Below are 111,350 nucleotides of genomic sequence, written 5' to 3'. Positions count from 1 at the left end.
AAGCCAAAGCCCTTTTGGTTGTTGAACCACTTCACGGTGCCCATTGCCATAGTCATTTCCTTTCAATTGACGATGCACTCAGGAGGACAAATGCGCGATATTCGCGCCCACGTCCCGATTGGTCGATTTTGGAGAAATACCTGAAACGTGCTCGCCCATTGGAAATGAGACGGAGCGGCCCAGTCGTTCGGCCAAGGATCGATGTTCACAATCTAGCGATTTTTTTGGGCGACTTCAAGGCGGCGCGCGCTCGCGGCGAGCCACCGATACTTTGCTATTTTGCGCTGCACACCTTGAAGGATAGTTCCATCAATCGACGATGAAGAGCGTCGCGCCCAAAGCCGTCGACGAGCGATGCGCGGCGTCGCCGAAATCCGACACCTGGTAGCTCATGCCGGGCGTCAGCTTGAACTTGCGCCCGTCGCGCAGCTCGCTGTCGAGCTCGCCTGCGAGCACGTAGAGCACGTGGCCGCGATCGCACCAGTGATCGGCCAGATAGCCCGGCGAGTACTCCACCATCCGCACGCGGAGATCGCCGATATTGAGCGTGCGCCATTTGGCTTCGCCGGTTTCGCCAGGATGCGTGGTCGCCTCGACCTTGCTCCAGTCGGTGACGGTGAAAGCCGAGGTGGGGAGTTTCATGGGGAGGGTCCTGTTTCAGCGCCGGCGGGCGCAGTGTTAGCCCAGGCTCGTCCAACAGTCTCCGTCATTGCGAGCGAAGCGAAGCAATCCAGGACTGCATCCGCGGAAAGATTCTGGATTGCTTCGCTTCGCTCGCAATGACGGGGAGAGGCCAGCGCTCAATGCGGCAGATGGTTCGCCGATCCCTGCACGATCAGCCCGGCATCATTCACCCGCAGATATTCGCAGATCTTCTTGCCCCGCTCGTTCTCGTAAAACACCACGACGCTGTCGGGGCTGACGAACACGCCGATCAACGTGAAGTGCAGCTCCGGCAGCAGGGCGAGCGCCTTGCCCCAATAGGCCCGCAACGCATCCTTGCCGCGCACGGTGCCGCTGGCGTCGAACCCCATCGCGGGGATGCGATCCGAGGTCATCACGGTGGCGTCGTCGTAGAGCGTCAGCACGCGCTCGAGATCGCGCGCGTTCCAGGCCTCGACCCAGGTGCGGCCGAGCGCGGCAAGCGTTGATGGCTGATGAAGTCTCGACATGGCGTTCTCCCTGATCGGCCCCATTGCGTAGGCGGGGCAATTAGGTCAATAATACTTACCTATATCCATTTGTCCATGCTCAAAGAAGCATGTGGGCGCGCGCCCTCGCGCGGTTGCGGGCCAGGGGCTCATCGCGTATTGGCTTGCCATGACAGCAGCACAGAACGACCGCTCCGCGTCGACGCCCTCGGTGGCCTCGGCGCACGACAAGATTCTCATCGTCGACTTCGGCAGCCAGGTGACGCAGCTGATCGCGCGTCGCGTGCGCGAGGACGGCGTCTATTGCGAGATCGTCCCGTTCAACAAGGCCGAAGAGGCCTTCAAGGAGATGAAGCCGAAAGCGGTGATTCTCTCCGGCGGCCCCGAGTCGGTGCATGAGGCAGGCTCCCCCCGCGCGCCGCAATTGATCTTCGCCTCCGGCGTGCCCGTGATGGGCATCTGCTACGGCCAGATGACCATGGCCGAGCAGTTAGGGGGCACCGTCGAGGGCGGCCATCACCGCGAATTCGGCCGCGCCGATGTCGAGGTCAAGGCCGAGAGCAAGCTGTTCGAGGACGTCTGGTCGTCAGGCAGCAAGAACCAGGTCTGGATGAGCCATGGCGACCGCATCACGAAAATGCCGCCGGGCTTCTCCGTGGCCGGCACCTCGCCGAACGCGCCCTTCGCGATCATCCAGGACGAGACGCGCAAATATTACGGCCTGATGTTCCATCCCGAAGTGGTGCACACGCCCGACGGCGCAAAACTGATCCGCAATTTCGTCCGCAAGATCGCCGGCCTGTCCGGCGACTGGACCATGCGCGCCTTCCGCGAGGAGGAGATCGCCAAGATCCGCGCGCAGGTCGGCAAGGGCAAGGTGATCTGCGGCCTCTCTGGCGGCGTGGACTCGGCCGTTGCTGCCGTGCTGATCCACGAAGCCATCGGCGACCAGCTCACCTGCGTGTTCGTCGATCACGGATTGATGCGCCTCAACGAGGCCGAGCAGGTCGTCGACCTGTTCCGCCACCACTACAACATCCCGCTCGTGCACGTGGATGCGTCCAGGCAATTCCTGGGCGAGCTCGCAGGCGTCACCGATCCCGAAACCAAGCGCAAGACCATCGGCCGCCTCTTCATCGAGGTGTTCGAAAAGGAGGCGAAGAAGATTGGCGGCGCCGATTTCCTCGCGCAAGGCACGCTCTATCCTGATGTGATCGAGAGCGTCTCCTTCACCGGCGGCCCCTCGGTCACCATCAAGTCGCACCACAATGTCGGCGGGCTGCCCGAACGCATGAACATGAAGCTCGTCGAGCCCCTGCGCGAGCTGTTCAAGGACGAGGTCCGCAAGCTCGGGCGCGAGCTCGGCCTGCCCGAAATCTTCGTCGGCCGCCATCCGTTCCCGGGCCCCGGCCTCGCCATCCGCTGCCCCGGCGAGATCACCAAGGACAAGCTCGACATCCTGCGCCGGGCCGACGCCGTCTACATCGACCAGATCCGCAAGCACGGCCTCTACGACGACATCTGGCAGGCCTTCGCCGTGCTGCTCCCGGTCAAGACGGTCGGCGTCATGGGCGACGGCCGCACGTACGATTATGTGGTCGGCCTGCGCGCCGTCACCTCCACCGACGGCATGACCGCGGACTTCTACCAGTTCGACATGAAGTTCCTCGGCGAGACCGCGACGCGCATCATCAACGAGGTGAAGGGCGTGAACCGGGTGGTGTATGACGTGACCAGCAAGCCGCCGGGGACGATTGAGTGGGAGTAGCACCAAGCCAAATCGCTGGGCCGGGGCTAGGTGCGCGCGGCACGAGAACTGGTTGCTTTTGGTAACTTGGGCTTGCGCTCAGCGCCGAAGTATCTCAGTCTTTTGCGCCGAATGTGGATCTATCGCGCTGCAATCACCCAATCGATGCGCGAGGATCATATTCGCCAGATTTGGGAACCACGCTATTGCAGACCCCCCTCAACGCGTCCGCCAGTACTGCCGGAGCATTGCTCTCAGGCTCGATTTTTGAGGTACCGCAGTTCCAGCGAGAGTATTCTTGGGAAGAAGATGAAGTAGAGGAGTTCTGGAATGATCTGAGTAACGGCCTCGACTCGGACTCCTATTTTCTTGGTCTTGTGATTCTCACCGAGGAGGTCGGGAGAAAGCACGTTGTTGATGGTCAGCAGCGTCTGATTACCCTCAGCCTGCTCGCAAACGCAATCTACTTTGAGGCTCACGCCCGAGGACGAACTGCGCTTGCCGATCGCATTCGCGCGGACTTTCTGAAATCTATCGATTACGATTCTGACGAAACGAATCCTCGCGTCGTGCTTTCGGACGAATCCGACAATAGAACTTTCCAAGCGATTTTAGAGACCGGAGAGGTCTCCGATGAGGAAGGGGATGAGGGGTCAGTCTCGCGGCGCCTTGCGCAATCCTACAATTTCTTGAAGACGAAGTTACAAGAAGATCTAACGAGCGACCCCTTTAGGCGGCTCGGCAAGTGGACCGAATTTCTGACTCACAGAGTTTATTTCGCTGTGTTCATTCATCCTGATCCGTCGTCAGCTTATCAAGTTTACGAAGTGATCAACACTCGTGGCAAGGAGTTGACGACAGCTGATCTTCTCAAGAATTACGTTCTGAGCCAGACACCTCCGCCCCAAAGAAAAGCTCGTTACCGTGAATGGCAACGCATCTCAGGGCAATTCTTGCAGGACTCGTCTAGCACGTTTGTTCAGTACATACGTCACTCTGTTACGGTTCAGAGTGGCCACATTCTCCCTAAAGACCTTTTTGGCTTTCTCGCCAATCGAGTGAAGCATCAAGGAAAGAAGCCTCCGAATCCTGACGAGCTCGTGCGTCTGCTCAAGCGGTACCTGCCGCTCTATTTGCAGATGATTGACCCGACCTCGGCCGGGCCTGCTGATTTGGAGGCGCTCAAGGTTTTTTCTGCGCTGAACGCGCTAAGCGTGATTGCTGTGCGCCCAATCTTGCTTGCGGTAGCGAACACAAAAGATCCGCTGGAAGGTATGGAGTATATCCTTCGACTGGTTGTGCGGAGAATAGTTGTTGGAAACTTGGGCACCGGTAACGTCGAGAGACGTTTCGGCGAAGCGGCGCGAAAGGTCTATGAGGCGAAGACCTGGACTGTACTCGTGGATGACCTCAAGGACCTCAATCCTTCCAAGGAAGAATTTGTCAATCAGGTGGAAAGGCGTTCTTTCAATAAAGCAGTTCTGGGTTTCCTTAGGCGTTCGGTACTTGCAGCGACGATTACGCCGGATAATTTTGGTGTGCTGCATTTTGTGAGACCTAGATCAAATGCCGAGTGGGAGGGAATGAGCGAGGAAGATGGTGCGTTTTGGGGTGCGACGATCGGCAATACATTCGTCGCTGATTTGGAGCGACGGCCGAAGGGGGCTGCGGACTGGGAGGGATTCAAGCAACACATGCTTCCGCACGCAGTGCCAACTGAATGGAGATCTCGCCTCAAGCGGATTCAGGATTGGGATGCCGCAGCAGTCGAGGCTTTAGGTAAGGAACTAGCCAAAGCCGCCGGCAAGATTTGGTACCCGTAGAGCGATCTATGGATCAATTAGAGCTACAGCGGCGCCTGATAAGTGTTTTGGATCGACAGGTCGCGTGCGATTCATTGAATGCGCTCGTTTCGGCGATGAAGCCGGATCCAGCCACGGTCGCGTTGGATGAGACCGCCATTGGGCTAGATGCAAATGTGTTTCTGCGGCTTGCGAGTCATACGAAGAGCGCAGACATAATCGATTATCTCGGGTCGCGACATACAGCCCCGCTAATTCTTCCTGGGCAGGCCATACAAGAGTTCTGGAACAACCAGTTGCAGGTTGTTGACACTGTTGCTGCGACATTGCGCAAGCAGTTCGAGAGCTTCAAATCTTCACTCGCAAAAGTCGATTCGAATTTTGGGGATTACGTCGAGCAGATCGAGGGTCTTCTTGATCAGTTCAGCGACGAGCATGGGCACGTCTATGAAGAGGCGACAGTTAGAAGAACTTTATCGCTCTTGGAGGTTCTGACTCGGAAGGCGTCGGTATCTTACGCGCCGCGCGCGCCATTTCATGATATCGGTATTCTTAGGAAAAAGACTAAGACCCCTCCGGGATTTCGAGACGACGGAGACGGTGATTTCTATATATGGGTCGATCTGTTGATAGGCCTTCTCCAGGCTCAACTGGAAGGAGGCAACTATCAGCGGGTAGTTTTGGTCTCGCTTGACAAAAAAGTAGATTGGAGCCGCGCCGGCGTAGCGCATCCAATTTTGGTGGCAGAGGTTCGCGCCTTGCTACAGGTTCCTTTTGAAATTTGGACGATTGAGAAGTTGGCCAAGGAAATTGCGTTAGTTGCCTAAGTAGCTAGATTTCCCCATCGTACTCTTCCTTTCCAAGACTTGGACGCACCGAAACGCGCCGTGCTTGAGCCGCGGAGTTGTACTGCCTTGCGAACTCACCGCAGGTGCTCAATACTCGCGCTGTTCGGTGACACTTAATCCGCGTGAGGTATTCGGCCAGAGAAGACGATTTTGCAGATGATTACATATAAGCGCGTTGGGTGGACTAGCCGCAAGGCGTAATCCACCATCTCTACCGCGTCATGCGAATAGATGGCGGGTTACGCTGCTAATCCGCCCTACGAGCTGCAGCGCCAAGGCATGATCCGAAAAAGCTCGAAGCGGTTCTCCGGGATGATCATGCGTAAACCAAGAGCCTACAGCGATAACGATTCATCCAGATCTCATCACGTTTCAGGACCGGATCTCCTGCGCGATCTCCCACATATGACCGGACGGGTCGGCGAACGCGGCGGTGCGACGCCCCCAGGGACGATCGGTGGGGCCGTTCACCAGCTCGACGCCGTTTTGCCGGAGCTTGGCGCAGGCTTGATCGACATCGGCGACCCGAATGGTCATGAGCATGCGTGGCCCAGTGCTTGAAGCTGCCGGCACCACCGGCTCCACGAGCTGAGGCGCCTGGCTCTTCTGCAGCAAATTGACCATCACGCCACCGAGCCCGATCACGCTGCACACAGCATCGGAATAGATCGGTCTGGCGTCAAACACGGCGTCGTAGAAGGCCCTCGTGCGCGCGAGGTCATCGACGAACAGCGTCACGCACTCCAGATTGTTCAAGCCGTTCATTCGCGGTGCCTCGGTTGATTGTTCAGCTGGCGTTTTGTGACAAAGGATAACAACGCATTTGAATACAGTGCATTCAATAAGCAGGGATGTCTGCTGCTTGGGAGCCGCGCGTGCGATAGGTAGCGAAGCGAAGGCCATCGCGAGTGCAAATGAGGAGGATGGGCATTGCTGCGATCCAGTCATCCCACGAGCCGCATCAGACCGGCCCACGCACCGGATTGAAGACCTTGATCCCGGCGAAGTCCTTTTCGTTATCCGTCACCACGACGCAGTCGTTCGCATCGGCCACTGCGGCGATGATCATGTCGAGCGCGCTTCGCGGTTTGCCCCCCGTTTTGCCTTCGGCCATCAGCCATGCCCAAACCAGTCCCGCCTTGTCGTCGAAGGACAGGATGCGGCCGGCGAAAAGCGCCTGCGGTCCTTCAGGCCCAGAAAACCATTTTTCGAGGATGTCGCGCTTCTTGCCGCGCGGCTTCTCCAGAATGCCGCGGTGGATTTCGCCGACGGTCAACGCCGTGATGAACAGATCCTCGTCGCGTTGCATCGACATCCAGGACAGCAGCGATTCCGATGGCCGCGGTTTGACGACGTTGCTGATGATGTTGGTGTCGAGGAGGTAGCGCGTCACAGGTCGACCTTGCGCCCCTTGTCGCGGGGACGGGAAAGATCGAGATCGGCTCCCACGAGCGGTGAGCGACGCAACGCGGCGAGGATGCCGCCGGGCGTCGGCGGTTCGCCCGCGATCGACTTGCTCACGGCCGCGCGAAGCTCCGCGGCCTCGGGTGTATCCTCCGACAAACGTCGCGCGAACGAACGGATCAGATCGCGGTCGGCATCCCGTCCGAGCACTTCGAAGCGTGCCAACCCGCGCTTGCCGAGGCGGGAGCGATAATTCTGGATGGCGCGCTTCTGCGAATTTCCCATGATACGTTCCAAGGTATTTCCAGTAATATAGCCAGAAATATACGTCCGCGCAAGGAGGCCCCTTGCGGAGGGGCACATATGGATGCATGTGAGTTGCAATGATCCTCAAGCAGCTCATTCCGCTCAAGGTAACCGATCTGGACGGGCTCGCTACGCTGTTGGCGCGGGCCGAGAGGCTTGCGAGCCGATGTGATGTAGCCGCGGACGATGCGGCGCTGGCTGAATTCGGCGACGTTGATCCGACGGATTGGTCCGCCTCGGCCGTGGAGGCTCTCACACGTAAGTCTGAAGCATTGAGGCTCTCGACCACGGTCACCCTCGATGCAACGAAGGACGCCAAGCTGGTCAGCTCGAAGAACCGCCAAACCGCAAGATCGGTCGAGCACATGAGGCCCGTCCGCGACTAACTCAAGCCGCCACGGAGGAGGCACGATGACGGCGGCCTTGCAAAACTATCAGGCGCGGATGCGGCGGGTGCTGGACCATATCGACCGGCATCTCGACGCTGATCTCGACCTGGCAGCCTTGAGCGCCGTTGCGGCCTTCTCGAAATTCCATTTCCACCGGCAGTTCACGGCGACCTTCGGCCTGTCAGTGCATCGCTATGTCCAGCTCGCCCGCATGAAGCGCGCGTCCTATCGGCTGGCCTATATGGATGCCCTCGATGTCACCGAGATCGCGATGGATGCCGGTTACGACGCACCCGATGCCTTCGCCCGCGCGTTTCGGCAACGGTTCGGGCAATCGCCGTCGTCGTTCCGGAAATCGCCGGACTGGGAGTCGTGGCTTGCGGCCTTCGGGCCTCTCGATACCGCCAGGAGCAAGCTCATGAAGACAGACTATAGCAGTGACGACGTGACGATCCGCGAGGTGCCGACCACGAAGGTGGCGATCATGGAGCATCGGGGGAGCCCGGCGACGCTTGGCGCCACCATCCAGCGCTTCATCGCCTGGCGCAAGGCGCGCGGCCTGCACCCCAGCACGAGCCCGACCTTCACCGTCTGGCGGTCCGAACGCAGCCCTGCGTCACCGGCCGATTACAGCACGGACCTCTGTGTCGGCACCGACCAGCCGATCGCGGCGAACGCCGAAGGGATCAAGGCCGGCGAGATCCCCGGCGGACGCTGCGCCGTGCTGCGCGTGGTCGGCTACACCGATAATCTCGAGCCGGCCGCGCTCTATCTCTATCGCGACTGGCTTCCGGCCAGCGGCGAGGAGGCGCGCGACTTCCCGCTCTACTGCCAGCGGCTGAGCTTCTTCCCGGAGGTGCCCGAGCATGAAACGGTCGCGGAGCTGTTTCTGCCGCTGAAATGACGCCGCTGCCCCTGAGGAGCCCGCCAAAGGCGGGCGCCTCGAAGGATGGCCGCGGAGAGAAGGCCGTTCAATTGTCTCAGTTGCAGTCATCCCGCCCGCGACAGCGATTGATCCAACCCGCGAAGACCAACGTTTCCTGAGTGCCTTGCCAGTGCTGAATGGTGGAATGTCCGCCGTCATCCTCCTGGTCGCGGGCCGGCAACTCCGATCGGTGGGAAATCCGCATGAAGCCAGAGCCGTCGCCATCGACCGTGTATTTCGACGGATCCTGCCCGCTGTGCCGGGCTGAGATCGGATATTACCGCCGCACCGATCAGGACGGTGCCCTGTGTTTTGTCGATGTTTCCGAGCCCGGCGCGCCGGTCCCGGACGGGGTGACCCAGCAGCGCGCGATGCAACGGTTCCACGTTCGTGCCGGCGATGGCCGCCTGCTCTCGGGCGCGGCGGCGTTCGTCGAGGTCTGGTCGCGTCTGCCCCGATGGCGCTTGGCGGCACGTGTCGCGTCGCTGCCGGGCGCGTTGGCTGTCCTCGAGTTCGGCTATCGGATCTTCCTGCCGGTCCGTCCCCTGATCTCCCGTCAATTCGGTCGCGCCTTGCGGCTCACATCCGGCGGCAAAGGCGCCCACAGCGCGTGAGCGGGCCATTCGTCTCTCAAGGTCCGGTTGCCGGCGTCGCAATGGATCTGGCGTCGTTTCCGCAAGCCGGCGTCGCCGTCGTGTTCGGCGCCGGCGGCGGCATCGGGTCGGCCTTGCGCGAGGCCATCGCGGCGTCCGGCCGCTTCACCGAGGTGGTCGCATTCAGTCGCAGCACGCAGCCGTCGATCGACCTCCTCGACGAGGACAGCCTCGAACGTGCCGCGGTGTTCGCCGCCGAGCGGGGCGAGTTGCGTCTCGTGATCGATGCGACGGGGTTTCTGCACGATGATCGCCAGGCCCCCGAGAAAAGCTTGCGCCAGCTCGATGCCGCCAACCTGGCGCGATCCTTCGCGCTGAACGCGATCGGGCCCGCGCTGATCATGAAGCATCTGCTGCCGCGGTTGCCGCGTTCGGGCAAGGCCGTGTTCGCAACGTTGTCGGCCCGGCTCGGCAGTATCGGCGATAACAGGCTGGGCGGCTGGTATTCCTACCGGGCCTCCAAGGCCGCCCTCAACCAGCTGGTGCGCACCGCTGCGGTCGAGCTGGCGCGCAGATCTCCGGATGCGCTCTGTATCGCGTTGCATCCCGGCACGGTCGCCACGCCGCTGACCGATCCCTTCGCGGCGACGGGGTTGCAGTCGCATTCGCCGCCGGCGGCGGCGCGCCATCTGCTTGCGGTGGTCGATCAGCTCACGCGCGAGGCCAGCGGCGGCTTCTTCGACTGGCGCGGTCATCCCGTGCCCTGGTGATCGCGCAACCGATCCGCGGCACGCCACCGCTACGCGTTCCGCGACATCTTCTCGAACTTCTTCACCAGCCGCTCGCGCTTCAGCCGCGACAGCCGCTGGATCCAGAACATCCCGTCGAGCTGGTCGATCTCGTGCTGATGGCACACGGCGCGCAACGCCTCCGACTCTTCGGTGTGCGAGATGCCGTCGAGATCCTGATAGCTGATCCGCACGCGGGCGTGGCGCTGCACCTCGTCATTGACGCCGGGCATCGAGACGCTGCCTTCCCTATGCAGGATCATCTCCGGCGAGGCCCATTCGATCGCGGGATTGACGTAGGTCTGCGGCCCGACCTTCGCATCGAGCTCGAGCACGACGACGCGCAGGGGCACGCCGATATGCGGCGCCGTGATCCCGATGCCGGGGGCGGCGCGCATCGTCTCCAGCAGGTCGGCCGCGAGCGCGCGCAAGCCGTCGTCAAACGCGGTGACGGGGCGGGCCGGCGTCGCGAGCCGGCGGTCGGGATAGCGGACGATGGGACGGATGGTCATGAGCGGGCGCCGGGAGGCGCTGTGCAATCGCGATGTCGGGATGATGCCATCATGCCGGTGTTTTGCCCGACGTGTCAAATTGCGGTCCGGAATCACGGCGGCCCGGGGTCGTCCGCGATGCGCGTCCTAAGTCATTGATCCGGTGAGGTCCGGCTACTGTGCATGGGGTTGTTTTCGCCATTGGTTCGCGGGGCGCAGGGAGTTGGCCTAAAAAAGTGTCGCAACGCCTGTCTGCTTTCGCCGTTTCCATTCGTCTTCACGTGAGACAGACCTGACGGGAGACATTCAATGACTGCGTCCAGATATCGCTGGGTGATCGTCGCCGCCGGCGGCGTGCTCGGCTGTGTCGCCATCGGCGGCATGTTTTCGCTGCCGGTGTTCCTTCAGCCGATCGCCAGGGAGACCGGCTGGTCGGTGACCGGCATCTCCAGCGCGATGACGATCGGTTTTCTGGCGATGGCCTGCAGCAGCATGATCTGGGGAACGCTGACGGACAGGTTCGGGCCGCTGCCGGTGGTGCTGACCGGATCGACCGTGCTGGCGCTCAGCCTGTTCGCGGCGAGCCATGCGACCTCGCTGGTCGTGTTCCAGGTCGTGTTCGGCCTGCTGGTCGGCGCCTCCTGCGCGGCGATCTTCGCGCCGATGATGGCGACCGTGACCGGCTGGTTCGACACCCATCGCAGCCTCGCCGTCTCGCTGGTGTCGGCCGGCATGGGCGTCGCGCCGATGACGATGGCGCCGCTCGCGGCCTGGCTGGTGTCCCATCACGACTGGCGCACCGCGATGCAGATCGTGTCGCTGGTGGTTGCCGTGATCATGATCCCGGTCGCGCTGCTGGTCCGCCGTCCGCCAGCGCTCGCGCATCCGCCGGCCGGCGCGGCAGGGGCGGGCGGCCCGCAATCCGAGATGACGGTGGGCGAGGCGCTGCGCTCGCCGCAATTCCTGATCCTGATCGCCACCAATTTCTTCTGCTGCGCCACCCATTCGGGGCCGATCATCCACACCGTCAGCTATGCCGTGAGCTGCGGCATTCCGCTGATCTCCGCGGTGACGATCTACAGCGTCGAAGGATTGTCCGGCCTTGGCGGCCGCATCGCCTTCGGCCTGATGGGCGATCGTCTGGGCGCCAAGCGCGTGCTGGTCGCGGGCCTCTTCGCCCAATCCTTCGGCGCACTCGCTTATGTCTTCGCCCATCAGCTCACGACCTTCTACATGGTCGCGACCGTGTTCGGCTTCATCTATGCCGGCACCATGCCGCTCTATGCGGTGATCATCCGCGAGAACTTCCCGCTGAAGATGATGGGCACCGTGATCGGCGGCACGGCGATGGCCGGCAGTCTCGGCATGGCGACCGGTCCGCTCGCCGGCGGCCTGATCTACGATGCGTTCTCCAGCTACGCCTGGCTCTATATCGGCTCCTGGGCGATGGGTCTCGGCGCGTTCCTGATGGCGATGACGTTCCGCCCGTTCCCCAAGCCGCAAAGCCAGCCCGAGCCAGCCCCGGTTGCGGCGTAACGGAACCTATGCCCGGATCTGTTTTTCGAAGAACAGGTCCGGGTACGGGTCGTCGTTGAAGCGCGGGATCTCGCGCCAGCCGGTGGTGCGGTAGAGCTGGCCGGCCTCGGGCAGCGCGCTGTTGGTGTCCAATCGCAGCAGCGCGATGCGAAGCGTGCGTGCGGCGTCCTCGGCCGCGTTCATCAGGCGCTTGCCGAGCCCCAATCCGCGGGCGCAGGGCGCGACCCAGAGACGCTTGATCTCCGCGTAGCCGTGATCCGTGCCCTTCAGGCCTACGCAGCCGATCGGCAGCGTGTCCGACGTCGCAACGATGAAACTGCCGCGCGGGCGGCGCATGTCCTTCGCGTCGGGATCGCGCGACAGCGAAACGTCGAAACCCTGTTTGAAGCGGCGGCCGAGCTCGGCGTAATATTCCCCGAGACAATAGCGTGCCTCCTCGCTTTGCGGATCCATCTCCGCGAGCGCGATACGCTCCCGCGTCAGCGCCGAGGCGATCAGATCCATCGCCGCCAGCAGCGCCTCGACTTGCGAATTGCGGGCGAGGAAGCTCTCGGCTTGCGTGTTCGACATCGCCTCATAGGCCGCGAATTCGCGCTTGCCCGCGCGCGTCAGGCTGGCGACGCGCCGCCGTGCATCGTCCTCATGCGCTTGGGTCCCGATCAGCCCCTCGTCCTCCAGGCCGCGCAAGAGCCGGCTCATCAGCCCGGAATCAAGGCCGAGATAGTCGCGAAGCTCGCCGACATCGGAATGTCCGTGCCCGATCGCATTGAGAACCCGCGCCGCACCCAGCGGTCGCCCGCGCCCGAGAAAGGATGTGTCGAGCGCGCCGACAGCGGAGGTCACGGCACGGTTGAAGCGGCGGACGCGGGAGACGGGATCGAGCATTATCGGACTTTAGTCAGATAATATGCTCAGTCAATGACAACTGCACCGACGATCCCGTTGACGGCTGGCGGTGTCCGCCTCCGACGCGCGTATCCAGGACGAGCGCGGGCCGTCTAGTTGAAGACGGCGCGCGGGATCATCCACGTTGCGACCGTATGCCAGAGGCCGTCATCACGGCGGCGTTGATACGCAACGAAATCGCTGCCGTCGTCACGCACGAGTTCATAGCGATGTTGAGTTGATGTGGTGTTGAGCTTGCTCATCGAAATTCTCCGTCAGAAGGGGCGTTTCCTTCGACATAGGTGCAGCGCGGCATCGCTCCAATGGGAGGATGCTTGTCATATCATCACGTTATGGAGAGGGTTTGGCCACCGCTGATCGAGTTGCGGATTGGGCAAAGCGACGAGGTGCTGCCGATCACCCGCCGTCGCCGACGCAGCTCTCCGCGCTTTATCCGTAAAACCGCCAGCTTGCGCTGCGCCTGCGCGTCTTCCTCGACTGGATCTCGGGCATTTTGGCCGAGGCGAGCTTTGAACCAATTTGGCCGGACTTGGACATTCAACCTTCGGGCCGGATCAGCTTGATATCCCGGTCGGCAGCCCAATCGGCCACGTCCTCGCGCTTCAGCGCGGTTGCCATCAGATCAGGAAACTGGTCGGGCGTGCAGCCAAAGACGGGGATGCCGAGACTGGCAACTCGCGCCGATAGCACTGGATCGTAGGACGGGCGGCCGGTGTCGGTCAGCGCCAGCAGCACGATCACGTTGATCCCGCGCGTTGCAAGCCGGGCGAGCCGGTCGACCAGCGCATCCGCATTGCCGCCTTCATAGAGATCGGTGATCAGGATCAGGTGCGCTTTCGACGGCCGCTCGATGCGCTCCTCGCAATAGGCGACCGCACTGTTGATGTCGGTGCCGCCGCCGAGCTGAACGCCGAACAACACTTCGACGGGATCGGCGAGTTCCTCGGTCAGGTCGACGATCGCGGTGTCGAAACAGACGAGCTTGGTCGCAACAACAGGCAGCGAAGCCATCACCGCGGCGAAGATCGAGGCATAGACAACGGAGGACGCCATCGATCCTGATTGGTCGACGCACAGGATGACTTCCTCCAGATCGACGATGCGACGTTGCTGGCGCAGGAAGCCGATCAGCCGTTCCGGCACCACGGTGCGATGCTCTGGCTGATAATGGCGCAGATTGGCCCTGATGGTGCGCGGCCAGTCGATGTCCGCAAAGCGCGGGCGGTTGGTCCGCAGCGAGCGGTTCAAGGCGCCGCGAACCGCGTCCGCCGTGCGCCGCTCGAGCCGCTCCATCAGTTCGGCTACCACCTTGGCGATCACGATCCGCGCGGTGTCCTTGGTCTTCTCCGGCATGACACCACGCAGCGCGACGAGGTCGGCGATCAGGTTCACGTCGGCTTCAACGGTCGCGAGGAATTCGGGCTCGAGCAGCATCTGGCGCAATCCCTTGCGCTCGAAGGCGTCCTTCTGGATCACCTGCACCACGGGGGCAGGGAAGAACTCCCTGATATCGCCGAGCCATTTCGCGACGCGCGGTGCCGAGCCCCCGAGACCGCCGCGGCCCTTCTTCGGTGCGTCATCGCCATTACCGTAGAGCGCCGTCAGGGCTTCGGACATGCGGCGGTCGCTGTCGGACAGCGTGCCCGTCTTTGCTGGATCCTCAGCCTCAACGCCGAGGGCCAGCGTCCAACGGCGGCTGCGCTCGTCGGTCTCGCTCATCGGGGGCCTCCGGCGTTGAGCAGCGCAATCACGCGCGCCTCGTGCTGCGGCCAGATCGCAGTGGCATCTGCGATCAGTCGATATCCCTTTGCGCCACCGGCGTTCCGCGCAAACAGCGCGTCCATCAGCCGCCTGCGCTCGTTGCGGTCCAGCGCCGAGAAGACGCGGCGGAACAGCGGCAGGCTGGCGGTGAAGGCCTCGTCGTCGAGTGACAGCAGCCAGCCATCCACCGCGCCGCGCAACGCGGCATCGTGGATCAGTCGCTGGCCTGCGCCCTCGAAGAAGCCTTCGAAGAACCCCGCCGCCTCTGCAACTGGCGTACCTGGCGACAGCATCCGCGCGAGCAGATCGGCGGTGTGATCGACGGCCAGCAATTCTGCCTCGTAGAGCAGCCGCGCCGCGGTGCCGGCGATCAGTCGGGTCGCCTGGTCATCGTGCAGCAGGGCCGTCAGCGCCTCTCTCCATTTGGTGACGATGTCGGCCGCAAGTTGCGCCAACTGGATTGCCGCATCGCCTGCGAGGATCGCACCGCGCAGCCTGGCTGCTGCCGGGACATCCAGATTGCGTGCGGCGTAGGGCAGGGCAAGCGCGGCCTGCACGACGATCCGCGGCATCAGGGCTGCGAGATGTTCGACCGTGCCGGCGCGTGCCTCGCCGTAACGCAGGATGTCGGCCATCGGAGGTAGCGCGTCGAGCAGCGACTGGCCGTCGCTGGTAAGGGCTGCCTTGGTCTCGAGCGCCGCGATGCCGGATTCGGTGGCGCGCGGCAGATCCGCGATCATGGCGTTGCGCACGAGGCTTGCCAGCGCGCTGAGCTCTGTCTCCTTGCCCATCGCCTCGATCAGGCGGCCGGCGGCGGCTTCCAGGATGGTCGAGCCATAGAGCAGGTTCTCGACCAGCCGCACCGCGAACTCCGGCTCCCACCGCAACTGCCAGTTCTCGCGAAACGTGCCGCGGCTGCGGCCTGCGTCGGTCAATCGCCCCCAGGGCACATCGAGCGCGTTGAGGCGGTGCAGCAGGGTCGAGCGCATCAGCCCGCTTTCGCTGCGCAGATCGAGCGTCAGCGGCCGCTCCAGCGCTTCCGGCTTCAGCCGCGTCGCCTTCTGCTGGCGCTGCAGATCTTCCAGCAGTGGTGCCAGCGGCGTCGCTGACGGAATCGATCCAACGCCCGCGCCGACCAGGAGCTCGGCGGCGACATCGTTCCAGATGGCGCGCTCGCCATTGCACAGGCTCGCGATCGCCGCCTCTCGAAGTTCCTCGAATCCGGGTGAGGGCCGCTCGCGTAGCGCCGCGAGTGCGGTGCCGAGACGTTGCGCCTCGATCACCGAGGCGGTCGAAACGAAATGGCCGCGATCGCGCAGCACGCGGCTCACCTTGGCAAGCCAGATGGCGGTGCGGTCGCCCTCGCGCGTCTCCCAGAGATGCGCGCACCAGCCGGGCGCGACCACACCTGCGCCATAGCCGCTCGCGCGCGACAGGCGCGGCGCGGTCCATGGTGCCCAGGTGGCCTTGATCTTCGTCTTCGGCCGGCCCTTGAGCAATTCGCGGTCGGCCGCCAGGCTGCGGCGCTCAGTGAGACCAGGCACGTGCCAGGCGCCGCAGACAACGGCAACGGCGCCGACGCACTCCTTCGCCGCCTTTGCGATCTCGATCCGCATGTGTGCCTCCCGCGCGGCCTCCCGGGTCGACAAGGGCTTTTCGTCCGCGCGCAGCGCCGTCATCGCATCGGCGACGGCTGCGAACACCGGACCTGTTGCAGGATTTTCCTCGATGACGTCGGACCACCAGGACTCGCCGTCGTCATATCCCGCCGCCATCGCGAGCGCGCCGATCGGATCGCGGCTGACCGGATCCTCTTGCGATCTGGCGGCAATTTCCTCGGCGACGTCAGAGGCGGAGGCTCCCAACCGGTCGGAGGCAGGAAGGTCGATGAAACGCAAGGCTGCACCGTGGCGCACGGCCCAGCAGGCCGCCTGGTATTCCGGCGAATAGTCGGCAAAGGGAAAGAAGCTGGCGTTCGCCGGATTGTCCTCGGCGTAGGTGAGCAGCGCCACGGGTGTCACCATGTCGGGCGCGGCGAGCATCGGCAGCAGCTCGGATGCATCCGCAGGGCCCTCGATCAGCACCGCGACGGGCCTGAGCGCATCAAGCGCCTCCAGCAGCCGACGCGCCGATCCCGGCCCGTGATGCCGGATGCCGAACAGATGGATCTCGCCGGCCATGATGTCAGATCAGCTCGGTCAGCGAAGCGTAATAGCCTTCGAAACCGCGCTTCTTCTTCAATACCGTCTCGAGATATTCGCCGAGCACGGCCGTGTCCTGCACGGGATCTTTCACCACCGCGCCGATCATGTTGCTGGCGAGTGTATCGGGCGTCAGCTTGCCGTCGTTGAAGAAGGTCGCCTGGCTGATGCCGCCGACCATCACTGCGATGGCCTCGGCGGTCGAGAGGCCGCCCGAGGGAGATTTCAACGCGACCTTGCCGTCCTCGGTCGAGCCCGAGCGCAATTCGCGGAAGATCGCGACCACCCGCGCCACCTCTTCGGCGACGTTCTTTGGCGCCGGCAAATCGAGGTTCTGCGCCATCTCGCCGACGCGCTTGACGACGATCGACACTTCTTCCTCGGCGCTGTCGGGCAGCGGCAGCACGACGACGTTGAAGCGGCGCTTGAGCGCGGAGGACAATTCGTTGACGCCCTTGTCGCGGTTGTTGGCGGTCGCGATGATGTTGAAGCCGCGCTGCGCATAGACCGCGGTGTTGAGCTCAGGGATCGGCATCATCTTCTCGGACAGCACGGTGATCAGCGTGTCCTGCACGTCGCTGCCCATCCGCGTCAGTTCCTCGAAGCGGCAGAGCTTGCCGCCTTCCATTGCGCGCATCAGCGGGGTTGGCACCAGCGCCTCGCGGCTCGGCCCATGGGCCAGCAGCTGGGCATAGTTCCAGCCGTAGCGGATCTGGTTCTCGTCGGTTCCGGCGGTGCACTGGATCACGAGCGTTGAATCGCCGGTGATGCCGGCGGCAAGATGCTCGGAGACCCACGACTTGGCCGTGCCGGGTACGCCGAGCAGCAACAGCGCGCGATCGGTCGCAAGCGTTGCAACGGCGGTCTCGATCAGCCGCTTGTCGCCGACATATTTTGGCGTGATCGCCGTGCCGTCGGCCGCCTTGCCGCCCATCAGATAGGTCACGACCTGGCGCGGCGAGAGCGCCCAGCCCGGCGGGCGGGGCCCTTCGCCGGCGGCGAGCGCCTTCAGCTCGGCGGCATAGCTCTGCTCGGCGGGCAAGCGCAGTTTCTCGCTCATGTTGTCTCTCCCTTATCGTCCAATGCGGCGTTGAGCCGCAGCATGTCGAGGCGCGGGTCGGCTTGCAGCAGCCCCGCGGCCGTCAGGCGTTGTAAGGTCTGCTGCGCTGCAGTTTGCGAGGCGAGCAGACCCAGCGCATGAAATTCTGCGACATGGTCCGATGGCTTCGCGTCGTCGCGCCTGATCTCGGCCAGCAGCTTGGCGCCTGATGGCGCGGACAGCGGATCGTCGAGGCGTGCGGCAGGACCGGCGATCATCTGCGCCATCTCGAATCCGATGCCGTGCGCGCGCAAGCTTGCCGCAGCAAACCTCGCCCGCTCGGCGGGCTCAAGTCGGGGGGCAAGAGCCACGATGAGGCCTGTCGCATCGTTTTCGCTGACGATGCCGGCGGCCTGCGCAAGCTGCGCATCGGTGCCGGTCTCCGCGATCAGCTTGATCAGCCCCGCGTCGGCGGCCGGGTCCACGTTCCAGTCCCAGGCGGCGATCAAATCCTGCGGGCTGAGGCCGAGTGCGCCTGAGAACGACATCAGATCGGTGCCGTCGAACAGGGCCTTCCGGCGCTGCCATTGCGCCGGTGTCTTCGGGCGCTCGATCTCGATGACGCGGGAGCGACGCAGCAGCCCTTTGGTCTTCACCGAGAAGAAGCCTGTGAGCTCCGCGATATCCTCGCCCGCGGCGGGACGGTGGCCGAGGCGCGCGAGCATCGATGTTGCAAGCGCCTTGACCTTCGGTGCACGATCGTTCGCCACCAGACCTTCGAGAAAGGCGACGTCGTCGTCGGACAGCCGCTCCGAGAGCAGGGATATCAGGCGCAGCCGCGCATCGGCATTCTCGCCGTCGAGCTTTGCTTCGAGCAGTGCGCGCGCCGCGGATGGGTCGCGCCGCCTCAAGCCGATCAACGCGGCCTTGCGCGCGGCCGGCCAAAAGTCTTCCCAATTTTCCGTTGTGAGCTGGTCGCTCGTCTGTCGTCGCGTCGTCGCGCCGGCAGCGGCGAATGCGCTCCAGTCGCGCCACGCGGCATAAACGTCAGGCGCATCCTCGTCGCTTGCATCAGGCATCCAGTCGGCAGGATGTGTCGTCCAGCCGCGCGCGGCGAGGAAGTGGACGAGCTCGGTTCTCGATGCTGCTTCCTTGCTCGCCGCAAGCATCCGGCGCACCAGCGGTCGCAATGGCTCAGGTACGGTCGGGAGCGCGAGTGGCGGAATGTCGGGTAGCACGCGCAACGCAGACGGCGCCTCGACCGTCACGGTTGCGCCGAGGAACTGGCCAGACAAGGCCAGCAGCCGCAACTCGGCCTCGACGGGATCGTCGCCAAGCGCAGTGCGCCAGAACGGGGCGGCGGAGGCCGCGGTCGCGCCCATGGTCCAGCGCGTCACGACCGCGCCCATGGCCTCGAAGATCTCTTCGGCCCCGGCTGTTTCAGTCATGGCCGCCGATCCGTCCCCAGGGGGACTGTGCGGCAAGGATCGTGAGCCGGTTACCCGACCAGATCGCGGCGGTGCGCGTCAGCTTCGTGCCGGCCAGCAAACCCTCCGTGTTGCCCGCGACCGGCAGCGAGGTCGTGCCATCGGCCGCCTGCCACCAGTTGCCCCCTGAATCGTCGTGCGCGATCCGCCCTTGCGGCAGCAGCAGGGGAATCTCGATCGTCCATGGTTCTGCGAGCAGGGGGCGTGTCAACGCGTGGCTGAGCGCCGCATCCGGCGCTGGCCATTCGGGCGCCAGAATATCCTCGGCTGCATCGCGCCGCACGAGCAGGGCGCGGAGCGGTTGCTGCGACGGGTAGAAGACGAGTTCGCCCTGGAAGCGCTCGCCTGGTGTAAACACCGACCCACGCCGTCCGGCACTCGCCGGGAAGAAGTCGAGCAGCATGGCGAAGCGCGGGCCGCTCGCGGCGAGATTGAGCAGCCATGTGGTTTGCGAAACCAGCCCGTCGCGGCGCGTCTGCACCTGCTCGGCGAGCACCTCCCAATGCCCGTTCACGCGCGGCGCTTGCGGATCGGCCAGCACGGTCTCGCGTGTCTCCGATGTCGCAACCGCGCGCCTGATCTCGGCATCGCGCGGCGTGGCACGGAAGGCGCGTGCGAGCAGCACCAGCTTGCCGAGCTCGACGACCGCGCCGCGCGGTCTATCGGCCGCGGCGAGCGCGAGCAGGCGGGACGGCAGTTCGTCGATCCGGCCGGCCAGCACCGCGGCCTTGCCGTCGACCAGGCGCGCCGCAATGCGCCGGCACCGCGCCGTGGCATCGTCGATGAAGCCTGACAATCCCAGGCGGAGCTGGTCGCCGACCCATTGCTCGAGCGCATCCAGCGCATCGAAAATGGCGCGCTCGGTTTCTTCGTTGCGTCTGGCTGCCTGCGCTTCGCGCCGCGCGACGTCCTTTGGATCCTCGACTGTCTCGGGCTCGACGGCGCGTGCGGCACGCAAGTCCTTCTCACCGGGCGGGGTGACAGCGTTCGCCGGCTTGGCGGGGGATGTGCCGCGCCTGCGCCCCAGCCAGTCGCTGACCCAGGCCGGCGTGTCGGCGGGCGCGAACGGCACGACCGCTTCTGCATTCAGCCACAACAGGCCGAGCACGTGCTTGCAGGGGAATTTGCGCGACGGACAGGTGCACTTGTTGCCGAGGTCGCGCAAATCGGCCATCACCCGGTAGGGATTGGCGCCCGAGCCCGCGCATTCGCCCCAGATCAACGCGCCATCCGGGCTGCCGCCGATGCCGGACCATTTGGCGGGCTTGGCAAGGCCGGCAGCGGCCTTGAGCGACGATTGATCGGTAGCGAGTTGCTCGACCGCCTTCAGATCAATCGCCACGCCGGCTTCCCAATTCGAATCCAGAGTCGGCAGTATATCGGGGCAGGATGAAAGCTCAATGTCGCCGCGCGCAGCCGATGCGCTGCACGCGGAGATCGTTACGCGAGCCCGGCTTCTTGCGACACAAGCCCGAGCTCCCTGCGCGCCTTTCGCGTCAGTTTTGCGACGATCAGCGCATGGGCCTGGGCGATATAGGCCGTCAGCTCGGCATCCGGCAGCGCGTTGTTGCTGGCGAGCTGCACCCATTTGGCCCGCGCGAGATAGGGCGCGGGCCGCGCCAGACCGTGCTCGATCAGCATGGCATAGGCCATGGTCGAGACCTTGAACATGTAGCCGCCGGAACCTGCGGTAAATCCGCCGCTGATTGCGAACATCTTGCCGCCGACCTTGAACACAGAGGTGCCTTCCCATTGCACCACCTTGGTGGCAGCGGGCAGGCGCAGGCAGCGGGCCTCAAAGGTCTTGGGAGTCATGCGATTGCACCAGCGGACATCGGCGCACCTTTGTGGCAGCATGCACGCGCCAACCGAGGATGGAATGCCATGTCGCGCGTGTCGATCAAGACCAGGGACGATCTGCCGGAAGCACTGCGACCCCTGTGGGACAAGATGACGACCTACGGCGCGTTCGAGAACCAAGCCGGTGTGATGGCGCATCGCGCGCCGATCTTCAAGCATATGTGGTCACTGCTGGTCGATCTCGCCAGCGAAGGCATGGTCTCGAAGCGCCATCTCGAGCTCGCGCTGGTGACGGTGTCGCTGCTCAACAAATGCGACTACTGCGTCTCGCACCACGCACCCAAGCTCGCGGTGCAGGGCGTCTCGGAGGAGGGCGCCGCGCGCCTTCTCAATTACAAGGACCATCCCGAGCTCGATGAGCTCGACAAGCTCGTCGTCGAATACGCCATCGCCGTCACTGACAACTGGAGCAGGACACGCGACGAGATCTTCGCCCGCCTGCGCGCGCACTTTTCGGAATCGCAAATCGTCGAGCTGACCTGGCGCATCGCGCTGTGCGGTGCTTTCAACCGTTTCAACGACATCCTTCAGCTCGAGGTCGAGCAGGGCGTTCCCCATAGCGAAGCGGCCGAGTAGCAACCGATCACGGATCCGTGACTTGCGGACGTATATCTCAAATTATATCGTAAGATATGTTTTGAGAAGGAGATGTACGATATGTTCGGCAAACACCGAGACCACAAAGACTTCCACTTCGGGCACTTCGCCCATTTCGCCATGGGCCGGCACGGCGGGCGGCATCGCTTCGGCCGCGGCGGGCACGGCTTTTTCGGGCGCGGTGGCGACGAGTTTCCGGGTGCGCGGCGGCTGTCCTCGCAGGACCTACAGCTGGTGATCCTGGCGCTGCTCGCCGACAAGCCCGCTCATGGCTACGAGCTGATCAAGATCATCGAGGAGCGCTCCGAGGGGTTCTATACGCCGAGCCCCGGCGTGATCTATCCCGCGCTGACTTATCTCGAAGAGGTCGGTCACGCGAGCGTTGCGCAGGATGGCGGCCGCAAGCTCTACAGCATCACGCCGCAGGGCGAGGCTTTCCTTGCCGAGCAGCGCGGGACCGCTGACGCGATCCTCCAGGCGCTGTCGCGGATCGGGCGCCGCATGGACGAGGTGCGCGAAGCCTTTGCGGGTGTCAGCGATCTCGATACTGACGCCTCCGACGAGCTGCACCGCGCCCGCCACAATCTCAAGCGCGCGCTGCGTTCCAAGCATGGCAGCGATTCCGCCGAGGCGCGTCGCATCGCGGGAATCCTGGAGCGCGCGGCCGCGGAAATCCTCGGCAAGTGACGAGAGGAAATGCAGACCATGTCGACTGAACACAGTCCGATTGCAGATCCCCGCGTCAACGCCGTCATCGCGCGCCTGCAAGGCGCGCGGCAACGGCCCTCCGGTGGAGGCCCGCGCAGCTCGTTCAACAGCCGCGATCCTCACGCCTATGCCGAGCAGGGCTTTTCGATTCATCCCGAGCAGGGCGAATTGATCTACCTGCTGTGCCGGGGTCTGCGCGCCACCCGCGTTGCGGAGTTTGCGACCTCGGTCGGCATGTCGACGCTCTATTTTGCTGCCGCGCTCCGCGACAATGGCGGCGGCACCGTGATCGGCTCGGAGATCGTGCCGGCCAAGGTCGAGGCTGCCAAACGCAATCTCGCCGAGGCCGGTCTTGCCGAATACGCCGAGATCCGCGAAGGCGACGCCCGCCAGACGCTGCGCGATCTCGGTGGCCCCGTCGACTTCGTCCTGATCGATGGCTGGCCGGGCGAGGGTGGTCCCTCGCTCGCCCGCGAGGTGATCGAGATCGTCGCGCCGCAGCTGCTCGTCGGCGGCTACGTCATGAACGACAATGCCGAGCCCGACTACCTCGCCTTCATCCGCGATCCCACCAACGGCTTTGTCTCGATGACGCTGCCGCTCAAGGGTGGCACGGAGCTCAGCCTGAAGGTGAAATGAGGGCCTCGCGAGAGTGATGGATGCTCAGAAAATTCGTGCACCCTGAAAAGCCACCTGCATTGTGAGTTGTGCCCAAGCGCTACGCGGTTACGATAAGCGCGAGGTTCCCGCCGGAAGCGGGACCTACAGCAAACGATCGCGGAGGCGACATGAGCGGACAGGAACACAAAGTCAAGGGATCGGACCTGTTCGTCGCGGCGCTGGAAAACGAAGGCGTCGATCGCATCTTCGGCGTTCCTGGCGAGGAAAATCTCGACCTCGTCGAGTCGCTGCGGACATCAAAAATCGAACTGGTGCTGACCCGCCACGAGCAGGCCGCTGCCTTCATGGCCGCGACGCATGGAAGGCTCACCGGCAAGCCCGGCGTCTGTCTCTCGACCCTCGGCCCCGGCGCGCTCAATCTCTCCACCGGCGCGGCCTATGCCAATCTCGGCGGCATGCCGATGATTCTCATCACCGGCCAGAAGCCGATCATGAGCAGCCGGCAGGCACGCTTCCAGATCGTGGACGTGGTCGCGACGATGAAGCCGCTCACGAAACTGTCGCGGCAGATCGTCAGTGCATCCTCGATCCCGACCGTGGTGCGCGATGCGTTCCGGGTTGCGATGGAGGAGCGGCCGGGGCCGGTGCATCTCGAACTGCCTGAAGACATCGCGGGTGACGAAGTCGAGGCCGTTCCCGTGATCCCGATCCACCCGATCGAGATTCCTGTCGCCCACCGCGCCGCGCTCGACCGTGCCGCCGGGATGATCCTGGCCGCAAAGCGTCCGTTGGTGATGATGGGCGCCGCGACCAGCCGGCCGCGGTCGACTCACGGCATCGCGAGCTTCGTGCGGCGGACCGGCATTCCATTTTTCACCACGCAAATGGGCAAGGGCACCGTGCCTGGCGGCACCAATCTCTACATGGGCACTGCTGCGCTGTCCGAGCGCGACTATGTCCATGATGCCATCGACGCTGCCGATCTGATCATCGCGATCGGCCACGACCCAATCGAGAAGCCGCCCTTCATCATGGGTCCATCGGGACCGAAGGTCATCCACGTCAGCTACACCTCGGCGAGCGTCGAGCTGGTCTATTTCCCTGATGCCGAGGTCGTCGGCGACGTCGGCCCGAGCCTGGAGCTTCTGGCCGACCGGCTCGAAGGCAAACTGCCGCAGGCGGCGGCGCTGCTGCCGCTGCGGGAGGAGATCCTCAACCACATCGCCGACCGCGCCACCGAGACGCGGTGGCCGCCGACGCCGCAGCGGATCGTGCACGACGTCCGCCAGGTCATTCCGGAGAACGGCATCGTTGCGCTCGACAACGGCATGTACAAGATCTGGTTCGCCCGCAACTATCGCACCCGGGTCGCCAACACGTTGCTGCTCGACAATGCGCTGGCGACGATGGGCGCCGGCTTGCCATCGGCGATGATGGCCGCGATGCTCTACCCCGACCGCCGCGTGCTTGCGATCGCCGGTGACGGTGGCTTCATGATGAACAGCCAAGAGATGGAAACGGCGGTTCGCCTCAATCTCAATCTCGTCGTGCTGGTGCTGGAGGACAACGCCTACGGCATGATCCGCTGGAAGCAGGCCGTCGATCATTTCGCCGACTACGGGATGACCTTCGGCAATCCCGACTTTGCGCTCTACGCCCAGGCCTATGGTGCCAAAGGCCATCGTATCGCGAGCATCGAAAGCTTTGGTCCGACTCTCGATACCGCGTTCAAGGAGGGCGGCGTGCACTTGGTCTCGATCCCGATCGACTATTCGGAGAACGTGCGGGTGCTGGTGGACGAACTGCGGGCGCACAAGAAGGCGAAGGCGTGAATTGACGGAGTAAGTTGCGGATACCGACCCGAACACCATAACCGCACTTGTTTCGCGATCCTCGATCGCCGACACTCGGTATCCAACCAACCACAGGAATATGAAATGACTCGCGTTCGTTGTGTCACCGAGATGGGCATGGGCGTCGACGTTCACGGCAGGGACGCCACCAAGGCGGCGAAGCGCGCGGTGTCGGATGCGATCCGGCATTCGAGCCTTGGGTTCTTCCGGATGATCGGCAAGACCGCGAACGACATGTTCGTCGACGTCACCATCGGCGTGCCGAATCCAGAAGCCGTCGACAAGGAGGCGGTTGCGAAAGAGCTTCCCTACGGCACCGTGACCGTCACGGCGGTCAAGGGCGGGCTCGAGATTCCCTCGGCCGCGGAAGTGGCCAACGATCCCATCCTCATTGCCAACGCCGCTGTCATCGTCAGCTTCGACAAGGACTGAGCCGGTGTCCGACAGCAGCGAAGCGTTGCTCGATCGTCCGATCTGGAGCGCGCTGACGACGAGCCAGAAGTACCTGGCGGAGGGAGGCCCTCGGGCGCTGCGCTATCCCGTGGACATGACGCCGTTTGCCGACATGGTGGATATGTCGGCGGCAAGCTTTGCCGCACTTGGCGACCTCATGGCGCCCTCGCAGGTTGCCGCGCTGTTCACGCCGGAGCCAGTCGATGTTCCCGCAGGATTCAAGGTCGTGCTGGCCGAGACTGGTGACCAGATGATCGGCTCGCCCGTCGACAGTCCGGTGCGTGGCACCGAGATCGTGAGGCTCGGCGCTGTGGATGTGCCTGCGATGATGTCGCTCACGGCGCTGACCAAGCCGGGCCCGTTCGCGTTGCGTACGCACGAGCTTGGCACGTTCCTCGGCATTCGCGTCGGCGGCGAGTTGGTCGCGATGACCGGCGAGCGGATGAAGCCGGGAAAATTCGTCGAGATGACCGCGGTCTGCGTCCACCCTGACTATCGCGGGCGCGGCTACGCACAGGCGCTGCTCTCCGCCGTCGCGCGCCAGATCGAAGCACGCGGCGAGATTCCGTTCCTGCACGTGTTTTCGAACAATACATCCGCCATCGCACTCTATGAGCGGCAGGGGATGCGCATCCGTCGCCGCCTGCACGTGACCGCGTTCATGAAGCAGGGGTGACGGCCGCCGCTCTTCATCATGTCGTCGAGCGCAGAGCGTGGCACCGACTCGTCGGCTCGACTGGAGCCTCGCGCGGACATGCTTCCCACGGCCGATTTGTTGCTATATCCATCACAACCATCTCGGGAGGAGCCAATCCATGGACGTCAGGACGCCAGATTTTTCCGCGGCGCGGACTGCGATGCAGCGCTACGTCGATCAGGAAATCGTCCCCGGCGTGTCCTGGGCGGTGCTGCGCGGGCGCGAGGTGGTCGACCAGCAATGCGTCGGCTTTGCCGATCGCGAGGCGAAGACGGCGCTGCGGCCCGACCATATCTTCCGGGCGTTCTCCAACACCAAGATCTTCGTCACCTCTGTGGTCATGCTGCTGGTCGAGGAGGGCCGCATCGGGCTCGATGACCCCATCGAAAAATACTTGCCGCAGCTTGGCAATCGCAAAGTCCTGAAGCAAGGCGCCTCGAGCCTCGCCGATGTCGAACTGGCGAAAAGCCAGATCACGATCCGCCAGCTCCTGACCCACACGTCCGGTCTCAGCTACGGTTTCTTCGATCCCGGGTCTGTGCTGTACAAAGGCTACAACGACGCGGGCGTGCTCAGTCCGATGACGGCGCTGACTGTCATGATCGACAAGCTCGCCGATCTGCCGCTATCCTATCATCCCGGCACGAGCTGGGAATATTCGGTGGCGACCGATGTGCTCGGTCGCGTCGTGGAGGTCGTCTGCGGCCAGGCTCTCGATGTCGTCTTCAAGGCGCGCATCTTTGATCCGCTCGGCATGTCGGACACCGGCTTCTACGTGCCTGAAGCGCAGCAGGGCAGGCTGGTCAGGCTTTACACCGGTGCCGACGTGCTCAATCCGATGAAGCCCGGCCTGACGCGCGCCGACAATCTGCCCTATCCGCAGGCCTATCTGCGGCCGTTCCCACAGCTGTCGGGCGGCGGCGGGCTGGTCTCGACCCTGCCTGATATGCTGGCCCTGGTGAAGGCGTTGCTGCCCGGGCCGGACGCGCTGCTGAAGCCGGACACGCTGCGGCAGATGATGACCAACCAGCTACCTGAAGGCCAGACCATCCGCTTCGCAACCCTCGGCCCTATTCCCGGAAAGGGCTTCGGCCTCGGCGGTGCCGTGACCTTCGCGCCGACGCCTTTCGATCCCCCAAACTCCACCGGCGAATTCCAGTGGGGCGGCCTTGCCGGCACCCATTGGTGGATCTGCCCGCAAGCCAATACCGCCGGCGTTCTGATGGCCCAGCGCTACATGGGCTTCTGGAATCCGTTCTTCTTTGAGTTCAAGCGTCTGGCGTACCAGGCGGTCGGAGGCTGACCGCCAAAAAATTGCGCGGCCCAGCGAATCCTTTTCAGCCGGCGCGCCCTCCTAGTGATCGAGGCATTCCGCCTCGGCGCTATCAGGAGGATGCGATGGCATTTTACAGGAAGAATATCGGCGGCCTGCACCAGGCGGTGCGGGTTGCCGCAGGGATCGGTGCGGCGGTTGCGGCTGTGGTTTATCTCACCGGCCCGGCAGCATGGCTGGTTGCACTCGCCGGCGCCGGTTTTGCGCTGACTGGTCTCGTCGGCTATTGCCCGATGTGTGCAATGGCGGGCATCGGCAGGGGAGGCATGTCGTGAGTACGGCTGCGATATCGCACGACCAGTTCGAGGCGGCGCGGCTCGGCGATCCCCAGGCCATCGCTCGTCTGCTGGAGTCAGCGCAGCCGGATATTCGACGCTATGCGCGCGCGAGCTGCCGAAGCTCGGCGGATGCCGAGGACGCAGCGCAGGAAGCGCTGTGGATCCTGTTCCGGCATGTCGGCTCGATCCGCTCGCTGCTCGCAGTTTCGTCCTGGTTGTTCAGCGTCGTCCGCCGCGAATGTCTGCGGCTCGCCCGCAAGGCGGGCCTTGCGCCGGCGATCGACGAAGGCGAGGCCGAGGCCGCGTTGCTCGCGCGTCCCGAGGCCGATTTGCGGCTCGATGTCGCCGCCGCGTTCGAGGCGCTGCCGCCGCACTATCGCGATGTCGCGCTGATGCGCGACGTCAAGGAAATGACCATCGATGACATCGCTGAAGCACTCGGCGCGACGCGGCAGACCGTGAAGGCGCGCCTGCATCGCGCGCGCGTCCTGATGCGCGAATATCTGACGAGGTGAGCCATGAGCTGTTATCAAAGCTCCGACGATCTGAAGTCGATCCCGGCTTTCGTCGCGCTTGCGCCGGTCGAGGCCAACGCGTTCCTCGCCTTCAATCACGCGGTCGAGCGCAAGGACGGATTGATCCCGCCAAAATACCGCGAGCTGATCTCGCTCGCGGTCGCACTTACCACGCAATGTGCCTATTGCCTCGATGTGCACACCGCGCAGGCGGCGAAGGCCGGCGCGACGCGCGAGGAGGTGGCGGAAGCCGCCTTGATCGCGGCGGCCGTGCGCGCCGGTGGTACGCTCGGCCATGCGCTGCTGGCGCAGCGGCTGTTCGCGGGCCATCACGGCGAGGCAGAAAACTAGATGGTGCGTGCGGGAGGCACTGCCTCCCGCACGCCGTTTGCGTCAGTCCTTCCAGGGATCGAACTCGCCTTCGCCGGCCATGGCGACGGCGAACGGCCGCAACGTGTGCAACACCCGCACGGTGCCGGCGTGCTGCGCGAGCACATCGGGGAGGCGTCGATAGGCCATCGGGCTCTCGTCGAGGTCGGCGCCGATCAAGGTGACGCCGCGTTCGTTGAGCCAGCGGTCCATCTCGGCGCGCGAGAAGCGTCGCTTCGCTTCCTTTCGCCCGAACATGCGGCCAGCGCCATGCACGGTCGAGTAGAGCGAAGCCCTGGCTTCCGAACTGTCGACGCCTTCGAGGATGACGGCATCGTCGCCCATCGAGCCGCCGACGAATCCCTTCTGGCCCGGAAAAGCCGGTGTCGCGCCCTTGCGCACAACCCACAGATCACGCCCGTCGTGGGTCTCACGCCACGCGTAGTTGTGGTGGTTGTGCACGCTCTCGGTCACGCTGCCGCCGATGATCTGGCGGACGCGCTCGACCACCCACTCGCGGCCCGCATAGGCATAACGCCCGGCGAGCTGCATCGCCGCGATGTAGCGGCGGCCGAGCTCGGAGTCCTCGTCGACTACGGCGGGCGGGACGTTCATGCCGTCCTTGCCGCCGGCGGCCTTGAGGTAGCGTGTCGCGGAGGTGTGTCCGAGGCCGCGGCTTCCAAAGTGGACGCCGATCCAGACAAACCCGTCCTCGTCGCGCATGAGATCGACATAGTGGTTGCCCGATCCGACCGTGCCGAGCTGGCTCACCGCCTTCTGGCGGTAGGCCTCCATGTCGCTCTCGCGCCAGGCATCGCCATCATCGAACAGCGCGTGCTCGGCCCGTTCCGCGTTGGCACGGCCGACGCCGAACGAGATCACCTTGGCAACGTCGCGGATGATCGTCGGAGCGATCGCCGCAATGTCGTCGAAGCGCGTGTCGAGCTTTGCGGCCATGTTGCCGCAGCCGATGTCGAAGCCGACGCCGGAGATGCTGATCTGCTTCTCATAGGCGATGACCCCGCCGACCGGTTGGGCGTAGCCGAGATGGCCGTCGGCGCAGACTACGCCCGACACGACGTTGCCGACTGCCATGCAGTTGCGCATCTGCGCGATGGTTGCATCCTCATGCGGGCCAAAAATCTTCAGCGGCGCATTCTGGAAGCGCGCCTCCTGCGGACGGAGGTTGGCGATTTCGCTCGCAGCCGCCTTGGTCTCGCGAGCAAGATGCTCCTGGCGTGCGGCATCCCGGTACGAGCACCAGGCCGGCTGCCCGCGTCCTTCGCCGACGCGCGAGTCTGGATCGATGCCGGCGGCGAGGCAGAGCTCGCGGGCGCGTTCCATGTAGGGATCAGATCGTCGCATGGTCCAGGGTCCTTCGCATACCGCGCTCACCTTAAAAGGTGTACGCGGACCATTTTAGGGAATTCGCGGGCCCCGGGCGCATCTCGCGTCCGGGGCCGTCGTTGTTGCGTATCAGTTGAGCGCCGTCTCCGACGCCGCGATCCACGCGACCACAGCCTCAGAGAAGCCGTTGACGCGGGTCCAGTCGCCGTGGCCGACGCCGTGCTGATACGAGGCCACGTTCACCATCGTGCCGCGCGCCTTGGGCTCGGGCACCCGGTCATGGCTCTGCTCGTCGGTAAAGACGATGAGGCGATCGCCCTTGCGGTCGATCTCCGTCACCGCCTTGCCGAGCCAGGTGCCACTGTGGGGCTGCGAGTTGATGATCGCATCCCGGAGCGCGAAGCCGCGGCGGGGAGGGACCTTCACCACCCTGTCGGAGAAGGTGAAGATCTCGACCTCGTCGCAGATCTCGCGGGCGAGGATGGCCAGACCGCAGGCCGCCTCCGCGCGCGTCATTTCCGACTGCGCGGAGAGGGGGGCGAACATCGAGCCCGACACGTCGATCAGAAGCCGCGTGCGGCCGGGGAGCTGCACATGGTCCTTGATCGACTTGAGCATCGCGGTTTCGAGCTCGGGCTCGAAATCCGGCGCATAGCGCGCCGCCGTGATGAAGCGGTAGGGCAGGATACGATCCGTCCGCATCGCCTCAATCGCGACCGCGATGGTCTCGCGCGGTACGCTCGCGTTCTGCATCAGCCGCAGGTTGCGCAGCAGCGCCAAGCCGCCGAGCTTCTTCTCGGCGATCAGCCGCTCGAAGGTCTCGCGCTTGCTCTTGCCGGCCGAGAGCGAGACCTCCCAGGTGTCGGGGGCGGCGAGCTCGCCGTCGATGAGTTGCTTCCACACCTTCTCCTGCGCGGCGTCCTTCGGCTTGGCGTGCACCAGGAACAGCACGTCCCTGATCCGCACCGCGCCGTCGCGGTCGTACTTGGCGAGCTGATAGGCGTCGAACTTAGTCAGCGCGCGGGCGAGACCCTTCTTCACCTGCGCCGCGACCGGCTGACGCTTGCGCTGCTGCTGAGGCCCCAGCGCATCCGCCCAGTAGATTGCAAGCAGCTCCGTCATCTCGTCGGGACGCTGGATCACCTGGGCAACCGTGTCGGCAACGAGGGCACGATGCTTCTCATTGCGCGCCATCTCCCGGATGACGAGCAGCGGTGCGTGCCGCAGCTTCATCACGTCACGCGCCTCGATCGCAAGCTGCGCGACACGCGCAGGCGCGACCTTGGGCACGAGGGCCTTGATGCGGTCGGCGATGGTGACGCCGTCCTCGTAGAACTGGTCCTCCCACAGGAGGCAGTTCATGAGCGCGCGCTTCAGCTCCATCTCAGGCGTGAAGCGAACGGCGCGCGCGCCCTCACGCGTGAAGGCACGAACGATCTTGTTGAGCCTGACCATGACGGCCTCCTTTGGTTTGATGGGAAATGGAAACAGGTGCCGGGGAACAAGCGAGGCTGAACCGCCCTTGCGGGCTGAACGTGCTCTACCAACTGAGCTACGGACTGAGGTCCGGGAGGGCTCGAACCTCCGACAGCGAAGTAACAGCGCTCTTCACCACCGGCGGTGGCGACGACAGGGACACGATCCGGGAACAGGCGATGCTGAGACCCCAGCCCGCAGCTTACCCTGCGGGCCGGGTAGCGCTCTATCCACTGAGCTACCGGTGCACAGTACACCGGGCGGGATTCGAACCCGCGACCTCTCGATTATCAGTCGAAGTAACAGCGATCTTCACCACGGACCGTGATGGGTTTGGCGGGGAACGGGCGATGCTGCTGCCGCTCCGAGGAGCAAGACCTGAGCTACGGCATTGCTGCCGGCGGGGGTTGAACCCGCGACCTCCGGCCAACAATGCTGGCCGGCGCTCTACCGAAGTAACAGACATCTTCACCACCGCCAGGTCGATGCTCTCGCACCGGCCTTGGAAGGGTACGCTGGGGAACAGGCGATCTCGGCTCTCAGTGACGACAACGCAGGCGCCGTCCTTGCGGACGGAGCCTGCGCCGGGCCGCGTGCAAGCCTCTCCCGAGGTCGCATCCCGGTGCGTGTGTCAAAGGCGGGATTCGAACCCGCTTTACCGTGAAGGAAGTATCCGAAATCTTCACCACCAGCGTCGGCTGAGCCGCGAGGATCGCGGCAAACCGAGTTACAAAAATTCTATCGCGGCGCTGTCGACGCGCCGCATGTTGCGAACCATCCGGGTTCGCTCTGCCATCGGTGTCCGGCTCATCGCCTCGTTCCCTCCGGCAGGCCCCGCGCATGCGGGCACGCGCCTCTCGAGCGCGAGCCCCGGGATCCGGGTCTCCCGTTCCGGCATGTGCCGGGATATTCGAACAGGCCGCACGGCGGGCAACAAAAAACCCTCCGGAGCGGCAGGCTCAGGAGGGTCCGTGAGAAGCGGACTGTCGATCTTGCGGTCAGGCAAGATCGCTCCCATGAGCCGGGCATGCGCAATCGATTGGCCGGAAGCCATTCGACAGTCGCGCAAATCTTTCGTAGCTGTGCTTCATCACTAGGTTCATCGTTTCCGCGAACGGAAGTGCTCGCGAGGCGGCGGGACATACGCCCGCAACTTGCGGATGTCAAGCGACGCGACTGTGAAACTTGCAAGACGTGGACGACTGACGTGCCAACTTATCTCGGCCTCGACGGATTTCGCTTCGGCTGGGTCGCCGCGTGGATCGATGATCGTGGCGAGCACGGCTTCGACTATTCGCCGGGCCTCGCGCGCTTGCTCGCAATGCCGCATGCACGCGCGATGATCGACATGCCGATCGGGTTGAAGCCGAGCGGCTACAGAGAATGCGATTTGCGTGCGCGCGAGATGGTTGGCCCCGCGGTATTTCTCGGGGCCCGCCGGGACCTCTGGACGTTTGCCGACATGGCTGCGGCCAACAGGCATTACTGGAAGCAGGAAGGCAAGGGCAGGGGCGTCTCGGCGCAGCTCTGGAATATCAGGGACAAGATCAGGGAGGTCGATCAGATCATGACGCCGGCGCGGCAGGCGACGATCGGCGAGGCGCATCCGGAACTGATCTTCTGGAATCTCGCGGGACGGATCCGGCTTGCGAGCAAGACCTCGGGGCAAGGCCGCGCGCAACGCATCACGCTGCTGGCGCAACGCGGCTTCACGCGCTTGCCGAAATGGCTGACGCAGCGCTACGGCACCGGCATTGGCCGCGATGATCTGATCGACGCCTGCGCCTGCGCGGTCGCGGCACGCGACAGCACGCAGCGTGTTGGAGGAGAGGAGATCGATCCACTGGGATTGCGGATGGAGATCAATTACTGAGGCCGCCGGCCGAGGGGCGGGTTCGGGAAAAACAGGCAAATTATTTGAAGCATTCAGGAACTGTCGTTGATCGTCGCGCGTTCCCCGTGCAAATCTGCTTGCGAGAAGCTCGTGCGATGTATGATGCCAGTCAGTTCGCGACCGCGATGCTCGCGGTCGTTTTCACCGCTGCACTGCTCATCACCGGGCAGCTCTTCATAGAGCAGCGCGCGCAGAGTGAAGCGGTCTACGCCATCAATCATTTGCTGCGACCCCAGTAGTTTGGATCGCTTGGCCTTGCACCGATCATCGGCCCGCCTAGATTAGACGGCAGCTTACCCAAGCAGCCGGGGTCCCGATGTCCGATCTCTCCGCATTTCCGATCACCAGGCGCTGGCCTGCAAAGCATCCCGAACTGCTTCAGCTCTATTCGCTGCCGACACCGAACGGTGTCAAGGTGTCGATCATGCTGGAGGAGATCGGGCTGCCTTACGAGGTCCATCTCGTCGACTTCGGCAAGGACGACCAGAAGACGGTCGAATTCCTCTCGCTCAATCCCAACGGCAAGATTCCGGCGATCCTCGATCCGAACGGCCCCGGCGGCAGGCCGCTGCCCTTGTTCGAGTCGGGTGCGATCCTGCAATATCTCGCGGAGAAGACCGGCAAGCTATTGCCGTTGGACGCCGCGCGCCGCTACCAGGCCCTTCAGTGGCTGCATTTCCAGATGGGCGGCATCGGGCCGATGTTCGGCCAGGTCGGCTTCTTCCACAAATTTGCCGGCAAGGATTTTGAGGACAAGCGTCCGCTGGAGCGCTACGTGGGCGAGTCCAGGCGCCTGCTTGGCGTGATGGAGGCGCATCTTGCGGGCCGGCAATGGTTCATGGATGACGACTACACCGTCGCCGACATCTCGATGCTCGGCTGGGTGCGCAACCTCATCGGCTTTTACGGTGCCGGCGATCTCGTCGGGTTCAGCCAGTTCAACTCGGTCGCGGCCTGGCTCGAACGCGGGCTGGCGCGTCCTGCGGTTCAGCGTGGGCTCAATATTCCGAAACGGTCGTAAGCTGCCCACCAAAGCATGATCCGGAAAAGTGCGAAGCGGTTTTCCGGAAAGATCATGCGCAAACAATAATCTAAAGCGCGATGACGATTCATCCAAATCTCGTCGCGCTTTAGAACAGCCGCCCGCCGTTCGGCACCGGCTTGCTCGGCTGCATCAGCACGACCTTGCCGTCGGCATCGGGGAAACCGAGCGTGAGAACTTCCGAGACCACAGGTCCGATCTGGCGCGGCGGGAAGTTGACGACTGCGGCGACCTGCTGTCCCACCAGCGTTTCGAGCGGATGATTCTCGGTGATCTGCGCCGAGCTCTTGCGCACGCCGATGGTGGGGCCGAAGTCGATCCACAGCCGCCAGGCGGGCTTGCGCGCCTCGGGAAAAGGCTTGGCATCGACGATGGTGCCGACGCGGATATCGACCGCAAGGAAGGTGTTGAAGTCAATGGTCGGCGAGGCGGATGCGGCGGGATCGTGCGTGACGTGCATGGTCTGTCCGTTCAGGGATGTCGAAAGCGTCGTTCGCAATATTGTCGCGCGATCAGGAGTTTCGTACAACGGCTCGGCACGTCACGACGCATGCGCGAGGATCGTCTTGCCCAACATCATCTACGGCATCAAGAACTGCGACACCATGAAGAAGGCGCGGGCCTGGCTCGACACCCATGGCGTCGCCTACGAGTTCCATGACTACAAGGCCGCGGGCGTCGAGAAGGACAAGCTCAAGCAATGGAGCGACAAGCTTGGCTGGGAGACGTTGCTCAATCGTGCCGGCACCACCTTCAAGAAGCTTCCCGAGGCCGACAAGGAAGGCATGACGGAAAAGAAGGCGCTGGCGCTGATGCTAGCGCAACCATCGATGATCAAGCGGCCTGTGCTCGAGATCGGCGGCAAGCTGCTGGTCGGCTTCAAGCCCGATATCTACGACAAGGAAGTCAGCGCAAAATCGCGCAAGAGCTAGTTCAGCTCGATGATTTCGGCGGTGATATCGGGACCACTGGACCGATCGGCGAATTCGACGACGTCGGCGGCCGCGATGCGGCCCGGAGCGCGGTGAAACAGGTCGCGGTCGATCACCGTGCGCAATTTCGGACGCGGCGGCGCGTGGTTTCCGCGCATCAGATTCTTGATCTCGAAGCCGCCATCCTCGCAGAAAGTCTTGAGCGAGGCGATGACGTGGCTGACCTTGTCGTCGGTCAGGAAAGGCAGCAGCAGCCGTTCATAGGCGACGACGCGGCCGTAGATATCGTCGACGTCGGCAACGCTGTAGACCGGAAGGCCGCGCGCCACGCAGGCATGATAGACCGGCATCACGAAGGGCGCGAGCCGCGGCCCGACATAATCCTCAAGCAGGACGCCCTTGCCGGTATGGCCGTAGGCGCGCGAGATGCGCGTGCCCTCGCTTTGGATGGTCAGGCGCGCCGTCGGCGTCGAATTGTCCACCGTGTAATAGATGAGGTCGGACAGCTCTTCCTCGAGCCGCGCGGGCTGATACTCCCAGATCGCCGGCGCAATCTGCTGGCGCGCATAAAGTCGCAGCCACGTGTTGAGCAGGTCACGTTGCTTGATCGACTTGACGACGGAGGGATCGGCGCTCGCGAAATCCAAAATGCTATTCCCGGAGAATGAAACCCGGGCATCATCGCCGGAGCGGGAAAATTTTTGATGAAGGCTGGCGCGCGGGACCAAAGACCGTTAACGACGGCTTGATGACCGGTGTCTTGCGAACCGGGAAGCCGGCAGGCGACGTCGCAAAACCTCCAACTAAGGGAGCATAAGACTCCCGGCCAGAGGCTTGACCTGCTCAGCTTTCCGCCTTGCCTAACCCCCGTCACCTCCGGCATATTCCGCGCCCGGAGGCGGCGTTCCGGGAAGGCTCCAAGGCCTCCGGAAAGCCGAAGTAACAAGGACAGCCACGCGCTGATTGCGCGGGCGGGGGGAAATCTGTTTGGCCGATGAGTTCATTCTCGAAACGGAAGGCTTGACCAAGGAGTTCGCGGGCTTCTTTGCCGTCCGCGACGTTGCGCTCAAGGTTCGCCGTGGGACTATCCACGCGTTGATCGGCCCGAACGGGGCCGGCAAGACGACCTGCTTCAACCTTCTGACCAAATTCCTCAAACCGTCTGCCGGAAAAATCCTGTACAAGGGACAGGACATCACCTCGATGGCGCCGGCCGATGTGGCGCGCATGGGGCTGGTTCGTTCATTCCAGATCTCGGCGGTATTTCCGCATATGACGGCGTTGGAGAATGTCCGTGTCGCGCTCCAGCGCCAGCACGGCAGCTCGTTTGATTTCTGGCGCTCCAAGTCCGTGCTGAATCGGTTCAACGACCGGGCGCGTGAGCTGCTGAACGATGTCGGTCTCAGCGAGTTTGCCAATACGCCGGCGGTCGAGATGCCCTACGGGCGCAAGCGCGCGCTCGAGATCGCGACCACGCTGGCACTCGACCCGGAGATGATGCTGCTGGACGAGCCGATGGCGGGCATGGGCCACGAGGACATCGACAAGATCGCGGCGCTGATCAAGCGCATCTCCGCGAAGTATACCATCCTGATGGTCGAGCATAATTTGAGCGTCGTCGCCAATCTCTCCGACATCATCACCGTGCTGACGCGCGGGCAGGTGCTCGCGCAGGGCAATTACGCCGACCTCACCAAGGACGAGCGCGTCAAGGAAGCCTATCTGGGAGCTGGTCATGCCTGAGACTGAAATGGCCGAGGCACCAGTGAAGGCTGCGACCGGCGGCAACATCCTCGAGGTGCGCAACCTGCAGGCATGGTACGGTGAGTCCCACATCCTGCACGGGATCGATTTCGACGTGAAAGCGGGCGAGGTCGTGACGTTGCTGGGGCGCAACGGTGCCGGCAAGACGACCACGCTGAAGTCGATCATGGGCATCATCGGCAAGCGCTCCGGCTCGATCAAATTCAACAATCAGGAAATCAGGGGCGCGACCTCCGACAGGATCGCGCGCATGGGCATCGCGTTCTGCCCGGAGGAACGTGGGATATTCTCGAGCCTCGACGTGCGGGAGAATTTGCTGCTGCCGCCGGTGGTGCGCCCGGGCGGATTGCCGCTCGAGCAGATCTTCGACCTGTTTCCGAACCTGAAGGAGCGGCTCAACAGCCAGGGCACCAAGCTGTCCGGCGGCGAGCAGCAGATGCTGGCGATCGCGCGCATCCTGCGCACCGGCGCGAGCTTCCTGATGCTGGACGAGCCCACCGAAGGTCTTGCGCCCGTCATTATCCAGCAGATCGGTCACACCATCGCACGGCTGAAGAAGGAAGGCTTCACGATCCTTCTCGTCGAGCAGAACTTCCGCTTCGCATCCACCGTCGCCGACCGCTATTACGTGGTCGAGCACGGCAAGATCATTGACGGATTTTCGAATGCGGAGCTTGCCGCCAACATGGACAAGCTCCACACCTATCTCGGCGTCTAGTCCGGCCCAGGGTCGAACGGTCAAGGGTCGAACGGTCACGAGAAGATTCACGAGGGAAGTCGCATGAAAACGTCGATTGCATCGTTGTTGCTCGGCACGGCGCTGGCCGTAACCACCGCTGGCGCCGCCTTCGCGCAGGACAAGACCGTCAAGATCGGTGCGCTGTCCGATCAATCCGGTCTTTACGCCGATCTCGGTGGACCCGGCTCGACGCTCGCCGCCCAGATGGCCGTCGAAGATTCCGGCCTCGCTGCGAAGGGCTGGAAGATCGACATCATCTCGGGCGATCACCAGAACAAGCCTGACATCGGCACTGCGATCGCGCGGCAGTGGTTCGACGTCGACAAGGTCGACGTCATCGTCGACGTGCCGAACTCGGGCGTGGCACTCGCCGTCAACAACGTCGTCAAGGAGAAGAACGGCGTCTACGTCAATTCCGGTGCGGCGACCTCGGACCTCACCAATGCGCAGTGCTCGCCCAACACCGTGCACTGGACCTACGACACCTACATGCTCGCCCATACCACCGGCCAGGCGCTGGTGAAGGCCGGTGGCGACACCTGGTTCTTCCTGACCGCGGATTATGCCTTCGGTGCAGCACTGGAGCGTGACACCACGGCCGTCATCGCCGCCAACGGCGGCAAGGTCGTCGGCGGCGTCAAGCACCCGCTCAATACGCCGGATTTCTCGTCCTTCCTGCTCCAGGCACAGGCTTCCAAGGCCAAGATCATCGGCCTTGCCAACGCCGGCGGCGACACCACCAACGCGATCAAGCAGGCGGCCGAATTCGGCATCGTCAAGGGCGGCCAGAAGCTCGCGGCGCTGCTGCTGTTCCTCACCGACGTCAAGGCGATCGGCCTGGAAACCGCGCAAGGCCTGAACTTCACCGAAACCTTCTACTGGGATTTGAACGACCAGACCCGGGCCTTCTCCAAGAAGTTCTCGGAGAAAATGAAGAATGGCGCGATGCCGACCATGGTGCAGGCGGGCGTGTATGCGGGCGTGCGTCACTATCTCAAGGCGCTGGAAGCGCTCGGCGGCAATCCGCATGACGGCGTCAAGGTCGTCGAGAAGATGAAGTCGATGCCGACCGAAGACGATCTGTTCGGCAAGGGCGAGATTCAGCCGAACGGCCGCACCATCCACAGCGCTTACCTGTTCGAGGTGAAGAAGCCCTCCGAATCCAAGGGACCGTGGGACTTCTACAAGCTCGTCGGCACGGTACCGGGCGATCAGGCCTTCACGCCGCTGTCCGAGAGCAAGTGCGCGCTGCTCAAGAAGTAAGACCGACAGCCCGCCGGCTGCGAGCCGGCGGGCGCCAATCTAGGGAACGCCGAAGGGACTGGGTGCTGGATCGATGCAGGCTCTCTACGCACAGCTACTGGTGGGACTGATCAACGGCTCGTTCTACGCGCTGCTCAGTCTCGGGCTCGCCGTCATCTTCGGCATGCTCAACATCATCAATTTCGCCCACGGCGCGCTCTACATGATGGGCGCCTTCGTCGCTTATTTCCTGCTGAACCTCGGCGGCATCAATTACTGGTGGGCGCTGCTGCTGGCGCCGATCATCGTCGGCATCTTCGGCATGATCCTGGAACGGACCATGCTGAAATTCCTGACCGGGCTCGACCACCTCTACGGCCTGCTGCTGACCTTCGGCATCGCGCTGATCGTGCAGGGCGTGTTCCAGAACTATTTCGGCTCCTCCGGCCTGCCTTATGCCATTCCGGACCAGCTCAAGGGCGGCATGAATCTCGGCTTCATGTTCTTACCCGTCTATCGCGGCTGGGTTGTGATCTTCTCGCTGGTGGTGTGTCTGGCCACCTGGTTCCTGATCGAGAAGACGCGGCTTGGCGCCTATTTGCGCGCCGCCACTGAAAATCCGACGCTGGTCCGCGCCTTCGGCATCAACGTGCCGCGCATGATCACGCTGACCTACGGCCTCGGTGTCGGCCTTGCCGCGCTCGCCGGCGTGCTCTCGGCGCCGATCAACCAGGTGCGGCCGCTGATGGGCGCCGACCTCATCATCGTTGTGTTCGCGGTCGTGGTGATCGGCGGCATGGGTTCGATCATGGGCTCCATCATCACCGGCTTTGCGCTCGGTGTGATCGAGGGCCTCACCAAATATTTCTACCCCGAGGCCTCCAACACCGTCGTGTTCGTGCTGATGGTGCTGGTGCTCTTGGTGAAGCCAACGGGACTGACGGGAAGGGCAGCCTGATATGACAGCCTTGACGGACGACACGCTGCCGGTCACTCCGCGCGCGATGCGCGACGAGATGATCTTGTTCGTGGTGATGGCGGTGCTGCTGGCCGCCGTGCCTTTCAGCGGCATCTACCCGTTCTTCGTGATGCAGGCGCTGTGCTTTGCGCTGCTCGCCTGCGCCTTCAATCTTCTGATCGGCTACGGCGGCCTGCTGTCGTTTGGTCATGCGATGTTCATGGGCACGGCCGGCTATTGCAGCGCGCATGCGCTGAAGGTGTGGGCGCTGCCGCCCGAGCTCGGCATCCTCGTCGGTATTGCCGCGGCGTTCGGGCTGTCGCTCGTCACCGGCTATATCTCGATCCGCCGCCAGGGCATCTACTTTTCGATGATCACGCTGGCGCTGTCGCAGCTCTTGTATTTCATTTATCTCCAGGCGCCGTTCACCCATGGCGAGGACGGCATCCAGGGCATTCCGCAAGGGCGCATGTTCGGCATCTTCGATCTGACGAAGCCGACCGTGCTCTATTACGTCGTGCTGGTCGGCTTCCTCGCCGGCTTCCTCTTGATCTACCGCATCATCAACTCGCCGTTCGGCGAGGTGCTGAAGTCGATCCGCGAGAACGAGCCGCGCGCGATCTCGCTGGGCTACCGCACCGACCAGTACAAGTTCCTGGCGTTCGTCCTGTCGGGGACGCTGGCGGGCTTTGCCGGCGCGCTGAAAGTGTTCGTGGCGCAGAACGCCTCGCTCACCGACGTGCACTGGTCGATGTCGGGCGAGGTCGTGCTGATGACGCTGGTCGGCGGTCTTGGCACCATCTTCGGTCCCGTGGTCGGCGCCTTCGTGATCATCGCCATGCAGCAATATCTAGCCGGCTTCGGGCAGTGGGTGACGGTGATCCAGGGCTCGATCTTCGTGATCTGCGTGCTCACCTTCCGCCGCGGCGTCATCGGTGAAATCGCCCATTACTTCCGGAGATCTCTATAAGCCATTGATATCTAGCCAATTTTATTGGTGGGGAAATCCGGTGGATGATCCGGCTACGCCGGCGGAAGATGTCGCGCGCGCGGATCGAAAATGGTCTATGACGGTTTTGTGACAGTCCAATTGGACGGCCATTTCCAACCGGTAGACGATCCCCATGATGAGATGGTTTCGCGCTTTCCTGCCCAGGGAAGAACGTTTCTTCGACCTGTTCGACCGCCATGCCCAGACCGTGATTCAGGGTGCAATCGCGCTTCAGGGCGTGCTCAAGGGCGGCGAGGAGACCCCGGTCTACTGCCAGCGCGTCAATCAGTTCGAGAACGACGCCGACAACGTCACCCGCGAGGTGCTGACCGCGGTGCGGCGTACCTTCATCACGCCGTTCGATCGCGGCGACATCAAGAATCTCATCACCGCTATGGACGATGCCATTGACCAGATGCAGCAGACGGCCAAGGCCGTGATGCTGTTCGAAGTCCGCACCTTCGAGCCGCCGATGCGCGAGATCGGCGCGCTGCTGATCGAATGCGCCAATCTGGTCGGACGTGCGCTGCCGCTGATGCAGGAGATCGGCAAGAACGTCGCGATGCTGACCGCGATCACGGAGGAGCTGACCAAGCTCGAGGGCCGTGTCGACGATCTCCATGATATCGGAATGAAGGAACTGTTCCTCAAGCACCGCAATGGCAACGCGATGGACTTCATCGTTGGTGTCGAGATCTACGACCATCTTGAGAAAGTGGCGGATCGCTTCGACGACGTCGCGAACGAGATCAATAGCATCGTCATCGAGCAAGTTTAGGGCGGGCCGCGCCGTGGATGCTGCGTTGGGTCTTCCTGTCCTGGTCGGTTTGATTGCCGTCGCTCTACTGTTCGACTTCCTGAACGGTCTGCACGACGCCGCCAATTCGATCGCGACCATCGTCTCGACCCGCGTGCTGCGGCCGCAATTCGCGGTGTTCTGGGCCGCGTTTTTCAATTTCGTCGCCTTCATGGTGTTCGGCCTGCACGTTGCGCAAACCATCGGCACCGGCATCATCGATCCCGCGATCGTCGACGCCCAGGTGATCTTCGCAGCGCTCGTCGGCGCGATCGTCTGGAATCTCGTGACCTGGGGGCTCGGCATCCCGTCCTCGTCCTCGCACGCGCTGATCGGTGGCCTCGTCGGCGGCGGCATGGCCAAGGCCGGAATATCGGCGGCGGTCTGGAGCGGATTGACCAAGGCGGTGCTGGCGATCGTGCTATCGCCGCTGGTCGGCTTCCTGCTGGCGATGATGCTGGTCGCGGTCGTGTCCTGGCTCTCGGTGCGCTCCACGCCGTTCGCGGTCGATCGCGCCTTCCGCATCCTGCAATTCGCCTCCGCCTCGCTCTATTCGCTAGGCCACGGCGGCAATGATGCGCAGAAGACGATGGGCATCATCGCGGTGCTGCTCTATTCGCAGGGCCATCTCGGCGGCGAATTCGCGGTGCCGTTCTGGGTGGTGCTCTCCTGCCAGGCCGCGATGGCGCTGGGCACGCTGATGGGCGGTTGGCGCATCGTCCGCACTATGGGCCTGCGCATCACCAAGCTGACGCCGATGCAGGGCTTTTGCGCCGAGACAGGCGGCGCGGCGACCCTGTTCATTGCGACCTTCCTCGGCGTCCCCGTATCGACCACCCACACCATCACCGGCGCCATCGTCGGTGTTGGCGCGGCCCGCCGTGTTTCTGCCGTGCGCTGGAACGTGGCGAGCTCGATTGTCTATGCGTGGGTGATCACCATCCCGGCCTCGGCCATCGTCGCGGCGCTGAGCTGGTGGGCGGTCCAGATCTTCAAGTGACGAGCTTCAGCCCGACGATGCCGGCGACGATCAGCCCGATGCTGGCGAGGCGGAGCGCGGTAGCGGGCTCACCGAACAAGTAGATGCCGAGCGTCGCAGTGCCGACCGCTCCGATCCCGGTCCAGACCGCATAGGCGGTTCCGACCGGCAGCGATTTGAGGGCCAAATCGAGCAAGATGACACTGCCGCCCATCGCGGCAAGCGTGATGGCGGACGGAACAAGCCTGGAAAAGCCCTCGGTGTATTTCAGGCCGATCGCCCAGGTGATCTCGAGGAGACCGGCGACGAACAGGATGCTCCAGGCCATAACGACCCTCCATTCAAGGCAGGGTCGTCCCCGCGGCTGATCTCTTGATGAGGGGGAAGGTCGTCCTTCCCGACAGCCGATATGGGGCTGGCCGAAGGGCTCCGCAATCACCAGATGAGGCTTGATCAGGCCCATTTTCCCTGCCAAACGCTCCCTCATGTCCGACATTGCCACCACAGCCGAATCGCCGGCCCGTTCCCCGCTCGCCGCTGAAGTGGCGCGGCGACGCACCTTTGCGATTATTTCGCATCCGGACGCCGGCAAGACCACGCTGACCGAAAAGCTGCTGCTGTTCGGCGGCGCCATTAATCTCGCCGGCCAGGTCAAAGCCAAGGGCGAGCGTCGTAACACCCGTTCGGACTGGATGAAGATCGAGCGCGAGCGCGGCATCTCGGTCGTGACGTCAGTGATGACCTTCGAGTTCGAGGGCCTGGTCTTCAACCTGCTGGACACGCCGGGCCACGAGGACTTCTCGGAAGACACTTACCGCACGCTGACCGCGGTCGATTCCGCCGTGATGGTGATCGACGCCGCCAAGGGCATCGAGGCGCGCACGCGAAAACTGTTCGAGGTCTGCCGCCTGCGCGACATCCCGATCATCACCTTCATCAACAAGATGGACCGCGAGAGCCGCGATGTGTTCGAGCTGCTCGACGAGATCGAGAAGACGCTGGCGCTCGACACCACCCCGATGACCTGGCCGGTCGGTCGGGGACGCGACTTCCTCGGTACCTATGACGTCATCAATGGCGGCGTCCGACTGCTCGAAGGTGGGGGCGCCAAGACCGGCGCGGCGCAGCAGATCGAGATCGCCGAACTCGCCAAGCTCAACGCCAACCTCGATGCTTCCGCCGTGAAGGACGAGCTCGAGCTCGTGACCGAGGCCTCAAAGCCGTTCGACCTTGCCGCGTTCCGCGAGGGCCATCTGACGCCGGTCTATTTCGGCAGCGCGCTGCGCAATTTCGGTGTCGGCGATCTGCTCGAGGGTCTTGGCAAGTTCGCGCCCGAACCGCGTGCCCAGGACAGCGACCAGCGCAGGGTCGAAGCGACCGATCCGCGCATGAGCGCTTTCGTGTTCAAGATCCAGGCGAACATGGATCCGAACCACCGAGACCGCATTGCGTTCGCGCGCCTCTGCTCCGGCAAGCTCAGCCGCGGCATGAAGGCCAAGCTCGTGCGAACCGGCAAGAGCATGCCGCTGTCGAGCCCGCAATTCTTCTTTGCCCAGGACCGCTCCGTGGCAGACGAGGCCTTTGCTGGCGACGTCGTCGGCATTCCCAATCACGGCACGCTGCGGATCGGCGATACGCTGACCGAAGGCGAGGATTTCAACTTCGTCGGCGTGCCGAGCTTCGCGCCTGAAATCGTCCGCCGCGTCCGTCTCACCGATGCGATGAAGGCGAAGAAGCTGAAGGAAGCGCTGCAGCAGATGTCGGAAGAGGGCGTCGTGCAGGTGTTCCGTCCGCGCGACGGTGCGCCGGCGCTGGTTGGCGTGGTCGGCGCGCTGCAGCTCGATGTGCTCAAGGCACGGCTCGATGCCGAATATTCGCTGCCGGTCGAGTTCGAGGTGAGCGAGTTCCAGCTGGCGCGCTGGGTCTCCTCGGAGGACCGCAAGAAGCTCGACACTTTCATCGCGGCAAACACGTCCAGCATCGCCGACGACGTCGACGGCGATCCCGTGTATCTGGCGCGGAACGAATTCTATCTCGGCTATACCAAAGAGCGGGCCGAAGGGATCGAGTTCACCAATGTCAAGGACGTCAAGAAGAAGGGGTAGGGCGGAGCGCGGCCGCTTGCGCGCGAGCATGTGAATGCGCGCGGGCTTGACGCCTTCGCCGGCGGTGCCACGTTTCATTGACGTGACATCGCGAGCTCAAGGCATGTGGCGCGCAATACTGGTTATTGTCCTGCTGGCGGTCTCGACGGCCACCGCCGACGCGCGGCGGCGGCAAATCAATCCGATCCCGTTTTCGCATTCGCCGTGCAGCGTGCTCGACGTCGGGCCGTGCACGCCGTCCTATTGTAGCGTGCTCGATCATGGGCCATGTATTCCCGAGATCGACTATCCCTACGGGGAGAACCTCCAGCTCACAATCGAAAGCGTCCCATCGGACGCCGATCGCGCCAAGTACCAGAGGCCGGACCACGATCTCGATACGATCGGTGACCTCTTCGCCGAGCTGCGCACCTGCTGGTCGCCGCCATCGGACAATGCGCGGACGGGAATGCAGATGTCGGTTCGCTTCAGCTTCAATAGAGCGGGCAGCCTGATCGGCCCGCCGCGCCTGACTTTTGCCACCGCCAGCGTTCCGGCCGATACACGGACGACCTATCTCAACGCGATTAAAACATCGCTGAATGCCTGCCTGCCGCTGAAATTCACAGATGGACTTGGCGGCGCCCTGGCCGGACGGCCGATTGCCATCCGCTATGTCGATAATCGGGATTTGGGCAAATAGCCCAGCTCCAACCCCTCATCCTGAGGAGCGCGCTCGCGCGCGTCTCGAAGGATGAATGCCCCGCAGTTGCGGCAGCAGGGCCTGCATGGTTCGAGACGGCGCTTCGCGCCTCCTCACCATGAGGAGCGAGAGTTGCGACCGACGGCCAATCGATGATACGCCATAAGCAGGGACGCTTGAGGGGAGGGTGTCGTGGGTCTGCTGATCATGATCCTGGGGCTGGTGCTGTTTTTCGCCGCCCATGTTTTCACAACGAAGCGAGACGCGCGCGCGCAGGCGATCGCGCGGCTGGGCGAGGGGACCTACAAGATCCTTTATTCGGTCGTCTCGCTCGCGGGACTGGCGCTGATCGTCTGGGGCTTTGGCCACTATCGCAGCTCAGGCTGGATCGACGTGTGGTATCCGCCGAAGGCGATGAAGCACATCACGGTCGCGCTGATGCTGCCTGCCGTCATTCTGGTGGTCGCATCCTATTTGCGCGGCCGCATCTATGCGACGCTGAAGCATCCCATGCTTGCCGGCGTCAAGCTCTGGGCGGCGGCGCATCTGCTCGCCAATGGCGATCTCGGCTCCATCATCCTGTTCGGGTCGTTCCTGGGTTGGGGCGTGTATGACCGCATTTCGTTGAAGCATCGTACCGATAGCGGCGGTCCGCCGATTCCGGTGGGCGGCGTGACCAACGATCTCATCGCGGTCGCGGTCGGTATCGTCGCCTATCTAGCGCTGGCGTTTGCGTTCCATCCTGTCGTGATCGGTGTTCCCGTCATGGGCTAGTCGATCAGCTCAAGACGGCACCCGCGTAGCCACGCGCGGAAGGTACCAAAGGCAACGACACGAGGACCCTCCGATGGACTGGTCGCAATCTCAGATTCCGCCGATGCGGCTCGAGGCGCGCTTTGGCGATCGGGTGGTGCCGGCTTTCATTGACCGGCCTTCCAGCTTGTGGGCGATGCTCGCGGAGGCCGCTGCGCGCAACGGCAACGGCGAAGCCCTCGTCTGCGGCGATATCAGGTTGAGCTGGCGGCAAACGGTCGAGCAGGCTGCGCAGATTGCCTCCGGGTTTCGCAAGCTCGGTCTGCAGCGCGGGGATCGCGTCGCGATCCTGCTCGGCAACCGCATCGCGTTTCCGCTGCTGCTGTTCGCCGCCGCGCATGAGGGGCTGGTCACGGTGCTGCTGAGCACGCGTCAGCAGAAGCCTGAGATCGCCTATGTGCTCGCCGATTGCGGCGCCAAAATCCTGATTCACGAGGCATCACTCGCCGAGCGGCTGCCGGACGCCCGCGATGTTCCCGAGGTAATTCACCGCCTCGCTGTTGACGACGATGCCAAGCTTTCGCGCTTCTCCGTGCTGGCGGACAATGCGCCGGCCCCGGCGCCGGTCGATGTCGACGAGGAAGACACGGCCATGATCCTCTACACATCGGGGACGACAGGCAAACCGAAGGGCGCGATGCTGGCCCATTGCAACATCGTGCATTCCTCGATGGTGTTCGTGTCCTGCCTGGAATTGACGGCGTCTGACCGTTCGATTGCGGCCGTCCCGCTCGGTCACGTGACCGGTGTCGTCGCCAATATCACGACGATGATCTGCTGCGCCGGTGCGCTGATCATCATGCCGGAATTCAAAGCCGCCGATTATCTCAGGCTCGCGGCGCGCGAGCGCGTCACCTACACGGTGATGGTGCCCGCGATGTACAATCTCTGCCTGCTGCAACCGGATTTCGCCAGCTACGATCTCTCGAGCTGGCGCATCGGCGGCTTCGGCGGTGCGCCGATGCCGGTCGCCACCATCGAGAGGCTCAAGGCGACGATTCCAGGCCTGAAGCTCACGAACTGCTATGGCGCGACGGAGACGACGTCGCCGTCCACCATCATGCCGGGGGAGCTGACTGCCAGTCATATCGACAGCGTCGGCCTGCCGTGTCCCGGCGCGCGGATCATCGCGATGGGAGCGGACGGGCGTGAGTTGCCGCCTGGCGAAATCGGCGAGCTCTGGATCCAGAGCGCCTCGGTCATCAAGGGTTACTGGAACAACGCCAAGGCGACGGCCGAGAGCTTTACCGCCGGCTTCTGGCATTCCGGCGATCTCGGCTCGGTCGATCCGGAAGGGTTCGTCCGCGTGTTCGACCGGCAGAAGGACATGATCAACCGCGGCGGTCTCAAGATCTACTCGGCCGAGGTCGAATCGGTGCTGGCCGGCCATCCCGCCGTCGTCGAGAGCGCGATCATTGCAAAACCATGTCCGGTCCTGGGCGAGCGCGTTCATGCCATCGTGGTCACGCGTGCTCAGATCGGCAGCGACGATCTGCGATCATGGTGCGCTGAACGTCTGTCCGATTACAAGGTGCCCGAGACGATGGCGATCACCTCCGAGCCGCTGCCACGCAACGCCAATGGCAAGGTGCTGAAACGGCAGTTGCGGGAGCTTTGGTAGGGATCTCGGCGGACTATCCCGGATCGCGCGTTAACGCCTTGATCGGCCTTGCTTTGCCTTGCCACCGCCATATCGATAGGGTATCGCCGCCGCCACGTGGGGACGGGCTTTAAACGCGCGCGATCTGGCGTGCGCACCCGGCCGGGCATGGGATTTTCTTAAGTGTCTGAATTATTTGACGAAGTCGACGAGGAAGTACGTCGCGAGCAGCTCAAAAAGCTGTGGGACAAATACTCGCTCTACTTTATCGCCCTGATGGTCCTGATCGTGGCGGCCGTCGGCGGCTGGCGTGGCTATCAGTACCTGGAGGCCAAGAGGGCCGCCGAAGCCGGCGGGACCTTCGAAAAGGCTGTCGAGCTGTCGGAGCAGGGTAAGCATGCGGAGGCCGAGACGGCCTTTACGGAACTTGCTGCCAAGGCCCCCTCGGGATACCGCACACTGTCACGGCTTCGTGCCGCGGCCGAGGCGTCAGCCCGCGATCCCAAGGCTGCGGCCAAGATGTTTGACGACATCGCCGCCGACCGAGGCGTCGGCAGTGAGTGGCAGGATTTGGCGAGGATCCGTGCGGCCGGCCTCATGGTGGACAGCGCGTCCTATGCCGACATGCAGCAGCGCCTCGAATCCTCCGCCGAACCCAAATCAACCTTCCGCCACACCGCTCGCGAACTGCTGGCGCTGTCGGCCTGGCGCAACAACGACATGACTGCGGCTCGCAAATGGCTCGACGCGATCGCCGAGGACGGCGAAACGCCGGCGGGCCTGCGCTCGCGCGCCGAGGCGCTGCAGGCCTTGCTGCCGCCCGTCGCCAAGAGCTGAAGCCTGAGAGCTGACGGTTCCGAGAGCTGAGACGAGATATCGATATGCGCCGCACGCCACGTTTGATCGCAGCCGCCGTCCTGATCGCCTTCACAGGCCTTCTGGGCGGCTGCTCCAGCGGCGGATTCGATCCGAGCGATCTGCTCGACTTCCTCGACACCAAGAAGAAGCTCCCGGGCGATCGCAAGCCCGTCTTCCCCGAGGGCGTGCCGGGTCTCGAGCAGGGCGTGCCGAAGGACATGTACAAGGGCGCGCAGCAACAGCAGGATGCGCCTGCCGTTGCGGCACTCCCGGCCGAGCCGCCGCCGGCTGAGCCCGCCAAATCGTCGAAATCCGCCAAGGGAAAGAAGAGCAAGCAGCCGGCCCCGACGGCAGCCGCGCCCGCTGAAGCCCCGGCAGGTGAGGTCGATGGCGAAGCCCAGCCTGAGGCTGCACCCGCGCAGGCCGCGCCGCCGCCCAAGCACAAGATCGTCCGCAAGCGCACCACCGCGCCGCCGCCGGACCAACAATCTGCACAACAGGCCGCCCAGCCCGCGCAAACCACCCAGCAACAGCAGACGCAGGGGGCCTTCCCGGCACCGATGCCCAGCGGCAGTTTCTCGCGCTGATATTTTTCATTGAATTGACAGGCGCTACCTCGACGGCGCACGAATGACCAATGTCCTTTACGATCGCCATCATCGGCCGACCCAATGTCGGCAAGTCGACGCTGTTCAACCGCCTGGTCGGACAGAAGCTGGCGCTCGTCGATGACCTGCCCGGCGTCACCCGCGATCGCCGCGAGGGCGAGGCAAGGCTCGGCGACCTCGAATTCACCATCATCGATACCGCGGGCCTCGACGAGGGCGCCAAGGGCTCGCTGACGGCACGCATGCAGGAGCAGACCGAGGCCGCGATCGCGCAGGCCGACGCGCTGTTCTTCGTCGTCGATGCCCGCATCGGCCTCACGCCGACCGATCGCGCCTTCGCCGATTTCGCCCGCAGGGCCAACAAGCCGGTGCTGCTCGTCGCCAACAAGAGTGAGGGCAAGCATGGCGATGCCGGCGCGATGGAAGCCTTTGCTTTAGGCCTCGGCGATCCCATCCAGATCTCGGCCGAGCATGGCGAGGGCATGGGCGAGCTCTACGACGCGCTCGCCAAGCTGATGCCTGAGCCCGTCGAGGAAGATGAGCCTGAAGACGACGAGCCGCTCACCGAGGAAGAGGCTGCGACACGCCCGATCCGTGTCGCGATTGTCGGCCGTCCCAATGCCGGCAAGTCGACGCTGATCAACCATCTGCTCGGCGAGGAACGCCTGCTGACCAGCCCCGAGGCCGGCACCACGCGCGATTCCATCGCGGTCGAGATCACCTGGAAGGGCCGCGAATTTCGCGTGTTCGACACCGCCGGTCTTCGCCGGCGCTCGCGCATCGAAGAGAAGCTGGAGAAGCTCTCGGTTGCCGATGCGCTGCGCGCCGTGCGCTTTGCCGAAGTCGTCGTGATGATGATGGATTCGCAGAACCGCTTCGAGGAGCAGGATCTGCGCATCGCCGATCTGATCGAGCGGGAGGGCCGCGCGGTCGTGCTCGCCGTCAACAAATGGGACCTGATGGAGACCAAGGGCGGGGGCGCGATCTCGGGTCTACGCCGTGATGCCGATCATTGGCTGCCGCAGCTCAAGGGCGTGCCGATCGTCGCCGTCTCCGGCCTGATGGGCGAGGGCATCGATCGCCTGATGCAGGCGATCCAGGACGCCTATGCGCTCTGGAACAGGCGCGTTTCGACCTCGGCGCTCAATCGCTGGTTCGAGCAAGCGGTCCAGGCCAATCCGCCGCCGGCTGTGTCCGGCCGCCGGCTGAAGCTGAACTACATCACCCAGACCAAGGCGCGTCCGCCCAGCTTCGTTCTGTTCTGCTCGCGCGCGGATGCAGTGCCGCAGTCGTATCTGCGCTACCTCGTCAACTCGATGCGCGAGGCGTTCGACCTGCCGGGCACCCCGGTGAGAATCACCCTGCGCGAGAAGGCCAATCCCTTTGCCCACAAGCGCAAGCGGCCATCGTGAGCGAACAGGCCGGCGAGGCGATAGCGCAAGGCGCAGCGCCGGTCCGGCGCGGTGCCGTCGCCTTCATCTTCGTCACCATCCTGCTCGATATGCTCGCGCTCGGCGTGATCATGCCGATCCTGCCCAAGCTGATCGAAAGCTTCGTCGGCAATGACACCGCGCATGCGGCGCGCATCTTCGGCCTGTTCGGCACCGCCTGGGCGCTGATGCAATTCGTCTTCTCGCCGTTGCTCGGCGCGCTGTCGGATCGCTTCGGGCGCCGGCCGGTGGTGCTGCTGTCGAATTTCGGGCTTGCCGCCGACTATGTGCTGATGGCGCTCGCGCCGTCGCTGACATGGCTATTCGTCGGCCGCGTGATATCAGGCATCACCTCGGCCAGCATCTCGACGGCCTTTGCCTATATCGCCGACATCACCCCGCCGGAGCGACGCGCGGCGGTGTTCGGCAAGATTGGCGCGGCCTTCGGCGCCGGCTTCATCCTCGGCCCGGCGCTCGGTGGTCTGCTCGGCGATATCGATCCGCGATTGCCGTTCTGGGCGTCGGCGGCCTTGAGCTTTGCCAACGCGCTCTACGGCCTGTTGATCCTGCCGGAATCCCTGGCGCCGGAGAAGCGCGCGTCATTCCGCTGGACCACAGCCAATCCGGTCGGGGCACTGCATCTGTTGCGCTCGAATGCCGGGCTCACGGCGCTGTCCGTCGTCAATTTCATCGCTCAGGTGGCGCACGTCGTGCTGCCCTCGACCTTCGTGCTCTATGCGACCTATCGCTACGGCTGGGATTCCAAGACTGTCGGATTGACGCTCGCCATGGTCGGCGTCTGCACCATGCTGGTGCAGGGGCTCGCCATCGGCGCCATCGTGCGCGCGCTCGGTGAGCGCGGTGCGCTGATGCTCGGGCTGTGCTGTGGCGCTGTCGGCTTTTCGATCTTCGGCAGCGCGCCGACCGGTCCGCTGTTCTGGCTCGGTATTCCCGTGATGGCGCTGTGGGGTATTGCGGGCGCTGCGCTTCAGGCGCTGATGACGCGTCTGGTCGCGCCCGATCAGCAGGGCCAGCTGCAGGGCGCGACCTCCAGCGTGCAGAGCGTGGCGCAACTCGTCGGCCCGTTCCTGTTCACGCTGACATTTTCCTATTTCATCGGCGCCGGCGCGCCGCTGCATCTGCCCGGCGCGCCGTTCCTGCTCGCGGCAGCGCTGATGGTGGCGTGCGTAGCAATTGCGGTCCGCACGCTGGCAGCGACAGGGCAAGCTTCGTAGGGTGGCTTAGCCTTGCGCTGCGCGAAGCGCAGTCGCTGGGCGCAACCCACCCTACGACTTCCTACTTCTTCACCAGCGGACACTCACTGTCCTTGAGCGGCTTGGCCGCGTCTTCGGCCGAGATCGTCGAGACCAGCTTGTAATAGTCCCACGGTCCCTTCGATTCCTCCGGCTTCTTCACCTCGAACAGATAGGCCGGGATGATGCGGCGGCCGTCCTCGCGGAGCGGGCCCTTGCCGAACAGCGGATCGTCGGTCGGGATTTCCTTCATCTTGGCGACGACCTTGGCGCCGTCATGCGGATTGCCGCCGAGCGCCTCGAGCGCCTTGAGGTAGTGGATCACGCCCGCATAGTTGCCGGCCTGGGTCATGGACGGCATCGCGTGATTGCTCATCTTCTCCTGGAAGCGCTTGGACCAGGCACGGGTGCTGTCGTTCAGGTCCCAGTAGAAGGATTCGGTGAAGGTCAGGCCATGCGCGGTCTTGAGGCCGAGCGAATGGACGTCGTTGATGAACAGCAGCAACGCTGCGAGCTTCTGGCCGCCCTCGACGATACCGAACTCCGCCGCCTGCTTGATCGAATTGGTGGTGTCGCCGCCGGCATTGGCCAGCCCGACGATCTTTGCCTTGGAGTTCTGTGCCTGGAGCAGGAAGGACGAGAAGTCCGAGGTGTTGAGCGGATGCTTGACGCCGCCAAGCACCTTGCCGCCATTCGCGGTGACGACCGCGCTGGTGTCACGCTCGAGCGCGGCACCGAAGGCGTAATCGGCGGTCAGGAAGAACCAGGTGTCGCCGCCGGCCTTGGTCAGCGCCTTGCCGGTGCCGGTGGCGAGCATGTAGGTGTCGTACGTATACGAGATGGTGTTGGCGTTGCAGGCCTTGCCGGTCAGGTCGGCGCTGGCGCCGCCGTTGTTGAGCAGGACCACGTTCTTTTCCTTGGCGACATTGCTGACCGCCAGCGCCACGCCCGAGTTCGGCGTGTCGGTGATCATGTCGACCTTCTGGGTGTCGATCCATTGCCGCGCGATGTTGACGCCGACGTCAGGCTTGTTCTGGTGGTCGCCGCTGACGACCTCGATCTTCCAGCCCTTGGCGGCCAGACCTGAATCCTCGACCGCCATCTTGACCGCCAGCACGGAGCCGGGGCCGCCGATGTCGGCGTAGAGGCTGGACATGTCGTTGAGCACGCCGATCGTGACGGTCTTGTCCTGGGCGTAGGCGGATGTGGCAAAACCGAAAGCGGCGCAGGCAAGAAGGGCCGCGGAGCGGCGCGCGAACGTCTTCGTCATAAATTTCCTCCATTTTAAACGTGCGGGCGGCCCTCTTGCGGAGCCTGGTTCCGGTGAATTCCGTAGCCTGTCCAAAGCACGACGGCAATGCGTCTAAAGCCGGATGACGCTGCGTCGGTGCGTCATCCTTCGGTTAACTTTTGGGCAAAATGCGTTGAGGCGCTATTTCCGCGGGTCTTAAACCAGCTTGAATTTCTGAGGACATCAGGCTGGCGCGCGGAAGCTCATCAGCGTGCGCGTCTTGTAATCGTAGAACTTGCCGGTCTCCGTCCACTCGGGGGCGCAAAGCGGCACGATGAACTCGGCGACCTGCTCGGGCGTGTCGAGCGTGGCGGGATCCTCGCCCGGCATCAAGGCCGCACGCATGCGGGTGCGGATCGGGCCGGGGCTGAACAGGTTGACGCGGATGGCCGTGTTCGCGGTCTCGTTCGCCCAGGCGCGCGCCAGCGTCTCCAGCGCGGCCTTGGAAGTCGCGTAGGGGCTGACATAGGCAGTCGCCTTGGTGGCTGCTCCCGCGGTGATGAACACGGCGCGTCCTGCATCGGATTGCCTGAGCAGCGGCTCCATGCAGCGGATCAGCTGGAAGTTCGCAGAGACGTTGACGGCCATGACGTCGTTGAACGTCTTGAGCTCGATATGACCGACCGGCGAAGAGGGGCCGAGCACGCCAGCATTTCCGACCAGGATGTCGAGCTTGCCATAACGCTCGTGCAGGCCCGCGCCGAGGCGCGCGATGCCGTCGAAATCCGTGAGGTTGAGCGGCACCAGCGTGGCGCTGCCGCCCACTTTGCGGATTTCGTCGTCGAGCTCCTCAAGCCCTCCTTGCGTGCGCGCGGTCGCGACGATATGCGCGCCGGCCTTGGCGAGCGCCAGCGCCGTGGCAAAACCGATGCCGCGCGAGGCGCCGGTGACGAGAGCGATACGGTCAGCGAGGGGCTTTGTCATGGCCGCGTTTTACAGGCGTGGACGGCTGGGGCAAGCCCGCCCGTAATGGAATCTCGGGCCCCAGCCTAGCTACCGCCAGACTGCATGTTGTCGCTGTTGCTGCCGTTTCCCGAGCTATCGGGCGTCACCTTCATGCCCTGTCTGAAGGCGAAGACGATGAAGCTGACCAAGAGCACTCCGCAGAGAATGGCAATGGCCAGCTGCATCGTCGCGTCCTCGCGTCAGCTCGCCTCCGCCAGCAGCGATAGCTGCCGCGGCTGCGGCTCGATCTGGGTCTGGTCGGTCAGGTGAGTCGGATAGACGCCAGTGAAGCAGTGATCCGCAAACTTCGGGTTGGCCGGGTCGCGGCCGGGCTCGCCCATGGCGCGATACATGCCGTCGATCGACAGGAAGGCGAGCGAGTCCGCGCCGATGATCTCGCGCATCTCCTCCATCGAATGCGTTGCCGCCAGCAGGCCGCCACGATCCGGCAGGTCGATGCCGTAATAGTCGGGATAGAGGATCGGGGGCGAAGCGAGGCGGAAGTGCACTTCCTTGGCACCGGCATCGCGCATCATGCGCACGATCTTCTTCGAGGTGGTGCCGCGCACCAGGGAGTCGTCGATCAGGATGATGCGCTTGCCCTCGATCGCCGCGCGGTTGGCCGAGTGCTTCATGCGCACGCCGGATTCGCGGATCGCCTGCGTCGGCTGAATGAAGGTGCGGCCGACATAGTGGTTGCGGATGATGCCGAGCTCGAACGGCACGCCCGAATGCTGGCTGTAGCCGATCGCCGCGGGCACGCCGGAATCCGGCACCGGTACCACGACGTCGACCGCCACATGGCTTTCGCGCGCGAGCTGCGCGCCGAAGGCCTTGCGCACCTCGTACACCGAGCGGCCGTGGACGATGGAATCCGGACGGGAGAAATAAATGTATTCGAAGATGCAGGGGCGCGGTGGCATCGGCGGGAACGGCTTGTGGATGTCCTGGCCATTCTCGTCGAATACGATGACTTCGCCAGGCTCGATGTCACGCACGAAGCGCGCGCCGATGATGTCGAGTGCGCAGGTCTCCGAGGTCAGGATCGGGCAGCCGTCGAGGTCGCCGAGCACCAAGGGCCGGATGCCGCGCGGATCGCGCGCGCCGACCAGCTTCTTGTTGGTGAGCGAGACCAGCGCGTAGGCGCCTTCGATCTCGCGCAGCGCGTCGATGTAGCGCTCGATGAAGCGGCTGCGCCTCGAGCGCGCGACCAGATGGAGGATCACCTCGGTGTCCGAGGTCGACTGCATCATCGCGCCATTCTTCACGAGCTCGCGGCGCAGCGTCAGTCCATTGGAGAGGTTGCCGTTGTGGGCGACCGCTAGGCCGCCGGCATTGAGCTCGGCGAACAACGGCTGCACGTTGCGCAGGATCGTGGCGCCGGTCGTGGCGTAGCGGACATGGCCCACCGCGACACTGCCGGGCAGGCGGTCGATCACCTCGCGGCGGGAGAAGGTGTCGCCGACGAGACCGAGGCGGCGTTCGCTGTGAAAGCGGCTGCCGTCGTAGGAGACGATGCCGGCGGCCTCCTGGCCGCGATGTTGGAGTGCGTGGAGGCCGAGCGCCGTGATGGCGGCGGCATCCGGGTGTCCGTAGATGCCGAAGACGCCGCATTCTTCGCGAAGCGTATCTCCCTCCAGGTCGTCCTGAAGCTCTAGCGCGGCCGGGCCGGTATCGAGATCAAGTTGGGCGTCCTGGTCAGGGTGTCGCATCTCGTCCGCGCCTCTCTGTTGGCTCTATCAACGCGCCGCAGGTTTCTCGATCAGCTTCTTCAGGCTGTCACGAGCCGGTTTGCTGTAGCCGTCGCCAGTGCCCGGAGGCTGCTGGTCGGTATCAGCTTGATCATCATCTGGTTTGTTTTTCTTGAATCTCTTCAAGATGGTGTTCTCGGGGTCGTCAGGCAAGAGGGACATCAGCCAATCCCCGGTTCCCTGGAGCACCACGCGGGATTTTGCCCCCGAGACCCAGTCCGGGCGCTGCTTGTCCGGCACCAGCCAGGTGAAGAACAGGAAGGCGACCACGACGATCAAAAGGCCGCGAGCGAGGCCAAACAGGAAGCCCAGCGTGCGGTCCAGCGCGCCAATGCGCGAATCCAGGATCATGTCGGAGATCCGGACTGTGACCACGGAGACCACGACCAGGGTACCGACGAACACGCCAGCGACCACGACCACGCTCGCGACCGTGTCGTTGTTGAAATAGGTCTTGGCGGTCGGCAGCAGCTTGGAGAACGAGTACAGCGTCACGATCGCGGCGGTGCCCCAGGCCGCAATCGAGAGGATCTCGCGCATGAAGCCGCGCACCATGGCGAGCAGGCCCGAGATCAGCATCACACCGAGCAGGATCAGGTCGAGGAGTGTAACTGGCATCGGCTGGTCTGGTCCGCTCGTACGCTCAAAGGGTGCTCAGCGAATCGGTGTTTGGCCGCCGCCCTAAATGATGGGCAGACAGCGCTTCCGGCAAGGCCGCAACCACGCAATCCCGTGCTGCTTTTGTGACGGCTGTATAGCGGCGGAGGCGCTTGCCGTCACCTCTGGCTAACCCTCTCCACGGCGGAATCTTGCCGGTGTGGCATTTTTCTCTGCCGGCGGGGGTGAGTCGCTGCGGCGGGAGCCCTTTGCGGCGATTTCGGCGACCAGGGTTGTCAGGCTGTTGATCGCGTTCAGGGTCAGGCCGGCGTCACCGCCGGTATCGCCGCCGCGGGCCGATTCGGGCAGCACAGCGCGCTTGAAGCCGAGCTTGACCGCTTCCTTGAGCCGGGCCGGGGTCTGCGCCACCGGACGAATGACGCCGGAGAGCGAAATCTCGCCGAAATAAACAGCATCGGTGGGTAACTGCGCATTAACCAGGGACGACACCAGTGCGGCCGCGGCGGCCATGTCAGCGGCCGGCTCGTGAATGCGCAGGCCGCCCGCGACGTTCAGATAGACGTCGTGGCCGGACAGCTTGACCCCGCAATGGGCCTCCAGCACCGCCAGCACCATCGAGAGCCGGCTCTGGTCCCAGCCGACCACCGCCCGGCGCGGGGTGCCGAGCGAGGTGGGCGCGACCAGCGCCTGCAATTCGACCAGAACGGGCCGTGTGCCCTCGATGCCCGCGAAGACTGCGGTGCCTGGCGTGCCGAGGTCGCGTTCCGACAGGAACAGCTCGGAGGGGTTGGTGACTTCGCGCAAGCCAAGGCCCGTCATCTCGAACACGCCGATCTCGTCGGTCGGGCCGAAGCGGTTCTTGACGGCACGCAGGATGCGGAATTGCTGCGAGCCTTCGCCCTCGAACGACATCACGGCATCGACCATGTGCTCGACCACGCGGGGGCCGGCGATCTGACCGTCCTTGGTGACGTGACCAACCAGGATGATGGCCGCACCGGTCTTCTTGGCGAAACGAATGAGCGCCTGCGCCGAGGCGCGCACCTGCGTCACCGTGCCGGGCGCCGATTCCACCGTGTCGGTCCACATCGTCTGGATCGAGTCGATCACGATCAGCCGGGGCACGGCGCCTTCCGACAATGTCGAGACGATATCCTCCACCGAGGTCTCTGCCGCCAGCTGCACCGGCGCGTCCGACAGCCCGAGCCGCTCGGCGCGCAACCGCACCTGGGCGATGGCCTCTTCGCCGGAGATATAGACGATGCGGTGGCCAGCGCGCGCCATCAGACTGGTTGCCTGCGTCAGCAAGGTCGACTTGCCGATGCCGGGATCGCCGCCGACCAGCAGCACCGAGCCGCGGACGAAGCCGCCGCCGGTGACGCGGTCGAGTTCGGTCATGCCCGAGGACAGGCGCGGCGCATCGGGGCTTTTGCCGGCGAGGCTCTCCAGCGCGAATGTGCGCCCCTTGCGCTTGGAGCGGATCGAAACCGGCACGCTGCCGGTCGCATCTTCCTCGGCGAGCGTATTCCACTCGCCGCAGGACTCGCACTTGCCCTGCCAGCGGTTATAGGCCGCGCCGCAATTCTGGCAGACGAAGGAAAGCGTGTTCTTGGCCATGGGTGTGGTGAGTCGGAGGTTTCGGATGTGCTGATAGCACGGAACGGCAGGCAGCGCGGGCGTCCGTGAGCGGTCCAATGAGCGATATTCCGTGCTGCCGATACACCCTTTGTTAGCTCTACGCCGCCGCATCGCGCCGGACTTTGCCAAATGTTAGCGGACGCGGGTCCAGTTTCGGAACCAGGACGGGGTGGCGAAACGAATGACTGTTATCTTGCGAATATTGCTCGTTGTGAGCATCGCCTGCGGCATTGCTGCGCCGGCCGGCCGCGCTGTCGCGGCCGATGCAAAGCCGCTCAACGTCGTCTTTGTGAACCCCGGCAAGACCGGCGAGGTCTATTGGGACATGGTCGCGCAGACCATGCAGGCAGCGGGCCGCAGGCTCAATGCCAACGTCGAGGTGCTCACCAGCGAGCGCAATTACCGCACCATGCAGGAGCTCGGCCTCGGCGCGGTCGCACGTGCCGACAAGCCCGACTTTCTCATTCTCTCGAATGAGGAGTCCGCCGCCGTTCCGATTCTGGAGGCGGCCGAGGCAGCGGGGGTCAAAACGCTTCTGCTGTCGAACTCGTTGATCGGCGAAGACGCAAGGCGCCTTGGTTCGCCGCGAACCAAGCTCAAGAATTGGCTCGGCGACATCACGACCGATCTGACGACGGCCGGCGCCCGGATGGCAAATGCGCTCATCGGCGCGGCGCGCACCGAAAAATGGCAGAGCCCCGACGGCAAGATACATCTTCTCGGGATCGGTGGTGACGAGATCACGCCAGCCTCGATCGCCCGCAATGCCGGCCTCCAGCTCGCGGTCGCGGCCGCGCCTGATGTCGTGGTGGACCGGATGCTGTTCGCCAACTGGACCCAGTCCGAGGCGGAGCAGGTTGCGGCCAACTATCTGAGCTGGGCCGAGCGCAAGGGTATCCGTCCCGCAGGGATCTGGGCCGGCAACGATCCGATGGCGCTGGGCGCTCTCAAGGCCGTCGAAGCGGCCGGCATTACACCGGGCGAGAATATCCAGGTGGTCGGCCTCAACTGGTCGGAAGAGGCACTGCGCGAAGTCAAGGCTGGTCACCTGCTGCTGACCGATGGCGGTCACTTTCTGCTTGGCGGCTGGTCGATCGTGCTGCTTCGCGACTATGCCGACGGCTGCGACTTCGCAGCCAACTCGCCGCATGTCGAAGTCAAGACATCGGCGATCACGCGCAACAATCGCGGCTCCGTCGCCGCGCTGATCAAGGCCCGGGCCTTCGACCGGATCGATTTTGCGCGGTTCAAGGCAAAGCCGGACCATTGCGGTCAATATGATTTCTCGGTGGACGCGCTGATCTCCTCGCTGTCGCCCCCGAGCGACGCAGGTGAATGATGCAGGGCGGTACTGACAAGATGAACGGCCCGACGAATTCAGCCTCATCACGCTCGGTCGTCCGTGCGATGATCTGGGCCACCGTGCCCGTGCTGCTGCTGGTGCAGCTGCTTGCCTCGGCGGGCGTCGAGGTCTCGAGCTTCTGGTCGCAGATCAAGCAGCTCGATACCCGCATTGCCCATGTCGCCGAGAGCCGTGCGGAATTGATCGCCGAGCCGCTCTGGAAGATGCGCTATGACCAGGTCACGGGCGTGCTCAACGAGATCATGCACGACGAGACCATTGCAGCTGCGGCCGTCTATGACGACACCGGGACCGTGATCGCTCGCGTGGTGGCGCGGCCCATGGTGCAGGCTCTCACTGAAGTCTCGCGTCCGATCGGCTACAGCAACGGCAACATGTCCGTTCAGGCCGGCCGGATCGCGATCGCCTATTCCTATGCGACGCTCTATGCGAACACTGGCAGCAGGCTCGGGCTGCTTCTGGCAGTCGGCCTGCTTGGGACGCTCGCGACCGTGGTCGCGATGCGGATCTCGGCCAATATCTTCATCGGCAAGCCGCTGGCCGCAATGATGTCGGCGATCCAGCGCAGCAAGCAGGACGGCCGCGCCTATCCGGCCGACGTCACATCGTCGAACGAGTTCGGCCAGCTCGCGCAGGCCTTCAACGCCATGCAGCACACCACGTCGGGTGCGCTCGACCGGCTTGGCCACATGGCCTCGCACGATCCGCTGACCGGGCTGCCCAACCGCCGCTCGCTGTCCGAACGTCTGGTGACCTTGAGCCACGATTCAGGCTCGCCGGACGCGCTGATCGCGTTCAGCTTCATCGATCTCGACGATTTCAAGGGCATCAACGACACCTTCGGTCATGATGCCGGCGACAAGTTCCTGGTTCATATCTCCGAGCGGCTTCGCGCTACGGTCCAGCCGGAAGATTGGGTTGCGCGGCTCGGCGGCGACGAGTTCGTGGTCATTCGACCTGAGGTCGGCAATGAAGCGGCCGCGCAGGCTTTCGCCGCGCAATTGCTTGAGGCCATTTCCGCGCCGATCCTGGTGCACGACAAGCAAGTCGTGCCGCGTGCCAGCATCGGCCTTGCGGTCCGCCGAGCCGACGATCCTGAATTGTCCCACTTGCCGGCGTTGGCCGACATCGCACTCTACCACGCCAAGAGCAAGGCGCCGGGCACCGTCGCGGTGCTGAACGAAGCGCTTCAGCGCGACTATCGCCGCCGCAGGGATCTGGAGCTTGCGATCCCGACAGGCTTCTCCGAGGGCCAGTTCGAAGTCTGGTATCAGAGCCAGGTCGATCTTGTGACCCAGGAGGCGATCGGCCTGGAGGCGCTCATTCGCTGGCGTCATCCCGAGCACGGCGTGATCGGTCCGGGCGAATTCCTGCCGCTGATCGAGCGCAGCGGCAACAATGCGCGGCTGACGCGCTACGTGTTGACCGACGCCTGCCGCGCGCTGCAACGGCTCGCCGCCGCAGGCAGGCGGCAGATCAGGATCGCGATCAATCTGCCGCCGTCGGAACTTGCCGATCATTCGCTCGCTGCCGAGCTGCGCGAAACCTGTGAGCGGTTCGGTGTGGCGGCCGCCTCGCTCGAGCTCGAGATCACGGAAGGCTCGCTGATCAACAACATCGCCAGTGCTTCCGACACGCTGCGACGGTTGCGACGCCTCGGCGCCACGATCGCGCTCGACGATTTCGGCACCGGCTATAGCTCGCTCGCTCATCTCAGGCGCTTTCCGCTCGACAAGGTCAAGATCGACAAGGCGTTCATTCGCGAGATCCCTGACAGTGCCGAGGACAAGGCGATCGTCGGCGTCATCGCCTCACTGGCGGGCACGCTTGGGCTTACGCTGGTCGCCGAAGGCATCGAGCGGGCCGAGCAGGCGCAGGCCATGCGCGAGATGGGCGTAAGGCTCGGCCAGGGCTTTCTCTATCACAAGCCGCAGCCGCTCGATGCCGTGCTGCGCGGACTTGCCGATACCAGCAACGGCGAGGACCGCGTGCGCGCCGACAGGCTGTCAATCGCGCCCGAATTCGCCGCCTGAGCAATGTTATTGTTTGAGCATGATCTTTCCAGAAAACCGCTGAGCACTTTTCTGGATCATGCTCTACGGCTGCGTTGCGTTCCACAGCATCGAGAGCCCGGCTGCGATCATCATCGCATCCATCACCATGCGGAACATGTCCGGCTTGAGGTGCAGCACGAAGCGCTTGGCAACAAACGCGCCTGACATCAGCGAGGAGCCCGCGACCAGGCCCTTGATGAAGACCTCCGGCGTCAGCGCGCCGAAGCGCTCGAACGTCACTGATTTGGCCAAATAGAGGCCAAGCGAGGCGGCGGCCTCGGTTGCCAGAAAGGCCCCTTTGGAGAGGCCGTAGAACAGGAACAGCGGCACGCTGAGCGGCCCGGTCGAGACCACGATGCCGGTGAGATAGCCGATCACCGCGCCGCCGACGCAGAGGTGCCAGAGGCTGGCCTTGAGCTCGTGCCGCGCGAGCCAGTGCCGCACCGGCACCATCGCGATCAGGAAGATGCCGATGGCAAGATCGACGGCGTGCGAGGGCAGGGCGAGCAGCGTCCGCGCTCCCAGCACCGCCGCCGGAATGCCCGTCGCCGAGTAGGCGAGGCAGGCCCGCCAGTCGACCTCGCGCCACCACGCCAAAATCCGCGATAAATTCGCCATTACGGAAGCGACCGCCATGATCGGCACGGCCTCTTTCGGTCCATAGGCATAGACCAGCACCGGCATCAGCATGATCGACGAGCCGGTGCCGACAATGCCGGAAATGGTGCCGGCGATCAGGCCGACGCTGAGGACGAAGACAAAGGCCAAGGGAATGGCTCCGGGAATCGGATCAGTGTAGCCGCTGGCAGGGGGAAGCGTGAATGGCGGGGGTGTTTTTTGCCTGCCGGGCAACGCAAGGTCTGGTGGCGCGCGTTGGTTAACCGCCGGTGTCGCGCCCACCGCCAATCCGAAGGGTTCCCCGGACCGATCCTTAGAATTTGACGCGTATCAATTGGAGTGTTCGCTCAAAGAATTTGAGGTGCGTGATGCCCGACCACCATTCCTTCTCAGCGCTCGACCGTCATGCGGTGCTCGGCGGATCCGATAACGGCTTTCCCTGGTACGCCGGCGCGATGCTCGCGGTCGAAGCGAGCGAAGTGGTTCGCCTCCGCTGCGAAAAGCTCAGCCATGGCGACGCGGCGGCCGAGCAGGAAGCCGTGCTGATGGTGCGCGAGAAGATCGCGGCTGCGTTCGAGGCGTTTGCGAGCCTGCTTGCGGGTGCAACGCCGGCCACGGTCGTCCAGCGCTATCGCGAGCATGTTGCCGCCAATGCCAAGCGCCTGTCCGCGAGCTAGGTTCCGCGGCGCGTTGGGCTGCTGACAGCATGTTGGCAGCAGGGGCAGGCTATGACCATCTGCCGACAAAACGGGGAGCGGGTCATGCCGATCGAGGGAAGTTGTCATTGCGGTGAGACGGTGTTCGAGGTGACAGAGGCGCCATCGAGCGTGACACGCTGCACCTGCTCGCTCTGCGCCAAGCGCGGCGCGCTGTGGGCCTATTACACGCCGGCGCAGTTTCGCCTGCTGTCGCCCGCCGACAACGTTGCGACCTATCTCTGGGGCAGCCGCACCGTCAAACATCATTACTGCGCGAATTGCGGCTGCGGCACCTATTCGGAGTCGCCGGATTGGTCGACCGGCAAGCCCGATTTTGACAAACCCAGGGTCGCGGTGAACGCGCGCCTGTTCGACGATTTCGATCTCGAGGCGGTGCCTGTCAATCTGATCGACGGCAAGAATTTGTGGTGAGCCTGCGGTCTTCCGCATATCGGCTCGCAAATCCATCCCCTTGAGGCGGCGCTGGAAAGCTGATCTGGTTCCCGGCCCAAGAAAAAGGAGAGGAACCCATGATGCGTCTTTTTGCGCGAGTGACGCTCGCAATGTGTCTGGCCGTTGCAGCCGGATTCAATGCGCAAGCGCAGACCAAGCCGAAGGTCACGACGCTGGGCCCGGACTTTCCCAAGGCCACATTGTTCGTCGGCAACAGTTTCTTCTACTACAACAACGGAATGCCAGGGCGTCTCTCCTTGCTGGAGCGGGCCGCGGATGAGGCCAACAAGGCGGCCTATCGAAACACCATGGTCACGATCGGCGGCTCCGGCCTCGACTGGCACGACATGGACAATTTGCTGCGTCCGGGCGGTCTCGGCGCCTATTCCTTCGACGATGACAACAATGTCGTCTTCAACAAGCCGGGCAAGCAGTACGAAGCGGTCGTGATGATGGACTGCAGCCAGTGCCCGATCCATCCGCAGCTGAAGGAGGCGTTCACCACCTTCGCCAAGAAGGACGGCGACATCGTTCGCGCCCATGACATGCGGCCGGTGCTGTTCATGTCCTGGGCCTATCTCGACAAGCCGGAAATGACGGAGGGGTTGGCCGAGGCCTATACGATGGCCGGCAATGCCAATGACATGCTGGTCATTCCAGCTGGCCTCGCCTTCGCGCGCGTCCGCAAGCTGCAGCCGGAGCTCAACCTTTATGCGCCGGACAAGCGGCACCCGAGCCCCGCCGGCACTTATCTGGCGGCTTGCGTCACGTTGGCCGCGCTGACGGGACGCTCGCCCGTTGGCAATTCCTACACGATGGGGATCGACCCGGAGACGGTGCGGCTCTTGCAGCAGGCGGCGTGGGATACGGTGCAGGACTATTACGGGCGCTAATAGCTCGCTACTTCAGCACCACCCACGCCGGCGCATGATCGCTCGCGCCGTCTTCGCCACGCACCTTCTTGTCGACGCCGGCCTTTGACAAACGCGAGGCCAGTGCAGGGCTGAGTAGCAGATGATCAAGCCTGAGGCCCGCATCGCGCTGCCATCGGTTCCGCTTGTAGTCCCAGAACGTGTAGACGCGCTTGTCTCCGTGCAGCTCGCGGATCGCATCGCACCAGCCTTGTTCGACGAGCGAGGCGAAGGCCGCGCGGCTCTTCGGCTGGATCAGTGCATCCTTGTCCCATGATCGCGTCGGATAGATGTCGATCTCGGTTGGCGCGACATTGTAGTCGCCCGCGAGCACGACCGGCAGATCCTGCTTGATGAAGGTCCTGGCGTGGCGCTTCAGCCGCGCGAACCAGTCCAGCTTGTAGTCGAATTTCGGCCCCGGCTGCGGATTGCCGTTCGGCAGGTAGATGCTGGTGACGATGACACCGCGCACCGCAGCCTCGATGTACCGCGCCTCGTGGTCGTCGGGCCGCCCGGGCAATCGGTCGCGCGTCAGCACAGGCTCGGCGTTGCGGGCGAGGATGGCGACGCCGTTCCAGGTCCTCTGTCCACGCCAGACCGCGCCGTAGCCGGCTTTTTCGATCGCGGCCGCCGGAAATTCGCCATCACTTGCCTTCAGTTCCTGAAGAGCAACGACATCAGGCTTCGCTGCGCGCATCCATGCGAGCAGATTGGGCAGGCGGCGGTTGATGTTGTTGATGTTGAATGTCGCAATCTTCATGTAGAGCTGATCGCCTCGTACGCCCCCACACCGGAGATACAATGTCCAAGTTGAGCTTTGCCGCTATCGTATTCGTCGTCGCGTTCTCCGGGGCCGCTTCCGCACAATCGGCCGATCCGCGCGGCGCGTGCAAGGCGGATTACGACAAATTCTGCGCCGGCATCGCGCCTGGCGGCGGTATCGTCGCCTGTCTCAACGGCAAGCGCGATCAGTTGAGCGCGACCTGCAAGGCGGCGCTCGACAACAGGAAGAAGAAGTAAACGGTTGACAGCTCAGCCCGGCAGCGGTGGCGGGCTTGCCTGCTGCTCGAGCGGCGGCGGGGAGGGCGGCTGTTCGGCCGCCTTCGCGGGCTCCGGTTTGACCAGCGGCTCGACCACGTTGCCGCCCTTGTAGACGCGGGCGTAGCGGTGGCCGAGGCTGGTCAGCACCTCGTAGCCTATCGTGCCGAAATGATGCGCGAGCTCGTCGACGGTGATGCCCTCGCCGAGCAACGTCACCATATGGCCGCGACGCACCGCGTTCGGCGGCAGATCGGTGATGTCGATCGCGATCAGGTCCATCGAGATGCGGCCTGCGACAGGACAGCGCTTGCCGGCGGCGACGACCTCGGCTCCGCGGGTGCCGTCGTTGGAGCTGGCCGCGCGGAAATAGCCGTCGGCATAGCCGACCGCGATGATCGCGAGTTTGGTCGGCCGCCGTGCCGTCCAGGTGCCGCCATAGCCGACGGTCTCACCGCGCTCGATCGAGCGTGTCTGCACGATGCGCGCCTTCAGCTCGACGACCGGCTGCATCGGATTGTCGGCCTCCGGCGTCGGATTGACGCCGTAGAGCGCGGCGCCCGGCCGCACAAGGTCGAACTGGAAGGGCGCGCCGAGGAAAATGCCGGATGAATTCGCAAGCGCCGCCGGCACGCCGGAGAACTCGCTGGCGATGCTGCGGAAGGTCGCGAGCTGCTTCGCGTTCACGGGGCTGTTGAGCTGCTCGGCCGAGACCAGATGGCTCATCACCAGCGTGATGCCGTGATCACCGGCATTGATGCGGGGAATGATGGCCTGCGCTTCCGAGATCGTGAGCCCGAGCCGGTTCATGCCGGTGTCGATGTGGATGGCGGCGCCTCCTGACCAGCCGGTGCGGCGGCAGAACACGTCCCATTCGGCGAGCTCGTTGAGATCGCCGATCACGGGTCGGCAATTGATCTTGGCGTAGTGCTCGCCGGTGTTCTGGAAATAGCCGCCGAGCACGTAGATCGTGGCGTCCGGCACCGCTGCGCGTGCGGTGCGCGCCTCCTCGATGGTGGCGACGAAGAAGGTCTTGCAGCCGGCCTTGTTCAGCGCCTGCGCCACCTGCGCGGTGCCGCAGCCATAGGCGTCGGCCTTGATCACCGCCGAGCACTCGGCCGGCACCGCCGTCTTCTCGAGCTTGCGCCAGTTGGCGATGATGGCGTCGAGATCGACGGTGAGCACGCCGCCATAGCTGGCGAGCGCGGCAGCCTGATTGGCCTCGGCGGAGAGAAGGCCGGATTGCGGGATCATGTTCGTGTCGGACACCATTGTCATGGCGCCGTTTTACGCAAGAGCCAGGCTTGGTTCAACCCGGGGAACTGACGAGCAGCTCACAGGCAACTCAGTAGTCGCCGCCGCGATCCGGCAAGTGCCCGTCATGCGAGAGGTCGCCGAAGCGGGTGACCGAGGCATCGAACTGCAGTTCGACGGTGCCGGTCGGACCATGGCGCTGCTTGCCGATGATGACTTCGGCCCGGCCGACGGTACGCTCCATGTCGGCCTGCCATTTGGCATGCTCCTCGGTGCCGGGGCGCGGCTCCTTCATGGCGAGGTAATATTCCTCGCGGAACACGAACAGCACGACGTCGGCGTCCTGCTCGATCGAACCGGATTCACGCAGGTCCGAGAGCTGCGGCCGCTTGTCGTCGCGGGATTCGACCTGACGCGACAGCTGCGACAGCGCGATGATGGGGACGTTGAGCTCCTTGGCCAGCGCCTTCAGGCTGGTGGTGATCTCGGTGATTTCCTGCACGCGGCTGTCGCTGGCGCGCTTGCCCGAGCCTGACAGCAGCTGGATGTAGTCGATCACCAGCAGATCGAGACCCTTCTGGCGCTTCAGCCGGCGGGCGCGCGCCATCAGTTGCGCGATCGACAGGCCGCCGGTGGCGTCGACATAGAAGGGCAGCGACTGCAGCTCGATCGATACCTGGCGGATCTTCTCGAAATCGGCTTCCGTGATGCCGCCACGTCGGATGTGAGAGGAGGGGATGCCGGTGCGCTCGGCCACGATACGCGTGGCAAGCTGGTCGGCCGACATTTCGCAAGAGAAGAAGCCGATGACGCCGCCATTGGCGGCCTTCATGGTGCCGTCGGCCTGGAGCTCGCCGACATAGGCCTGGGCGACGTTGTAGGCGATGTTGGTCGCCAGCGACGTCTTGCCCATGCCGGGACGTCCGGCAACGATGATCAGGTCGGAGTGCTGCAGGCCGCCCATCTTGGTGTCGAGGTCGCGCAGGCCCGTCGAGATGCCGGACAGCTTTCCGTCGCGCTGGAAGGCCTTGGCCGCGAGATCCACCGCCACCGCCAACGCCTGCGAGAATTTCTGGAAGCCGCCGTCATAGCGGCCGGACTCGGCGAGCTCGTAGAGCCGGCGCTCGGCGTCCTCGATCTGCGCCCGCGGCGCGAAATCGACCGGGGCGTCATAGGCGACATTGACCATGTCCTCGCCGATGCCGATCAGATCGCGCCGCAGCGCAAGATCGTAGATGGTGCGGCCATAGTCCTGGGCGTTGATGATGGTGGTCGCTTCGGCCGCGAGCCGCGCCAGATATTGCCCGATGGTCATGCCGCCGACGTCGGTATCGGCGGGCAGGAACGTCTTCAGCGTCACGGGCGTGGCAATCTTGCCCATCCGGATCAGGCTGCCGGCGGTCTCGAAGATGGTTTGGTGCAGCGGCTCGAAATAATGCTTCGGCTCCAGGAAGTCGGAGACGCGGTAGAAGGCGTCGTTGTTGACCAGGATCGCGCCCAGAAGGCTCTGTTCCGCCTCGATATTGTGCGGCGCGCTCCGATAGGCGGGAGTTCCCGGCTCGGGCGCGAGTTTGAGGACGTTCGAATCAGTCAGGGCCATGGTCGAGCGTGCTTAGCAATTTTTCTTGGCGGATGCGGGGCCGGGATAAAGCGCCGCCAGAGGCCAAAGCGGAAGCAAAAGGTCGGCGCTATCAACCGATCTTAAAAGCGGTGGATGATTGGCTGCCTCGGCAATCGCGACGCTTGACGGATTTTCGCGGGACGCGGGGCGTGTCCAGAAGCGGTCACGGCCGCGCCACGGAAAAATCCTGAAGCGGTGAACCTAATGAATTGGGCCGCAGACCTATTTGATGGCGCGCGAAATGGCGCGCTGGCGCCGGTGCGGGGTCAGACCAGCAGGAGGTAGACCAGCGCGACCAGGGCCGCGCCGACACCGGTGGCGATCAGGGCGTAGTCGGTGCGGAGGTCGTCCTGCACGTCGAATGAGGTTCGGGTCTCTTTGCTCATGGCGACGGTCTAAGGCAGCGCCATCGAGAGGAATGTGAACTAGATCACATCTCCCCGGATTCTTTCGGGGGTAGGCAGGGAACAGGCGGGTGGGCCGGGGAATTGTCCCCGATGGCCCACCAACAGGGAACGAGGCTAGCGATGCGGCCGGAACGGCAGTCCCAGATGTGGCGGAGCGAAGCAGGCAGCCGGCTGTGGCTGTCCGGGCTGATCGCCACCATGGAGCATGTCGAGCGGCCCGAAATCCGGCGTCAGCCGGTGGCGCCCGAAATGATCGTGGAACTGAGGGCGCAACTGGCGTTAACGGCGTCTGTCCGCTCCTCCCCGATATCGACCCTGCGTCACTAGAGCCTATTCACCGGCAAGCTTCAGCTTCGGCGTGGCGCCGCCCTCCAGCGCGCGCAGCCGGGCTTCCTCGTGTGCAATATAGTCGCGTGTCATGGGGACGACGCCCTGGCGCTTGGTCAGCTGGATCTGAAAGTTCATCATGCCTTGCTTGCGGAACGTCATCTCGCAGGCGGCGAGATAGAATTCCCACATCAGCGCGAAGCGCTCGTCATAGAGCTGCACGGCTTCTTCGCGCCGTGCCATGAAGCGTTCCCGCCAGGCCTTCAGCGTCTCGGCATAGTGCAGCCGCAGGATCTCGATGTCGCAGACCAACAGGCCGGCGTCCTCGATTGCCGGAAATACTTCCGAGAGTGACGGGATGTATCCGCCTGGAAAGATATATTTGGCGATCCAGGGATTGGTCGAATCCGGCCCTTGCGAGCGGCCGATCGAGTGCAGCAGCATGATGCCGTCATCGCGGAGCAGCTCGGCACAGCGCCGGAAATAGGTATCGTAGAATCTGGCTCCGACATGCTCGAACATGCCAACCGAGACGATGCGGTCGAATGGACCCTCGATGTCCCGGTAGTCATGGAGCAGGAAGCGCGCCGAGCGAGTCAGTCCTTTCTCGGCCGTGCGCGCGTTGGCTATCTGCAACTGCTCCGTCGACAGAGTCACGCCGGTGACGTCGGCGCCTGCGAACTCGGCGAGATAGAGGCCGAGCCCGCCCCAGCCCGAACCGATGTCGAGCACGCGCTGGCCGCGCCCGACCAGCAGCTTGGCTGCGATGTGCCGCTTCTTGGCGAGCTGCGCGTCGTCGAGCGTGGCATCCGGCGTCTCGAAATAGGCGCAGCTATATTGCTTGTCGGCGTCGAGGAAGAGCGAATACAGCCGCGCATCGAGATCGTAATGATGCGCGACGTTGCTCCGCGCGCGCGCTCGCGGATTGAACTGCCTCAGGTGCCGGACGAGATAGCGCAGGTGCCACCAGGGCTTTGCCCAGTGCGGCAACACCTCGGCCTGATCGAGCAGGATCGCGATGGCATCGGCGATGTTGCCGCGCTCGACGACGAACTCGCCGTTCATGAAAGCTTCGCCAAGCCCGAGCTCGGGATTGATGAGGACCCTTCGTTGAGCGTCGGCCGTGACGAAGCGAACTTCAACGGGCTCGCCGGAGCCATCACCGACGGTGAACTTCGTTCCCCCCGCGGTGGTCACGGTCATCGAACCGCGGCGGATGAATTGGGACAAGAATTTACGCAACAAGCGGTCCATCGATACACACCTCTCGAGCGAACCCGAAAAGAAGCGAACAAACCCGGTCGTCACATTTTCACACCTGGGAGCTTATCTTAGGTTCCCATGCGTCCGCATGTAAATCTAGGCGGCCTCTTCTCGCCTCGCTAATGCGTTGTGTTCAAACCCGATATTCGAAAATCGCGTGTTCACATGCTTGTTGAGTGCGCTTCCATTCGCAGCGCAATCGGCTAAAAGGTGACCCGCCGCCGCGCCGGTTGCCGGCCGTATCTGTCGGAATTCAATGGAGATGATGGAATGTCGAGCCGAGCGCTCAGCCTCGCCACGGTGCTGTTTCTGATTGGCTTCGGGGCCTCCGATACCGTTCTGGCGCAGGCGACAAATCTCGAGGCCGGCAAGGCCCCATCCCAGATCTTCGCGCAGACCTGCAACGCCTGCCACAAGAGCCCGCGCGGACTGCTGAAGACGGTCGCGCCGGGCTCGCTGCCGGGCTTCCTGCGTCAGCACTACACCACCAGCTCCGACATGGCCGGCGTGCTGGCTTCCTACCTCGTCTCCAACGGCGCGGCCGACGCGCGCTACCAGTCAAAGGATGGCGGCAAGGACAAGAAGGACGGCGCCAAGGAGAAGGACGCCAACAACCCAAACCAGCCGCCTGAACATCAGGGGCGCCGCCAGCGCTCTCAAGAGGCCGCCAAGCCGGAGGGCGAGGGCACGGCGAACCCTGCGCCCGAGGGCCGTCAGAAGCGCGCGGCGCGGCCGAGCGAGGAAGGCGTCAAGGACGGTGCCAAGGAAGGTGCCAAGGAAGGTGCCAAGGAAGGTGCCAAGCCCGAGGCGACCAGCGAACAACCGCCTGAGGGGCGCAAAGGCAAGCGGCTGAGCAAGCGCGGCAAGCCGGGGATAGACGACACGGCGGCGCCCAAGGCCGAGTCCAGATCCGAGCCCAAGGTTGAGCCGAACAACGAGAGCGCCAAGGTCGATACCGACTCCAAGCCCGACGGCGGCAAGCCAGCCGAGAAGCCGGCGGAGGCCAAGCCTGAGAGCGCAAAGCCCGAGAGCGCCAAGGTCGAGCCAGGTGCGACCGAGACGCCGGCGCTGCGCGCCGATCCGGTGCCGCAAGTGACGCCGGCCGCACCGGCAGCGGCCAAGCCGGCTGAACCGGCTGCGCCCAAGCCCGCGGAAGCAGCCGTCTCCAAGCCGTCCGAGCCCGCGCCCAGCACCGAGCCGGTCGCCAAGGTGGCAGAGCCGGCGCCGGCCGCGGCTGCGTCGCCCGCACCGGCCGAGTCCCCCGGTCCGCCGGCCCCGCCGATCTCGCGATAAACACAACACCCGTCAATCCCGGAAGGCCGCGCCCCGCGCGGCCTTCGTCGTCTTGACCGCGATTAGAGTATTGCTCTAGAGTATTACTCTAGAAGGTGCTGATGTCTGGTGTCCGCGACGATCTGTTGGCTGCGGGGCTCGCGGTGTTTGACCGCTCGGGCCTCGAGGGCGCGACCGTGGCCGCGATACGTGCCAAGGCCCGGGCTTCCAACGGCAGCTTCTTCCATGCGTTCGGCTCCAAGAAAGAACTCGCCGGCGCGCTGTTCCTGGAGGTGCTGCGGCACTATCACGCCGTGATGCTTGCTGCGCTCGATCCGATGCCGGAAGCAGAGCAAGGCATCGATCGGCTCATCCGCGCTCATCTCGACTGGGTGGTGCTGAGCCGCCGCGAGGCGCGTTATCTCTTCGAGATCTCACGCAGCGAATGGGGTGAGGACATCCGCGACGCCCAGCGCGCGCAGAACGCGCGGCTCGCCGAAGGTCTCGAACGCTGGCGTGCGCCACTCGTGGCGCGCGGCGAGCTTTTGCCGATGCCGGCCGTGATGTTCGTCAGTCAGCTGATCGGGCCTGCACAGATCTTCTGCCGTGCCTTTCTCTCGGGACGCGACCGCGCGGATCCTCGTGGTGAGGCCGATACGCTGGTTGCCTGTGCCATTCGCGCGCTGGTGCCCCCTGAGCGCGTCAACGACAAGCAAGGAGCAACGTCATGAGCCAGGAGTCTGATCCCGAGTCCGTTCACCAGTCCGATCCCGGGTTCGCTCCGATTGCCGAGCGTATTCACGCCAATGTCGCCCGGCAGGGCTTCATGAACCTGGTCGGTGCCGAGCTTTCGGAGATATCGCGGGGCACTTGCACGATTGCGGTCGAGCGCCGGCCGCAGCTTTTGCAGCAGCACGGTTTCTTTCATGGCGGCGTGACTGCCTTCCTGGTCGACAACGCCACCACCATTGCAGCGGCGACCTCGCGCGGTCAGTCGGCGCTGACCGCGGAATACAAGCTCAATCTGCTGTCGCCGGCGGTCGGCGACAGATTGATTTGCCGCGCGAGGGTGATCAAGCCGGGCCGCCAGGTCGCCGTCGTCGCGGCAGACGTGTTCTGCGTCAGCGACGGGGTCGAGAAACATACGGCGACGGCACTCGCCTCAATCGCGATGTTGAGCGAGGATGAAGCTGCAAAAACGAAAAGCCCGGCTGCCTGAGGCAGCCGGGCTCAACTTTGCGTCTAAAGCGCGATGAGATTGGTTGAATCATCATCGCGCTTTAGGTTGTTGTTTGAGCATGATCTTTTCGGAAAACCGCTGCCCACTTTTCCGGATCATGCTCTGGGCGCGAGGCTTACTTCTCTTCTGCAGCCGGAGCCGGCGCGACGTCGTCGTGCTGGGCTTCCGGATCGAAGAACTCGCCGGCGGCGGCGATCGCCTCGGCGGCGGCGTCGCGGTCCTCGTTGCGGGTGGAGATGTCCTCGCCGCGGTTGATGCGCTCGGCCTCGTCCTGGCTGCGCGCCACCGTGACGGAGATCTCGACCTCGACCTCGGGGTGGACGGCGACGGTGATGGTGTGCTTGCCGATGGCCTTGATCGGCGCGTCGAGCTGGACCTGCGGACGTGACAGCGAAACGCCGTCGGCTTCGAACGCCACGACGATGTCGCGGACGTTGACCGAGCCGAACAGCTGGCCGGCTTCCGAGGCCTGACGGAGCACGATGATGTTCTTGCCCTGGATCTTCTCGGCGACCTTGGATGCCTCGGCCTTGGACTCGAGGTTGCGGGCCTCGAGATCGGCCTTCATGCCGTCGTACTTGGCCTTGTTGTCGGCGGTGGCGCGCAGCGCCTTGCCCCGCTTGAGCAGGAAATTGCGGGCGTAGCCGTCGCGAACCTTCACGACTTCGCCCATCTGGCCGAGCTTGCTCACGCGTTCCAGCAAAATGACTTCCATATTCGATCTCCTTTGAAGTGAGTTGAGTTTGGGTTTCGGGTTGGACTTAAGCGGTTGGTAGAGGCGGCGGCTGCCGGTTGCGCAGGAAGCGCTCGCGGAAACCGAACACGGCATCCGCAAGCCCCAGGATCACCATCGCGATCACGGGCCAGCCGAACACGACGACGACGGCGTAGGTTGACCCGAGCCAGAAGGTGCGGCTCTTCAGTGCGAGCGTCAGCGTATGCAGCACGGCAAAGCCGGTCAGCGCGTAAGCCATCATCAATGCCGCCGTGGCGATCTGCGCGACGATCGCGATCAGGCCGCCGGTGAAGCAGAAGGCGAGCGCGACGCAGAGCACCGCAAGCGTCATCGCCGGCAATTCGGCCGTCTTCAGATCCGGCCAGGGGCGACGCAGCCGGCCCGATGTCGCCGTCACCTTGGCGCTGAGCCAAAGGTTGAGCGTGAGCGTCATCATCGAGACGATGGCGGCGGCAGCCGGCGCGATGCGCACCAGCGCGTCGATGAACTGGTCGGCCTCGCCGGAGGCCTGCGGATCGGTGGCGTGGAGGATGCGCAACAGGCCGCGCCGCAGCGTGCCCGTGATGGTCTCCGCGTCGCTGCCGAGCGTGAGGAGGGCGGCGATCGTGGTCAGCATCGCGAAGCCCGCGATCCACAGCAGGAGGCGGCCGACCGGATACCATTCGATGTCGGGTTCGGCCGGTTGAGCGGTGGCTGCGGCCGGCGTCATGCCCGCCACATGCCGACCGAGCAGGACAAGATGGCCAAGCCACCACGCAGGCAGCGCGACGGTGACGGCAAAGGCTAGGCAGTAGGGCAGGCCGAAGATGGCGCCGAGGCCGATCGCGGCGGCGATGCCGCCCAGAGTCGCGTAGAGCGGACCCCAGCCGATGGCGGCGACCATCAGCGGCAGCGGCGCGAGATAGAACAGGACGAGCGAGATCAGCGCGCCCGACACGATCGAGGCGAACATCAGGGCCGACGCAGCGCCGGCGATCAGGGCTATCAGTCCAAAGACCATCATCAGCTGTCCCGCTCCCTTCGAGCGGTTAGAGGCGTTTTGCCCCAACCATCGGCGACCGGACGACCCGGAAGCCTTATGAGTTCAGAGCATGATCCGGAAAAGTGAGTAGCGGTTTTCCGACAAGATCATGCTCAACGGCAAGGTCGCGACCGGCGGCGTGGACCGCCGCCGGTCGAATTCGTCTTAGCGAATGACGTAGGGCAGCAGGCCCAGGAACCGCGCGCGCTTGATGGCGCGGGCGAGCTCACGCTGCTTCTTCGCGGACACGGCGGTGATGCGGCTCGGCACGATCTTGCCGCGCTCGGAGACGTAACGCATCAGCAGCTTGGAGTCCTTGTAGTCGATCTTCGGCGCATTGGCTCCCGTGAACGGGCAGCTCTTGCGGCGACGGAAAAACGGGCGGCGTGCACCAGCTTCAGCCATTGTTCTTACTCCCCATCCGTCGTTTCAGCTTCGTCGCGCGGGCGGCGCGGGCCGCGATCGCCGCGGAAGCCGCCACCGTCACGATCGCCGCCACGGAAACCGCCTTCGCGGTCGCCACGGAAGCCGCCGCCTTCACGATCGCGGAAGCCACCGCCACGGTCGTCACGCTCGCGATCGCGGTCGGCCTTGCGCATCATCGCGGACGGGCCTTCCTCGAGCTCTTCGACGCGGACGCTGAGATAGCGGATCACGTCTTCGCTGATGCGCTCCTGGCGCTCGATCTCGGCGATCGCCGCGGAGGGCGCGTCGATGTTGAGCAGCACGAAGTGCGCCTTGCGGTTCTTGTTCATGCGGTAGGTGAGGGAGCGAACGCCCCAATTCTCGGTCTTGGTGACCTTGCCGCCGAGACCCTCGACGATGCCGGTCATCTGCGCAGTCAGCTCTTCGACCTGCTGCGTGCTCGCGTCCTGACGCGCGAGAAAAACATGCTCATAGAGAGCCATTGTCGTCCTTTCCTCGTGTTGGCGCATTGCCCGGCGTCAAGCCCTTAAGAGACCTTCGGAAAGGACTCTGGGATTAAGCTCAGAAGGCGGAAACACGGGACGACGGGCCGACTGGCCCTGCCACACCAAAATCACTGAGGATTTGCTGAGACCGTCCGTTCAGCTCCCGGCCGGGGTCTGCGGATGCGCGCGTTATACGGATTTTGGCCGGCTTGGCAAGGTTTGCGGCCGAGTTTTCGGCCCGGGGGGTCCCGGTGGGGCGACGGATCCGTCCTCACATACCACATCCGGCTTGAATTATTTGTTTGTATATCATACAAATAAATCAGGGAGAGGACTTCAATGGCGGAAAAGCCGGCCCAGGAGCCGCTTGAGGCGGCAGGTGACCCCAAGCATGCCGTGCGTGCGACGCGCTCGGCCGGCCGCAAGATGCGCTCCCTGCTGCTGGATGCGGCGAGCCCGCTGTTTCGCGAGCGTGGGCTGTCCGGCACCGCGATCACCGACATCGCTGCCGCCGCGGACGCGTTTCCGAGCCAGATCACCTATTACTTCCGCACCAAGGAGGCGCTGTTCGTCGAATGCGCCTGCCGTGACCTGCTGTATCTGGCCCGTGCGACCGAGCAGGCAGCGCTCAAGGCGCGTACGCCGCGGGACTACACCCACGCGCTCGCCGAGACCGTCACAGCGAGCGATTCGATTGCCTTCTTCGCGGAGGCACTGACGCTGACGCGGCGGCGACAGGATCTGGCCCCGCTGGTCGAGCGAACCATCGAGCGCCTGCACTCCGAGGGCGCGCGCGCCTATGCGAGCCAGGTGGCGCGCCACGGTTGGCGCTCCCTGCGCGCACCCGACGAAAGCTCGCGGCGGTTCTGGGCCGTTGCGATCGGGGTCATTCTGGAAGGCTACGCCATGGGCCGATCGCCCGAGGCGCTGTGCGCCGAGATGCTGCGTGTGCTCGGCGAGCAGGCGAAATCTACCGGCGACACGGCGCGGCTGCGTCTTGTCGACGCGCGCGACGGATCAACGAATTCAGACGAGGAAGGGTAGGCCATGACCGCGCTTCGCATGCGTGCCCGCGATTTCCTGACCGATGATCAACTCGCCGAGGTGCGCCGCCGCGTGACCTGGAAGGGCGTCGCGATGATCGCCCATGCATGGGCGCTGATATCAGGTGCGATCGCACTGGTCGCCTGGTGGCCCAATCCGATCACTTATGTTCTTGCCGTCGCCATTATTGGCTCGCGTCAGCTCGGGCTCGCAATCCTGATGCATGATGGCGCCCATGGTTGCCTGTCCGCCGACGAGAAGACCAATCTGGCGCTGAGCCAATGGCTCTGTGCCTACCCCTTGTTTGCCGAAACGCGCAGCTATCGGCGCTATCACCTTCAACACCACGCGCGCACCCAGCAGGAGGACGATCCTGATCTGGTGCTGTCGGCGCCGTTTCCGATCACGGGGCTGAGCTACCGCCGCAAGTTCATCCGCGACATCACCGGGCAGACCGGCTACCAGCAGCGCAAGGCGCAATTGCTCAATGCGCTTGGCCCTAAGGATTGGCCGTGGCGCCGGCGCGCCGTGCATTTCTGGGAGAAGCTCGGCCCGCAATGCCTGGTCAACGCCGCAATGTTTGCCGCGCTCACTGCGGCCGGTGTCTGGTGGGCCTATCCGCTGCTATGGCTGGTGCCGTTGCTCACCTGGATGATGGTCATCACCCGCATCCGCAACATCGCAGAACACGCCGTCGTGCCTGACAGCAGCGATCCCTTGCGCAACACCCGCACCACGCACGCCAATTTTCTCGAGCGGCTGTTCATCGCGCCGTACTACGTGAACTACCATCTCGAACATCATCTTCTGTTCTACGTGCCCTGCTACAATCTGCCGAAGGTGCATCGCCTGCTCAGTGGAAGCCGGCACGCCGCGCGGATGGAGGTGCAGCCGAATTATGCCGCAGTGCTGCGGCTCGCAACGGCCAAGCCGAACCGCGACGACCGTCCGGGCCAGTTGGTGAACAGCGCGCGCCGCGCCAGGGCCGGGGCGGCGGTCGACGCCAACCAGACCAACGGTGGCTTCTAGGCCAGCAACGCCGGCCCGGTTGTCCATCTTGGCTTGACAGTCTGGCCCCGGACAGTGTCTACGGCCCCTTTCGGAGCATGGTCGGGAACCAAGGCTCGGGCCGGACGTCATCGGCTGCCGGGCCTCGAAGAACACTGCTCGAGCGATCGAGGGAGCGCCGATGACGGCAGCATTCACATTTCCGGGGCAGGGGTCCCAGGCGGTTGGCATGGGCAAGGCCCTGGCCGACGCCTTTCCGGCCGCGCGCGCCGTATTCGACGAGGTCGATGCTGCGCTCGGCGAGAAGTTGACGGCGATCATCTGGGATGGCACGGCCGAAACCCTTCAGCTCACCGAGAACGCCCAGCCAGCCCTGATGGCGGTCTCGGTCGCGACCCTGCGCGTGCTTGAAGCGGAAGCCGGATTTTCCGTGGGGCGGGATGCGGCCTTCGTCGCCGGCCACTCGCTCGGCGAATATTCGGCGCTGGCTGCGGCCGGTAGCCTGACCATCTCGGATACCGCGCGGCTGCTTCGCACCCGCGGTGTCGCCATGCAAAAAGCCGTGCCTGTCGGCGCCGGCGCGATGGCCGCGCTGCTTGGGCTCGACTACGAGGCCGCCCTGGAGGTCGCCAAGGAGGCGGCGCAGGGCCAGGTCTGTCAGGCCGCCAACGACAATGGCGGCGGCCAGGTGGTCGTCTCGGGCGACAAGGCCGCGGTCGATCGCGCCGTCGAGATCGCCAAGACCAAGGGCGCCAAGCGCGCGATGCTGCTGCCGGTGTCCGCCCCGTTCCATTGTCAGCTGATGCAGCCCGCGGCCGACGCCATGGCCGAGGCGCTGTCCAGGGTCACGATCAAGCCGCCGGCTGCGCCGCTGGTCTCGAACGTGCTCGCAAGCGCCATCACCGATCCAGACGAAATCCGCCGCCGGTTGGTCGAGCAGGTCACCGGCACGGTGCGCTGGCGCGAGTCGGTTGCCTATATGGCGGGGCAGGGCGTCACCCGTTTCTTCGAGATCGGCGCGGGCAAGGTTCTGACGGGACTGGTCAAGCGCATTGCCGATGGCGCTGTCGGCGTCTCGGTCGGCGGTCCGAACGACATTGCCGCCGCCAAGGATGCATTGGCTGCTTCAAAGCAGGCCTAAGTTTGCGCACGATCTTTCCGGAAAACCGCTAAACACTTTTCCGGATCGTGCTTTTGGGGAGTTTTTCAATGTTCGATCTGACTGGCAAAAAGGCGCTCGTCACCGGCGCGACCGGCGGTATCGGCGGCGCGATCGCGCAGGCGCTGCACGCTCAGGGCGCAACCGTTGCGATCTCGGGAACGCGCAAGGAGGTGCTGGATGAGCTGGCCGGCAAGCTCGGCGAGCGCACCCATGTGCTGCCCTGCAATCTCTCCAAGGCCGACGAGGTCGAGGCGCTCGTGCCGGCTGCGGAAGCTGCGATGGGCCAGGTCGACATTCTCATCGCCAATGCCGGCATCACGCGGGACAATCTGTTCGTTCAGCTTCGCGACGAGGATTGGGACGAGGTCATCAACGTCAACCTGACCGCCACTTTCCGCCTGGCGCGTGCCGCCACCAAATTGATGATGCGCAAGCGCTTCGGCCGTATCATTGCGATCACGTCGATCGTCGGCGTGACGGGCAATCCCGGGCAGGGCAATTACACCGCGTCGAAGGCCGGCCTGATCGGCATGATCAAGACGCTGGGCGCCGAATACGCCAAGCGCGGCGTCACCGCCAATTGCATCGCGCCCGGCTTCATCAAGACGCCGATGACCGATGCGCTCAACGACAAGCAGCGCGAGACGATTCTGGCCAAGGTTCCGGCAGCCCGCCTGGGTACGCCCGAGGACATCGCCGCAGCGGCCGTTTACCTGAGTTCGAACGAAGCGGCCTACGTCACCGGCCAAACCATCCACGTCAACGGCGGCATGGCCATGATCTGACGCGCCGTTCCGCCCCGCCCACATCGGCGGGCAGGTTGCGGCAAACGGTCGTTTCCGGAGCGAATTGAGGCGTGTAGTCAAGGCACTTGAAGTATGTTAACCGGACCTTCAACGGATGGGCAAAGAACGCCATTGCAGGTTTTTGAAACCCTGTATATTGGCGATGCGGAGCCTTGGCCGTCGTTCGCCCGGTCCTGCATCTGATAGGGTGGGACCACATCAAAGTTCGTAAGCGAAGGCAGTCAACGACCACGACGGCTCGTATCGTCCCGGGGGGTCGGGTCTACAGGGAACAACACGAGGTTATGCAATGAGTGAGATTGGCGAGCGGGTTAAGAAGATCGTGGTCGAACACCTTGGTGTTGAACCCGAGAAGGTTGTCGACGCAGCGAGCTTCATCGACGACCTCGGCGCCGACAGTCTGGACACCGTCGAGCTGGTGATGGCGTTCGAGGAAGAATTCGGCTGCGAAATTCCGGATGATGCCGCGGAGACGATTCTGACCGTCGGCGACGCCACGAAGTTTCTCGAGAAGAACGCGAAGAGCTAAGGCTCTTCATTTTCGCGGGGACAACATTGAAACCGGACGGGCCGCTTCCCAGTGGTCAGCCGGTTTCTTGTTATTGGCCGTGAGACTTTCGATGCGGAGTTTTCAGATATGAGGCGGGTTGTCGTTACTGGTCTCGGCATGGTGTCGCCGCTCGGCTGCGGCGTCGAGCCGACCTGGAAACGCATCCTCGACGGCGAAAGTGGTGCGCGCCGGATCGAGAGCTTCGATGTCTCCGATCTGCAGACCAAGATCGCCTGTACCGTCGTGCGTGGCGACGGCAGCAACGACAGTTTCAATCCCGACAAGTGGATGGAGCCGAAGGACCAGCGCAAGGTCGACGACTTCATCATCTTCGGCATGGCCGCAGCCGGTCAGGCGCTCGACGACGCGAACTGGCATCCCGAGACCGAAGAAGACAAATGCGCGACCGGTACCATGATCGGCTCGGGCATCGGCGGCCTCAACGGCATTGCCGACACCGCGATCCTGCTGAAGGAGCGCGGACCTCGCAAGGTATCGCCGTTCTTCATTCCGGGTCGCCTGATCAACCTCGCCTCCGGCTATGTGTCGATCAAGCACGGGCTGAAGGGACCGAACCATTCGGTGGTCACGGCCTGCTCGACCGGGGCCCATGCCGTTGGCGATGCTGCCCGCCTGATCGCGCTCGGCGATGCCGACGTGATGGTCGCTGGCGGCGCGGAGTCGCCGATCAGCCGCATCGGCATTGCCGGCTTCAACGCCGCGCGCGCGCTCTCGACCGGATTCAATGAGACGCCCGAGAAGGCCTCGCGTCCCTATGACAAGGACCGCGACGGCTTCGTCATGGGCGAGGGCGCCGGCGTTCTCGTGCTGGAAGAGCTCGAGCACGCCCGGCGCCGCGGCGCCAAGATCTATGCCGAGGTGATCGGCTACGGTCTGTCGGGCGATGCCTATCACATCACGTCGCCGTCGCCCGATGGCGATGGCGGCTTCCGCAGCATGGCGGCCGCGCTCAAGCGCGCCGGCCTCACCGCATCCGATCTCGACTACATCAACGCCCACGGCACCTCGACGCCGCTTGGCGACGAGATCGAGCTCGGCGCGGTCGAGCGCCTGCTCGGCAATGCCGCGTCCAAGGTTGCGATGTCGTCGACCAAATCGTCGACCGGCCATCTGCTCGGTGCGGCCGGCGCGATCGAGGCGATCTTCGCGATCCTGGCGATTCGCGATAACATCGTCCCGCCGACAATCAATCTGGACAATCCGTCGGTCGAGACCGCGATCGATCTCGTGCCGCATAAGGCGAAGAAGCGTGACGTGAACGTCGCGTTGTCGAATTCTTTTGGTTTCGGCGGTACCAACGCGTCGGTGATCTTCCGGCGGCTGGTCCAATAGTTTGTGTTTGCGACGAATCCACCGTTTTGCCGTATTCGGCGATAGTCATGTCTGTGGGCGCGTGCATTTGGCTCGGCAAGCGATTGTCAGGCTGCGATTGAACCGGCAGGATTCAGGTTGCTTCGATGAGTGAAAGGCCGCCCATTTCGCCCCGGAGCCCGCGGGCAGCGCTCGAGCCCGAGCAGGTCCCGCCGCCGCCGAAGCGTTCGGAGCGGGCGCGCAATCCCTTTGTCGTCGTCGGCAATGCCATCATCACATTGCTCCTGATCAGCCTGATCGGTGCCGGCGCGGCCTATTATTACGGCCGGCAGGTGCTCGAATCGCCTGGGCCGCTGAAGGACGACAAGATCGTCAACATCCCGCAGCGCGCAGGCAAGCGCGACATCGCCGAGACGCTGAACCGGGAGGGCGTGACCGACGTCAATCCATGGGTGTTCATCGGCGCCGTGGCTGCGCTGAAGGCGAGTTCCGACCTGAAGCCCGGTGAATATTCGTTCCAGAAGAACGCCTCCTTGCGCGACGTCATCGCCACCATCGTCGAGGGCAAGGTGGTGCAGCATGCCGTCACGATTCCCGAAGGCCTGACCTCCGAGCAGATCGTGGCGCGGCTCACCGACAACGACATCTTCACGGGCAGCGTGCACGAATTGCCGCGTGAAGGCACGCTGCTGCCCGAGACCTACAAGTTCCCGCGCGGGACCCCGCGCGACCAGGTGATCCAGCGCATGCAGCAGGCGCACAAGCGCGTGCTCGCCGAGATCTGGGAGCGCCGCAGCCAGGACCTGCCGGTCAAGACTCCCGAGCAGCTGGTGACGCTCGCCTCGATCGTCGAGAAGGAGACCGGCAAGCCGGACGAGCGCAGCCGCGTGGCCGCCGTGTTCGTCAATCGCCTCAAGCAGAAGATCAAGCTGCAGTCCGACCCGACCATCATCTACGGCCTCGTCGGCGGCAAGGGCACGCTGGGACGCCCGATCAAGCGCAGCGAGATCACGCAGCCCTCGCCCTACAACACCTATGTGATCGAGGGCCTGCCGCCCGGCCCGATCGCCAACCCCGGCCGGGCCTCGCTGGAGGCCGCCGCCAATCCGGCCCGCACCCGCGACCTCTTCTTCGTCGCTGACGGCACCGGCGGGCATGCCTTCACCGAGACCTATGACGCGCACCAGAAGAACGTCGCCAAGCTGCGCGCGATGGAGAAGCAGATTCAGAACGACACGGTCGAGCCGGCAGACGAGCCGCAGGCGCCGGCGGCCGCCGCGCCCGCAGCCGCAGATACGGCACCGACCGCGACCACGCCGCCCAAGCCGAACCAGCAGAAGAAGCCGCCGGCGCGGCCCGCCAACCCGGCCGCACCTGCCCGCCAGGGCGCGGTCCAGCCGTCGCCGCCGGTGGTCCAGCGCTAAGTCTGTCCAGCGCCAGTCCCGCGCAGACCTGCTACGGGACTTTGCGGATTCCACTTTCCTGCAAAATAGTCTTAAGATTCGCGTGGCCTGATGGCCTTGCGAATCCCAAGATGTCGGAGAATTTGACCTGATGGCGCTGTCGTCCATGACCGGCTTTGCCCGAAGCCACGGCGCAAGCGGGCCGTACACGTTCGAATGGGAGTTGAAGTCGGTCAACGCCAAGGGCTTTGACCTCAGGGTCCGCCTTCCGCAGGGATTCGACGAGCTCGAGGCCCACGCCAAGAAGCGCGCGGGCGAAGTGCTCTCGCGCGGCACGGTCTACGCCAATCTCAACGTCAAGCGCGCCAATGCGGCCGCCAGTGTGCGCGTCAATGAGGACGTGCTCAACGCCGTGCTGAAGGCGGCCTCCGTCATCGCCGGCAAGGTCGATGCGGTCGCGCCGAGCGTCGACGGGCTTTTGGCGATCAAGGGTGTCATTGAGGTCGCCGAGCCCGAGGGCGACGAGGAGGAGGACAAGGCGGCGCGCGCTGCTGCGGCTGAAGCCTTCGACAAGGCGCTCGACGAACTCGTGGCGATGCGCAGGCGCGAGGGCATCTCGCTCGGCCAGATCCTGACCCAGCGGATCGACGAGGTCGAGCAGCTCGCGAAGAAGGCGGAAGCCGCGCCGGGCCGCAAGCCTGATGCCATCAAGGCCAGGCTCGCCGAGCAGATCGCGGCCCTGCTCGACACCTCCGATCGTTTCGATTCCGAGCGCCTGATGCAGGAAGCCATCCTGATCGCCACCCGGGCCGACATCCGCGAGGAGCTCGACCGCATTGCCTCACATATCGCGCAGGCGCGCGAGCTGATCGGCAAGGGCGGTCCGATCGGCCGCAAGCTCGATTTCCTGGCGCAGGAGTTTCACCGCGAGGTCAACACCTGCTGCTCGAAGTCGAACGATATCGAGCTGACCAATACGGGGCTTGCCATGAAGAACGTGGTCGAGCAATTCCGCGAACAGGTCCAGAATCTGGAGTGATCGATGACGGCAGGCGGTCCCGGAACTGACGGTGTCGAGCGGCGCGGATTGATGTTCGTGCTGTCCTCGCCATCGGGCGCGGGCAAGACGACGCTGTCGCGTTTGTTGCTCGAGCGGGAGCCCGGCCTGAAAATGTCGGTGTCCGCGACCACGCGTCAGATGCGGCCAGGAGAGGTCGAGGGGCGCGATTATTTCTTCGTCGGCAAGGCCGAGTTCCAGGCGATGGTGGAACAGGGCGAATTGCTCGAATGGGCCACCGTGTTCGACAATCTCTACGGCACGCCGCGCGCGCCCGTCGAGGCCGCGCTGTCGGCCGGGCAGGACGTGCTGTTCGACATCGACTGGCAGGGCACCCAGCAACTGCACCAGAAGGCGAGCGCCGACGTGGTCCGCGTCTTTATCCTGCCGCCGTCGGCGGCCGATCTCGAGAAGCGGCTGCATTCGCGGGCACAGGATTCCGACGAGGTGATCCGCAAGCGGATGAGCCGCGCCAGCCACGAGATGAGCCACTGGGCCGAGTACGACTACATCGTCATCAACCACAATATTGATGACGCATTCGCCGAGGTGCAGTCGATCCTGAAGGCCGAACGCCTCAAGCGCGAGCGGCGGATTGGCCTCGTGAGCTTCGTGCGAGCTCTGCAAGGTCAGCTTCAAGGCTAGGCTGCGACAGCCGCGGCCCTTCCGTCGCCAGCCGCTCCAGCATCGCCGTGATGATGTCGATGTCGACGACGTCCTCGTCGCGAGCCTCGTCGTCGCGTGTCTCGTCATCGCGATCGATCGGCTCTTCGTGATGGATGTCGTCGGCCGCGAGCTGGGGCGCAGGCGCCAGAACCTCGAATCCATCCTCCTCGAATTCATCCGCGAACAAGTCGGTCTGCGTTTCGTCAGGTTCAACCGCCGCGATACGAGCGGCAGGCGCTTGCGTGGCGATCCTGCGGATCTCGTCGGTGAATGCTGCGACCTGCGAGACCTGCGAGACCTGCGAGATCTGCGAGGCTTGCGGACGCATGGCGTCGAAGTCGACCGGACGCGGCGGTTCTGCGCGCGGCGCAGGTGCTGCATCGAGCCACGGCGCACGGTTGTCATCGCGATCCTGCCGGTGGTCCCAGTTCGGGCGGCGATCAGCCGTCTGGATGCGCACGCGCGAGCCCGCGAAGCGGTAGATCACGCTGGCCAGGAGGCCGGCCAGCGCCAGTGCGCCGCCGATGACGAGCAGCAATGTCTGGAGCGAGCCGGTCGGCTTGTCGGCGGGAAGGTCGGGCGCAGCCGGCGCCACCGGGGCAGGGGATGCGGCTGGCTGCGCGGAGGCGGTTGCAGGCGTGGTCGTTGCTGCAGGTGATGGCTGCGGTGCGGGTGCGGCGGCCGCGGCGGTGGCGTCGGGCCAGCGCGTGGCGACAGCGGGCTGTTGTGCCTTGCCGTCCGCGGTGGCATCAGGCGCCTGCTGCGTCGCAGCTGCGCCCGCTGTCGAGCTGCTCTGCGGGGCGACGTATTCAGCACGCGCGTTCTGTACGGATTGCGGTGCGGTTGAAGCTGCATTCGGCGTTGTGTCGACGCTCGCCTGCTGCGCGCTCTGCGTGGCCTTGCCGCCTTCGGCGCGCAGGTACCAGCATTGCCGCTTGGTCGTCCGCTCCAACCGGTAGAACCAGTGCTGGCCCTGCGGGGCCGTGCCCTTCGGCGAAGCGAGACAGTCGCTCGCGGCATTCGCCGTGCTTGCAGCGCTGGGTGCACTCGGCGCGTTCTGCGAGACCGCGGCCAAGGGGGCACCGGCAATGATGCTGCCGATCAACGCGGATATGAACTTTGCGGTGCGGTTGCCCATCCTGGTCTCCCGATTACGCATGACGCAACTCGTTACCTTGCCTTTCTCAACAAAGAGTTAGGTGGCAATGAGCCGCAAATCCGGAGAGGATGTGGCTTGAATCGGGCCCGCGCGGCGTGCGTTCCGCCGTGAATTCAGGCTTTTTGCAGGCGCTATTGCTTGCTCGCGGTCCAGGTCCCCGAGCAGCCGTCGGAGCGGCGGAAGGTGCCGGACCCGCTGCGTCCGGACAGGCGGCCGGCGCCGGTATAGGTGATGCCGTTACCGGCCTGGCCGAAAGTGTGGACCGAGCCATTCGCGCTGACCGTCCCGCTGACGCCTTCACCGATCACGCGGCCCGAGGTCACGACGGTAGCGCCGTTGGACGTGCCACCACAGCCGACGCTGGTGACGGCCCAGGCGCCATCGAAGCTGCCGCCGCCACTGCCGCCACCACCGCGCCGCGGCGACGAGCCCTGTTCGCCAGCGGCCGGCTTGCTGCGGCGCGCCGACGGCGCGGGTTCGGCGGACCGGCCTGGCGAACTATCCTGGCGCGAGCCCGACAGTGACTTTTCGTCATTGCCGATCGAGCCGCCCGCGCTGCCGGATTGCGCGAAGGCTAAAGGAGCGGAGAGGGCGAGGAGGAGCGTGGCGAGACCAAATGTGCGGCTTGCGGTGTGCGACATGAGCCAGAAATCCATCATCGTGAAAAATCAGCGCCCGGAGCCGTCGGCACAGACGGCTCCAATAATGCGGCAAGCTTTGCCAGCCTTGCCGCAATCGTCAAGCGCGGCGTCCTTGGCGCGCTGCACGCCCTCGCGCTGGACCAGCGACCAGGATTTGTCCGAGATCGCGAAGGCGCCGCAGCTCTTGCCGTAGAAGGAGAGCTCGATCGGACATTTCGCGCCGGCGCAATTGCCGCGCGCGTCCGCCACCGCTGCGCGCCGCGAGGCGTGGTTCCACGAGATGCCCCATTTGTTGCTGTCCGGCCCGTAGACGATCGAGCCCCACGGCTTGAGGTCTTCCATCTTGCGCATCCGCAGCAGCAGGCCTTCGGTCGCTTCACCGGTCGGCGCCATGGAAATTCGCTGCTGCAGTTTGGTGATGGCGCGGGTCAGCCCGTCGGGCGTGTCGGGATCGAAATTGAGTTCGTAGAGCCGCTCGTTCAACTCGCTGAGCAGCGCGGCATCGCGCAGCGGAACGCGATCGGGATCTGCGCGGAGGCGCTCCGACGGCAACAGATCCGGCTGCATCGCCGCGACCTGTGGCGGGGCGGTTTGCGTGGGCGGCACGAAGTAAAAGGTGCCGTCGATCGGCGAGGACGACACCCAAGGCTGCTGCGCGCCTGACGTGGCGCGCTTCACCGCAAGGCCGACCTGGTTGAAGGTCTGGAACACGTCGAGACCGGCGGTCCGCACCGTTGTGGCGAGCGCCTTGGTGTAGGGGCTGTGTCCGTCGCTGCCGTCCTGCGCAACGTTGCCTGGCTGCGTCGCGTAGGAGATCAACGTGCCTTCCGGTGCGCGCATCTGCGCGAGACCTCCGTCGGAAGAGCGCAGGCCGCGCGAGCCAAAGGGGTTGTTGCGGCAGGCATCGAGGATGACGAGGTTGAGCCGCGTGCCGGAGCCCTGCATCTGCCGCAGCACCAGATTGACGTCGGTCATCTGGAAATCGACGTCAGCCTCGCGGGTCGGATTGGCGCCAACAGGCACGAGATAGTTGGAGCCGGCGACCTGCACGCCGTGACCGGCATAGTAGAACAGCGCGACGTCGGCGCCCTGCACCTGCCGGCCGAAGCTCTGCACGGCGATGTCCATCGCAGTCTTGTCGAGATCGAGCTGGGCATGGCCGCCGACCAGCGAGAAGCCGAGCGAGCCGAGCGTCTCCGCCATCAGCGTCGCGTCCTTGGAGGGATTGTCGAGCGGCGTGATGTTCCTGTAGGCGGAGTTGCCGACGACCAGCGCGACCCGCTTTTCGGCGAGAGCCGGCCGGCTCGCGACGGTGAGCGTGGTGGCGACCAGCGCTGCCAGCATGAGGACGCGACTGAAAATCCTCGCGTGCATCAAATTTCCCCAAAAGCAATGGCGCCAATCTACCAGCCCGGCGGATCGTCGAAAAGCGGCGCGGCATGTTGGCGGTATCCCCGTGTGCGGCGGGAGGGGGGGCATGGCTTCGCGGTCCCGCGGCAGGTTTGTCCGGGCGACGCCCATTGGAGAATCAACTGCGCGCGCAGCAATCGACCAGTGCGCGCCAGATGCGTTGGACTTCGATCGTCTTCTGAAGCTCGAGAACGTGGTTCGCGCTCGGCTCCGGGGACCTGATCGCCGGGCGCGTCTGTCGCGGTGCGATCCAGCGCTCGGATATCGGATCGTACCATTTGCCAAGATGAACCAAGTGCGTGGCTCCTGCGCAGGCACAATGCTGTCAGCCGACGCGGTTCGCCGTCTTCATCATTGGGCTCGGACTCTTCATCTGCTTCAACGATGGACAAACGCGCCGGGAGTTCGCTGCGTTCCAATTCAAGGGACCGTTCGGGTGAGTGCCGGCCGGCTTTTGCGATGTATCGCGTGCGTTACCGAAAGCGCCGCGTCACTGGCCAACTGAATATGTTCCGCGGATCGGCCGCGCCGTCACCGGCGGCTCAGCACTTCGCCGAAATGCCTTTTCAACGCGCCATTGCAGCCGCAGGCGCTGGCGGAAAGCGCCGGTCCGTCGAGGACCAGGAGGGCGCCGCGCCGGGTTGCCAGGATGCCTCTTGCCTTCAGCATCTGGATGACGCGGCTGGCATAGCTGCGCGAGACGCCGAGCATGCTGGCGAGCTGCTCGTGGGTGAGAGGGATCTCGTCGCCGCCAATGTGCTCCTGAGCCGCGATGATCCATTTCGCCGTGCGCTGCTCGATCGAATGCGCGGCATTGCAGGCCGCGGTCTGCAGCAGCTGCGCGAGCTGGCAGGCGGCATAGCGCGCGAACAGATCCTGGAGGCTCGTCGATCGCTGCTGCGCCTGCTTGAGCGCGCGCGCCGGCAGGCGCAGTACCGTGCCGCCGACTTTGACCACGATGCGCGCATAGGCCTGCGACGGGCCGCCGCCGGCTGGAAGGCCGACCGCGCCCTCCCGACCGACGAGCAGGCTTTCGACCTCGCGATCGTCTTCGACCGCCACAGCGAACGACGCGATGGCCTGACCGCAGGGGAAGTGGACGACGCTGATGCTGTCGCCGGCATGATGCAGGATGTGGCCTGCGGCGAGGTCGATCGATTGAAAGTGAGCGGCGAGCAGCTCGTAATCATGGGTGCTGAGCTTCTGAAGGAGCTCGTTCTGGGGCCGGCCGGTCACACTTGTTCTCTTATCTGCCGGGAATCGGCAACGGGGAGAACCCTACGTTTCCGCGCAGGAACCGACGGTTCCAAAGTGCACATAAGGGCTTACGGGAAATCGAGATAGTTGACGCCTGGCGCCTGTGGAGCATCCCGCGTTGCACGCCGGCAACGCCTCGAACTCTGTTCTCATCCGGAGAACACCGGACCTTCGAACGACAGCGAGCGTTCTGTTCACGAGTGAACACAGGGCGTGCCCCCGGGTGGACTACCGCGTCACGCCTGCCGGGTGCGTGCCGCGCACACTCTGCCGACGGTCCGTCGGCCTTCACCCACATCACGCCGTCAGGCCGACGGTCCGATGGCATCGCGTGCCGAGCCAGGTCGGGTCGCGCGCGCGACCTGGTGGCGGTTCGCATTCCGGTACGCGTCGATGGCTCTGTTGGCCAGCATCAGCGGCCGACGCTCACCGGTCTTGAGCTGCGCTTCGATCGCATCGAGAATGATGTTCGCTGACGCGTCGGCCGGACCGAGCTCGCCGCTCTTTTCGAGGAAGCTCCAGGCGATGAAGAATGCGCTCTCGACGATGCAGCGAATGGACATGGGCTGCCAACGCGGCGCAGCGCAGCGCGTTCCGAACGCGCCGTGCCTCGCGCGACGACGCGCGCTATTTCAGCGATGAGCTGATCGATCCGAACTTCAGCTTCAACGTCGAGCCGAGATTGTTGACCACGGCGATGATGGCGAGCGCGATGCCGGCGGCGATCAGACCGTATTCGATCGCAGTCGCGCCGGTTTCGTCGGCCAGGAAGCGGCGAAGGGTCTGCATGTTCATTCCAGAATTCCGCAGAGGGAAGTTGACATGGGACCATAGTCCGACGGCAACGGGTTCCCCTATGCGGAACAACGGCTTGCGTCAATTCCGAGTTAATTGCGCCGAAGAAAGCGCCGGCGGTGAAACACTGATAACGCCGCCGGCCGAAACTCAGTTCTTCAGCACGATGCGGCCGACGACCTTGCCGGCGCGCAATTCGTCGATCCATTTCTGGACATCGCCCATCGGCTCTTCACGCATCGGCGTCGGCCTGATCTTGCCGGCGCGGGCGAGCGTCATCAACTCGTGGGCTTCGGCGAGCGTGCCGACCATGAAGCCCTCGACGGTGAGGCGTTTGTAGACCCATTGCACCATAGGCAGCGTGAACTGGCCGCCCATCAAGCCGGAGACAACGACCTTGCCGCCACGCGCGGCCACCGCCACCGCAAACGCCATCGACTTCTCATTGCCGGCGAAGTCGACGACCTCGTCGAAGCCGCCATCGGTCTCTTTCAGAATGCGCTTGATCACGTCGGGCTCCGACGGATCGTAGGCGACGGCTGCGCCGTTCTTCAGCGCGCTCTCGCGCGCGGCCGGCGACAGATCGGCAACCGTGATGGGCTGCTTGAACATGGCTTGGGCGAATGACAGGCCCATCATGCCGACGCCGCCGAGGCCGATCAGCAGCAGATTGCGCTGGCGCGGACGGTCGACCAGGCGCTTGAGGGCGCCGTAGGCGGTGACGCCGGAGCACATCAGGGTCGCGGCCTGGTTGACGGGCAGGGGATCGTAATCGAGCAGATATTTCGCATCGGGTACCAGAACGTGGGTGGCGAAGCCGCCGTCGATGGAGACGCCGAGGAAGCGCTGCCTGGCGCACAGGTTCTCGTCGCCGTTCTTGCAGTCGCGGCACTGGCCGCAGCCGATCCAGGGAAACACCGCCTTCTTCGTACCGACGAGACTGCCCGGCACGTCGGGGCCGACTTCCTCGACGACGCCGGCGATCTCGTGCCCGAGCGTGAAGGGCAGCGTCATGCCGCGCGTCGTGTCCAGCTTCTTGCCGCCGCCGAGATCGGCATAGCCGTCCTGGATGTGCAGGTCGGAATGGCAGAGGCCGCAGCGCTCGATGCGCACCAGCACCTCGGCGCCTTGCGGCTTGGGTGTGTCGACGATGGTCTCGCACAGGGGCGCATCGAATTTGACCAGCGACTGTCGACGCATCAACGCCATTTTCTTTCCTCCGGAATTTAAAGTCTCACGCTTGGCTGCGTATATCCGCCAATTCACGTGCCATGGCAACAAAGCCGGAGATGGGAATGGTCTCCGCGCGCCGCGTCGCATCGACGCCGGCGGCCTGTGCAAGCCGCGCGGGATCGACGCCCAGGGATTTCAAGCTCTGCCGCAGCATTTTCCGGCGCTGGCCGAAGGCCGCGGCCGCGACCTGCTCGAGCAGCTTGCGATCGCAGGGAAGCGGCTCTGCCCGTGGCACCAGGCGCACGACCGATGACGTCACCTTCGGCGGCGGCACGAAGGCCGACGGCGAAATGTCGAACAGGATCTTGGTCTCGCAGCGCCAGTTGGCGAGCACGCCGAGACGGCCATAGGCCTCCTCGTCCTCGCGCGCAACGATGCGCTCGCCGACCTCGCGCTGGAACATCAACACCATCATGTCATACCAGGGCGGCCACCGCTCGATGGTCAGCCAGTTGATTAGAAGCTGGGTCGCGATGTTGTAGGGCAGGTTGGCGACGATCTTCGCGCGCTCGCCGGCGAGCAGCGGGCGCGGGTCGAAGGTCATGGCATCGCCATGCACGATCTCGAGTCTGTCGGGATAGCGCGCGGAAATATCCTGCAGGGCGGGAACGGCCCGCTCGTCATGCTCGATGGCGATGACGCGCCTGGCACCGAGGGCAAGCAGGGCGCGCGTCAGTCCGCCCGGGCCGGGGCCGATTTCGACGATGGTGGAATCTTCAAGCGGCGCGGCCGCGCGGGCGATGCGCGCGGTGAGATTGAGGTCGAGCAGAAAATTCTGACCGAGCGATTTGCGGGCCGACAATGCATGCTGGCGGATGACCTCGCGAAGCGGCGGGAGGTCGTCGATCGCGCTCATCAGGTGTTTACAGCCGCCATGCGGCTGGCAAGCTTGAGCGCCGCGATCAGGCTCGCGGGGTTCGCCTTGCCGGTCCCCGCGATATCAAAGGCGGTGCCGTGATCGGGCGAGGTGCGGATGAAGGGCAGGCCGAGCGTGACGTTGACGGCATCGTCGAAAGCGACCGTCTTGATCGGGATCAGCGCCTGGTCGTGATACATGCAGACCGCGCAGTCATAGGTGTTGCGCGCGGCTTCGTGGAACATGGTGTCGGCGGGCAGCGGTCCCCTGGCGTCGATGCCGTCGTTGCGCAGTCCCTTGATCGCCGGCGCGATCACGGTCTGCTCTTCATGACCGAGCGAGCCGTCCTCGCCGGCATGCGGATTGAGACCCGATATTGCGATGCGCGGCCGCGCAATGCCGAAACGGGATTTGAGCTCGGCCGCAACGATGCGAACGGTCGAGCTGATGAGGTCGCTCGTGAGCTGGGTCAGGGCATCGCGCAGGGATACGTGGATGGTCACCGGCACCACGGCAAGCCGCGGCGACCAAAGCATCATCACCGGCTGCGGCACGTGGCCGTCGATGCCTGCGAGCTCGGCGAGGAATTCGGTGTGGCCGGGATGGCGGAAGCCGGCACGGTAGAGCACGCTCTTGGCGATCGGGTTGGTGACGACGGCGCCGGCGCGGCCCGCTCGCACGTCTGCGACCGCCTGGCGGATCGAGGCGAGCGCGGCCGGAGCGCTCGACGCGTCGGGCTTGCCGGGCCCGGCCGTGGCACGCTCGCCGGTCGCAACCACCGGCAGGGCCTCGGCAAAGGCGGCAGCCGCCTCGCCCGGGCTCACTGCAGCGATACGGATTTCGGCCCCGAGCGTTTTGGCGCGTTGCGCGATGAGCGCAGCATCGCCAAGCAGATAGAAGGCGGGCAGGCCCAGCTCGCGGCGCCTGAGCCAGGCGGCGATGGCGATGTCCGGGCCGATGCCGGCGGGCTCTCCGAGCGTGAGTGCGAGGGGCTTTGCGGGAGCGGCCATCAGCGGTTGCGATATTCGATCATCGCCGCTTTGCGGAGCTCGTCGAGATAGACCTTCTGGACCTTCTCGTACTTCTCCACATACATCTTCTGTTGAATCTCGCGCTTTTTCGGCGTGTCGATCGTGGTCGGCTTGCGCGAGCACAGCACCACCATCTCGATCCCCGACTTGGTCACCTCGGGCGCAGTCATATGACCGACCGGGGTATCGTCGAGCACCTTGCGCAGCGCCTCCGGAAGGTCCGAGGTCGTCTTGGTGACACTCTCGCGGATGGTGGCGTTCGGCGTCGACAGGAACAGTGATTTGGCTTCCTCGCAGCTTGCGACGCGCGCGCGATATTGCTCTGCTTCCTTCATCCGCGTCTCCTGGAAAGCCGCAGACGAGCCGCGTGGCACGATCAGCACGATCGGCTGCATCTTGTATTCGGTGCCCTCGATCTGGAGCTTCTCGGTGCCGCCTTCGCGCACCTTGTCGGCGACGTCCTTCTCGCCGACAATCAGCTTCTCCTTGAAACGGCCGCGCACGAGGCTGGTCCAGACCATCTCGGACTTCATGCGGTTCTTGAGGGTCTCGGGGCGCACGCCCTTGACCTCGAGCGACTTGGTCAGCATCTCGGGCGTGATGCGCATGCGCTGCGCCATGCCGTCGTACGACTGGTTGACGTCGGAAACGCCGGGATCGACGCCGTATTTCTTGCCTTCCTTCAGCTTGATCTTGTCGTCGATCAGCGTGTTGATGACGTCCTGCCGGTTCGGCGTCTTCTGCGTCGTCAGCGTCTCGAGCTTGGTGCGCTGCTCGATGTCGAAATCGGTGATGGGATCGCCGTTGACCATGACGACGATGTTCTGTGCTCGTGCCGGCGCGACGGCGAGGGTCAGCGCAACGCCCAGCACGGTGCCGAGGACGAGAAGGGCGCGGAAGGCAGGCAAAGAGGTCGTCATCGTTGTCGCTCGCATGTCAGCCGAGAAAATCCTGCGATCGGGAACAGGCGGCCGGCACTTTGGACGGGGTCACTGGAAGCCGGCGGAACTGCTTGATCCCGTCGAGGTCGCCAGCGTTCGCAAGCCGATCTGGAACATGAACGCATGGCTCAGCACGGGCGGCGTGGTGCCGGCGGAATAGCTGTACGAAGTTACATAGTTCGCCGCCAGCACGAAGCAATCGTCGACATAGCCGGCGCCGAGCACATATTGGTTGATCTTGTTGGCCTCGAGATCCCAGCGCGCCGAGCCCGTCACCACCCAGTTGGTCGCCACCTTGAGCGAGCCCGACGTCAGGATGCCTTCGCGGCGGGTCAGATAGCCGAGTTCCGGTTGCGGCGCGTAATTGCCGTACATCATGCTGACCGACCAGCGATTGAAATTGGCGCGGCCTTCGGCCTCGAAGCGCTGGATGTTCCAGGTCTGCTCGTCCATGCGGGAGCGGACGCTGAACGTGTAGGTGCTGTTGGGCGAATAGCTGGCGCTGGCCACGTAGTCCGAGCGCGGCTTGTCGAGGCCGGAATTGATACCGGTGTTGATGGAGTCCTGCACCGCGAAGGAGTTCATGCCGAACAGCTGGTAGGACTGGCCGAACAGGACCTTGACGGCGCCGCCCCTGTCGAACTGCGTGGTCGACTGCACGCCGACATTGGCGCGTCCGCCGCCTTCGACGCGGTCATAGCCGGAGAACTTGTCGACGCTGAACAGGTTCGAGGCGTCGAACACCATGCTCTGCGCATCCTCGTTCGGAAGCCTGCCGGCATAGGTTTCGTTCGGACGAATGATGACCTGCGCGATCGGCTCGATCGTGGTCGAGCCCCAGGGCTGAACGTTGATGAACGGATAGCGGTATTCGAGGCCGACGGTCGGCATCAGGCGGAACGCCTGGGTGTTGCCGACGGGCAGGTAGTTCGACACGCCCGGCTGGTTGGAGACGTCGGAGTTGATCGCGTCGGCGCGCAGGATCGCGAACGGCGTCCAGATCTCGCCGAACGGGTCGGTGAAGGACTTGCGCCATTGCGCCTCCGCCGTCAGGCGGGTGTAGGTGCCGGGGAAGCCGCGCAGCAGGCACTGCGTCGGCGTGCGCGCCAGCGGATCGGCCGACGTCGTCGTGCACAGGCCGTTGGTGTTGGCGGCCGTCGTGATCGGGTCGAACGCCGCGTCGTTGCGCGTCAGATTGACGAAGTTGGTCTTGTAGGAAACCTCGCCGCCGAAGATCGGATAGTTGAGCACGTTCGAGTAGTCGATCACGGGATAGACGACCGGGACCTGCTGCTGGTTACCCGAGAAGCTCAGCCAGTACATCGTGCGCGCGTCGAAGAAGCTGCGGTTGCCGACGCCGGTCAGATAGAGCTGCGACAGCGCATCGGTCGGCAGGTTCAGGAACGAGCCGAGCGGATCGCGATAGGCCGACAAGCGGTAGTCCGACATGAAATAATAGTCGGAGAGCAGGACGCCGTCCCAGCCCCAGACCCATTTGTCGTTCAGCGCAAATTGGCCCTTGGTCTCGACGCCGCCGCGGAACTGACGGTCGCCCGGCTGGCCGGCGAAATTGCCGGGGTTGAGCTGGTCGATGCCATAGAGACGAACCTGGTAGGCGCCGTCCATCAGGCGCTGGCGGAATTCGGCCTGGAACAGCACGCCCTGCTTGGAGGTGATGCGCGGGCTGAAGGTCGCGTCCATGTCGGGCGCGATCGCCCAGTAGAACGGGACTTCGAGGCCGTAGCCGAACGCCGTGTAGGAGGTGAAGCCCGGCATCAGGAAGCCGGTCTTGCGCTTCACGGTCGGGTCGGGCGTCGAGAAGTAGGGCATGTAGGCGAGCGGCACGCCGAAGAATTCGAGCTGCGCCGTCTCGAAATACAGCATCTTCTCCTGCTGGTCGTGGATGATGCGGGCACCCTTGACCTGCCAGAGCGGCGGCTTCTTCGGATCGTCCTTACACGGCGCGCAGGCCGTGTAGACGCCGTTCTCGAACACCGTGTAGTTGCCGTCCGAACGCTCGGAGCGGGTCGCGGCCATGCGGGTCTGGTCGGCGGTGTCCACGCGCAGCGAATCGACGAAGCCGTCGCGGTAGTCGTCGGAGAGATCGAGGATCTCGGCGTAGGTGATCTTGCCGTCGGCATCCGTCATGCGGATGTTGCCCTCGGCATGCAGCCGCTTGGTCTTCTGATCGTAGATGACCCGGTCGGCCTCGACGCTGGTGCCGTTGTAGAACAGCTGAACGTTGCCGACCGCCGAGACGCGCGAATTGTTGTAGTCGTAGTCGACCTCGGTCGCCTGCACGAGCATCTGGCCGTCATTGGCGGCCTTCGGCGGCTTCGGACGCGGCGGGAGCGGATTGTAGGTGAAGCTTTGGGCGGCAGCCGGCAGCACCGCGGCCAGATCCATCACGCCGGCCAGCGACACGGTCGCGACAAGTGCGAGCAGGAGCCTGCGGACAGACAAACCCCATCCGTTCGCGCGCACGGGGGTGCGCAACGTCAAACCAGACGCGGGTCCTCTGCGGACGGCAGTCACTAACCGTCCTCCTGATACAGCAAGGCCAAAAAGCCGGTGAGGCCGCCCACCACCACGGGCAACCACGCCGCAGCGATCGGATGCATCAACTCAGCCTTGCTCAAGTCTTCAGTCACTTTCGACAAAACGTAGAGCAGAAAGCCTGCGCCCACGCCACTCAAAACCATCTTCTGTACGCCGCCCATCCGGAAGAAGCGCAGCGACACAGAGGCCGCCAGCATCACCATGGCGGCGAGCAAAAACGGCTGTGCCAGCAGCTTGTGATACTGGAGTCGGTATCCGGCTGTCGCGAACCCTGAACTCTCGGACGAGCTGATGTAGCCCGGTAGTTGCCAAAAGGACACAGTCTCGGGTGTGGAAAAGCTGTTCCTGACCTGCGCCTCGGTCAGCGTCGTTGGAATCTCGAGGCTGGCCTGATCGACCGGCGGCTGGTCGAGCGTGTAGCGGCGCACGCCCTTGAACAGCCAATGACCGGCTTCGAGCGTCGCCTCGCGCGCCTCGACCCTCTCCTTGAAATGCTGCTGTGTGTCAAACCGGAACAGCGTGAGGCCGGTCAGCCGCACGCCCTGCTGCTCGCTGCGCGCCGCGTTGATGATGGTCTGGCCGTCGCTGGTGACCTGGTTGAGCCAGAAGCCGGAGGCATCCTGGATGCCGCCACCGGGCGCCGAGCCGAACAGCTCGGCTTCCATGCGCTTGGAGAGCTCGCGCAGATTCGCCGACATCGGATTGTAGGCGACCGTGGCGATTGCGCCGATCAAGAGCGCGCCGCCGAGCGCCGGCGCGACAATCTGCCAGGCCGAGATGCCGGCGGCTCGTGCGACCACGAGCTCGAGCCGGCGAGAGAGGTCGAGATAGCAGATCATGGCGCCGATCAGCATGCAGAACGGCGTCAGCTTCTCCAGCAGCTGCGGCACGCGGAACAGCGACGTCTCGGCCACCATGATCGCGGAGGCGGATGCGAGCCCGGAGGTCTTGCGCACCATCTCGATGTAGTCGACCAGCACCAGCAACAGGAAAATGCTCGCGAACACGCCGAGCGCGGCGACCACGAAGCGGCCGGCGAAATAGCGCCCCAGCGTGTTGGTGAGCATGCTCATGCGGTGGCCGGCCGTCCGAACAGCCGCGCGATTCGCGCGTTCGACTTGTTGATGGCCTCCATCAGGCCGGGCGGCGGCTCGACCACGATGCCGCCGATGATCATCCACAGCCCGACGCCGATGGCGCCCAACACCATCGCGTATTGTACCAGCACCGGCCCCGACGATTTGACCGCCATCACCGAGCAGGCAAAGCCCGCCATGCGCAGGCCGAACACGGCGAGGATCGAGGAGCCGATGGAGAAATTGCGGCTCTGGCGCGTGGTGCGCGGCGCGCCCAGGAAGGCGAAGGTCAGCACGGCGAAGGCGAAGGGATAGATCGGCGCCAGCAGGCTGTCATGCAGGGCCGAGCGGAACTGGCCGGGGATCTGCTTGTAGACGGGGTCCTCCTCGGACGGCGCGAACAGCTCCCACAGATAGCGTTCGCGAATGCCGAGGGTGACGTCATGGCCCTGGTTGCCGAACTTCGACATGTCGAAGGCGTTGCTGGCGAAGGTCACCAGCGCAGGATCGCGCTTGCCGACTTCGAAGCGCTGCAGATTGCCGTCTCGCAGCACCAGGAACGTTCCGTTCTCGTTCTTCACGACATCGCCGTGCTCGGCGACGATCGAGACGCGCTCGTTCGGATCGCGGCGGTCGTCGATGAAGATGCCGGCGAGCAGGCCGCCGGGCAGCCGCTCGCGGATCCGGATCGTGAGGTTCTTGTCGAGTTGGGCGAAGCGGCCGGGCTGCAGGATGTTGGTGAGCACGTCGGCGGTGATCTCGGCGTCCCACTGCTTGATCCGCCGCATGCCGTCGGGCGCGAGATAGGCGGCGATGAAGGCGACCAGCAGCGCCACCACGCAGGTCGCGTAGAAGAACGGATAGAACAGCCGGAACGGCGAGAAGCCGGCGGCATTCATCACGATGATCTCGGAATCGGTGGCGAGCTTGTTCAGCGTGTGCGAGATCGCGATCATCAGCGCGATCGGCGAGATGATCAGCACCAGCGCAGGGATGACGAGGCTGGTGATGCCGAGGAAGGTCAGGATGGTCTGGCCCTGGCTCGTCATCAGATCGATGCCGCGCAACGCCTGCGTAATCCAGATCACGCCGGTGAGGCTGACCAGGACGAGCGCAAACGACGCTAGCGTCGTGCGGAAAATATACCTGTCAATCGACCCCATGCGCTACCGCACGAATCCCACCAAGTCCCCAACGCGCACCGAAATCCGGGCTGTCCGACCAATCCCCGGACGGGGATCCCCAAGGCCGGCCAAGCACCTCATCCGGAGGCTCACTCTCTCACTACCATCCCTTTGATCCGTCAACAAAATGGCTGACCCAAGGCACCCTCATCATATGGTTAATATTTCCCTCGATGTGGCGTCCCGGCCACGGGCGGTGCTTGGCATTGTCGGTGCTTCTCGCCCATAGTGGGGCAAGACGAGTGAATCGCCGTTCAGCCCAGGCACCCGGTCGCATCGGCTGATTGGCAAAAAGCCCCATGTTTTGGAGAACTTACCCATGTCCGATGCCATCAAGGTCGGCTTCGTCCCGTTCGCTACCGCCGCCCGTGGCATTCTGGTCGTGTTTTGCGACGACGCTCTGAAGGTCGGCCCGGCGACAGCCAAAGCGTTGGGTGGGGCAGCCGAGCTCGTCAAGCGGGCGGCGGCCGCCGCCGGCTTCAAAGGTAAAAATGGCGCGGCCCTGGACATCCTGGCTCCCGAAGGTCTGAAGGCCGAGCGTTTGATCGTGATCGGGACCGGGAAGGCTGCAGGCCTGAAGGGCAATGACTTCCTCAAATTCGGCGGCGTCGCGGCCGGCAAGCTCAAGGCGGGTTCCGCATCCATGAGCATCCTGGCGGAACTGCCCGAGGGCGCCATGAACACCGAGCAGGCGGTTGCGATCGCCTCGGGCGTGCGGCTGCGCGGCTACAGGTTCGACCGCTACAAGACCAGGAAGAAGGACGGCGAGGAGGGCGCCCTGCGCGCCGATGTCATGCTTGCGGTCGACGATGCGGCCGCGGCGAAGAAAGCGTTTGCCGCAGCCGGGGCGGTCGTCGACGGCGTCATCATCGCGCGCGACCTCGTCAATGAGCCGCCGAACGTGCTGTATCCGGAGGAGTTCGCGCGCCGTGCGGGTCAGCTGCGCAAGCTCGGCGTGAGAATCGAGGTGCTGGACGTCAAGGCAATGCAGAAGCTCGGCATGGGCGCCTTGCTTGGCGTCGGCCAGGGCTCGGCGCGGCCGAGCCGCACCGTGATCATGCGCTGGGATGGCGGCAAGAAGGGCGATGCGCCGGTCGCCTTCGTCGGCAAGGGCGTTTGCTTCGACACCGGCGGCATTTCGATCAAGCCGGCCGGCAGCATGGAGGACATGAAGGGTGACATGGGCGGCGCGGCCTGCGTGGTCGGCCTGATGCACGCACTCGCGGCCCGCAAGGCCAAGGTCAACGTGGTCGGCGCGATCGGCCTCGTCGAGAACATGCCGGATGGCAACGCGCAGCGTCCGGGCGATATCGTGACCTCGATGTCGGGCCAGACCATCGAGATCATCAACACCGACGCCGAAGGCCGTCTCGTGCTGGCCGACGTGCTCTGGTACGTGGCCAAGAAGACCAAGCCGAAATTCATGGTGGATTTGGCGACGCTGACCGGCGCCATCGTGGTCGCGCTCGGCACCGATCATGCCGGCATGTTCTCGAACAACGACGAACTCGCCGAGCGCTTGCTCGCAGCCGGCATCGAAAGCGGCGAGAAGGTCTGGCGCCTGCCGCTCGGCCCCGAATACGACAAGCTGATCGATTCCCAGTTCGCGGACATGAAGAACACCGGCGGCCGCCACGGCGGCTCGATCACGGCGGCGCAGTTCCTGCAGCGCTTCGTCGACGGCACGCCCTGGGCGCATCTCGACATCGCCGGCACCGCGATGGGCGCGCCCAAGACCGACATCAACCAGAGCTGGGGAAGCGGCTACGGTGTCCGGCTGCTGGATCGCCTGGTGGCGGATCACTACGAGCGCAAATGAGCCGAGATGACTGAGGTCCTGTTCTACCATCTGCAAAACATGACGGTCGAGAACGTCTTGCCGCCGCTTCTCGAGAAATCGCTCGAGCGCGGCTGGCGCGTCGTGGTGCAGTCGACGTCGCCGGAGCGCGCCGATGCGCTCGACGCGCATCTGTGGACCTATCGCGACGATTCCTTCCTGCCGCACGCGACATGGCGGGTGAGCGACGTGGCCGATCAGCCGATCGTGCTGGCGATCGAGGCGGACAATCCGAACGGCGCCAATGTCCGATTCCTGGTGGACAACGCCGCAATGCCCGATGACGCGCAGGCCTATGAGCGGATGGTGCTGCTGTTCAACGGCGACGACCCGGATGCCCTTGCGGCGGCTCGCGGCACCTGGACGGATTGCAAGACGCGCGGATTTGAGGTCACCTATTGGCAGGCCGACGAACGGGGCCGGTGGCAGCGGCGGAATTAGCGGCCGTTTGCGGTTAATGGTAATTTGGACTTTCGCAGGCACACTGGTTTCGGCCACCTTCGTGCCGCAAAGTGATGTTGGGACAATCGCTTAGGGCTGCTCCTTGACGTGGGGAATCTAGTTTATCGTGCGACATCAAAAGCATCCAAAGTCGATCATAGTTGCGTTGGCCGCCGTCGCGCCGCTGATCGCGGGCTGCTCGGGCGCAACCGATATGCTCTCATCTGCCAAAGACGCCGAATGGTTCAACAAGCCGAGCCGCCTGTTCATCAAGAGCATCTCGATCGAATCGCCGCCGCTGACCCCAAACAAGCCGGTGGGACCTGAGGATCTCGTCAGCGCCGACGGCGCTTGCCCCGGCATGGCACCGCCGCCCGGACCTGCCGATGCCAATGCGTCGACCACGGGGCCGGCGCTCGTGGGCGGCACCGTCGCGCTCGGCCACACCGAATGCGACGTGGTGCGCGGCATCGGCGCGCCCTCGAACGTCAATCTGTCCAGCGATGCCGCGGGCCGCCGCGTCGCCGTGGTGACATGGACGACGGGCCCGCGCGCCGGCATCTACACGTTTACCTCGGGCCGTCTGTCGGCGATCGAGGGGACGCCCGAGCCGCCGCCGGCGCCGAAGCCGGTGAAGCCGAAGGCGAAGAAGAAAACCGCCTAGCGGCCCCCGCGGCCGATCGGCTGCGCCGTCACGGTCTGCCGTCATCGTGGCTGTCATCGTCCGGCAACACCGCTGGCGGAATTGCGCATGACCGTGCAGCGGGACGGTCGCTTGGATTTGCTTTTACGGAACCCGATGCCTTAATTTTACCGCAAGCGGGTTGAGCGGGCAGGGCATGTTGGACAGGGGTGAGCGTCGTCAACGGCGTCGTAGCGACGGTCATCGCCATTGTTTGGTGGGATCCGTCCGCCTGCTGCCGACCACGCGTCGCCTGATCGCGTCATGCTTTATGACGATGCTGGCGGCGGGCGGAGCGTTTGCGCAAAATGCGACATGGCTGGCCGCGCCCGGATCAGCCGATTTCAATACCGCCGCGAACTGGACGCCCGCGGCGGTTCCGACCGGCACGGCAAATTTCGGCGTGTCCAACACCACCAGCCTGACGATTTCGGCCGCCACCACCATCGGCGGCTGGAGCTTCGGCGCCGGGGCCTCCAACTATCTCTTCACCAACGCCAACGCACTGACCTTCACGGGCGGAGGCATCGTCGTGACCGGCGGCAGCGTCGGCATCACCAACAATCTGTCGATTGCCTTCACCAATGCCAGCAGCGCCGGCAACGCTGCGATCACCAATCCGGGCCTCCTGGCCTTTCGGGACACATCGCGTGCCGGTTCGGCCAACATCGCCAATACGGGCATCCTCGACTTTGCCGATGCGAGCAATGCCGGCAGCGCGGCGATCACCAGCAGCGGCGGCGGACAGCTCCAGTTTCGCAACAATGCGAACGCCGGCAGCGCGATCGTCACGACCAATGCCGGCTCCGCGACGACGTTTGCGGATACGTCGTCAGGCGGCACGTCGCGCCAGATCGTCAATGCCGGAGGAACGCTCGATTTTTCCTTCGTCACGGCACCGGGCGGCTTGACGATAGGCTCGCTCGAAGGCGCAGGATCCGTGTTCCTTGGCGGCACCACGGTGACCGTCGGCGGGACCGGCCTCTCGACGGTCTTCTCCGGCGTTCTCCAGGACGGAGGTGCCAATGGCGGCGTGCTGGGCAATCTCACCAAGGTCGGACCCGGCGCGCTGACCCTGACCGGCGCCAACACCTATACCGGCCAGACGCTTGTGAATGGCGGCACGTTGCTCATCAACGGAAGTATCAACGCGGTGACCGTCAATGCTGGCGGCACGCTTGGCGGCAGCGGCGCGGTCGGCACCACGCAGGTCAACGCAGGCGGCAGTCTTGCGCCAGGCAACGGTTTACCCGGGAGCTCCCTTGCGGTCGGGGGCAACCTGACATTCCAGGCCGGCGCCTCCTACGTTGTCTCACTCACCCCGGCCACCGCAACATCGACCGTCGTGAACGGAAACGCGACGCTGAACGGCGCAACGCTGGTCGCGCAATTCACGCCGGGGGCCTATGTGTCGCGGCAATATACGCTGCTGACGGCCACACAAGGCGTCACCGGCACCTTTGCCGGGATCACCAACGTCAACCTGCCGCAGGGGACGCGCGACACGCTGTCCTACGGCGCCAACACCGTGTCGCTGAATCTGCTGCCTGGCTTCACCGGCTATACTGGCCTTTCCGTCAACCAGAGCAATGTCGCGGCCACCCTCACGAACGCATTCAACGCGAATGGGGGGATCGCTGGCCCGTTCTTCGGGTTGACGCCCGGCGGCCTCACGCAGGTGGATGGCGAGGCGGGCACCGGCGCGCAGCGCGTTCTGCTCGACTCACTTTCCCAATTTCTGGGATTGATGCTGGATCCTTTCATCGGCGGCCGTTCGCTCCCGACAGGCGGAGGCCAGGCACTCGGCTTCGCTCCCGCCGAGAGGCCCGCACCGCCAGACGTCGCGCAGGCCTTCGCGTCAGCCACCAAGGCGCCTGGACCGTCTCCGTTCGCGCAGCGTTGGACGACCTGGGCCGGCGCCTATGGCGGCGGCAGCTGGGCCGACGGAAACGGAGCCGTAGGCTCCACCGCCGTTGCGGCACGCAGTGCAGGTGTCGCCGCGGGAATAGACTATCGCGTTTCATCCGATACGGTGATCGGAGGAGCCCTTGGCGGCGGCGGCACGGGATGGGACCTCGCCAACGCGCTCGGTAGCGGCAAGAGTGATGCTTTCCAGCTCGGCGTCTATGCGGCGACCCGGAGAGGACCGGCTTACGTCTCGGGCGCAGTTGCCTTGGCCAATCACTGGTTTGGCACCAACCGCTGGGTTCTGGGCGACCAGGTAACGGCGAGCTTCACGGGCCAAAGCTACGGCGGAAGGCTGGAGGGCGGATACCGCTTTGCAACGCCGGCGGGGACCGGCATCACGCCTTATGGCGCATTGCAGGCTCAGCTCGCTCGCACGCCGGCCTACCGCGAAACGGATCAGACTGCGGGGCTGTTCGGCTTGGCCTATGCCGGCTCCAATGCATCGGACGTGCGCGTCGAAATCGGCTCACGTTTCGATCACGCGACCACCGTCTCCTCGATGCCCCTCGTGTTGCGGGCAAGAGTGGCCTGGGCTCACGACTTTGTCGGCACACCGTCGCTGGGCGCCGCGTTCCTGGCCGTGCCGGGCACCGGCTTCACCGTGTTCGGAGCGCCGATCGCGCGAGACTCGGCTCTGCTGTCCACAGGCGCCGAATTGTTCATCACACCCAAATGGACGCTGCTCGGGAAGGTCGGCGGTGAGCTCGCCCGGACCGGGCAAGCGCTCTCCGGGACGGGAACGCTCCGCTACGTCTGGTGAGGCGGCCGTCGGCGTGATCATGCCGTTTGCGCGCATCGGGCACGAAGAAGAGCACGAGCGCCATCACGGAGGCATCGAAGCGGTCGGCGTCGTAGGGAAGGGCCATGGCATCGCCGATCGAGAGCTCGACCGGCTTTGCCGCGAACTTCTGGCGCGCGGTCGCGATCTGCGCGTCGGAAGGATCGATCGCGGAAACGGACGAGGGCGCCCGTGTTCTCATAAAAATTCTCATCACCTGCGCACGGTAGTGGTTGCATGTTTTGGCGGCCGCTAATTAAGATAGAACGACGGGGCCGTTCAGAAATGAGCCGAGTGAGGAGGAAATGCATCATGGACTTACGCAGCGTTTTTCGCGCGACCTGCGTGACTTGCGTCGTCGCCAGCGGTTCGGCGATCGCCGGGACCAATGACGTCCTGATAGGCCTCGACAGCAAGATCACTTATGGCGTCGAAGGCCAAACCAACGTCGCCCCGGGGATCGACGCTGTACTGGTCATGGATATTTCAGATCCGGCCAAGCCGAGGATCCGCGCCAGCTTGCCGCTGACGAACTCCCTTCTCGGGCCGCCGACGAATCTGCAGATTACGCCGGACGGCAAGCTGGGCCTGGTGGCGAATTCGGTGATTCACGTTCAGGAGGGGAACGCCTGGAAAACGGTCCCCGACAACAAGCTGTACGTGATTGATCTCACCGCGGAGCCGCCAAAGTTGATCGATACGGTCACCGTCGGGCGGCAGCCGTCCGGCCTGTCGATTTCCAGGAAAGGCGACCTCGCGCTGATCGCCAATCGAGACGGCAAAAGCGTCTCTGTTGTCTCGATCCAGGGTTCGACGGTCAAGGCAGTCGGCGAGGTGCCGGTGGAGCAGCAGGCTGCGGCGGTCGTCATCGCGCCCGACGGCAAGCGCGCCTTTGTCTGTCTGAACCTCGCGAACAAGATCGGCGTGCTGTCAATCGATGGCGACAAGGTCACTTACGACAAGTCGCTGGACATTCCATCGGCATTCAATCCCTACAACATCGACATCACGCCAGATGGCAAATACGTCATCGCCTCAAACACCGGAGCTGGGAAGAACAACGCCGATACCGAAGTGATCATCGACGCGACGGGCCCGCATCCCCACGTGGTCGACGCCATGAGCCCCGGCATCGGACCGGAAGGCTTTGCCATCGCGCCCGATGGCAAGACCGCGGCGGCGCCGTTGCTGCTCGGCACGGCAGCAAAGGATAGCGACTGGTTCAAGACCAAGACCGGTGAACTGGCTCTGATGTCGATCGGCGAAGGTGGCAAGCTGACAGTCACCGCCCGAGCGCCGCTCGGCGGTCTGCCGGAGGGCGTCGTCTATAGCCCGAACAGCGATTATCTCTATGTCGGCAATTACATCGACCAGGATTTGCAGGTGTTCGCGCTCGCCGGCGGCAAGCTCACCGAAGTCGGTCCGAAGCTGAAGCTGCCGGGCCAGCCGGCCTCGATGCGCGCCCCGGTGCGATAAAATCAGGGCGTGCTGAATCCGCGGATACCCTCCGCGGATGTCGTGTTATCCCGCGGCTTCGTCGAACTGCGTGCTTGCCTCGAGCCATTGCTCCTCCGCGCGCGCCAGCGCTTCGGCTGCATTGGCGCGTGCCTTCGACAGTTGCGCGGCCTGCTTCGGGTCGCGCGTGAAAATGTCGGGAAGGGCGAGCGCGGTGTCGATCTTGGCGATGATCTCGCCGACGCGTGCGATCTCGGATTCGGCTTCGGCGATGCGCTTTTTCAGCGAGCCCCGATTGTCCGATTTCGGACGCTGCGGCTTTTCTGTTTGAGCGCTGCGCTCGCGCGGCGCTGCTTCGCCGTTGCGCGCGGACAGCACCAGGCGGCGGTACTCGTCGAGGTCGCCATCGTAATTGGTCACGGTGCGGTCTGCGACGATCCAGAGCTGGTCGGCGCAGGCCTCGATCAGATAGCGGTCGTGCGAGACCATGATGATCGCGCCGGGAAATTCGTTGATGGCTTCGGCGAGCGCCGCGCGGCTGTCGATGTCGAGATGGTTGGTCGGCTCGTCCAGGATGATCATGTTGGGGCCAAAGAAGGTGGCGAGGCCCAGCAGCAGCCGCGCCTTCTCGCCGCCGGACAGTTTTGCGACCTTGGTGTCGGCCGCTTTGCCGGAAAAGCCGATCGCGCCGGCGCGGGCGCGCACCTTGGCTTCGGGCGCATCGCCCATCAGCTTGCGGACGTGATCGTAGGTCGAGGCGTCCTCGTTCAGCTCGTCGAGCTGGTGCTGCGCAAAATAGGCGATCGACAGCTTGTCGGCGCGCGTCACCTTGCCGGAGAAGGGCGCAAGACGCGCCGCGAGCAGCTTGACGAGCGTCGATTTGCCGTTGCCGTTGGCACCAAGAAGCGCGATGCGGTCATCATTGTCGATGCGCAGCGTCACGCGGCTCAGCACCGGTGTGGCCGGGTCGTAACCGACAGATGCATTGTCGACGGCGATGATCGGCGGCGATAGCAGCTTTTCTGGCGCCGGAAAGGTGATCTCGCGAACGTCGTCGGTGACGAGGGCCGTGATCGGCTTCAACCGCTCCAGCATCTTCACGCGGGACTGGGCCTGGCGCGCCTTCGACGCCTTGGCCTTGAAGCGGTCGACGAAAGCCTGCAGGCGGGCGCGCTCGGCCTCCTGACGCTTGACCGCCTTGGCATCGAGCAGCTCGCGCGCGGCGCGCTGCTCCTCGAAGGAGGAGTAGGTGCCCTTGTAGAGCGTCAGCTTGCCGCGCTCCAGATGCAGGATCTGGTCGACCGAGCTTTCGAGCAGGTCGCGGTCGTGGCTGATCACGATCACCGTGCGCGGATAATGCGCAAGGTGATCCTCCAGCCACAGCGTTCCCTCGAGGTCGAGATAGTTGGTGGGCTCGTCGAGCAGCAACAGGTCGGGGGCTGCGAACAGCGTGGCGGCGAGCGCAACCCGCATGCGCCAGCCGCCGGAGAATTCGGCGCAGGGGCGCAGCTGATCGGCGGCGGAGAAGCCGAGGCCGGAGAGAATGGCGGCCGCGCGCGCTGGCGCCGAATGGGCGTCGATGTCGACGAGCCGGGTCTGGATCTCCGCGATCCGGTGCGGATCGGTGGCGCTCTCGGCCTCGTGAAGCAGCGCGTCGCGCTCGAGATCGGCCTTGAGCACGACCGAGATCAGGCTTTCCGGCCCGTTCGGCGCTTCCTGCGCCAGGCTGCCGACGCGCCAGCGGGGCGGCAGCGTCACCGAGCCGTGCTCGGCCGAAAGCTCGCCACGGATCACCTTGAACAGGGTCGATTTACCGGTGCCGTTGCGCCCGACCATGCCGACGCGCGAGCCGGGCGTGATCTGCACCGAGCTGTTATCGATCAAAAGGCGCCCGGCGAGGCGGATGGAGAGGTCGGTGATGGTGAGCATGCGGACTTGTCACCGCAGGCCGGGTCAAACGCAACCCGTTTTTCTTTCGACCGTGCGTCAGTGCGCGCTGCCGTCGCGCTCATGCTTCCTCAACCGGTTGAGCAGCTGCTCGAGATGCGTCGGCAGACGAGGCTCGGGGCGAAGGCTCTGCTGAAGCCGTTCGCCCACGGCATTGCAAATCGAGCGGCTGGTGCGCCGGTCGATTTGTTCGCTGTCATTGGCAGAATGGCCGGCCATCGCAGGTGTTCCGTGGTTGCAAAGTCAAGACACGGTAACAAGTCGTTGGCAGCAAAATGGTTTCGCGGTGCGTTGGGGATGGCTGGGATTCTAGTAAAAATTGTATGAATTCGTCGCATCTGCCTAAACGCAAGGCCCCGGTGGGGGGAACACCGGGGCCTCTCTTGGAAGGTACTGCAGGGGGGGGCAGCACCTCGGGTCAACAGGGAAGGTGCTGTCGGGTTCAGTAGCAGCGGTTCACCAGCCGCCAGCGGGGTCCCCAGGGGGTCGGGACCAGCCGGCGCACATAGCAGCCGCCATAGCCGTAACCGTAGGCAACGGGCGCGGCGTAGAAGCGCGGTCCGCCCCAGCCCCAGCCGCCGCCGTGATACCAGCCGCCGCCATGCCAGCCCCAACCGCCATGCCAGTGAGCGGAGGCGGAGGTCGGTGCCAGCGCGGCCCCGAGGGCGACCGCGGCGACTGCTGCGAGCGAAAGTTTCCTCAACATGGTGATCTCCTCAAAACTGCCGGCGCGGGGCTATCGCGTCGATGGAAAGGCCGCCGAAACGGTCCGCCTCAGGGGAAGGCTTTGGTTTCGATGGAGCTAACGTTACGCCAGCCAGGCTGAACCAAACCCCGACGAGCCCTTCAGATTGGGTTCATCTGGGTGAAATCGTTGTAATCCATATTGGAATCCCGCTCGGATTCGGGTCATTGCCTGCGGCGAAGCGCCCGTGAGGCCATGCCGAGCCTCGCTTGCCGGATCGCGTAGGCGCCGATATAAGCCCCGCAACTCCCGACCACCCTTTTTTTCTCTTCAAGGACAAGATCATGGCCATCGAACGCACTTTCTCGATCATCAAGCCCGACGCCACCGCCCGTAACCTGACCGGCGCCGTGAACGCAGTGATCGAGAAGGCGGGCCTGCGCATCGTCGCGCAGAAGCGCATCCGCATGACCAAGGAGCAGGCCGAGACCTTCTACGCCGTCCACAAGGCCCGTCCGTTCTTCGGCGAGCTCGTCGAGTTCATGACGTCGGGCCCCGTCGTCGTCCAGGTGCTGGAAGGCGAGAACGCGGTCGCCAAGTATCGCGACGTCATGGGTGCCACCGATCCGTCGAAGGCGGCCGACGGCACCATCCGCAAGCTCTACGCCAAGTCGATTGGCGAGAACTCGGCGCACGGCTCGGATGCCCCGGAGACCGCCGCGATCGAGATCGCGCAGTTCTTCTCCGGCAACGAAATCGTCGGCTGAGCGTTCAGCTGAGAGGTTAAGTCGACAGGGGACTCATTGTGAACTGGCTCTGGCAGATCTTCGATCCCGCCACGATCGGGGCATTCTTCAGTCAGTTCCGCAATGAGATGGCCGAGCCGACCTTCTGGATCGCGGTCGGCAAGATCATCTGGATCAACGTCCTGCTCTCCGGCGACAACGCGCTGGTGATTGCGCTCGCCTGCCGCGGCCTCAAGCCGCGGCACCGGCTGTGGGGCATGGTGCTTGGTGCCGGCGCGGCGGTGCTGCTGCGGATCCTCTTCACCGGCATCGTCGCGAGCCTGATGGCGCTGCCGTACCTCAAGCTGGTCGGCGGTCTCGCGCTGATCGTGATCGCGGCCAAGCTGCTCGTGCCAGAGAACGAGGAGGAGGACGTCGAGTCCGCCTCGCATCTGTGGCAGGCGGTGCAGATCGTCGTCGTCGCCGACATCGTGATGAGTCTGGACAACGTCATCGCGGTTGCGGCAGCCGCCAATGGCAGCGTGCCGCTGCTGGTGCTCGGCCTTGCCATCAGCGTGCCCCTGATCGTCGCGGGTGCCGCGCTGATCATGGCGCTGCTGTCGAAATTGCCGATCCTGGTCTGGGCCGGCGCGGCGCTGCTCGGCTGGATCGCAGGCGAAGTGATCGCGAGCGATCCCGGGGTGGAGCCGAAGCTGCATATGTTGTTCGATGGACCGCTCGGCACCACCCTCGACAACATGCTCGCGATGTTTCGCATTCCCTCGCAGTTTGCCCATGGCGGGGCGGGGGCCGAATATCTTTGCGCGGTGTTTGGGATCATCGTCGTGCTGGTCGTCGGCAGCATCTGGCGACGTCGCAGCCTGCATAGTGCAGCGCTGGAAGCCTCCGAACGCGCCGTCAAGGCGCCGGCGAAATAGTCCCCCAATGACGGGACGCTTCGCGACAGCGCCGCGGCCGCCGGCACAATATTGGGGCAGGCATGGCGTCGGCGTGGCAGTGATTTAGCCGAATGAATCCAATGGTATGAAAGGTGGTCTGATAATACCTGTACTTTGCATGGGGTTGTTTTCGCTGCTTTAGCCCGAGGCCTCAGGCCTCAGCGACGAATGATCGAGCCGGATCGGCCGATCAGGCGAGCGAGCTGCTTGAAGCGGCTGCCGACGCGGTCGGCGACGAGATCGCCGAGCCTGTGCTCGAACACCAGCATCAGGTTGCGCCCCTTGCTGCGGAAATGCGTGGCGGGCAATACGCCCGGCCGCGCCGCCGAGATCAGATGGGCGACACGGAACGCCGCACCGAGCAGGCGTGCGCGTTCGAGTTGCGCCGGCGTCAGCAACTCCTGCATGGTCAGCGGCGGCTGGTTTTCTTCGCTGAGGCCGGCGTAGCGATAGAACACCGACAGTCCGACGAAAGCGCGCTCGCGGTGGTCGATCGCGCCGAAATTGGCGTTGACCACGAGGCTCAGCGTCTGCTCGCCGCGATGATCGGGGTGGACGCGCCAGCCGATGTCCGAGAGCAGACAGGCGGTGTGGCGCAGCCGGCGGTCTTCCTCGGTCTCCCGCAGCTTCACCACGCGTGCGAGACGATCGGTCCAGGCCATCAGCTCGCGGGCGTGCTTCGCCGAGCGCGACAGCAGTTGGTTCAGCTCTTCGGCCGCGCAGATCAAGCCGTCCTTGTTACGCTCGGAGTCGGGCAGCTTTTCGTGCAGCAGACCCTCGCGCACGCCGAAGGTCGAGAACACGATGGTCTTCGGCTGCGCAACGCGAATGATGTGCTCGAGCACGAGCGCCGCGTAAGTGAGGAGCGGGCGCCGCGCATCGGCGACCACCTCGATGTCGGCGAGCATGTCGACGGCGGCGAGGCGCCGCAGCCGTCTGGCGAAATCGAGCGCCTCGGCCGCGGGGATCGAATAGCCGTGCATCACCTGGAGCGGATAGCCGCTCTGGATGATGTGAATGCGCGCGAGCGCGCGCCAGGTGCCGCCAACCGCGTAGAACGTGCGGCCGCGACCGGCGGCGAGCAGCGGCACCTCGTCGATCGCCTC

Annotated in this window: 117 protein-coding genes (2 of these 117 only partly in view); 63 read left to right on the top strand and 54 right to left on the bottom strand. The window is 64.4% G+C overall.

Going from position 1 to position 111,350, the window contains the following annotated elements:
• The 3 genes from JQ621_RS05010 to JQ621_RS05000 all read right to left on the bottom strand — a co-directional run.
• Positions 1-50: the 5' portion of a cold-shock protein gene (locus JQ621_RS05010; protein WP_027532363.1), read on the bottom strand. The gene continues 160 nt to the left of window position 1, outside the view; only the first 50 of its 210 coding nucleotides appear in the window; its start codon is at positions 48-50; its stop codon lies off the left edge, out of view.
• A gap of 259 nt (positions 51-309) precedes the next feature.
• Entirely contained in the window at positions 310-642 is a 333-nt protein-coding gene (locus JQ621_RS05005) for a DHCW motif cupin fold protein (RefSeq protein WP_212233279.1), read from the bottom strand.
• Positions 643-800: 158 nt separating this feature from the next.
• On the bottom strand, positions 801-1,172 hold the full coding sequence (locus tag JQ621_RS05000) for a nuclear transport factor 2 family protein (RefSeq protein ID WP_212233278.1): 372 nt from the start codon (positions 1,170-1,172) through the stop codon (positions 801-803).
• 148 nt (positions 1,173-1,320) lie between these two features.
• On the opposite strand from JQ621_RS05000, the gene guaA reads away from it, so the two are divergent.
• The 3 genes from guaA to JQ621_RS04985 all read left to right on the top strand — a co-directional run bounded on the left by guaA (position 1,321) and on the right by JQ621_RS04985 (position 5,527).
• A complete protein-coding gene (guaA, locus tag JQ621_RS04995) occupies positions 1,321-2,919 on the top strand; it encodes a glutamine-hydrolyzing GMP synthase (protein ID WP_212233277.1) in 1,599 nt (532 codons plus the stop codon).
• A 185-nt stretch (positions 2,920-3,104) separates the two neighbouring features.
• On the top strand, positions 3,105-4,721 hold the full coding sequence (locus JQ621_RS04990) for a DUF262 domain-containing protein (RefSeq protein WP_212233276.1): 1,617 nt from the start codon (positions 3,105-3,107) through the stop codon (positions 4,719-4,721).
• 8 nt (positions 4,722-4,729) lie between these two features.
• Positions 4,730-5,527: a hypothetical protein gene (locus JQ621_RS04985; protein WP_212233275.1), complete on the top strand. Its 798-nt coding sequence runs from the start codon at positions 4,730-4,732 to the stop codon at positions 5,525-5,527.
• 393 nt (positions 5,528-5,920) lie between these two features.
• Here the strand turns inward: JQ621_RS04985 and JQ621_RS04980 are convergent, their stop codons facing one another.
• The 3 genes from JQ621_RS04980 to JQ621_RS04970 form a co-directional block, all read right to left on the bottom strand.
• On the bottom strand, positions 5,921-6,313 hold the full coding sequence (locus JQ621_RS04980; protein WP_212233274.1) for a VOC family protein: 393 nt from the start codon (positions 6,311-6,313) through the stop codon (positions 5,921-5,923).
• A 196-nt stretch (positions 6,314-6,509) separates the two neighbouring features.
• On the bottom strand, positions 6,510-6,941 hold the full coding sequence (locus tag JQ621_RS04975) for a type II toxin-antitoxin system VapC family toxin (RefSeq protein ID WP_212233273.1): 432 nt from the start codon (positions 6,939-6,941) through the stop codon (positions 6,510-6,512).
• Positions 6,938-7,237 (bottom strand): hypothetical protein, encoded by a 300-nt coding sequence (locus JQ621_RS04970; RefSeq protein ID WP_212233272.1) that lies wholly within the window; start codon positions 7,235-7,237, stop codon positions 6,938-6,940. The genes JQ621_RS04975 and JQ621_RS04970 overlap by 4 nt, the downstream gene beginning before the upstream one ends.
• 98 nt (positions 7,238-7,335) lie before the next feature.
• Between JQ621_RS04970 and JQ621_RS04965 the strand changes: the two genes are divergently transcribed.
• The 4 genes from JQ621_RS04965 to JQ621_RS04950 all read left to right on the top strand — a co-directional run bounded on the left by JQ621_RS04965 (position 7,336) and on the right by JQ621_RS04950 (position 9,935).
• Positions 7,336-7,644 carry a hypothetical protein gene (locus tag JQ621_RS04965; RefSeq protein ID WP_212233271.1) on the top strand — a complete coding sequence of 103 codons (309 nt, stop codon included), beginning with the start codon at positions 7,336-7,338 and terminating at the stop codon, positions 7,642-7,644.
• Between the two features lie 25 nt (positions 7,645-7,669).
• A complete protein-coding gene (locus JQ621_RS04960) occupies positions 7,670-8,551 on the top strand; it encodes an AraC family transcriptional regulator (protein WP_212233270.1) in 882 nt (293 codons plus the stop codon).
• 224 nt (positions 8,552-8,775) lie between these two features.
• Positions 8,776-9,186, top strand: a complete 411-nt coding sequence (locus JQ621_RS04955) for a thiol-disulfide oxidoreductase DCC family protein (protein ID WP_212233269.1) — start codon at positions 8,776-8,778, stop codon at positions 9,184-9,186.
• A gap of 41 nt (positions 9,187-9,227) precedes the next feature.
• The gene (locus tag JQ621_RS04950) at positions 9,228-9,935 is read left to right on the top strand and encodes an SDR family NAD(P)-dependent oxidoreductase (protein WP_212233804.1); all 708 of its coding nucleotides are present in this window, start codon (positions 9,228-9,230) and stop codon (positions 9,933-9,935) included.
• A gap of 29 nt (positions 9,936-9,964) precedes the next feature.
• Here JQ621_RS04950 and JQ621_RS04945 read toward each other — a convergent pair whose 3' ends face one another.
• Positions 9,965-10,465: a peptide deformylase gene (locus JQ621_RS04945; RefSeq protein WP_212233268.1), complete on the bottom strand. Its 501-nt coding sequence runs from the start codon at positions 10,463-10,465 to the stop codon at positions 9,965-9,967.
• A 288-nt stretch (positions 10,466-10,753) separates the two neighbouring features.
• Between JQ621_RS04945 and JQ621_RS04940 the strand changes: the two genes are divergently transcribed.
• Positions 10,754-11,980 carry an MFS transporter gene (locus JQ621_RS04940; RefSeq protein ID WP_212233267.1) on the top strand — a complete coding sequence of 409 codons (1,227 nt, stop codon included), beginning with the start codon at positions 10,754-10,756 and terminating at the stop codon, positions 11,978-11,980.
• A gap of 6 nt (positions 11,981-11,986) precedes the next feature.
• Here JQ621_RS04940 and JQ621_RS04935 read toward each other — a convergent pair whose 3' ends face one another.
• The 8 genes from JQ621_RS04935 to JQ621_RS04900 all read right to left on the bottom strand — a co-directional run bounded on the left by JQ621_RS04935 (position 11,987) and on the right by JQ621_RS04900 (position 21,189).
• Entirely contained in the window at positions 11,987-12,865 is an 879-nt protein-coding gene (locus JQ621_RS04935) for a bifunctional helix-turn-helix transcriptional regulator/GNAT family N-acetyltransferase (RefSeq protein WP_212233266.1), read from the bottom strand.
• 113 nt (positions 12,866-12,978) lie between these two features.
• The gene (locus JQ621_RS04930) at positions 12,979-13,128 is read right to left on the bottom strand and encodes a hypothetical protein (protein WP_212233265.1); all 150 of its coding nucleotides are present in this window, start codon (positions 13,126-13,128) and stop codon (positions 12,979-12,981) included.
• Between the two features lie 295 nt (positions 13,129-13,423).
• A complete protein-coding gene (locus JQ621_RS04925; RefSeq protein ID WP_212233264.1) occupies positions 13,424-14,605 on the bottom strand; it encodes a VWA domain-containing protein in 1,182 nt (393 codons plus the stop codon).
• On the bottom strand, positions 14,602-16,827 hold the full coding sequence (locus JQ621_RS04920; RefSeq protein ID WP_212233263.1) for a DUF5682 family protein: 2,226 nt from the start codon (positions 16,825-16,827) through the stop codon (positions 14,602-14,604). The genes JQ621_RS04925 and JQ621_RS04920 overlap by 4 nt, the downstream gene beginning before the upstream one ends.
• A gap of 4 nt (positions 16,828-16,831) precedes the next feature.
• A complete protein-coding gene (locus tag JQ621_RS04915; protein WP_212233262.1) occupies positions 16,832-17,908 on the bottom strand; it encodes an ATP-binding protein in 1,077 nt (358 codons plus the stop codon).
• Positions 17,905-19,335, bottom strand: coding sequence for a DUF5691 domain-containing protein (locus JQ621_RS04910; RefSeq protein ID WP_212233261.1), 1,431 nt, complete (start codon positions 19,333-19,335; stop codon positions 17,905-17,907). The genes JQ621_RS04915 and JQ621_RS04910 overlap by 4 nt, the downstream gene beginning before the upstream one ends.
• Positions 19,328-20,716 (bottom strand): SWIM zinc finger family protein, encoded by a 1,389-nt coding sequence (locus JQ621_RS04905; RefSeq protein WP_212233260.1) that lies wholly within the window; start codon positions 20,714-20,716, stop codon positions 19,328-19,330. Before JQ621_RS04905 ends, JQ621_RS04910 begins: the two co-directional genes overlap by 8 nt.
• A gap of 98 nt (positions 20,717-20,814) precedes the next feature.
• On the bottom strand, positions 20,815-21,189 hold the full coding sequence (locus tag JQ621_RS04900; protein ID WP_212233259.1) for an MmcQ/YjbR family DNA-binding protein: 375 nt from the start codon (positions 21,187-21,189) through the stop codon (positions 20,815-20,817).
• Positions 21,190-21,258: 69 nt separating this feature from the next.
• Here JQ621_RS04900 and JQ621_RS04895 point away from each other — a divergent pair, with 69 nt between their 5' ends.
• The 10 genes from JQ621_RS04895 to JQ621_RS04850 all read left to right on the top strand — a co-directional run bounded on the left by JQ621_RS04895 (position 21,259) and on the right by JQ621_RS04850 (position 28,640).
• Positions 21,259-21,810, top strand: a complete 552-nt coding sequence (locus JQ621_RS04895) for a carboxymuconolactone decarboxylase family protein (RefSeq protein WP_212233258.1) — start codon at positions 21,259-21,261, stop codon at positions 21,808-21,810.
• A gap of 81 nt (positions 21,811-21,891) precedes the next feature.
• Positions 21,892-22,518: a PadR family transcriptional regulator gene (locus JQ621_RS04890; RefSeq protein WP_212233257.1), complete on the top strand. Its 627-nt coding sequence runs from the start codon at positions 21,892-21,894 to the stop codon at positions 22,516-22,518.
• A gap of 18 nt (positions 22,519-22,536) precedes the next feature.
• A complete protein-coding gene (locus JQ621_RS04885) occupies positions 22,537-23,178 on the top strand; it encodes an O-methyltransferase (protein ID WP_212233256.1) in 642 nt (213 codons plus the stop codon).
• Positions 23,179-23,327: 149 nt separating this feature from the next.
• Entirely contained in the window at positions 23,328-24,992 is a 1,665-nt protein-coding gene (locus JQ621_RS04880) for an acetolactate synthase large subunit (protein WP_212233255.1), read from the top strand.
• A 105-nt stretch (positions 24,993-25,097) separates the two neighbouring features.
• A complete protein-coding gene (locus tag JQ621_RS04875; protein ID WP_212233254.1) occupies positions 25,098-25,445 on the top strand; it encodes a Lin0512 family protein in 348 nt (115 codons plus the stop codon).
• A 4-nt stretch (positions 25,446-25,449) separates the two neighbouring features.
• A complete protein-coding gene (locus JQ621_RS04870; protein WP_212233253.1) occupies positions 25,450-26,142 on the top strand; it encodes a GNAT family N-acetyltransferase in 693 nt (230 codons plus the stop codon).
• A gap of 139 nt (positions 26,143-26,281) precedes the next feature.
• Positions 26,282-27,466: a serine hydrolase domain-containing protein gene (locus JQ621_RS04865; RefSeq protein WP_212233252.1), complete on the top strand. Its 1,185-nt coding sequence runs from the start codon at positions 26,282-26,284 to the stop codon at positions 27,464-27,466.
• 95 nt (positions 27,467-27,561) lie between these two features.
• Positions 27,562-27,771: a YgaP family membrane protein gene (locus JQ621_RS04860; protein WP_212233251.1), complete on the top strand. Its 210-nt coding sequence runs from the start codon at positions 27,562-27,564 to the stop codon at positions 27,769-27,771.
• Positions 27,768-28,289, top strand: coding sequence for an RNA polymerase sigma factor (locus JQ621_RS04855; RefSeq protein WP_212233250.1), 522 nt, complete (start codon positions 27,768-27,770; stop codon positions 28,287-28,289). The genes JQ621_RS04860 and JQ621_RS04855 overlap by 4 nt, the downstream gene beginning before the upstream one ends.
• Positions 28,290-28,292: 3 nt before the next feature.
• Entirely contained in the window at positions 28,293-28,640 is a 348-nt protein-coding gene (locus JQ621_RS04850) for a carboxymuconolactone decarboxylase family protein (RefSeq protein WP_212233249.1), read from the top strand.
• Positions 28,641-28,682: 42 nt separating this feature from the next.
• Here JQ621_RS04850 and JQ621_RS04845 read toward each other — a convergent pair whose 3' ends face one another.
• Positions 28,683-30,023 (bottom strand): RtcB family protein, encoded by a 1,341-nt coding sequence (locus tag JQ621_RS04845; RefSeq protein WP_212233248.1) that lies wholly within the window; start codon positions 30,021-30,023, stop codon positions 28,683-28,685.
• A 111-nt stretch (positions 30,024-30,134) separates the two neighbouring features.
• Positions 30,135-31,460, bottom strand: coding sequence for a TROVE domain-containing protein (locus JQ621_RS04840; protein WP_212233247.1), 1,326 nt, complete (start codon positions 31,458-31,460; stop codon positions 30,135-30,137).
• A 1,228-nt stretch (positions 31,461-32,688) separates the two neighbouring features.
• Between JQ621_RS04840 and JQ621_RS04835 the strand changes: the two genes are divergently transcribed.
• Positions 32,689-33,354 carry a DUF429 domain-containing protein gene (locus JQ621_RS04835; protein ID WP_212233246.1) on the top strand — a complete coding sequence of 222 codons (666 nt, stop codon included), beginning with the start codon at positions 32,689-32,691 and terminating at the stop codon, positions 33,352-33,354.
• A gap of 53 nt (positions 33,355-33,407) precedes the next feature.
• Here the strand turns inward: JQ621_RS04835 and JQ621_RS04830 are convergent, their stop codons facing one another.
• Positions 33,408-33,596 (bottom strand): hypothetical protein, encoded by a 189-nt coding sequence (locus JQ621_RS04830; protein WP_212233245.1) that lies wholly within the window; start codon positions 33,594-33,596, stop codon positions 33,408-33,410.
• Between the two features lie 95 nt (positions 33,597-33,691).
• On the opposite strand from JQ621_RS04830, the gene JQ621_RS04825 reads away from it, so the two are divergent.
• On the top strand, positions 33,692-34,396 hold the full coding sequence (locus tag JQ621_RS04825) for a glutathione S-transferase family protein (RefSeq protein ID WP_212233244.1): 705 nt from the start codon (positions 33,692-33,694) through the stop codon (positions 34,394-34,396).
• A gap of 109 nt (positions 34,397-34,505) precedes the next feature.
• Here the strand turns inward: JQ621_RS04825 and JQ621_RS04820 are convergent, their stop codons facing one another.
• On the bottom strand, positions 34,506-34,877 hold the full coding sequence (locus JQ621_RS04820; protein WP_212233243.1) for a tRNA-binding protein: 372 nt from the start codon (positions 34,875-34,877) through the stop codon (positions 34,506-34,508).
• Between the two features lie 106 nt (positions 34,878-34,983).
• On the opposite strand from JQ621_RS04820, the gene JQ621_RS04815 reads away from it, so the two are divergent.
• Positions 34,984-35,349, top strand: coding sequence for an ArsC family reductase (locus JQ621_RS04815; RefSeq protein WP_212233242.1), 366 nt, complete (start codon positions 34,984-34,986; stop codon positions 35,347-35,349).
• Here JQ621_RS04815 and JQ621_RS04810 read toward each other — a convergent pair.
• Entirely contained in the window at positions 35,346-35,996 is a 651-nt protein-coding gene (locus JQ621_RS04810) for a PAS domain-containing protein (protein ID WP_212233241.1), read from the bottom strand. The two genes, JQ621_RS04815 and JQ621_RS04810, sit on opposite strands and share 4 nt — an antisense overlap.
• Positions 35,997-36,336: 340 nt before the next feature.
• On the opposite strand from JQ621_RS04810, the gene JQ621_RS04805 reads away from it, so the two are divergent.
• The 7 genes from JQ621_RS04805 (at position 36,337) to JQ621_RS04775 (ending at position 42,839) form a co-directional block, all read left to right on the top strand.
• On the top strand, positions 36,337-37,092 hold the full coding sequence (locus JQ621_RS04805) for an ABC transporter ATP-binding protein (protein WP_212233240.1): 756 nt from the start codon (positions 36,337-36,339) through the stop codon (positions 37,090-37,092).
• Positions 37,085-37,831: an ABC transporter ATP-binding protein gene (locus JQ621_RS04800; RefSeq protein WP_212233239.1), complete on the top strand. Its 747-nt coding sequence runs from the start codon at positions 37,085-37,087 to the stop codon at positions 37,829-37,831. Before JQ621_RS04805 ends, JQ621_RS04800 begins: the two co-directional genes overlap by 8 nt.
• Positions 37,832-37,894: 63 nt before the next feature.
• On the top strand, positions 37,895-39,115 hold the full coding sequence (locus JQ621_RS04795; protein WP_212233238.1) for an ABC transporter substrate-binding protein: 1,221 nt from the start codon (positions 37,895-37,897) through the stop codon (positions 39,113-39,115).
• A 73-nt stretch (positions 39,116-39,188) separates the two neighbouring features.
• On the top strand, positions 39,189-40,052 hold the full coding sequence (locus JQ621_RS04790; RefSeq protein ID WP_212233237.1) for a branched-chain amino acid ABC transporter permease: 864 nt from the start codon (positions 39,189-39,191) through the stop codon (positions 40,050-40,052).
• A 1-nt stretch (position 40,053) separates the two neighbouring features.
• Positions 40,054-41,022, top strand: a complete 969-nt coding sequence (locus JQ621_RS04785; protein WP_212233236.1) for a branched-chain amino acid ABC transporter permease — start codon at positions 40,054-40,056, stop codon at positions 41,020-41,022.
• Positions 41,023-41,176: 154 nt separating this feature from the next.
• Entirely contained in the window at positions 41,177-41,821 is a 645-nt protein-coding gene (locus tag JQ621_RS04780) for a DUF47 domain-containing protein (RefSeq protein WP_212233235.1), read from the top strand.
• Between the two features lie 13 nt (positions 41,822-41,834).
• Positions 41,835-42,839, top strand: coding sequence for an inorganic phosphate transporter (locus tag JQ621_RS04775; protein ID WP_212233234.1), 1,005 nt, complete (start codon positions 41,835-41,837; stop codon positions 42,837-42,839).
• Here JQ621_RS04775 and sugE read toward each other — a convergent pair.
• Entirely contained in the window at positions 42,832-43,146 is a 315-nt protein-coding gene (gene sugE / locus JQ621_RS04770; protein ID WP_212233233.1) for a quaternary ammonium compound efflux SMR transporter SugE, read from the bottom strand. The genes JQ621_RS04775 and sugE overlap by 8 nt on opposite strands.
• 157 nt (positions 43,147-43,303) lie before the next feature.
• Between sugE and JQ621_RS04765 the strand changes: the two genes are divergently transcribed.
• The 8 genes from JQ621_RS04765 to JQ621_RS04730 all read left to right on the top strand — a co-directional run bounded on the left by JQ621_RS04765 (position 43,304) and on the right by JQ621_RS04730 (position 52,149).
• The gene (locus JQ621_RS04765; RefSeq protein WP_212233232.1) at positions 43,304-44,923 is read left to right on the top strand and encodes a peptide chain release factor 3; all 1,620 of its coding nucleotides are present in this window, start codon (positions 43,304-43,306) and stop codon (positions 44,921-44,923) included.
• 103 nt (positions 44,924-45,026) lie between these two features.
• Entirely contained in the window at positions 45,027-45,605 is a 579-nt protein-coding gene (locus JQ621_RS04760) for a hypothetical protein (protein ID WP_212233803.1), read from the top strand.
• 192 nt (positions 45,606-45,797) lie between these two features.
• Complete coding sequence (locus JQ621_RS04755) at positions 45,798-46,379, top strand: NnrU family protein (RefSeq protein WP_212233231.1); 582 nt, start codon at positions 45,798-45,800, stop codon at positions 46,377-46,379.
• A 73-nt stretch (positions 46,380-46,452) separates the two neighbouring features.
• Positions 46,453-48,039: a class I adenylate-forming enzyme family protein gene (locus JQ621_RS04750; RefSeq protein WP_212233230.1), complete on the top strand. Its 1,587-nt coding sequence runs from the start codon at positions 46,453-46,455 to the stop codon at positions 48,037-48,039.
• Between the two features lie 162 nt (positions 48,040-48,201).
• Positions 48,202-48,855 (top strand): tetratricopeptide repeat protein, encoded by a 654-nt coding sequence (locus JQ621_RS04745; protein WP_212233229.1) that lies wholly within the window; start codon positions 48,202-48,204, stop codon positions 48,853-48,855.
• Positions 48,856-48,899: 44 nt separating this feature from the next.
• Positions 48,900-49,463, top strand: a complete 564-nt coding sequence (locus tag JQ621_RS04740; RefSeq protein ID WP_212233228.1) for a hypothetical protein — start codon at positions 48,900-48,902, stop codon at positions 49,461-49,463.
• Positions 49,464-49,513: 50 nt separating this feature from the next.
• Positions 49,514-50,896: a ribosome biogenesis GTPase Der gene (gene der, locus JQ621_RS04735; protein WP_212233227.1), complete on the top strand. Its 1,383-nt coding sequence runs from the start codon at positions 49,514-49,516 to the stop codon at positions 50,894-50,896.
• Positions 50,893-52,149: a TCR/Tet family MFS transporter gene (locus JQ621_RS04730; RefSeq protein ID WP_212233226.1), complete on the top strand. Its 1,257-nt coding sequence runs from the start codon at positions 50,893-50,895 to the stop codon at positions 52,147-52,149. Before der ends, JQ621_RS04730 begins: the two co-directional genes overlap by 4 nt.
• A 61-nt stretch (positions 52,150-52,210) precedes the next feature.
• Here JQ621_RS04730 and JQ621_RS04725 read toward each other — a convergent pair whose 3' ends face one another.
• The 6 genes from JQ621_RS04725 to radA all read right to left on the bottom strand — a co-directional run bounded on the left by JQ621_RS04725 (position 52,211) and on the right by radA (position 58,389).
• Positions 52,211-53,437, bottom strand: coding sequence for an ABC transporter substrate-binding protein (locus JQ621_RS04725; protein WP_212233225.1), 1,227 nt, complete (start codon positions 53,435-53,437; stop codon positions 52,211-52,213).
• A gap of 204 nt (positions 53,438-53,641) precedes the next feature.
• On the bottom strand, positions 53,642-54,382 hold the full coding sequence (locus JQ621_RS04720; protein ID WP_212233224.1) for an SDR family NAD(P)-dependent oxidoreductase: 741 nt from the start codon (positions 54,380-54,382) through the stop codon (positions 53,642-53,644).
• 65 nt (positions 54,383-54,447) lie between these two features.
• On the bottom strand, positions 54,448-54,588 hold the full coding sequence (locus JQ621_RS04715; RefSeq protein WP_212233223.1) for a hypothetical protein: 141 nt from the start codon (positions 54,586-54,588) through the stop codon (positions 54,448-54,450).
• A gap of 15 nt (positions 54,589-54,603) precedes the next feature.
• Positions 54,604-56,115 (bottom strand): amidophosphoribosyltransferase, encoded by a 1,512-nt coding sequence (gene purF, locus JQ621_RS04710; protein ID WP_212233222.1) that lies wholly within the window; start codon positions 56,113-56,115, stop codon positions 54,604-54,606.
• Between the two features lie 27 nt (positions 56,116-56,142).
• Positions 56,143-56,772, bottom strand: coding sequence for a CvpA family protein (locus tag JQ621_RS04705; protein ID WP_212233221.1), 630 nt, complete (start codon positions 56,770-56,772; stop codon positions 56,143-56,145).
• Positions 56,773-56,940: 168 nt separating this feature from the next.
• On the bottom strand, positions 56,941-58,389 hold the full coding sequence (gene radA, locus JQ621_RS04700; protein ID WP_212233220.1) for a DNA repair protein RadA: 1,449 nt from the start codon (positions 58,387-58,389) through the stop codon (positions 56,941-56,943).
• Between the two features lie 202 nt (positions 58,390-58,591).
• Between radA and JQ621_RS04695 the strand changes: the two genes are divergently transcribed.
• Together JQ621_RS04695 and JQ621_RS04690 are read left to right on the top strand one after the other, a co-directional pair.
• On the top strand, positions 58,592-59,749 hold the full coding sequence (locus JQ621_RS04695; protein WP_212233219.1) for an ABC transporter substrate-binding protein: 1,158 nt from the start codon (positions 58,592-58,594) through the stop codon (positions 59,747-59,749).
• Positions 59,746-61,806: a putative bifunctional diguanylate cyclase/phosphodiesterase gene (locus tag JQ621_RS04690; protein WP_212233218.1), complete on the top strand. Its 2,061-nt coding sequence runs from the start codon at positions 59,746-59,748 to the stop codon at positions 61,804-61,806. The genes JQ621_RS04695 and JQ621_RS04690 overlap by 4 nt, the downstream gene beginning before the upstream one ends.
• Before the next feature lie 63 nt (positions 61,807-61,869).
• Here the strand turns inward: JQ621_RS04690 and JQ621_RS04685 are convergent, their stop codons facing one another.
• Positions 61,870-62,595, bottom strand: coding sequence for a sulfite exporter TauE/SafE family protein (locus JQ621_RS04685; protein WP_212233217.1), 726 nt, complete (start codon positions 62,593-62,595; stop codon positions 61,870-61,872).
• 218 nt (positions 62,596-62,813) lie between these two features.
• On the opposite strand from JQ621_RS04685, the gene JQ621_RS04680 reads away from it, so the two are divergent.
• The 3 genes from JQ621_RS04680 to JQ621_RS04670 all read left to right on the top strand — a co-directional run bounded on the left by JQ621_RS04680 (position 62,814) and on the right by JQ621_RS04670 (position 64,489).
• A complete protein-coding gene (locus tag JQ621_RS04680; protein WP_212233216.1) occupies positions 62,814-63,122 on the top strand; it encodes a hypothetical protein in 309 nt (102 codons plus the stop codon).
• A gap of 84 nt (positions 63,123-63,206) precedes the next feature.
• Positions 63,207-63,575, top strand: coding sequence for a GFA family protein (locus JQ621_RS04675; protein ID WP_212233215.1), 369 nt, complete (start codon positions 63,207-63,209; stop codon positions 63,573-63,575).
• 98 nt (positions 63,576-63,673) lie between these two features.
• Positions 63,674-64,489, top strand: a complete 816-nt coding sequence (locus JQ621_RS04670; protein ID WP_212233214.1) for a DUF4886 domain-containing protein — start codon at positions 63,674-63,676, stop codon at positions 64,487-64,489.
• 7 nt (positions 64,490-64,496) lie between these two features.
• Here JQ621_RS04670 and JQ621_RS04665 read toward each other — a convergent pair whose 3' ends face one another.
• Positions 64,497-65,267, bottom strand: coding sequence for an exodeoxyribonuclease III (locus JQ621_RS04665; RefSeq protein ID WP_212233213.1), 771 nt, complete (start codon positions 65,265-65,267; stop codon positions 64,497-64,499).
• A gap of 41 nt (positions 65,268-65,308) precedes the next feature.
• Here JQ621_RS04665 and JQ621_RS04660 point away from each other — a divergent pair, with 41 nt between their 5' ends.
• The gene (locus JQ621_RS04660; RefSeq protein WP_212233212.1) at positions 65,309-65,527 is read left to right on the top strand and encodes a cysteine rich repeat-containing protein; all 219 of its coding nucleotides are present in this window, start codon (positions 65,309-65,311) and stop codon (positions 65,525-65,527) included.
• A 12-nt stretch (positions 65,528-65,539) separates the two neighbouring features.
• Here JQ621_RS04660 and alr read toward each other — a convergent pair whose 3' ends face one another.
• Together alr and JQ621_RS04650 are read right to left on the bottom strand one after the other, a co-directional pair.
• A complete protein-coding gene (gene alr, locus JQ621_RS04655; protein ID WP_212233211.1) occupies positions 65,540-66,817 on the bottom strand; it encodes an alanine racemase in 1,278 nt (425 codons plus the stop codon).
• A gap of 73 nt (positions 66,818-66,890) precedes the next feature.
• Positions 66,891-68,399 (bottom strand): replicative DNA helicase, encoded by a 1,509-nt coding sequence (locus JQ621_RS04650; protein WP_212233210.1) that lies wholly within the window; start codon positions 68,397-68,399, stop codon positions 66,891-66,893.
• Between the two features lie 518 nt (positions 68,400-68,917).
• Between JQ621_RS04650 and JQ621_RS04645 the strand changes: the two genes are divergently transcribed.
• Positions 68,918-69,154, top strand: a complete 237-nt coding sequence (locus tag JQ621_RS04645; RefSeq protein ID WP_249124662.1) for a transcriptional regulator — start codon at positions 68,918-68,920, stop codon at positions 69,152-69,154.
• Between the two features lie 3 nt (positions 69,155-69,157).
• Here JQ621_RS04645 and JQ621_RS04640 read toward each other — a convergent pair whose 3' ends face one another.
• The gene (locus JQ621_RS04640) at positions 69,158-70,408 is read right to left on the bottom strand and encodes an SAM-dependent methyltransferase (protein WP_212233209.1); all 1,251 of its coding nucleotides are present in this window, start codon (positions 70,406-70,408) and stop codon (positions 69,158-69,160) included.
• Between the two features lie 279 nt (positions 70,409-70,687).
• Between JQ621_RS04640 and JQ621_RS04635 the strand changes: the two genes are divergently transcribed.
• From JQ621_RS04635 to JQ621_RS04625, 3 genes are all read left to right on the top strand, one after another.
• Complete coding sequence (locus JQ621_RS04635) at positions 70,688-71,710, top strand: hypothetical protein (RefSeq protein WP_212233208.1); 1,023 nt, start codon at positions 70,688-70,690, stop codon at positions 71,708-71,710.
• Between the two features lie 101 nt (positions 71,711-71,811).
• A complete protein-coding gene (locus JQ621_RS04630; protein WP_212233207.1) occupies positions 71,812-72,420 on the top strand; it encodes a TetR/AcrR family transcriptional regulator in 609 nt (202 codons plus the stop codon).
• The gene (locus JQ621_RS04625) at positions 72,417-72,908 is read left to right on the top strand and encodes a PaaI family thioesterase (RefSeq protein ID WP_212233206.1); all 492 of its coding nucleotides are present in this window, start codon (positions 72,417-72,419) and stop codon (positions 72,906-72,908) included. The genes JQ621_RS04630 and JQ621_RS04625 overlap by 4 nt, the downstream gene beginning before the upstream one ends.
• Before the next feature lie 136 nt (positions 72,909-73,044).
• On the opposite strand, the gene rplI is transcribed toward JQ621_RS04625, so the two are convergent.
• The 4 genes from rplI to rpsF form a co-directional block, all read right to left on the bottom strand.
• Positions 73,045-73,644: a 50S ribosomal protein L9 gene (gene rplI, locus JQ621_RS04620; protein ID WP_212233205.1), complete on the bottom strand. Its 600-nt coding sequence runs from the start codon at positions 73,642-73,644 to the stop codon at positions 73,045-73,047.
• 46 nt (positions 73,645-73,690) lie between these two features.
• Entirely contained in the window at positions 73,691-74,668 is a 978-nt protein-coding gene (locus JQ621_RS04615; RefSeq protein WP_212233204.1) for a DUF2232 domain-containing protein, read from the bottom strand.
• A gap of 183 nt (positions 74,669-74,851) precedes the next feature.
• On the bottom strand, positions 74,852-75,091 hold the full coding sequence (rpsR, locus tag JQ621_RS04610; RefSeq protein WP_007592020.1) for a 30S ribosomal protein S18: 240 nt from the start codon (positions 75,089-75,091) through the stop codon (positions 74,852-74,854).
• Between the two features lie 5 nt (positions 75,092-75,096).
• Positions 75,097-75,594, bottom strand: coding sequence for a 30S ribosomal protein S6 (rpsF, locus tag JQ621_RS04605; RefSeq protein WP_188096150.1), 498 nt, complete (start codon positions 75,592-75,594; stop codon positions 75,097-75,099).
• A 342-nt stretch (positions 75,595-75,936) separates the two neighbouring features.
• On the opposite strand from rpsF, the gene JQ621_RS04600 reads away from it, so the two are divergent.
• From JQ621_RS04600 to gmk, 9 genes are all read left to right on the top strand, one after another.
• Positions 75,937-76,641: a TetR/AcrR family transcriptional regulator C-terminal domain-containing protein gene (locus JQ621_RS04600; protein ID WP_212233203.1), complete on the top strand. Its 705-nt coding sequence runs from the start codon at positions 75,937-75,939 to the stop codon at positions 76,639-76,641.
• Positions 76,642-76,644: 3 nt separating this feature from the next.
• Entirely contained in the window at positions 76,645-77,670 is a 1,026-nt protein-coding gene (locus tag JQ621_RS04595) for a fatty acid desaturase family protein (RefSeq protein ID WP_212233202.1), read from the top strand.
• Positions 77,671-77,830: 160 nt separating this feature from the next.
• Positions 77,831-78,790 (top strand): ACP S-malonyltransferase, encoded by a 960-nt coding sequence (gene fabD / locus JQ621_RS04590; protein ID WP_212233201.1) that lies wholly within the window; start codon positions 77,831-77,833, stop codon positions 78,788-78,790.
• Positions 78,791-78,858: 68 nt separating this feature from the next.
• Positions 78,859-79,596 carry a 3-oxoacyl-[acyl-carrier-protein] reductase gene (gene fabG / locus JQ621_RS04585; RefSeq protein ID WP_057757979.1) on the top strand — a complete coding sequence of 246 codons (738 nt, stop codon included), beginning with the start codon at positions 78,859-78,861 and terminating at the stop codon, positions 79,594-79,596.
• 310 nt (positions 79,597-79,906) lie between these two features.
• Positions 79,907-80,146: an acyl carrier protein gene (locus JQ621_RS04580; RefSeq protein WP_006020277.1), complete on the top strand. Its 240-nt coding sequence runs from the start codon at positions 79,907-79,909 to the stop codon at positions 80,144-80,146.
• 108 nt (positions 80,147-80,254) lie between these two features.
• A complete protein-coding gene (gene fabF, locus JQ621_RS04575; RefSeq protein WP_212233200.1) occupies positions 80,255-81,520 on the top strand; it encodes a beta-ketoacyl-ACP synthase II in 1,266 nt (421 codons plus the stop codon).
• A gap of 125 nt (positions 81,521-81,645) precedes the next feature.
• Positions 81,646-82,923 (top strand): endolytic transglycosylase MltG, encoded by a 1,278-nt coding sequence (gene mltG / locus JQ621_RS04570; protein WP_212233199.1) that lies wholly within the window; start codon positions 81,646-81,648, stop codon positions 82,921-82,923.
• A gap of 130 nt (positions 82,924-83,053) precedes the next feature.
• Entirely contained in the window at positions 83,054-83,941 is an 888-nt protein-coding gene (locus JQ621_RS04565) for a YicC/YloC family endoribonuclease (protein WP_212233198.1), read from the top strand.
• 3 nt (positions 83,942-83,944) lie between these two features.
• The gene (gene gmk, locus JQ621_RS04560) at positions 83,945-84,604 is read left to right on the top strand and encodes a guanylate kinase (protein WP_212233197.1); all 660 of its coding nucleotides are present in this window, start codon (positions 83,945-83,947) and stop codon (positions 84,602-84,604) included.
• Here the strand turns inward: gmk and JQ621_RS04555 are convergent.
• The 13 genes from JQ621_RS04555 to lptF form a co-directional block, all read right to left on the bottom strand.
• Entirely contained in the window at positions 84,537-85,784 is a 1,248-nt protein-coding gene (locus JQ621_RS04555) for a hypothetical protein (protein WP_249124660.1), read from the bottom strand. The two genes, gmk and JQ621_RS04555, sit on opposite strands and share 68 nt — an antisense overlap.
• A 131-nt stretch (positions 85,785-85,915) precedes the next feature.
• A complete protein-coding gene (locus JQ621_RS04550; RefSeq protein ID WP_212233196.1) occupies positions 85,916-86,425 on the bottom strand; it encodes a hypothetical protein in 510 nt (169 codons plus the stop codon).
• A gap of 27 nt (positions 86,426-86,452) precedes the next feature.
• Entirely contained in the window at positions 86,453-87,799 is a 1,347-nt protein-coding gene (locus JQ621_RS04545; RefSeq protein WP_212233195.1) for a caspase family protein, read from the bottom strand.
• Positions 87,800-88,366: 567 nt separating this feature from the next.
• Positions 88,367-89,071, bottom strand: a complete 705-nt coding sequence (locus JQ621_RS04540; RefSeq protein WP_212233194.1) for a Crp/Fnr family transcriptional regulator — start codon at positions 89,069-89,071, stop codon at positions 88,367-88,369.
• 326 nt (positions 89,072-89,397) lie between these two features.
• Entirely contained in the window at positions 89,398-89,655 is a 258-nt protein-coding gene (locus JQ621_RS04535; protein WP_212233193.1) for a hypothetical protein, read from the bottom strand.
• A 64-nt stretch (positions 89,656-89,719) separates the two neighbouring features.
• Complete coding sequence (locus tag JQ621_RS04530) at positions 89,720-89,881, bottom strand: Flp family type IVb pilin (RefSeq protein ID WP_212233800.1); 162 nt, start codon at positions 89,879-89,881, stop codon at positions 89,720-89,722.
• A 156-nt stretch (positions 89,882-90,037) separates the two neighbouring features.
• Positions 90,038-91,096 (bottom strand): alcohol dehydrogenase, encoded by a 1,059-nt coding sequence (locus tag JQ621_RS04525; protein ID WP_212233192.1) that lies wholly within the window; start codon positions 91,094-91,096, stop codon positions 90,038-90,040.
• A 25-nt stretch (positions 91,097-91,121) separates the two neighbouring features.
• Positions 91,122-91,976: a 16S rRNA (adenine(1518)-N(6)/adenine(1519)-N(6))-dimethyltransferase RsmA gene (gene rsmA, locus JQ621_RS04520; protein ID WP_212233191.1), complete on the bottom strand. Its 855-nt coding sequence runs from the start codon at positions 91,974-91,976 to the stop codon at positions 91,122-91,124.
• Positions 91,976-92,986: a 4-hydroxythreonine-4-phosphate dehydrogenase PdxA gene (gene pdxA, locus JQ621_RS04515; protein WP_212233190.1), complete on the bottom strand. Its 1,011-nt coding sequence runs from the start codon at positions 92,984-92,986 to the stop codon at positions 91,976-91,978. Before pdxA ends, rsmA begins: the two co-directional genes overlap by 1 nt.
• Complete coding sequence (locus tag JQ621_RS04510) at positions 92,986-93,927, bottom strand: SurA N-terminal domain-containing protein (RefSeq protein ID WP_212233189.1); 942 nt, start codon at positions 93,925-93,927, stop codon at positions 92,986-92,988. The genes pdxA and JQ621_RS04510 overlap by 1 nt, the downstream gene beginning before the upstream one ends.
• Positions 93,928-93,996: 69 nt before the next feature.
• Positions 93,997-96,483 (bottom strand): LPS-assembly protein LptD, encoded by a 2,487-nt coding sequence (locus JQ621_RS04505; protein WP_212233188.1) that lies wholly within the window; start codon positions 96,481-96,483, stop codon positions 93,997-93,999.
• Entirely contained in the window at positions 96,483-97,580 is a 1,098-nt protein-coding gene (gene lptG, locus JQ621_RS04500) for an LPS export ABC transporter permease LptG (protein ID WP_212233187.1), read from the bottom strand. The genes JQ621_RS04505 and lptG overlap by 1 nt, the downstream gene beginning before the upstream one ends.
• Positions 97,577-98,746: an LPS export ABC transporter permease LptF gene (lptF, locus tag JQ621_RS04495; RefSeq protein WP_212233186.1), complete on the bottom strand. Its 1,170-nt coding sequence runs from the start codon at positions 98,744-98,746 to the stop codon at positions 97,577-97,579. The genes lptG and lptF overlap by 4 nt, the downstream gene beginning before the upstream one ends.
• Positions 98,747-99,086: 340 nt before the next feature.
• Between lptF and JQ621_RS04490 the strand changes: the two genes are divergently transcribed.
• The 4 genes from JQ621_RS04490 to JQ621_RS04475 all read left to right on the top strand — a co-directional run bounded on the left by JQ621_RS04490 (position 99,087) and on the right by JQ621_RS04475 (position 104,455).
• The gene (locus JQ621_RS04490; RefSeq protein WP_212233185.1) at positions 99,087-100,586 is read left to right on the top strand and encodes a leucyl aminopeptidase; all 1,500 of its coding nucleotides are present in this window, start codon (positions 99,087-99,089) and stop codon (positions 100,584-100,586) included.
• Positions 100,587-100,592: 6 nt separating this feature from the next.
• Positions 100,593-101,045: a DNA polymerase III subunit chi gene (locus tag JQ621_RS04485; RefSeq protein WP_212233184.1), complete on the top strand. Its 453-nt coding sequence runs from the start codon at positions 100,593-100,595 to the stop codon at positions 101,043-101,045.
• A gap of 166 nt (positions 101,046-101,211) precedes the next feature.
• Complete coding sequence (locus JQ621_RS04480; protein ID WP_212233799.1) at positions 101,212-101,709, top strand: hypothetical protein; 498 nt, start codon at positions 101,212-101,214, stop codon at positions 101,707-101,709.
• Positions 101,710-101,944: 235 nt separating this feature from the next.
• Positions 101,945-104,455: an autotransporter outer membrane beta-barrel domain-containing protein gene (locus JQ621_RS04475; RefSeq protein ID WP_212233183.1), complete on the top strand. Its 2,511-nt coding sequence runs from the start codon at positions 101,945-101,947 to the stop codon at positions 104,453-104,455.
• Here JQ621_RS04475 and JQ621_RS35320 read toward each other — a convergent pair.
• The gene (locus JQ621_RS35320) at positions 104,358-104,621 is read right to left on the bottom strand and encodes a methyltransferase domain-containing protein (RefSeq protein WP_312015394.1); all 264 of its coding nucleotides are present in this window, start codon (positions 104,619-104,621) and stop codon (positions 104,358-104,360) included. The two genes, JQ621_RS04475 and JQ621_RS35320, sit on opposite strands and share 98 nt — an antisense overlap.
• Here JQ621_RS35320 and JQ621_RS35850 point away from each other — a divergent pair.
• On the top strand, positions 104,560-104,703 hold the full coding sequence (locus tag JQ621_RS35850; protein ID WP_312015395.1) for a hypothetical protein: 144 nt from the start codon (positions 104,560-104,562) through the stop codon (positions 104,701-104,703). The genes JQ621_RS35320 and JQ621_RS35850 overlap by 62 nt on opposite strands.
• Before the next feature lie 82 nt (positions 104,704-104,785).
• On the top strand, positions 104,786-105,949 hold the full coding sequence (locus tag JQ621_RS04465) for a YncE family protein (protein ID WP_212233182.1): 1,164 nt from the start codon (positions 104,786-104,788) through the stop codon (positions 105,947-105,949).
• A gap of 45 nt (positions 105,950-105,994) precedes the next feature.
• Here the strand turns inward: JQ621_RS04465 and JQ621_RS04460 are convergent, their stop codons facing one another.
• The 3 genes from JQ621_RS04460 to JQ621_RS04450 all read right to left on the bottom strand — a co-directional run bounded on the left by JQ621_RS04460 (position 105,995) and on the right by JQ621_RS04450 (position 108,581).
• Positions 105,995-107,857: an ABC-F family ATP-binding cassette domain-containing protein gene (locus JQ621_RS04460; protein ID WP_212233181.1), complete on the bottom strand. Its 1,863-nt coding sequence runs from the start codon at positions 107,855-107,857 to the stop codon at positions 105,995-105,997.
• A 57-nt stretch (positions 107,858-107,914) separates the two neighbouring features.
• On the bottom strand, positions 107,915-108,094 hold the full coding sequence (locus tag JQ621_RS04455) for a hypothetical protein (RefSeq protein ID WP_212233180.1): 180 nt from the start codon (positions 108,092-108,094) through the stop codon (positions 107,915-107,917).
• Positions 108,095-108,317: 223 nt separating this feature from the next.
• Complete coding sequence (locus JQ621_RS04450) at positions 108,318-108,581, bottom strand: sulfur globule protein precursor (protein ID WP_212233179.1); 264 nt, start codon at positions 108,579-108,581, stop codon at positions 108,318-108,320.
• Between the two features lie 323 nt (positions 108,582-108,904).
• On the opposite strand from JQ621_RS04450, the gene ndk reads away from it, so the two are divergent.
• Both ndk and JQ621_RS04440 read left to right on the top strand, forming a co-directional pair.
• Positions 108,905-109,327, top strand: a complete 423-nt coding sequence (gene ndk / locus JQ621_RS04445) for a nucleoside-diphosphate kinase (RefSeq protein ID WP_092294601.1) — start codon at positions 108,905-108,907, stop codon at positions 109,325-109,327.
• A 38-nt stretch (positions 109,328-109,365) separates the two neighbouring features.
• A complete protein-coding gene (locus tag JQ621_RS04440) occupies positions 109,366-110,223 on the top strand; it encodes a TerC family protein (RefSeq protein WP_212233178.1) in 858 nt (285 codons plus the stop codon).
• A gap of 179 nt (positions 110,224-110,402) precedes the next feature.
• Here the strand turns inward: JQ621_RS04440 and ppx are convergent, their stop codons facing one another.
• Positions 110,403-111,350 carry the 3' portion of an exopolyphosphatase gene (gene ppx / locus JQ621_RS04435; protein WP_212233177.1) on the bottom strand. The gene runs 555 nt beyond the window's last position, so the window shows 948 of its 1,503 coding nt (coding positions 556-1,503); the start codon falls outside the window, past its right edge — the gene reads right to left on this strand; its stop codon occupies positions 110,403-110,405.

This window comes from Bradyrhizobium manausense (assembly GCF_018129685.1).
In the GTDB taxonomy this organism is placed as follows: Bacteria; Pseudomonadota; Alphaproteobacteria; order Rhizobiales; family Xanthobacteraceae; genus Bradyrhizobium; species Bradyrhizobium manausense_D.
Note: the sequence above shows the minus strand (reverse complement) of the source record. Positions and strands in the feature narration are given on the sequence as shown.

Coding starts and splice junctions, on each gene's coding strand:
- JQ621_RS05000 (WP_212233278.1), bottom strand. CDS start 1,172: ATGTCGAGACTTCATCAGCCATCAACGCTTGCCGCGCTCGGCCGCACC.
- radA (WP_212233220.1), bottom strand. CDS start 58,389: ATGGCCAAGAACACGCTTTCCTTCGTCTGCCAGAATTGCGGCGCGGCC.
- JQ621_RS04825 (WP_212233244.1), top strand. CDS start 33,692: ATGTCCGATCTCTCCGCATTTCCGATCACCAGGCGCTGGCCTGCAAAG.
- JQ621_RS04790 (WP_212233237.1), top strand. CDS start 39,189: ATGCAGGCTCTCTACGCACAGCTACTGGTGGGACTGATCAACGGCTCG.
- JQ621_RS04945 (WP_212233268.1), bottom strand. CDS start 10,465: ATGACCATCCGTCCCATCGTCCGCTATCCCGACCGCCGGCTCGCGACG.
- JQ621_RS04545 (WP_212233195.1), bottom strand. CDS start 87,799: ATGCACGCGAGGATTTTCAGTCGCGTCCTCATGCTGGCAGCGCTGGTC.
- JQ621_RS04795 (WP_212233238.1), top strand. CDS start 37,895: ATGAAAACGTCGATTGCATCGTTGTTGCTCGGCACGGCGCTGGCCGTA.
- JQ621_RS04600 (WP_212233203.1), top strand. CDS start 75,937: ATGGCGGAAAAGCCGGCCCAGGAGCCGCTTGAGGCGGCAGGTGACCCC.
- JQ621_RS04930 (WP_212233265.1), bottom strand. CDS start 13,128: ATGAGCAAGCTCAACACCACATCAACTCAACATCGCTATGAACTCGTG.
- JQ621_RS04550 (WP_212233196.1), bottom strand. CDS start 86,425: ATGTCGCACACCGCAAGCCGCACATTTGGTCTCGCCACGCTCCTCCTC.
- JQ621_RS04965 (WP_212233271.1), top strand. CDS start 7,336: ATGATCCTCAAGCAGCTCATTCCGCTCAAGGTAACCGATCTGGACGGG.
- ndk (WP_092294601.1), top strand. CDS start 108,905: ATGGCCATCGAACGCACTTTCTCGATCATCAAGCCCGACGCCACCGCC.
- JQ621_RS04865 (WP_212233252.1), top strand. CDS start 26,282: ATGGACGTCAGGACGCCAGATTTTTCCGCGGCGCGGACTGCGATGCAG.
- JQ621_RS04450 (WP_212233179.1), bottom strand. CDS start 108,581: ATGTTGAGGAAACTTTCGCTCGCAGCAGTCGCCGCGGTCGCCCTCGGG.
- JQ621_RS04460 (WP_212233181.1), bottom strand. CDS start 107,857: ATGCTCACCATCACCGACCTCTCCATCCGCCTCGCCGGGCGCCTTTTG.
- JQ621_RS04880 (WP_212233255.1), top strand. CDS start 23,328: ATGAGCGGACAGGAACACAAAGTCAAGGGATCGGACCTGTTCGTCGCG.
- JQ621_RS04625 (WP_212233206.1), top strand. CDS start 72,417: ATGAGCCAGGAGTCTGATCCCGAGTCCGTTCACCAGTCCGATCCCGGG.
- JQ621_RS04695 (WP_212233219.1), top strand. CDS start 58,592: ATGACTGTTATCTTGCGAATATTGCTCGTTGTGAGCATCGCCTGCGGC.
- JQ621_RS04690 (WP_212233218.1), top strand. CDS start 59,746: ATGATGCAGGGCGGTACTGACAAGATGAACGGCCCGACGAATTCAGCC.
- JQ621_RS04925 (WP_212233264.1), bottom strand. CDS start 14,605: ATGAGCGAGACCGACGAGCGCAGCCGCCGTTGGACGCTGGCCCTCGGC.
- JQ621_RS04850 (WP_212233249.1), top strand. CDS start 28,293: ATGAGCTGTTATCAAAGCTCCGACGATCTGAAGTCGATCCCGGCTTTC.
- JQ621_RS04455 (WP_212233180.1), bottom strand. CDS start 108,094: ATGGCCGGCCATTCTGCCAATGACAGCGAACAAATCGACCGGCGCACC.
- JQ621_RS04525 (WP_212233192.1), bottom strand. CDS start 91,096: ATGGCGTTGATGCGTCGACAGTCGCTGGTCAAATTCGATGCGCCCCTG.
- JQ621_RS04875 (WP_212233254.1), top strand. CDS start 25,098: ATGACTCGCGTTCGTTGTGTCACCGAGATGGGCATGGGCGTCGACGTT.
- JQ621_RS04510 (WP_212233189.1), bottom strand. CDS start 93,927: ATGACGACCTCTTTGCCTGCCTTCCGCGCCCTTCTCGTCCTCGGCACC.
- lptF (WP_212233186.1), bottom strand. CDS start 98,746: ATGGGGTCGATTGACAGGTATATTTTCCGCACGACGCTAGCGTCGTTT.
- JQ621_RS04530 (WP_212233800.1), bottom strand. CDS start 89,881: ATGCAGACCCTTCGCCGCTTCCTGGCCGACGAAACCGGCGCGACTGCG.
- JQ621_RS04860 (WP_212233251.1), top strand. CDS start 27,562: ATGGCATTTTACAGGAAGAATATCGGCGGCCTGCACCAGGCGGTGCGG.
- JQ621_RS04760 (WP_212233803.1), top strand. CDS start 45,027: ATGTGGCGCGCAATACTGGTTATTGTCCTGCTGGCGGTCTCGACGGCC.
- JQ621_RS04900 (WP_212233259.1), bottom strand. CDS start 21,189: ATGACTCCCAAGACCTTTGAGGCCCGCTGCCTGCGCCTGCCCGCTGCC.
- JQ621_RS04580 (WP_006020277.1), top strand. CDS start 79,907: ATGAGTGAGATTGGCGAGCGGGTTAAGAAGATCGTGGTCGAACACCTT.
- JQ621_RS04555 (WP_249124660.1), bottom strand. CDS start 85,784: ATGCGTAATCGGGAGACCAGGATGGGCAACCGCACCGCAAAGTTCATA.
- JQ621_RS04660 (WP_212233212.1), top strand. CDS start 65,309: ATGTCCAAGTTGAGCTTTGCCGCTATCGTATTCGTCGTCGCGTTCTCC.
- JQ621_RS04765 (WP_212233232.1), top strand. CDS start 43,304: ATGTCCGACATTGCCACCACAGCCGAATCGCCGGCCCGTTCCCCGCTC.
- JQ621_RS04715 (WP_212233223.1), bottom strand. CDS start 54,588: ATGCAGCTGGCCATTGCCATTCTCTGCGGAGTGCTCTTGGTCAGCTTC.
- JQ621_RS04895 (WP_212233258.1), top strand. CDS start 21,259: ATGTCGCGCGTGTCGATCAAGACCAGGGACGATCTGCCGGAAGCACTG.
- JQ621_RS35850 (WP_312015395.1), top strand. CDS start 104,560: ATGGCATCGCCGATCGAGAGCTCGACCGGCTTTGCCGCGAACTTCTGG.
- JQ621_RS04785 (WP_212233236.1), top strand. CDS start 40,054: ATGACAGCCTTGACGGACGACACGCTGCCGGTCACTCCGCGCGCGATG.
- JQ621_RS04665 (WP_212233213.1), bottom strand. CDS start 65,267: ATGAAGATTGCGACATTCAACATCAACAACATCAACCGCCGCCTGCCC.
- JQ621_RS04595 (WP_212233202.1), top strand. CDS start 76,645: ATGACCGCGCTTCGCATGCGTGCCCGCGATTTCCTGACCGATGATCAA.
- JQ621_RS04640 (WP_212233209.1), bottom strand. CDS start 70,408: ATGGACCGCTTGTTGCGTAAATTCTTGTCCCAATTCATCCGCCGCGGT.
- JQ621_RS04465 (WP_212233182.1), top strand. CDS start 104,786: ATGGACTTACGCAGCGTTTTTCGCGCGACCTGCGTGACTTGCGTCGTC.
- sugE (WP_212233233.1), bottom strand. CDS start 43,146: ATGGCCTGGAGCATCCTGTTCGTCGCCGGTCTCCTCGAGATCACCTGG.
- JQ621_RS04910 (WP_212233261.1), bottom strand. CDS start 19,335: ATGACTGAAACAGCCGGGGCCGAAGAGATCTTCGAGGCCATGGGCGCG.
- JQ621_RS04780 (WP_212233235.1), top strand. CDS start 41,177: ATGATGAGATGGTTTCGCGCTTTCCTGCCCAGGGAAGAACGTTTCTTC.
- JQ621_RS04725 (WP_212233225.1), bottom strand. CDS start 53,437: ATGACGAAGACGTTCGCGCGCCGCTCCGCGGCCCTTCTTGCCTGCGCC.
- JQ621_RS04955 (WP_212233269.1), top strand. CDS start 8,776: ATGAAGCCAGAGCCGTCGCCATCGACCGTGTATTTCGACGGATCCTGC.
- JQ621_RS04960 (WP_212233270.1), top strand. CDS start 7,670: ATGACGGCGGCCTTGCAAAACTATCAGGCGCGGATGCGGCGGGTGCTG.
- JQ621_RS04650 (WP_212233210.1), bottom strand. CDS start 68,399: ATGGCCCTGACTGATTCGAACGTCCTCAAACTCGCGCCCGAGCCGGGA.
- JQ621_RS04535 (WP_212233193.1), bottom strand. CDS start 89,655: ATGTCCATTCGCTGCATCGTCGAGAGCGCATTCTTCATCGCCTGGAGC.
- JQ621_RS04800 (WP_212233239.1), top strand. CDS start 37,085: ATGCCTGAGACTGAAATGGCCGAGGCACCAGTGAAGGCTGCGACCGGC.
- fabD (WP_212233201.1), top strand. CDS start 77,831: ATGACGGCAGCATTCACATTTCCGGGGCAGGGGTCCCAGGCGGTTGGC.
- JQ621_RS04920 (WP_212233263.1), bottom strand. CDS start 16,827: ATGGCCGGCGAGATCCATCTGTTCGGCATCCGGCATCACGGGCCGGGA.
- mltG (WP_212233199.1), top strand. CDS start 81,646: ATGAGTGAAAGGCCGCCCATTTCGCCCCGGAGCCCGCGGGCAGCGCTC.
- JQ621_RS04675 (WP_212233215.1), top strand. CDS start 63,207: ATGCCGATCGAGGGAAGTTGTCATTGCGGTGAGACGGTGTTCGAGGTG.
- JQ621_RS04830 (WP_212233245.1), bottom strand. CDS start 33,596: ATGATTGATGGCGTAGACCGCTTCACTCTGCGCGCGCTGCTCTATGAA.
- JQ621_RS04630 (WP_212233207.1), top strand. CDS start 71,812: ATGTCTGGTGTCCGCGACGATCTGTTGGCTGCGGGGCTCGCGGTGTTT.
- guaA (WP_212233277.1), top strand. CDS start 1,321: ATGACAGCAGCACAGAACGACCGCTCCGCGTCGACGCCCTCGGTGGCC.
- JQ621_RS04840 (WP_212233247.1), bottom strand. CDS start 31,460: ATGGTCAGGCTCAACAAGATCGTTCGTGCCTTCACGCGTGAGGGCGCG.
- JQ621_RS04720 (WP_212233224.1), bottom strand. CDS start 54,382: ATGACAAAGCCCCTCGCTGACCGTATCGCTCTCGTCACCGGCGCCTCG.
- JQ621_RS04820 (WP_212233243.1), bottom strand. CDS start 34,877: ATGCACGTCACGCACGATCCCGCCGCATCCGCCTCGCCGACCATTGAC.
- JQ621_RS04635 (WP_212233208.1), top strand. CDS start 70,688: ATGTCGAGCCGAGCGCTCAGCCTCGCCACGGTGCTGTTTCTGATTGGC.
- lptG (WP_212233187.1), bottom strand. CDS start 97,580: ATGAGCATGCTCACCAACACGCTGGGGCGCTATTTCGCCGGCCGCTTC.
- JQ621_RS04670 (WP_212233214.1), top strand. CDS start 63,674: ATGATGCGTCTTTTTGCGCGAGTGACGCTCGCAATGTGTCTGGCCGTT.
- JQ621_RS05005 (WP_212233279.1), bottom strand. CDS start 642: ATGAAACTCCCCACCTCGGCTTTCACCGTCACCGACTGGAGCAAGGTC.
- JQ621_RS04565 (WP_212233198.1), top strand. CDS start 83,054: ATGGCGCTGTCGTCCATGACCGGCTTTGCCCGAAGCCACGGCGCAAGC.
- JQ621_RS04950 (WP_212233804.1), top strand. CDS start 9,228: ATGGATCTGGCGTCGTTTCCGCAAGCCGGCGTCGCCGTCGTGTTCGGC.
- JQ621_RS04985 (WP_212233275.1), top strand. CDS start 4,730: ATGGATCAATTAGAGCTACAGCGGCGCCTGATAAGTGTTTTGGATCGA.
- JQ621_RS04890 (WP_212233257.1), top strand. CDS start 21,892: ATGTTCGGCAAACACCGAGACCACAAAGACTTCCACTTCGGGCACTTC.
- rplI (WP_212233205.1), bottom strand. CDS start 73,644: ATGGAAGTCATTTTGCTGGAACGCGTGAGCAAGCTCGGCCAGATGGGC.
- gmk (WP_212233197.1), top strand. CDS start 83,945: ATGACGGCAGGCGGTCCCGGAACTGACGGTGTCGAGCGGCGCGGATTG.
- fabF (WP_212233200.1), top strand. CDS start 80,255: ATGAGGCGGGTTGTCGTTACTGGTCTCGGCATGGTGTCGCCGCTCGGC.
- JQ621_RS04935 (WP_212233266.1), bottom strand. CDS start 12,865: ATGCTCGATCCCGTCTCCCGCGTCCGCCGCTTCAACCGTGCCGTGACC.
- JQ621_RS04485 (WP_212233184.1), top strand. CDS start 100,593: ATGACTGAGGTCCTGTTCTACCATCTGCAAAACATGACGGTCGAGAAC.
- JQ621_RS04615 (WP_212233204.1), bottom strand. CDS start 74,668: ATGATGGTCTTTGGACTGATAGCCCTGATCGCCGGCGCTGCGTCGGCC.
- JQ621_RS04915 (WP_212233262.1), bottom strand. CDS start 17,908: ATGAGCGAGAAACTGCGCTTGCCCGCCGAGCAGAGCTATGCCGCCGAG.
- JQ621_RS04750 (WP_212233230.1), top strand. CDS start 46,453: ATGGACTGGTCGCAATCTCAGATTCCGCCGATGCGGCTCGAGGCGCGC.
- JQ621_RS04885 (WP_212233256.1), top strand. CDS start 22,537: ATGTCGACTGAACACAGTCCGATTGCAGATCCCCGCGTCAACGCCGTC.
- JQ621_RS04705 (WP_212233221.1), bottom strand. CDS start 56,772: ATGCCAGTTACACTCCTCGACCTGATCCTGCTCGGTGTGATGCTGATC.
- rpsF (WP_188096150.1), bottom strand. CDS start 75,594: ATGGCTCTCTATGAGCATGTTTTTCTCGCGCGTCAGGACGCGAGCACG.
- purF (WP_212233222.1), bottom strand. CDS start 56,115: ATGCGACACCCTGACCAGGACGCCCAACTTGATCTCGATACCGGCCCG.
- JQ621_RS04845 (WP_212233248.1), bottom strand. CDS start 30,023: ATGCGACGATCTGATCCCTACATGGAACGCGCCCGCGAGCTCTGCCTC.
- JQ621_RS04940 (WP_212233267.1), top strand. CDS start 10,754: ATGACTGCGTCCAGATATCGCTGGGTGATCGTCGCCGCCGGCGGCGTG.
- JQ621_RS04980 (WP_212233274.1), bottom strand. CDS start 6,313: ATGAACGGCTTGAACAATCTGGAGTGCGTGACGCTGTTCGTCGATGAC.
- JQ621_RS04970 (WP_212233272.1), bottom strand. CDS start 7,237: ATGGGAAATTCGCAGAAGCGCGCCATCCAGAATTATCGCTCCCGCCTC.
- fabG (WP_057757979.1), top strand. CDS start 78,859: ATGTTCGATCTGACTGGCAAAAAGGCGCTCGTCACCGGCGCGACCGGC.
- JQ621_RS04740 (WP_212233228.1), top strand. CDS start 48,900: ATGCGCCGCACGCCACGTTTGATCGCAGCCGCCGTCCTGATCGCCTTC.
- pdxA (WP_212233190.1), bottom strand. CDS start 92,986: ATGGCCGCTCCCGCAAAGCCCCTCGCACTCACGCTCGGAGAGCCCGCC.
- der (WP_212233227.1), top strand. CDS start 49,514: ATGTCCTTTACGATCGCCATCATCGGCCGACCCAATGTCGGCAAGTCG.
- alr (WP_212233211.1), bottom strand. CDS start 66,817: ATGGTGTCCGACACGAACATGATCCCGCAATCCGGCCTTCTCTCCGCC.
- JQ621_RS04490 (WP_212233185.1), top strand. CDS start 99,087: ATGTCCGATGCCATCAAGGTCGGCTTCGTCCCGTTCGCTACCGCCGCC.
- rsmA (WP_212233191.1), bottom strand. CDS start 91,976: ATGAGCGCGATCGACGACCTCCCGCCGCTTCGCGAGGTCATCCGCCAG.
- JQ621_RS04645 (WP_249124662.1), top strand. CDS start 68,918: ATGGCCCACCAACAGGGAACGAGGCTAGCGATGCGGCCGGAACGGCAG.
- rpsR (WP_007592020.1), bottom strand. CDS start 75,091: ATGGCTGAAGCTGGTGCACGCCGCCCGTTTTTCCGTCGCCGCAAGAGC.
- JQ621_RS04680 (WP_212233216.1), top strand. CDS start 62,814: ATGCCCGACCACCATTCCTTCTCAGCGCTCGACCGTCATGCGGTGCTC.